The organism is Baekduia sp. Peel2402 (assembly GCF_052567285.1).
Map to the genome: position 1 here is coordinate 5,261,314 of NZ_CP199582.1, position 113,374 is coordinate 5,374,687.

Consider the following 113,374-nt stretch of genomic DNA (forward strand, 5'->3'; position numbering starts at 1 on the left):
GTACTTGAAGCTCTTGATCGTGTCGCGGACGACGCCGGCCGCGGGGTCCTGGGCGTTGCCGGACGTCACCTCGGTGGGGCTCAGCACGATGATGAGCAGCGACCCGACGGCGATCACCAGCGCGGTCAGCACGGCGGGGACCGTGCGGCGACGGTCATGGAGGATGGTGATGTTCATGATGGAAAGGCTCTCGTCACGGTGCGTCCATCTCGTCCATGGAGATGCCCAGTCGGAACACCGGTAGGCAGGAGGATGTCCGCCAGCCCGAACGCTCCCGGGCGGCGGGCGGGCAGCGTCGGTCGCCAGGTCGGGTCGACCGCGCGGAAGGAGGAGGGGTCGGCGTCGATGATCCCGACGAGGACTTCGCCGACGATGCGACCGCCGACCGGGCCGAGGCGGTCGCCGGCACGGAGGGCTTCGGCCTCGGCGAGGATGTACCACCACAAGGGTGTCTCGCCGGTCCAGTCATGGGTGGCTAGCCCGACCTGCGCAGGGGTAAGAGGCTTGACGCCGAGGTGGCGGGCGATCGTCTCGCCCGATGGCAGGCCGACGGCCTGTCCGCGCTGGAGGTCGCGGTTGGCCAGCGAGGCGTAGTCGGTGCCGGGCTCGGAGCCGGTGACCTGGGTCGGCAGCGCGATCAGCGGTCCGGGCAGGCGGGGGTCGATGCGCTTGGCGCGTTGGGCGGGCGGGTGGCCGGCGACGTCGATCTGCAGCGTCCAGTCGACGGCGTGCTCGGCCGGGACAGGGCCGAAGCCCATCAGGTCGGGGAACACGCGGACCGGTCCGAAGCCGCGGTTGATCATGTAGGTGTCGCGAATCTGCGCGTGCCCGTAGCGGTAGGCGGCGTCGGCGAACTCGAACGGGATGTATGGGTCCTCGGGATCCATCTTGTACAACTGCGGCCCGGTCTCCAGCAGCTCGGCCGCCAGGGGCGCGCCGATCAGCCCGGGCAGGAACTCGCGCAGGATCACGTGCTGGTAGTGCCAGGTCGCCGCACGGCGGGCCTCCGCGAACACCAGGTCCTCGGCGACCCCGTCGGCCCGCAGCCGGTCGACCAGCCGGTTGTGCATGAGGATGAACGCGACCACGATCTGGTTGGTGAACAGGTGGACGTCGTTGCGCGGGTCGCCGAGCAGCGCGAGGCCCTCGGCGTTGCGCGGCACGTCGTGCCCATCCGGAGACAGCAGCAGCTTGGCCGGGTCAGCTTTCTCATACATGAACGGCGCGCCGATCGGGCCGAGCCCGTACAGCCCTTCCAGGTCGGTCCGCGGCACTCGGACGTTGCGCAGCCGCGCGACGTCGGCGTGGTGGGCGATCGGCGAGCGGTCCGCCGTGATGTCGTGCGCGATGAACTGCCCGAAGAACGGCCACACCGCGGCGACGTGGGAGTCGACGTCGCCGGCGTCCTCGCCGAGGTCGCACGGGCCGCCCGGTGCGCCGAGCGCGTGCAGCGCCGTCTCGTCGGCGGTCAATGGCGCCAGCTCCGGGAACAGCGAGCGGTAGCGCCCGCCGAACAGCGGCGCGTCGACCCGCTCGGGAGCCAGGCAGTGATCTCGGGCGATGATCTTGATGGACATGGTCTCTCTCGGTCTCAGGGGGATGCCTCGCGGAACTGCGCGCCGAACCGCTCGAGGTCCACCCGCCGGCGCAGCACGCGCTCGCCGGCCCGGCGGCTCTGCTCGTCGGTCAGCGTGATCGCCACACCGCCGTTGGCCTCAGACACCAGCGGCTCGGTCCGCACCAGCGACGCGCGCAGGTCGGCGGGCACGAACGCGCACAGCGCGCCGGTCACGCGGTCGATCTCAGCGATGGGCGCGTCGTCGGCGGTGGCGCGCAGCACCACGCGCTCGGCGCGCGCCTCGACGCGGACGAAGGGCCATTGGCGGACCCGGTGGATGAGCTCGTCGGCGTTGCTCATGACGCTGTTCAGGGTCGCGGTCACCGGCGGTCGCTCGCATCCGGGCCGGTGCCGGGTGGGGTGCCCGGTGTGCGTGGCCTGGGGTCTCGGCGGCGTTCACCGAGCTGGTCGGCGCGGGCACGGCCTACGTCCACGCGGGCGACAAGCCGGCGCTGCGGGCGGACCTGCCGCCGTCGGGGCTCATCGCCCCGACGGCGGCGTCAGCCGCTCTCGCACCGCGTCCAGCTCACGCTGGAAGTCCCGCAGCGAGCGCCGCAGAGGACGCGGCACCGCCACGTCCTCATAGGAGCGGGCGCGAGCGCGCAGCGCGGTGACCACCCGGTCCAGCCGCGCTGCGCGCTCCTCGAGGCGATCGCGCTCGAGATGGGCGCCCAGGCTCATTGCGCCGCTCGCACGATGAGGTCGGCGATCGCGCCCGGACGCGAGGCGTACGACGCGTGGGACGCGTCGACCTCGACCGTGCGGGCGTGCGCCCGCCGCGCCATGAACCGCTGCGCGGCCGGTGTGATGACCTGGTCTTGGCGCCCGACGAGGTACCAGGACGGGATCGTCTTCCACGCCGGCTCGGTCGACTTCTCGTTTAGCGCCGCGAGCGTCACCGGCCGCTGCGCGGTGGCCATCACCGCCGCGGTCCGGGCCGGCACGTCGGCGGCGAACACCGCGCGGAACACGGCCGGGTCGATCGTCAGCTCGGTGCCGCCCTCGAACGGGCGCGGCACCAGGGCATCGTTGATCCTCGCCGGGAACCGCATGGCGATGTCGGCGTTGCTCTCGCCGGCCTCAAGGGCGAGCGCGTCGAGGTAGACCAACGCCTTCACATTGCCTACGGCGCGCGCCGCCTCGGAGATGACCGCGCCGCCGTAGGAGTGCCCGACCAGGACGATCGGGCCCTTGACCGATCTGAGCACGCCCGCGACGTACGCGGCGTCGCTCGCCGGGCCGCGCAGTGGGTTGGCGGGGGAGAGCACGGCGTAGCCGCGGTCCTGCAGGCGGCCGGTGACGGCGCCGAAGCCCGAGGCGTCGGCGAACGCGCCGTGGACGAACACGACCGTCGGCTTGGCCGTGGCGGGGGTCGTGGCCCGCGCCGGGGCCGCGCCGGCCAGGGAGGAGAGACCCAGCGTCAGCGCGGCCGCCGGCACGAGCACGCGGCGGGGGAGGGAGGAGAGGAACGACATGATGAACTTGGCTCCTCGGGATCAGGCGCCGTGCAGGACGGTGCGCAGCGTGGCGATCGCCTGGGCGATCGCGCCACGCGCGGCGCGCGTCTCACGGAGCGGGTTGAGCATCATGAAGTCGTGGATCGCGCCGTCGTAGCGGACGGTGGTGATCGGCACGCCCGCCGCCCGCAGGCGGCCCGCGTAGGCCTCGCCCTCGTCGCGCAGGACGTCGGCCTCGTCGACGATCAGCAGCGCCGGCGGCAGCCCGTCGAGCTGCGCGTCGGAGGCCTGCAGCGGCGAGCAGAACGGCTCGGCGCGCTGCGCGAGATCCGGCGCGTAGCAGTCCCAGAACCAGGCCATCGCCTTGGCGCTCAGGTAGTAGCCCTCGGCGAATTCCCGGTAGGAGCCGGTGTCCATCTGCGCGTCGGTGACCGGGTAGTACATCGACTGGTGGACGAAACGGACGTCGCCGCGCTGCTTGGCCATCAGCGCCAGCGCGGCGGTCATGCACCCGCCGACCGAGTCGCCGGCGACCGCCATGCGGTCGGCGTCCAAGCCGTGCGGCGCGCCCTCGCGGACGATCCACCGGGCGACCGCGTAGCCCTGCTCGATCGCGACCGGATAGCGCGCCTCGGGCGAGCGGTCGTACTCCGCGAACACCAGCGACGCGTGGGCGCCGAAGGCCAGCTCGCGGACGAGGCGGTCGTGCGTGCCGGCGTTGCCGAGGACCCAGCCGCCGCCGTGCATGTACAGGATCACCGGCAGCGGGCCCTCGACGCCCTCGGGCCGCATGATGTGGACGCGGACGTCGCCGTAGTCGCACGGGACGGTGGTCCACCAGCTGTCGACCGGCTCCTTGTCGACCGGCGCGGCCTGGACGTCGTCGAGGACCTTGCGGGCCTCGCCTGGGGTCAACTCGTACAGGAACGGCGGGTTCGACGTGGCCTGCGCGAAGTCCCGCGCGGCGGGCTCCAGCACGATCGGGGCGTGCGTGATGTCGATGGTCATCTCGATGGGTCTCCTGGTTGAGGTGATTGGGTTGGTCAGTGAGGTCAGGCGGCCGCGCCAACGCGGGCGGCCTCGAGGATCAGCCCGGCGGTCTGCGCCGGGTGCGAGACGGCGACGGCGTGCGACGCTCCGGCGATCTCGACCGTGCGGCGCGAGCCGGCGCGCTCGGCGAGCGAGCGCTGCAGGGCGGCCGGGATGTTGCGGTCCTCCTCGCCGATGACGAAGTAGGACGGGACGCGCTTCCACAGCGGATCCGGGCCGGACTGCTCCTCCAGCGCGGCCTGCGCGACCGGGCGCTGCGTGGCGGCCATCAGGGCGGCGTCATGCTCGGGGACGTCGGCGCAGAACTGCGCGTGGAAGCGGTCGCGGGCGATCAGCAGGTCGGCCGTGCCGTCGGCGTGCGGGACCGGCGCGAGCGCGTCACCGAGCGTGCTGCCCGGGAAGCGCTGGGACAGCTCGATCGCGCTCTCGCCCGCCTCGGGCGCGAACGCGCCGACGTAGACCAAGCTGATGATGTCGCCCGCGTCGCCGGCGACGCTGGAGATAACCGCGCCGCCGTAGGAGTGGCCGACGAGCACGACCGGCCCGTCGATGGTGCGGATCAGGTCGCTGATCTGGCGGGCGTCGTCGGCGACGCCGCGCAGCGGGTTAGCGGCCGCGACCGAGCGGACGCCGTCGCGGTGGAGGTGGGCGATGACGCCGTTCCAGCTCGACGACTCGGCGAAGGCGCCGTGGACGAGGATGACGGTGGGCAACATGGTGGGCCGTTCCTTTCGGAGGGGAGGGAGTGCTTGACGGCCATCACCGTCGCCCGCCGGGTCCCTGGCTCGCCTCGGTCGCCGTCCCCAGTCCGGACCCCAGGCGGGTGGCGGTGGGCGTCGCCCGGGACTGGGGAGACGCCTGGGGACCACACGGATGCCGTCCTCGGGGGCCGTGCATAGCGTCGGCGCCATGCTCATCTCCGACCCCGTCTCGACGCTCCGCGGCCGCCGCCGCGAGCTGGGCGACCTCAACGCGCTCGTCGGCCGCGTGCGCACCGGCGCGAGCGGCGCGCTGGTGCTCGCCGGCGAGGCCGGCGTCGGCAAGACCGCGCTGCTGGACCTGTTGACGGCGCGCGCCGGGACGCACGTGCGCGTCGAGCGGATGGTCGCCTCGGAGTCCGAGATGGAGCTGGCCTACGCCGGCCTCCAGCAGTTGTGCTCGCACATGATGGGCGGGGTCGAGCAGCTCCCGCCGGCCCAGCGCGAGGCGCTGCAGACCGCGTTCGGCTTGCGCGAGGCCACGGCGCCCAGCCCGTTCCTCGTCGGGCTCGCCGTGCTCGGGCTGCTCACCGCGGCCGCCGCGGAACGCCACCTGCTGTGCGTCGTCGACGACGCGCAGTGGCTCGACGACGCCTCGGCCCGCGCGGTCGCGTTCGCCGCGCGCCGCCTGGAGGCCGAGGGCGTCGCGATCGTCCTGGCGATGCGCGTGGTCGAGCCGGAGTTCGCTGAGCTGCCGCGGCTGGAGGTGGAGGGGCTCGATGACGACGACGCCCGCGAGCTGCTGCGCTTCTCGGTCCCCGTGCCGATCGACGGCCGCGTGCGCGATCAGCTGATCGCTGAGGCGCGCGGCAACCCGCTGGCGCTGCGCGAGCTGCCGCGCGCGCTGAGCCCGGCCGAGATCGCCGGCGGGTTCACGCTCACGGCCTCGCTGCCGCTGGAGAGCCGGATCGAGCAGTCGCTCGTCGCGCAGCTGGAGCCGCTGCCCGCGACCACGCGGCTTCTGCTGCTCCTGGCCGCCGCCGACCCGACCGGCGACCCCGGCCTGCTGTGGCGGGCCAGCGAGGCGCTCGGCCTCGGGGCCGAGGACCTCGACCGCGCCGAGAAGGCCGACGCGCTTGTGGTCGGCGCGCGCGTCGGCTTCCGCCATCCGCTCGTGCGGTCGGCGGTCTATCGGTCGGCGTCGCCGGCCGAGCGCCGTCGCGTCCACGCCGCGCTGGCGCAGTGCACGCCGGTCGAGCGGGACCCGGACCGGCGCGCGTGGCACCGTGCGAGCGCGACGCTGCTGCCCGACGAGGCGGTCGCGGCGGACCTGGAGGCGTCGGCCGAGCGCGCACGGACCCGGGGCGGGGTCGCGGCGGCGGCCGCGTTCCTGGAGCGCGCCGCCGAGCTGACGCCAGCGGCGGCGGGGCGCGTGCAGCGCCTGATCGCCGCGGCGGAGGCCAAGCACGACGCCGGCGCGCCCGCCGCGGCGCTGCGCCTCCTCGACAGCACGCGCGACATCTCGCTGACCCCGCTGCAGGAGGCGCTCGTCGGCCGCCTGCGCGCCCGCGCCCAGTACGCGCTGCGGCGCGACCGTGGCGGGCCGCGCGCGTTCCTGCTCGCCGCCGCGCGGCTGGAGCCGCTGGACCCGGCGCTCGCGCGCGACACCTACATGGAGGCCTTGGCCGCGGCGCTCTTCAACGGGCGGCTCGGCGAGCCGGGCGTGGTGGAAGCCGTCGCGCGCCGGATCCTGGAGGCGACCGCCCAGGACACGTCGGAGCGCGCGCGGGACCTGATCCTGCGCGGCCAGGCGCTGCTGGCGGTCGAGGGCCCGGCGGCGGCGAACCCGGTGCTGCGCCGCGCGCTGCGCGCGTTCGCCGAGCAGGAGCCCGACAGCATGGACCTGCGCTGGATGTGGTTCGGCTGCCGCGCGGCGATCGACGTCTGGGACCGCGACGCGCTCGCCGGGCTCGCCGACCGGCAGGTCGAGCTCGCGCGCGCCGGCGGCAGCCTGAACGTGCTGCCGATCGCGCTCACGTTCGCGATGGCCGCGCGGCTGCTCGACGGCCGGCTCGACCGCTTCGCCGCAACCTGCGACGAGGTCGACGCCATCCAGAACGTCACCGGCCACCCGCTGCCGTCCTACGGCCGGATCATCCTGGCGGCCTACCGCGGCCAGGTCGAGGAGGTCGAGCGGCGCGCCGTGCAGCTGCGCGCCGACGCGCAGGCGCGCGGGGAGGGCAACGTGCTCAGCGCGGTCAACTCGTCGGCGGCGATCGCCTACAACGGCGCGGGCCGCTACGCCGAGGCGCTGGCCGCCGCGCGTCCCGAGCTGGACCACACGCGCGAGCTGAGCTTCGCGATGCGCGCGCTGCCGGAGGTCGTCGAGGCCGCGGTACGGACCGGGGAGCGCCCGGTCGCCGAGGCGGCCCTCGCCCACCTGGAGCCGGTGGCCGCGGCGGCGGGCGGCGACTGGGCGCTCGGCGTCCGGGCGATGACGGCCGCCCAGCTGCGCGACGGGGACGCCGCGGAGGCGCTCTACCGCGAGGCGATCGAGCGCTTCGGCCGCTCGCGGATGCCGTTCCTCGAGGGCCGCGCGCGGCTGCTGCTCGGCGAGGCGTTGCGCCGCGAGCACCGGCGCATCGACGCGCGCGAGCAGCTGCGCGGCGCGCACGAGCGGCTGTCGGCCTGCGGCGCCTACGGGTTCGCCGAGCGCGCGGCGCGCGAGCTGGCCGCGACCGGCGAGACGCTGCGCGTGCGGACGGCCGAGACGCTCGACCAGCTGACCGACCAGGAGCTCAACGTCGCGCGGCTGGCGCGCGAGGGGCTGACCAACCGCGACATCGGCTCGCGGCTGTTCATCAGCGCCCGCACCGCCGAGTACCACCTGCGCAAGGTGTTCGTGAAGCTCGGCATCACCTCGCGCGCCGAGCTGAAGACCGCCCTGGCCGAGCTGGACTGACGCGCCCGCGCGGACTGGGGACCCGACTCGGGACTCACCCGGACGAGAGCGCGGCCGTGCTCCGGCAGCCTCATCGTCATGAGCACCACCAACAACCTCCATCCGAACGGCGTCGAGGTCAGCGAGGAGCTGATCGAGGTCACCGGTGGCGGCCTGCGCATCGCCGAGATCGTGATCGTCGGCCTGCTCGGCCTCCTCGTCTGCCCGCCGCTGCTGATCCTCGCGGTGATCGTGGCCGTGCCGACACTGGCCGTCGTCTTGGCGGTCGCGGCCGTCGTCGCCGCGGTCGCCGTCCCGGCGTGGCTGATCCGCAAGCTCCTCGCGCACCACCGCGCCCACCAGTCGACGCTTTTCCTGCACCGCGTCGTGCGATGAGCGCCGCCGTCCGCCATCTGCGTCCCCGCGGCGACGGGATCCGCCAGGAGACGACGACCGTCGAGCTGTTCTTCGACCTGGTCTACGTCTTCGCGATCACGCAGCTGTCGCACCTGGTCCTGGCCGACCTGTCGGCCGCCGGAATCGCGCGCGCCGCGTTCCTGCTGCTGGTCGTCTGGTGGGCGTGGATCTACACGACGTGGATGGCGAACTGGTTCGACCCCGCCTCGCCGGCGGTCCGCGGCGTGCTGACCGCCGTGATGCTCGCGAGTCTGCTGATGGCCGCCGCGCTGCCGGGCGCGTTCGGCGGCGACGGCGTGCTGTTCGTCATCGCCTATGTGGTGCTCCAGGCCGGCCGCAACGTCGCCGCGGCCGCGCTGCTGCCGCGCACGCATCCGCTGCGCGACGTCTTTGAGCGGCTCGTGGGCTGGAGCGCGGCATCGGGCGTCCTCTGGCTCGTGGGCGGCCTGGCGCTGCACGGCGACGACCGCTTGCTGGTGTGGCTGCCCGCGGTCGTGCTGGACCTCTGCGCGCCGTTCGCCGGCTACTGGCTGCCGGGCCGCGGGCGCGCGGCCACGACCGACTGGGACATCGAGGGCGGCCACTTCGCCGAGCGCTGCGAGGGCTTCATCATCATCGCGCTGGGCGAGTCGATCGTCGTGACCGGCGCGACCGCCGCCGCGGCCGGGCTGAGCGCGACCGTCGTCGTCTGGCTCGGGGTCGCGTTCCTGGAGACCGCCGCGCTGTGGTGGCTGTACTTCGGCGCGACGGCCGCGGAGCGCACGCGCCACGTGATGCGCACCTGCGAGGACCCCGGCCGGCTCGCACGCGACGCCTACACCTACCTGCACCTGCCGATCGTCGCCGGGATCATCGCGGTCGCTGCGGGCGACGACCTGCTCATCCATGCGCCCGAGCACACGCCGGACGGCATCGGCTGGGCGCTGATCTTCGGCGGCCCGGCGCTCTACGTGCTCGGCGAACGCCTCTTCCGTCGGCGCATCGCGCTGGCCATGCGGCCGGAGCGCCCGCTCCGCCGACTCCAACAACAACCCGAAGGGACGGCAACATCATGAAGATCGTGGTCATCGGAGGCAGCGGACGGGTCGGCGGCAACGTCGTCCGGCGGCTCGCCGAGAACGGGCATGACGCGGTGCCGGCGTCGCCCTCGACGGGCGTCGACACCATCACCGGCGAGGGTCTGGCCGAGGTGATGGACGGCGCCGACGCCGTCGTCGACGTCTCCAACGCGCCGGTCTGGGAGGACGACGCGGTCAAGGAGTTCTTCGTCACCTCGTCGCGCAACCTGCTGGAGGCCGAGCGCGCCGCCGGCGTCGGGCACCACCTGGCGGTGTCGATCGTCGGCTGCGACCGGCTGCCCGACAGCGGCTACCTGCGCGCGAAGGTGGCGCAGGAGGCGGCGATCGCGGAGGGCGGCGTCCCGTACACGATCCTGCGCGCGACGCAGTTCTTTGAGTTCCTGGCGCAGATCGTCGAGTCCGGGGCCGAGGACGGCGGCGTGCGGCTGCCGACCGGGCTGATGCAGCTGGTCGCCGCCGACGACGTCGCCGCGACGGTGGCGGAGCTGGCGACGGGCGCGCCGGTCGGCGGGCACGTCGAGCTGGGCGGCCCGGAGAAGCTCGGGATCGACGCGTGGGGGCGGCGGCTGTTCGCGGCGACCGGCGACGAGCGCGCGGTGGTCGGCGACCCGGAGGCGCGCTACTTCGGGACAGCGCTGACCGGCGGCGAGCTGACGACCGCCGACGGCGCGCGGATCGGCGCGACCGGCTTCGACGCCTGGTTCGCCGCGCACCAGGAGGCCGGCCGGCGATGACCGAGATCAAGGTGATCGTGACCGGCCCCGAGGAGGCCTATGACTACGAGGCCGAGCTGTGGTGCGCGAACGAGCTGATGGCGGTGACCGTCCTGCACGACGGTCGCCTCCACCTGCGCATCGACCCGCGCGCCGACGGGCAGCCGTGGCTAGCCGACGTCGGGAGCCTCGCGCGCTCGCTGGCCGAGGCCGACGAGCGCCTCGGCGCGTTCTGAGCGACATGATGGAGTCGCTCTTTCCCGGATTCCGCGTGGCGGAGGTCCCGTCGCCGCGCGGCCCGGTCCTGGCCCGGGTGGGCGGGGCCGGGCCGCCGCTCTTGCTGCTGCACGGCTACCCGGAGACGCACCTGATGTGGCACGCGGTGGCGCCGCTGCTGGCCGAGCGCTTCACGGTCGTGGCCGCCGACCTGCCGGGCTACGGCGGGTCGTTCCGGCCGGCCGTGGCCAAGGACCACGCCTCCTACGCCAAGCGCGCGCTGGCGGCGGACCTCGTCGCGGCGATGGGCGCGCTCGGCCACGACGCGTTCGCCGTCGCCGGGCACGACCGCGGCGGCCGCGTCGCGTACCGCATGGCCTTGGACCACCCCGAGCGGGTCACCCACCTGGCGGTGCTCGACGTCGTGCCGACCGGCGAGGTCTGGCGGCACGCCGACGCGGCGCTGGCGCTCGGCTACTGGCACTGGGCGTTCCTGGCCCAGCCGGCGCCGCTGCCCGAGCGCCTGATCCTCGGGGACCCCGACGGGTTCTGGATCGCGGCCGAGCGCATGGGGTTGAAACGAGGCGACCCGCGTTACCCGGACGTCGTGCTGGACGCCTACCGGGAGCAGCTCGACGACCCGGCGTTCGTCGAGGCGATGTGCGAGGACTACCGCGCGGGCGCGACGGTCGACCGCGAGCACGACGACGTCGACCGCGGCCGCCGGACGATCGCCTGCGCGACGGTCGCGCTCTGGGCCGGCGACGGCTCGCTGCCGCGCTTCTACCGCGACCCGCTCGAGCCGTGGCGATCCTACGCGCCGGACGTCACCGGCGGCGCGATCGCGGGCGCGTCGCACTTCCTGGCCGAGGACGCGCCGGGTCAGGTCGCCGCCGAGCTGCTGTCGTCCTTGGGAGCGTGAGCGCGATGTCCACCGTGTTGGTCACCGGCGGCTCGGGGTTCCTGGGGCTGCACGTGGTCCTCCAGCTGCTGGAGCGCGGCGAGCGCGTCCGGGCGACCGTTCGGTCGCGCGCGCGTGAGGATGACCTGCGCACGACGCTCGCCGTGGCCGACGCGGACGGCGATCGCCTCGAGGTGGTCGTCGCCGACCTGACCGCGGACGCGGGCTGGGCCGAGGCGCTGGGCGGCGCCGAGCGCGTGCTGCACGTCGCCTCGCCGTTCCCGGCCGGCGAGGTCGCCGACGAGGACGACGTGCTCGTCCCGGCCCGCGACGGGACGCTGCGCGTGCTGCGGGCGGCGCGCGACGCCGGCGCGCGGCGGGTCGTGCTCACCTCGTCGTTTGCGGCCGTCGGCTACGGGCGCGGCGAGCCGGGCGACCACGTCTTCACCGAGGACGACTGGACCGACCCGGACGCCGACGTTGGCGCGTACATCCGGTCCAAGGCGGTCGCCGAGCGCGCGGCGTGGGATTTCGCCGGGCGCGAGGGCCTCGAGCTGGCGACGATCGCCCCGGTGGCGATCTTCGGCCCGGTCCTCGGGTACGATCGCTCCGCCTCGGTCGGCCTGATCGCCGGCCTGCTCGGCGGGGCCTTCGCCGCCGGTCTGCCGCGGCTGGGCTTCGGCGTCGTGGACGTCCGCGACGTCGCTGACCTCCACCTCCGCGCGCTCGACGCGCCGGCCGCGGCCGGCGAGCGCTTCCTCGCCGCGTCGGGCGACGCGCTGTGGCTGTCCGACGTCGCACGCGTGCTGCGCGACCGGCTCGGCGCGGACGTCCCGACGGCGGAGATCCCCGACGACGCGATCCGCGCCGCCGCCGTGGGCGATCCGTCGCTGCGGCGCATCGCGAGCGAGGTCGGCCGTCGCCATCAGGTCAGCGCGGAGAAGGCGCGTCGCGTGCTGGGCTGGCGGCCGCGGCCGTGGGAGGAGGCGGTGGTCGCGACGGCGCGGAGCCTGCGGTAGACCGAACGCGCAGGGACCTTCACCGCCAATGGCCGTCGGTGCAACCGGGATAATGCGCCTCGACGATGCCCCACGCCGACCTTCCACCGTCCGGACTGCTCGGTCGCCGGAGCGAGCGCGAGGTCCTCGACGGTCTGGTGGAGGGCGTCGGCGCCGGGCAGAGCCGCGTGCTCGTCCTGCGGGGCGAGGCCGGGGTCGGCAAGACCGCGCTGCTCGACCGCCTGGCCGACCGCGCGGCCGCCGCCTGCCGGGTCGTGCGCACGGCGGGCGTCGAGTCCGAGATGGAGCTGCCGTTCGCGGGCGTGCACGCGCTGTGCGGGTCGATGCTCGATCGCGTCGAACGGCTTCCGGGCCCGCAGGGCGACGCGCTGCGCACGGCGTTCGGGCTGGACGCGGGCCCGGCGCCGGACCGGTTCATGGTCAGCCTGGCGGTGCTGAGCCTGCTCGCCGACGCCGCCGAGGAGCAGCCGCTGATCTGCGTCGTCGACGACGCGCAGTGGCTCGATCGCGTGTCGGCCCAGACGCTCTCGTTCGTCGCGCGCCGCCTTCTGGCTGAACGCGTCGGGCTGGTGTTCGCCGTTCGCGACCAGGCCGACGACCACGCGCTGACCGGGTTGCCGGACCTGGCGGTCGAAGGGCTCGGCGAGCACGACGCCCGGCGGCTGCTCGACGCCACGATCCCTGGGCCGCTCGACGAGCGCGTGCGCGAGCGCATCCTCGCCGAGGCGGCGGGCAACCCGCTCGCGCTGCTCGAGCTGCCGCGCGGCATGACGCCGGCGACGGTCGCCGGTGGGTTCGGGCTGCCCACCGCGATCCCGCTAATCAGCCGCCTTGAGCAGCGCTTCGTCCGGCAGCTGGAGCCGCTGCCGGACCCGGCCCGGCGGCTCCTGCTGCTCGCAGCGGCCGAGCCGATCGGCGACGTCAGGCTGCTGCGGCGGGGCGCGGAGCTGCTGGGGATCGGTCTCGACGACGCGGCGCCCGCCGAGGCCATCGGGTTGATCGACATCGGCCCGCGCGTGCGCTTCCGGCATCCGCTGGTGCGCTCCGCGGCCTACCGCGCGGCGAGCGTGGCCGATCGGCGCGACGTGCACCGCGCGCTGGCCGAGGCGACCGACCCAGAGCAGGACCCTGACCGGCGCGCGTGGCACCGGGCGCAGGCGGCGACCGGCCCGGACGAGGACGTGGCCGCCGAGCTGGAGCGCTCGGCGGGCGGGGCGCGGGCACGGGGCGGCGTCGCCGCGCAGGCCGCGTTCCTCGCCCGCGCGACCGACCTCACCCCGGACGCGGCCCGGCGCGGCCGGCGCGCGCTGGCCGCCGCGCAGGCCACGTTCGTGTCGGCGGCGCCAGAGAAGGCGCTCGAGCTGCTCGCGGTCGCCGAGCTGTGCCCGCTCGACGAGCTGCAGCACGCGCAGCTCGCGCGCTTGCGCGGCGAGGTCGTCTTCGCGCTGCGGCGCGGCAGCGACGCGCCGCCGCAGCTGCTGGAGGCGGCGCGACGGCTGGAGGCGATCGATCCGCCGGCCGCGCGAGAGACGCACCTCGAGGCGCTCGGGGCGGCGATGTACTCGGGCCGGCTGGCCGATCCAGGGGGCGTGCGCAAGGCCGCCGAGGCGGCTCGCGCCGCGCCGCGGGCCCCGTCGCCCGCGCGCTCGATCGACCTCGTGCTCGACGGCATGGCCACGCGCTTCGCCGAGGGGCCGGCCGCGGGCGTGCCGCCGCTGCGACGCGCGGTCGAGGCGTTTCGCGACGAGTCGCTCGACGGCCACGCAGCGACCATGCGCTGGATCCTGCTGTGTCCCGTCGTCCAGTCGATGGCCGTGTTCGAGCTGTGGGACGACGCGGCGTTCGGGGCGATCGCGGCCCGCGGCGAGCGGCTGGCGCGGCAGGCCGGCGCGCTCACGACGCTGCCGGTCGCGCTCGTCTACCTGTCGGGCGTTCACCTGTTCGAGGGGGACTACCGGGCCGCGTCGGCGCTGCTGCACGAAGCGGACGCGATCACCGACACGACCGGGAACGCGGGCCTCGTCTACGGCCTGCTGCTGCTCGCCGCGTGGCGCGGGGACGACGCGCAGGCACGCCAGCTGATCGACGCGGCGATGGAGAACGCGACCACGCGCGGCGAAGGGCGCGTGCTCGCGCTGGGCGGATACGCGACCGCGGTGCTCGAGAACGGCCTGGGCCGGTACGAGGCGGCGCTCGCCGCCGCCCGGCGCGCCACCGAGGACGAGGACCAGGGCTACGCCGGCGCGGCGCTGGTCGAGCTCGTCGAGGCGGCGACCCGCGCCGGGCGACCGGAGCTCGCGGAGGTCGCGCTCGCGTCGCTGGAGGTGCGAGCGCAGGCGGCCGGCACGGACTGGGCCCTCGGGATCTTCGCGCGCGCACGCGCGACGTCCGCTGAAGGCGACGCCGCGGAGGCGGCGCACCGGGAGGCGATCGAGCGACTGGAGCGCACGCGGATGCGCGTCGAGCTGGCCCGTGCCCGCCTGCTCTACGGCGAGTGGCTGCGCCGCGAGAGCCGGCGCGTCGACGCGCGCGAGCAACTCCAGGCCGCCCACGACGCGTTCGCTCGCGCCGGCGCGGAGGCGTTCGCCGAGCGTGCCCGCCGCGAGCTGCTGGCCACCGGCGGCACCGTCGCGGCGCGGACCGTCGAGACGCGCGACCTGCTCACGCCTCAGGAGGCGCAGATCGCGCGGCTGGCCGGCGAGGGCCACTCGAATCCGGAGATCGGCGCGCAGCTGTTCATCAGCCCGCGGACCGTCGAGTACCACCTGCGCAAGGTCTTCACCAAGTTGGGGATCAGCTCGCGCAAGGACCTCGGCGACGTGCTGGCCGCCCCGGCCGGGCCGCGCTGACCGCGATGGTGGACCGCGACGCCGAACGCGCCGCGCTGGACGGGCTGCTCAAAGGGGTCCGCGGCGGGCAGAGCGCGGTGCTAGTCCTGCGTGGCGAGGCCGGGATCGGCAAGACCGCGCTGCTGGAGGTCGTGGCCGAGCGGGCGGACGGGTGCCGCGTCGCCCGTGTCGCGGGCGTGCAGGCGGAGATGGAGCTCGCGTTCGCGGGACTGCACCAGCTGTGCGCGCCGATGCTCGACGGAATCGGGCTGCTGCCGGAGCCCCAGCAGCAGGCGCTCGAGGTCGCTTTCGGGATGCGCGAGGGCGGCGCGCCGAATCGGTTCCTGGTGTCCTTGGCCGTGTTGGGGTTGTTGGCCATGGCCGCCGAGGCACGGCCGCTCGTGTGCGTGTTCGACGACGCGCAGTGGCTGGACCGCGCCTCGGCGCAGGTGCTCGCGTTCGTCGCCCGCCGCCTGCTGGCCGAGCCAGTCGCGATGGTCTTCGCGGTGCGCGCCGAGCCGGGCGCGGGCGACGAGCTGGAGGGCCTGCCCGAGCTGGCGATCGAGGGGCTCGCGGACGCCGACGCCCGCGTGCTGCTGGAGTCCTCGGTGCACGGGCCGGTGGACGCGCGCGTGCGCGAGCGCGTCCTGGCCGAGACGCGTGGGAACCCGCTCGCGCTGCTGGAGCTGCCGCGCGGGCTGACGGCGACGGAGCTGGCGGGCGGGTTCGCGCTGCCCGACGCGCGCCCGTTGGCCAATCGCATCGAGGGGACGTTCCTGGGCCGGGTCCGGGCGCTGCCGGAGGACAGCCAGACCCTGCTGCTGGCCGCCGCGGCCGAGCCGCTGGGCGACGCCACGCTGCTGTGGAAGGCGGCCGAGCTGCTCGGGATCGGCACTGCCGCCGGCGGGCCGGCGGAGGACGTCGGGCTGATCGAGCTCGGCGCGCGCCCGCGGTTCGCGCATCCGCTCGTGCGCTCGGCGGTCTACCGCGCCGCCGATCCCACGGCGCGGCGCGCGGTGCACCGCGCGCTCGCTGAGGCGACCGATCCGGGCACCGATCCCGACCGGCGCGCGTGGCACCGTGCGCACGCGACCGCGGCGCCTGACGAGGCGGTCGCCGCCGAGCTGGCGCGCTCGGCCGACCGCGCGCAGCGGCGCAGCGGGCTGGTGGCCGCCGCGACGTTCCTGCAGCGCGCGACCGAGCTGACGCCGGATCCGGCGGTGCGTGTGGAGCGCGCGCTCGCCGCGGCGGACGCGAAGCTCGACGTCGCCGACGCCGCGGCCGCCTCCGAGCTGCTGGCCGCCGCCGAGCTCGGTCCGGTCGACGCGCTGCAGCGTGCGCGGGTGGAGCGGCTGCGCGCGCAGATCGTGTTCGCCCGGCGGCGCGGGGGCAACGCGGGAGCTCTGCTGCTCGAGGCGGCGCGGCGCCTCGACGGCCTCGATCCGGTGATGGCCCGCGACACCTACCTGGACGCGTTCGCGGCGGCGATGTTCGCCGGGCGGCTGCGCGCGGACGCCGACCCCGGCGAACGCGCGGTGGCCGACGCCTCGCGCGGGGCGGCGGAGCGGGCCGCTACGTCCGGCGACCCGGCCGACCGGCTGCTCGTGGCGCTCGTGGCGCGCTTCACCGACGGCTACGCGGCGTCGGTGGCGCCCTTGTCGGAGGCGATCCGGGCGAGCGCGGACGCGGTGGACGACCGCTGGCGGTGGCTGGCGTGCCGGCTCGCCCAGGACCTCTGGGACGACGAGCTCTGGCACCGGCTGGCGGTCGGCGGCGTGCGCGTCGCGCGCGAGACCGGTGCGCTGAACCGGTTGCCGGTGATGGCCAACTACCTCGCCGCGTACTGCGTCCACTCCGGGGCGTTCACCACCGCCGACGCGCTCGTCGACGAGGTCGACGCGATCACGCAGGCGACCGGGCTGCCGCCGTTGAAGTACGCGTCGCTCATGCTGATGGCGGCGCGCGGCGACCGGGCGCGCTGGCAGGCGGCGGACGCCTGGGGACGGCAGAACGCGGTCGACCGCGGCGAGGGCTCGGCGCTCGCGCTGGCGGGATGGCTCGCCGCGATGATGCACAACGGCGAAGGTCGCCACGCCGAGGCGCTGGAGGCGGCGCGCGACGGTTGCGCGCACGAGGACGTAATGGCCTACGGATGGGCGCTGGCCGAGCGGATCGAGGCGGCGGTGCAGACCGATCATCTCGACGAGGCGGCCGAGGCGCACGAGCGGTTGAGCGCGCGCACGCAAGCGGCGGGCACCCCGTGGGCGCTGGGGATCGAAGCCCGCTGCGCGGCACTGGTCGGCGGCGACGAGAGCAAGTACATGGAGTCGATCGAGCATCTCTCGCGCAGCCGGGCGGCGGTCGACCTGGCCCGGGCCCGTCTGCTGTATGGCGAGTGGCTGCGGGGGCAGGGCCGCCGCGCCGACGCGCGCGAGCCGCTCCGCACCGCGCACGCCGACCTCACCCGCTTCGGGGCGTCAGCGTTCGCCGAGCGCGCGCGCCGCGAGCTGCTGGCGACCGGCGAGACCGTCCGCCGACCTTCGGGTCGCGAGCCCTTGACGCCTCAGGAGCTCCAGGTGGCGCAGCTGGCCCGCGACGGCCACACCAACCCGGAGATCGGCGCGCAGCTGTTCATCAGCCCGCGCACCGTCGAGTACCACCTCAGCAAGGTCTTCCGGAAGCTGGACGTCAGCACCCGGCGCGAGCTGCGTCGCGCGATGACCGACGAAGCCGCCTGACGGATCGCTCGCTCCGCCCAACCTCCAGCTGCGAGCTCAGCGGCGATGAGACTTGACGAGGTGGGCGCGGAGGCGGCTGATCGAACGATCCGTGCTTGGTCACCAATAATATTTCTGATCATTGAACCTGTCGGACAACCTCAACGACCACGGCGAACTCCGCGACCCCAGCGCCATCCCCAAGAAGGTGCGCACGCGCGTGTAGAACCGCGACAAGCTGCTGACCGGCCTCAAGCAGTACGCCAACCCGCGCACCCTGCCCGCGGCGCCGCTCCAGCTCGTCACGGAGCGCGACGAGCAGGAGCGAGTGAAACGGTCCTTCATGGCCTAATGGGCATTTGGCGTATAACTTCTCTGGGTTGAGGTCGTCCGAAGAGTTCTCGTGCGCGCCCGCGCGAGAGGACGGATTCAGCGGGCGAACATGATCACGCCGACGCCGACCATGCAGATGAGCGCGCCCGCGAGGTCGGAGCGGTCGGGGTGGAAGCCGTCGAAGGCCACGCCCCAGAGCAGCGAGCCGACGATGAACACGCCGCCGTAGGCGGCCAGGACGCGGCCGAACTCGCTGCTGGGTTGCAGCGCTGCCACGAGGCCGTAGGCGGTCAGGGCCAGCGCGCCGGCCAACACGTACAAGATGCCCTTGTGCTCCTTGACGCCGAGCCAGACGAGGTAGGCGCCGCCGATCTCGGCGGTGGCCGCGGCGATGAACAGGGCGATGGAGCGGCCGGTCACGCGGCCATCGTGTCAGCCCGGCCGCCGAGCCCGTTCTGTGACCGGTGCGCGCCACGTGCCATCGATGCGGCGACCGCTGCGGCGGCGAGGTGCATCACGGCGACCAGGGCGGCGAGGATCGCCAGGCCGTTCTTGTCGATGTCGATCTGGTGGGCGACCTCGCGAGCGTCGAGCGCTCCGAACGCGAGCATCACGACGGCCACGAGCGCGAGCAGGTTGGTGTGGTGTGAGCGTTGCCAGCCTGCCAAGGCGAGCGCGAGTGAGGCGAGGACTGCGGCGATCACGAATGGCCACGCCTCGATGTCGATGCCCAACGGGCGCAGCTCGTGATCTGCGTCCGCGTCGGCGGTGGCGCGAGCCGTACCGGCGGACTCGGAGGCGTCCTCGGTCGCGCCCTCGCCGCCCTCGGCGTGTCCGTCGCTCTCGGTCTGCTCGCGGTGGGCGCTCGATGCGCTGGTCGTCTCGTGGTGGTCGGTCTCGCCCGACCGTTCGAGCGTGACGCCGAGGACGAACGTGGCGCTGGCGGCGACGATCAGCGCGAGCAGCAGGACGCGCGGGCTGAGCATCAGCAGCCGTCGCGGTGTCGGGTGCGGCGGTGCAGGACCAGGCCGACGACGGCGGCGAGGATCACGGCGCAGACGATGCCGAGCCATCCGCCGATCGCGCTGCCGGCAACCGCACCGATCACCGCCGGGCCGACCGCGCAGCACAGCACCATGAGCACGCCGCCGCCGATCAACGTCATGTCGAAGCGGCTGCGCGACTTCTCCTCGACGCTCATCGACCGACCTGCGCCTGGCCGCGGAAGGCGTCGACCAGCTCTTCGAGCACGAGTTCCGCGTCCTCGGGCGCGACGATGGTCAACACGACGGTGTCGGGCTCGTCGGTGACGGCCATGTCCAGGAAGGCGCAGCACTGCGACTCGGCGGCGACGATGGCCTCGATGCGGTCACGGACGCCGGTGCCGGCGGCGAAGCGCAGCTCGGCGCGGGTCGCGTCGGTGTGGGCGTCGATGAGCGCGGCGCGGCCGAGGTCGCTCATCTCGGCCAGGCGTTGGGGCAGTTCGGTCGCGGTCAGCGAGCAGGCGATCGGCAGGGCGTCGTCGGGCATGCGGCTACGGTGCACCTTGAACCCGAGTTGAAGTCAAGGACGGATCTCCCCATGGACGACCACGCGACGCTCACCATCGGCCAGCTCGCCGAGCGCTTCGGCCTGAAGACCTCGGCCATCCGCTACTACGAGCGCGTCGGCGTCCTGCCCGAGGCCGACCGCGAGCACGGACACCGCCGCTACGGGCCCGACACCGTCCGCCGTCTCGAAGTCCTCGACGTCGCCAAGCGCGCCGGGTTCTCGCTGGACGAAGCGCGTTTGCTCATGGAAGGCGGCGAGGCCGGCTCGCCCGCGTTTGAGTCGCTGCGCGAGCTGGCCGCACGCAAGCTGCCCGACGTCGAAGCGCTGATCGCCCGCGCCGAGGAGATGCGCTCATGGCTGCTGACCGCCACCGACTGCTCGTGCCAGACCCTCGACGTCTGCGGCCTGTTCGCGCGCGACGCCAAGGTCCATGGGGCGCCGGTCGCCGACTTCGCGCTGGGTCTGACGCAGGTGCCCGGTGCCGGGCGCCTGGCGTCAGGTGCCAGCGACCGCTGAGCTGCGCGAGAGCTCGCGCAGCGCGGCCACTCCGACGGGCGGCACCGGCTGCCAGCCGATCAGCCGCTCACCGTGTAACGGTCGGCGTGCTTGAGCGCCCCCAATCAACGGGGTATCGGCCGTTTTCAGGCACCAGTGCCTGAAAACGAACGCCTAATGCGCACGTCCCGGGCCGTGCTGTTAACAACGAAACCCCCGCGTTAGCAGGGGCTTCGTGTTAGTGGAGCCAGGGGGGCTCGAACCCCCGACCTCCTGCATGCCATGCAGGCGCTCTCCCAGCTGAGCTATGGCCCCAGGTGGATCGACATCTTAACAGCGTCGGGCGGTTAGCGGCGACCCGGGAGGAACTCGGGGATCTCGAAGTCGTCGTCGCCCGGACGTGGCGTGGTGGCGCGGGGGCGGGAGCGGGAGGTGAAGCCGGGGGAGGACGGCGTGTCGCCCCGCGAGGCGGAAGGCGCCGTGTCGATCGACGAGCCCGGGGGCGAGCTCTGATCCAGATCTGCGGTCAGACGCGCGTGCGCGAGCTTGACGTCGTTCAACAACCGCTCCGCGTTGCGGCGCAAAGACTCGCTCAGCTCGCTCAAGTGCCCCGACAGCTCGGTGCCGTCCTCCAGAACGCCGCGGGCTGCGGCGTGGGCCTCGGCGGCGATCGCGCGGGCGTCGTCGCGGGCGGCCTGGCGGGCTTCCTTGGCGTAGGAGTCGGCCTCGGCGCGGACGCGCTCGGCCTCGGAAGACGCCTCGGCCAACAGCGAGGCCTTGAAGCGCTCGGCCTCTTCACGAGCTTCCGCCGCCCGCTCGTGGATCCCGCGCACGTTCTCGCGCGCCTCGGCCTCCACGCCCGCCGCCGCCGCGCGCGCCGCGTCGACGATCTCGCGCGCCTCCGCCTCAGCCACCTCGACACGCGCGTCGACCGCGCGGTCGGCCTCGGCGATCCGCTCGCGGACGCGCTCCTCGGTCTTGCGCCGCATCTCCTCGGCGGCGCGCTCGGCGGCCTCGACGATCGCGGCGACCTTCGCGGACGCGACCGAGATCTCGCTCAGGCCCTTGCCGGCGAGGAGCGCTTCAAGTTCTGGGTCCTGGCCGGAGGCCATCCCGAGATGGTAGGCGCGATCCCGCGCCCGATCCGCAAGAACTCGGTCAGTCGACGGTGACGTCGATCACGCGCGAGACGACGTCGTCCAGCCACACATCCAAGGACGACAGCGCTGACTCCAGCTCCTCGTCGGCGACCTCGGCCGCCGGGCGTCCCGGCTCGCGCCAGACCAAGGAGAAGACGTGGTCCTGCTCGTCCTCGCCGGCGAAGACGCGCGCCTCGAACCACAGTGGCTCCCAGCCGCGCTCGACCAAGCGCGCCGAGCCGGGGTTGCGCTCCAGCCCCTCGGTCACCTCATCAGCAGAAGCCGCGCGCAGCAGCGCGGTGACGCTCAACGTGTCGCCCATAGACGGGCGAGAGACTACGCGGCGACCGCGCAGGCGACCATGAAGCGCGCGTTCGAACCGCGACGGGAACGGCGGGAGCGGAGGAGGCGGCGAAGGGGCTTGGGCATGATGGCTCACCCCGTAGATCGGCATCCCGGCCCCTCGCTGTAGCCTCCAGAACGTGGCCGAACATCGCTACGACCCGCAGGAGATCGAGCCCCGCTGGCAGCAGGTCTGGGCTGACGAGCGCACGTGGGAGGTGTCCAACGACGACCTCGCCTCCGACAACGGGTCGGACAAGTCCTATGTGTTGGAGATGCTCCCGTACCCGAGCGGGGAGCCGCACATCGGCCACCTGAAGGTCTACTCGGTCGGCGATGCCGTCGCGCACTTCCATCGCCGCACGGGCCGCACGGTCCTGCACCCGATGGGCTACGACGCCTTCGGCCTGCCCGCCGAGAACCACGCGATCCGCACGGGGCAACATCCCCGTGAATCGACCGACGCCGCGATCCGCTCGTTCCAGAAGCAGTTCCGCGAGTGGGGGATCTCGATCGACTGGTCGCGCGAGCTGGCCACGCACGAGCCGACCTACTACCGCTGGACGCAGTGGATCTTCCTGCAGATGTTCGAGCGCGGGTTGGCCTACAGGAAGGACGCCGCGGTCAAGTGGTGTCCCAACGACGCGACGGTGCTGGCCAACGAGCAGGTCGTCGACGGGCGCTGCGAGCGTTGCGGCCACGAGGTCGAGGTCCGGCAGCTGGAGCAGTGGTTCTTCCGGATCACCGACTACGCCGACGAGCTGGTCGACAACCTGGACAACATCGCCTGGCCCGAGCACGTCAAGACCATGCAGCGCAACTGGATCGGGCGCTCCGAGGGCGCCGAGGTCACGTTCCGCTGCGACGAGCTGAGCATCGACTACCCCGTCTTCACGACGCGCCCCGACACGCTCTTCGGCGCGACGTTCTTCGTGATGGCTCCCGAGCACCCCGACATCGAGCGGTTGATCGCCGGCACGGGGCGCGAGGACGAAGTTAGGGCCTATGTGAACCACGCGGTCGGCGAGTCGCTGGAGGTGCGCGGCGACGCCGACAAGCCGAAGACCGGCGTCTTTCTCGGGCGACATGTCGTCAATCCCGTCAACGGCGAGCTGCTGCCGATGTACGTGGCTGACTACGTGTTGATGGAGTACGGCACGGGCGCGATCATGGCCGTGCCGGGCCACGACGAGCGCGACCACGCGTTCGCCAAGGCCTATGACTTGCCGATCAAGCGCGTGGTCGCGGACCCGGAGGGCGGCGAGGAGCTGCCGTTCACCGGTCGCGGGCCGCTGGTCAACTCGCACCCGGAGTTCGACGGGCTCTACAAGGAAGAGGCCCTGGATCGGATCGTCGACTGGCTGGACCGTGAAGGCAAGGGCCATAAGTCGGTCAACTACCGGTTGCGCGACTGGCTGCTGTCGCGCCAGCGCTACTGGGGCTGCCCGATCCCGATCATCCACTGTGAGAAGTGCGGGATGGTCCCGGTGCCACCGGAGGACCTGCCGGTCCTGCTGCCGGACGTCACCGACTACAAGCCCAAGGGCCGCTCGCCGCTGGCCGCCGCCGAGGACTGGGTCAACACGACCTGCCCGAAGTGCGACGCGCCCGCGCGCCGCGAGACCGACACGATGGACACGTTCGTCGACTCCTCGTGGTACTTCCTGCGCTACACGGACTCCAAGAACGACGACGAGGCCTGGGACCGTCGCGTGCTGGACCACTGGATGCCGGTGGACCAGTACATCGGCGGCGTCGAGCACGCGATCCTGCACTTGTTGTACGCCCGGTTCTTCATCAAGGCCTTGCGCGACATGGGGCACTTGAGCGCCGACGAGCCGTTCGCGCGCCTGTTCACGCAGGGGATGATCACCAAGGACGGGGCGAAGATGTCCAAGTCCAAGGGCAACGTCGTCGCGCCGGCGCCGATCGTCGAGAAGTTCGGCTCCGACACGGCCAGGGCCTACATCTTGTTCATCGGCCCGCCGGACCAGGACGCCGACTGGGCCGACAGCGGCGTCGAGGGCATGTACCGCTTCCTGTCGCGGCTGTGGCGGGTCAGCGCCGAGGCGGCGGACGAGCTGCCCGAGGCGCCGGTGCCGGACACCGACCAGATGAACGCCGACGCGTTGCGGATCGTCCGTAAGGCGCACTGGGCGATCGACAAGGTCACCAACGACATGGACCAGCGGTTCGCCTTCAACACGGCGATCGCCGCGGTGCGCGAGCTGTTCAACGAGGTGACCGCCGAGAAGCGCGGCGCCGCCGATCCGGGCTCCGTGCGCTTTGCGCTGGCGACCGCGTCGTCGTTGTTGTTCCCCTTCGCACCGCACGTGACGACCGACGCCTATCACTTGCTGACGGGCCGTCGCGTGTGGGAGGAGCCGTGGCCGGCGGCCGACGCCGCGTTCCTCGAGGCCGACACGTTCGAGCTGGTCGTGCAGGTCAACGGCAAGGTGCGCGACCGGGTCGAGGCACCGTCCGGCGCGTCGAAGGACGAGCTGCTGAAGCTGGCGCGGGCGCTGCCGAACGTCGTCGCGCACGTGGACGGCAAGGACGTCGTGAAGGAGATCGTCGTCCCGGGCAAGCTGGTCAACGTGGTCGTCCGCGGCTGAGCCGTTGCACTTGCGCGTAGTCCTGTTGTAGGGGGCGTTGCGACGGTGGGCCCATGCCCACCTTCGACCTCCGCCTCCGCCGCTCCGAGCTCCTGATCTACGCCGCGTGCGCGGTGTTGGTGGTGGTCTTGGGCTGGCGGGTGCTGGCGCGGGACGGCTCCGCGCCCGCGGGTTCGCACGCCGCTGCCGGGGCGTCCTCCTCCGCGCCCGCGGTCTCCGTGTCCGCTCCGTCCGCCGCGGCGCGGCGCGCGGTGGTCCACGTGGTCGGTGCGGTCCGCGAGCCGGGCGTCTACCGGGTGAACGACGGCACGCGCGTGGAGGACACGATCGAGCGCGCGGGCGGTGCGACGGCGCGCGCGGACCTGTCGGCGATCAACCTCGCGGCGAAGGTCGCGGACGGCCAGCAGGTCGTGGTGCCGCGCCGGGGCGCGGTCGCCGCAACGTCGGCGCCCGGGACCGGCGCGGCCGGATCGCCAGGCGGCGGCGCGCCCATTAACCTCAACTCCGCGACCGCCGAGCAGCTCGACACCCTCGACGGCGTCGGCCCGTCCACCGCGACCAAGATCCTCGAGTACCGCACCGCTCACGGCGGCTTCTCCTCGATCGAGGACCTCGCGCAGATCCCGGGGATCGGACCGAAGCGCCTGGAGTCGCTGCGCAGGCAGGTGACGGTGTGAGGACGGCGGATTCCGTCGTCGTAGCGCGGCGGCGAGGGCGCGATGCGGTGGGGGAGGCGATCGGCGTTGCGCGCCGCCACCCGCGCCACGTCGTCCTGGCGCTCGTCGCGGTCGGCCTCGCGGTCGGCGCGCGCGTCCCTGCGTCGGTCGTCGCGGTCTCCGCGCTGCTGGTCGCCTTCGCCGCGCTGCCGGTCGCGCGGCGGCCCGCGATCGCGGTTGCCCTCGCCGCGGTGCTCCTCGTCGCGGCGTTGGCGGGACAGGAGCGAACGCGCGCCCTCGACGCGACGCGTCTGCCGATCGGTACGCGCGTCGCACAGGTCACTGCGACCATCCTCGCCCCGCCGCGCGCCGACGCCTACGGCGGCCACCGCGCGCTGGCAAGCGTGCGCGGTGAGCCGGTTCTGCTCCGGCTCCCGGCGTGGCTCGACGAGCGCACGCCGGCCGCGCCGCCGCCGCGCGTCGGCGACCTCGTGCTCGTCAGCGGAGCGCTTCGCGCGCCCGATCTCGCCGCCCGCGCCGTCCACGCGCACGCGACGCTCCGGGCCACCGCGCTGCGCGCCACCGGACGCCGACGCGACGGTCCGCTCGGCCTGGTCGACGGGATCCGCCGCCGCGCCGAAGCGGCGCTCGCTCGCGGCCACCTCCCGGCGACGGAGGCAGCGCTACTGCGCGGCATGGTCCTCGGCGACGACGCCGCGCTGCCTGCCGACGTCGCGGACACCTTCACCGCCGTCGGCCTCAGCCACCTGACGGCGGCCAGCGGCCAGAACGTCGCGCTGCTCGCAGCGCTGGTGCTCGCGCTCGGCATCGCGACGGGCGCCGGTGTGCGGGCGCGGTGGCTGGCGACGCTGGCGCTGATCGTGGTCTACGTCCCGCTCGCGGGCGGTGGCGCGTCGATCCAGCGGGCAGGGATCATGGGCGCGGCGACGATCGGCGCGGCGCTCGCGGGACGGCCGGCGTCGCGCTGGCACGCGCTGCTGTTGGCGGCGGTCGCGACGCTCGCGCTCGACCCACGCGCTGCCGCCGACGCGGGCTGGCAGCTGAGCTTCGCGGCCGTCACCGGGATCGCGCTGCTGGCCGCACCGCTCCGGGAGCGGCTCGTGGCGCGCCGGCTTCCGGGAGCGATCGCTGAGGCCGCCGCCGTGACGCTGGCCGCCACGCTCGCGACCGCACCGCTGGTCGCCCTGCACTTCGACCGGGCCACGCTGGCGACGCTGCCCGCCAACCTGCTCGCCGCACCTGCTGTCGCGCCGGTGATGTGGCTCGGGTTCGCGGCGGCGGCGCTCGGCCAGGTGGCGCCATCGCTGGCCGCGCCGCTCGTCGCGCTGACCGGCCCGCCGCTGGGCTTCCTCGTCGGCGTCGCGCGCACGACCGCGGCGCTCCCGGGCACCGACACGCCGCTCCCGCTCGCCGCCGTCGGGGCGCTCTGCGCGCTCGCGATCGCCGCGCTCCTCTTGCGCCGCGCACCCGACCCGCACCACGGCGCCGGCGCCGGACGACGACCGCGACGCCGCCTCGCCGTCGTCCCGCTCCTCGCGCTGGCCCTCCTCGCCGCGCTCGCGCTCACCGCCCGCCCCGCGACGCTCGCGCCACCATCGCCCGGGACGCTCCGCGTTACCGCCCTCGACGTCGGCCAGGGCGACGCCACGCTCCTGCAGACCACCAACAACGCCGTTCTCGTCGACGCCGGCCCGCCGGGCACCGACCTCGTCGCCCAGCTTCGGCACGCCGGCGTCCGTCGCCTCGACGCGCTCGTGCTCACACACCCGCAGCTCGACCACGACGGCAACGCTCCCGCCGTCCTGGCTGCCGTGCCCACGACGCTGCTCCTCGACGGCCGCGACAACGACCGCTCCGCGACCTCCCGCGCCATCGACGCGCCCGCTGCCGCCCATGCCACCCGCATCGTCCCTGCCACCGCCGGCCAGACCCTCCACGTCGGCCCGCTCACGCTCTCCGTCCTCTGGCCGCCGCCTCGCGACGCAGCCTCCGCCGCCGGCGACCCCAACGACCGCGCCATCGTCGCCCTCGCCACCGCCTACAACAACACCATCCTGCTGACCGCCGACGCCGAGTCCCCGATCCTCCAGCCGCTCCACCTCCCACCGGTCAACGTCCTCAAGGTCTCCCACCACGGCAGCGCCGACCCCGGCCTCCCTCAACTCCTCCAACAACTCCGACCCCGCATCGCCCTCATCGAGGTCGGCGCCCACAACACCTACGGCCATCCCGCACCCACGACCCTCGCCGCCCTCCGCGCCGCACAAGTCCCCGTCAAGCGCACCGACCAAGAGGGCGCCGTGCGTCTCGACCTCCGTCGTCCCGCCTCCCACCTAGACTGACCCCGATGGCCACCTGGAAGCCCGCGTACCTCATCCACGGCGACGATCACGGCCGGATCTCCGAGCGGCGTGCGGCCCTGCGCGCGCGGGCGGAGGCGGAGAGCGGCGCCGGTGGCCTGGAGGTCATCGAGGGCGACCAAGCCACGCCGGAGGCCGTCGGGCTGGCGCTGAGCGCGATGACGTTCGCGATCGGCCGGCGGTTCATCGTCGTCGGAGACGTTGAGCGATGGAAGCAGGCCGACGTGGAGACGCACGTCGTCCCGGCGCTGGCCAACCTCGCGCCGGACACGACCGTCGCGTTCTTCGCGCGTGAGGACGGCCGCGCGAAGGTGCCGGCGGCGCTGCCGAAGGCGGTCAAGAAGGCGGGAGGCGACGTCGTCGAGCAGGCGACGGTCAAGGCGCGCGAGCTGCCGAAGTGGGCGCTGGCCGAGGCACAGCGGCTCGGGCTCGACATGGACCTCTCGGCCGCGCAGGCGCTCGTCGCGCAGGTCGGGGAGCGCCAACAGCGGATCCTGCGCGAGCTGGAGAAGCTCGCGCTGGAGAACGGCCCGGGCGCGAAGCTCACCGGCGAGGACATCACCGACGCCGCCGCGGACTCCGCCGAGATCCAGGTCTGGGGCCTGGTTGACGCGCTCGTCGCGCGCGACCGCCGCACGGTCTTCAAGGCGTTCCTGGAGCTGCGTGAGCAGGGCGAGGCCGTCGGCCGCCTCATCCCGCTCATGGCCCGCCGCCTCCGCGAGGTCCTCGCGATCGCCGATCGCCTCGAAGCCGGCGAGTCGCCCGCGCAGGTCAAGTCCTCCGTCAAGGGCTCACCCTGGGCCCTCGATCGCCGCATCAAAGAAGCTCGCGCCACCGACCCCGACGCGCTGCGCCGCGCGATCGAGACCCTCGCCGACCTCGAGCTTCAGACCCGTGGCATGGGCGAGCTGAGCGACGACACCGCCGCGATCCGCGCCCTTGGCCGCATGGCCGCGGCGCACTAAACAGCGCGAGGCGCGACCCGCCCGCGCCGCAGAACGCGAAAAGGCCCCCGGTTCTCGGGGGCCTGAAGGCGTTCCGTTGGGGCGCGGCGAGCGGAGCCGCGCAGACGATCGAGTGTGGCTAGGCCGACGGCTGCCCGGCGCGCACGCGGGCGGCGCGGGACTTCTTGCGGGCGCCCGTGTTGCGGTGCAGGGCGCCGCGCTTGACGGCCTTGTCGATCGTCTTCACGAGAGCCAGGTGCTCGACGTCGGCGGCGGCGGAATCGCCCTCCGCCGTCGCGGCCTCGAGGCGACGGAAGTAGGTCTTGATGGTGGAGGTGTAGCGGCGGTTTTCCAGGCGCTCACGCTCTGCCCGGAGGATCCGCTTCTTCTGCGAGTGAATGTTCGCCATGAGCGACGGCGCATTCTAGCGGACCCGCGCGCCGGGCCGCCGTGCGGCTCATCGCCGGACGCCTTCGTAGCATGCCCGCCCAGTGACGAACGACGCACAGACCGCCGGGAGCGCCTCGCCGCCCCGCAAGTCGTTCGCCCGCAACACCGCGATCTTCTCCGTCCTCACGGGCCTCTCCCGGATCGCGGGCCTACTCCGCGAGGTCGTTGCCTCCAGCTACTTCGGCCTTACGCCGGCGTTCAGCGCGTTCACGATCGCGTTCTACATCCCGAACGTCGTCCGCTCCCTGTTCGCCGACAGCGCGCTCTCCGCCGCCTTCGTCCCCGTCTTCACCGAGCTGCTGGAGGAGGACCGCAAAAAAGAAGCCTTCAAGCTGGCGAGCACCCTCTTCCTGGTGATGCTCTGCGCGCTGGGCGCGATCTGCGCGTTGTTCATCCTCAGCGCCGGCTTCGTCGTCCCGCTCTTCACCGGCTCGGAGTTCACGCACGCGACCGACCAGCTCGCGATCGGGCTCAGCCGCGTGATGTTCCCGATCGTCCTGGTGCTCGGCCTCAACGGCCTGATCGTCGGGATCCTGCAGGCCTACGACCACTTCACGATTCCGGCGCTCAGCCCGCTGGTCTGGAACGTCGTGATCATGGTGTTCCTGATCTTCTCGCGGCCGCTGTTCGCCGACGATCTATACGCCTACGCGGTCGGCATCCTCGTCGGCACCGCCGTCCAGTTCCTGATGGCCTTGCCGGTGCTGAAGACCGTCGGCTTCCACTTCGAGCTCTCGTTCGACTGGCGCGATCCCCGCGTCAAGCAGGTCTTCATGTTGATGTTGCCGGTGACCCTCGGGCTCGGCCTCATCAACTTCAACGTCTTCGCCAACAGCATCCTCGGCTCGTACGTCTCGACCGAGGCGCCGCGCGCGATCGACGCCGCGTTCCGCATCTACATGCTGCCCCAGGGCATGTTCAGCGTGGCGATCGCGACCGTGCTGTTCCCGCAGCTCTCCCGTCTGGCCGCGCGCCGCGACTTCCCCGGCCTACGCAGCAACGTCGACTACGGCCTGCGCCTGATCTTCCTGCTGCTCCTGCCCGCGACCGCGGCGACGCTGGTGCTGAGCGAGCCGATCACCCGTCTGATCTTCGAGCGCGGCGCGTTCGACGCGTCCGACACCGCGCTCGTCGCGACCGCGCTGTTCTGGTTCTCCTTCAGCCTGCCGTTCTCCGGCGTGAACCTCCTGCTCACGCGCACGTTCTTCAGCCTCCAGCGCCCATGGTTGGTCACCTACTTGAGCGTTGGCAACCTGGTGGTCAACGTCGGCGTGTCGATCATCTTCGTCGTGATGGGCTTCGGGATCGGCGGGATCGTCGCGGGCACCGCGATCGCCGACATCGCCATGGCCGCCGCGCAGATGTACGTCCTGCGCGGCGAGCTCGCCGGTGGGTTCGACCTGCGCAAGACCGGCGAGATCGTCTTCGGGATGCTGATCGCCGCGGTCTGGTTCGGGATCGCGACGTACGTGACCTGGGCGGGCCTGGACTGGGTCTTCGGCCGCAGCCTGCTCGGCCAGGTGATCTCGGTCGGCGGCAGCCTCGTCGTCGGCCTCGCCGCCTACGTGAGCATCACGCTCTCGATGCGCCTGCCCGAGGCCGAGCAGCTCCGCGGCATGGTGCAGCGCCGCCTGGCTCGCTGACCGGCGGTTTTGCCCTCTGGGCAAATACCGCAAGCGAACGGCGAGCCGCTAGGCGAGTCGTTCGCCCTATCCTGGGCGGCCGTTTGTCCGACCAGAGCCTCATCCGCAACTTCTCGATCATCGCCCACATCGACCACGGCAAGTCGACGCTGGCCGACCGCATCCTGGAGATGACGAAGACGGTCGCCTCCCGGGACATGCGGGAGCAGCTCCTGGACTCGATGGATCTCGAGCGCGAGCGCGGGATCACGATCAAGTCCCAGGCCGTCCGCGTCTACTTCGAGTCGCGCGACGGCAACACGTACCAGCTGCACCTCATCGACACGCCCGGCCACGTCGACTTCACCTACGAGGTGTCGCGGTCGCTGAACGCGTGCGAAGGCGCGCTGCTGGTCGTCGACGCCTCCCAGGGCGTCGAGGCCCAGACCGTCGCCAACACCTACCTCGCCGTCGAGGCCGGGCTCGAGCTGATCCCGTGCCTGAACAAGATCGACCTCCCGGGCGCCGAGCCCGAGCGCGTCGCGGGCGAGGTCTCCGAGCTGATCGGCGAGGACCCCGAGTCGATCCTGATCATCTCCGGCAAGACCGGCGAGGGCGTGACCGAGGTCCTGGAGGCCCTGGTCGAGAAGGTCCCGCCGCCGGAGGGCGACCGCGACGCCCCGGCGCGCGCGCTGATCTTCGACTCGCAGTTCGACCAGTACCGCGGCGTCGTGGCCTACATCCGCGTGGTCGATGGCGTCTTCAAGAAGGGCGAGGCGATCCGCGCGATCGCGACCTCGACCGAGGCCGACATCGACGACATCGGCTTCTTCACCCCGGCGATGACGCCGGCGGAGGACCTCGCCGCGGGCGAGGTGGGGTACTTGATCACCGGGATCAAGGACGTCACCAAGCTGCGCGTCGGCGACACGCTGACGACCAAGCGCAACGGCGCGACCGAGGCGCTGCCCGGCTACCGCGAGGTCAAGCCGATGGTCTTCTGCGGGCTCTTCCCGATCGAGAACGACGACTACGCGGACTTCCGCGATGCCTTGGAGAAGCTGTCGCTCAACGACGCTGCGCTGGCGTGGGAGCCTGAGACCTCCGACGCGCTCGGCTTCGGCTTCCGCTGCGGGTTCTTGGGGTTGTTGCACATGGACATCGTGCGCGAGCGGCTGGAGCGCGAGTACGACCTCGAGCTGATGGCGACGATGCCGTCGGTGAGCTTCGAGGTGACGCTGACCAACGGCGACGTCGTCGAGGTCCACAACCCCTCCGACATGCCGGATCCCGCGCGGATCCAGGAGATCCGCGAGCCCTACATCAAGGCCTCCATCCTGCTGCCCAAGGAGTACGTGGGCGCGACGATGGAGCTCTGCCAGGAGCGCCGCGGCGAGCACGCGGGCATGCACTACCTCAGCGCCGACCGCGTCCAGCTGTACTACGACCTCCCGCTGAGCGAGATCGTCCTGGACTTCTTCGACCAGCTGAAGTCGCGCACGCGGGGCTACGCGTCGCTGGACTACGAGCTGCTCGGGCTGCGGCCGTCGAACCTCGCCAAGCTCGACGTCCTGCTCGCGGGCGACCCGGTCGACGCGCTCTCGATGGTCGTTCACAAGGACAAGGCCTACGAGATCGGCCGCAACCTCACCGAGAAGCTGCGCAAGAAGATCCCGCGCCAGCAGTTCGACGTGCCGATCCAGGCGGCGATCGGCTCCGCGATCGTCGCGCGCGAGACCGTCAAGGCCTACCGCAAGGACGTCACCGCCAAGTGCTACGGCGGCGACATCTCCCGCAAGCGCAAGCTGCTGGAGCGCCAGAAGGAAGGCAAGAAGCGCATGAAGCAGGTCGGGCGCATCGAGGTGCCGCAGGAGGCGTTCCTCGCGGTGCTGGAGTTGGGGGACGAGCGCCCCACGAAGTAGCGCGCTGACCCCGCCGGAGCTCCCGTTCCGGCGGGGCCGCGCTCCGTTGGCCTAGGCCTTGCCCTTGCCTTTGGCCTTCGGCTTCTTGACCGTCACGGTCTTGCAGGTCTTGACCTTCTTGACCTTGCCCTTGACGCGCTTCTTGACGGTCCGGCAAACCTTCTTGGTGGTCTTTGTCGCGGGCTTCGGCTTCGTCGCCGTGCCCTTGACGGGAGCGGAGGGCTTGGCGGGGGAGACGGGCGAAGCGGGGACGCTCGGAGCGGGCGTCGACGGAGCGGGAGGCGTCACGGAGCCGCCTCCGTCCGCCGGCGGAGCGCTGTGGTCGTCATCGACGGACGGAGGCGTCGTGGTCTCGCCCTCGACCGGCGCCACCACCGCGCCGCCCGCGGTCACGACCGGCCCGCTGGCGCCGCCCGTCGCGATGTCCACCGCGCCGGAGCCCGGCCGGAACGTCTGGGTCGGGAGCTGCGTGTCGCCCTTCCAGCGCATCACCTGTAGCTCGACCCCCTCGCCGACCGCCAGCTTCACCGGCTTGTGGTCGTCGGCGATCGCGATCGGCATCCCCGGGTAGCGCAGCAGCTGGATCTTCCCGGCCTCGGCGGCCGCGTCGAGCGACAGTGCGCCGTCAGAGGCGACGGCCGACGCAGCACCCCGCTTCGGGTGCGTCTGGAGGTTCTTGACGACGATCGCCGTCGCCTCCATCTCGCACGCGCCCTCGGTTAACCGCGGCGTCCGCCCGGTCAGCAGGTAGCGCTCGTACTTGTCGTTGATCTTCTCGCTCGCGCCCAGCGCCATGTGCCCGACGCCGCAGATCGCCTGGACGTGCACGTTCTCGCCGAGCGGGTCGTGGGTGCCTAGCGGACCCTGCGACGCGCTGCGGATCGGCACGGTCACGTCGCCCTGGCCGAGGTGCAGCGACACCTGCAGCTCGCCGTCGGGCGAGGTGATGTCCGAGACGTCGATCGACTCGATCGTCGGCAGGCCCGTGCCCACCACCGCCCGGACCTCGACGTTGCCGCGCGTGGTCGTGAACCCGTCGTACTTCTTGTGCCAGGCCATCGCCGCGTCGATCAGCGCGCCGTTCGAACCCGCCGTGCCCGTGAAGAAGCTGCGCACGCCCGCTTGGGACTGGGACTTGCCGCCGACCTTCAGCCACGGCCCGTAGGGATCGGACGGGACCAACCAGTACAACCCGGTCAGGTTCTTGGCCATGGCCTTGGCCGCCGCGTTGGGCATCAGCGTGTCGAGGTCGGCGATCCCCGACAGCGGGTTCTCCAGCCCGAACGTCGCGAAGTTCAAGGGCTTGGTCGCACCCCAGAACGGCGTGCCTAGCGTCAGCACGCGCGCCAGCTTCTCGGGGTGCTGGTCCTGGTACTCGCGCATCAGCAGGCCGCCGTAGGAGTGGCCGTACATGACGACCCGCGTGATGCCCTGCGCCTCGTTGTCGGGGTGGTGGATCGCCTTCTCCACCAACGCGTCCAAGCGCGCCAGGGACTCCACCGGCGCCTTGCGCCAGTCCCACGAGAAGCGCCAGCCGCGCGAGCCGGGCGCGATGCCGGTGATGAACTTGGCCTGCCCGGCGTAGATGTCGCTGCCCAGCACGCTCATCACGAAGCCGGTCGGGTCGTCGGGGTTCTCCGTCGGCCCGGCGCCCGCGCAATGGGCGTTGGTCTTGCCGTCGGAGGACAACTCCATGTTCTTCATCTTCGAGGACATGAACAACGGCGACGGGCCCCACAGCGTCTCGCCGTCGCAGCGGATCTCCGAGCCGCCGAACCCGGGGATGTTGATGATCGGCAGGCGCTGCGGCTGGACGTCGAAGAGCGAGCGGCCGACCGTCGTGTAGGCATAGCCGAAGGAGCCTTTGGAGCCCAGCCACCCGTTGACGAAGCGCTGCTTCTCGTCCTCGGGCCAGACGTCGCCGCCGGCGTCCGGCTCCTGGTACTCGACCAGCCCACCGCGCGGCATGTCGCTGCCGGGCACGCGCGCCTGGCCGCTGTAGAGCGGACCGTTGCCGGTCGTGCTCGCGCGCATGCGGGCGCCGACGCCGTCGCCGACCGGCGTGATCTCGCCGAGCGTGTCGAGCTGGCGCGCGAAGACCTTGCCGCCGTAGCGCTGGTAGTAGAAGTGCAGGCCGTCGGGCGTGACGTCGAAGTCGGCGACCTGCGCCGCCTCGGCGCCCCCGAGCTGCGACTGCGCGACGCCCGTCTGCGGGTTGATCTTGCGCAGCTGGAACTCGCCGGTGGCCTCGCCGCCGTGCAGGCCCAGCAGCGCCGTGTAGCCGCCGTCGGGGTCCGGGTCGCCGCCCCAGGAGAGCGAGAAGTACATCTGCTCGCCGTACTCGTGGGTCAGCTCGGTCGACGCGCCGCCGGTCGCGGGGACCGTGCGGATGTTGCCGCCGTCGTGGCCGTGGATCGACTCGTCCTCGCCGGAGAACTGCATCCGAACGAACGCGATCGTCTTACCGTCCGGCGACCAGGCCGGCGAGTAGTCGGCGTAGCCGAAGCCGAGCTGCTGCTCGCACGAGCACCCGGGCTTGCCGGCCGGCGGCGTCGTCAGCTGCGTGATCGCGCCGTTCTTCAGCGTCCACGTGAAGATCGCGGTGTGGGTCGCGCCGGGCGCCAGCGACGGATCCGGGACCTTGGCGGCGAACGCCAGCCGCGTGCCGTCGGGCGACCAGACCGGGGCCGACGGGAAGCCGGTCGTCATCGGCGTCTTGTCGGTGCCCTCCTGGAAGTGGAAGGTCTCGGGGACGATCAGGTCCTCCTTGCCCTGGCCGTCCATGCCCGGCGTGTAGACCTTGAGCGGGTACTCCTTGTTCATCTGATCCAGGAACGCGACCTTGCCGGGCGTTCCGGGCCAGGCCGCGTGGGCCGACGGCGCGGCCGCGACGAGGGCAAGGGCGGCCGCGGCGGCCGAGAGGAGGGAGCGGGCGGGGAGCATGGCGCCAGCCTGGACGCACGCGCGTGCACGTGCATCGGGGAGTCCCCTGGTGTGAGCCCGGGGTACGGTTTTCCGCATGGACCTGGGTCTGGAAGGGCGCGTTTGCGTGGTGACCGGCGCGAGCCGGGGGATCGGGCGGGCGATCAGCAGCCGGCTGGTGGCCGAGGGGGCACGCGTCCTGATGGTCGCGCGCGACGCCGATCGCCTGGCAGAGGCCGCGTCAGACGCGGGCGCCGAGTGGATCGCCGCCGACGTCACCGACCCGGACTGCGACGAGCGGATCGTCGCGACCGCCGTCGAGCAGTTCGGCGCGATCGACGTCCTGGTCAACAACGCGGGGACCTCGTCGCATGTGCCGCTGGAGGACCTGACCGACGACGAGTGGGAGGCTCAGCACGCGCTGAACGTGATGGCGCCGATGCGGCTGATGCGCCTGGCCGCGCCGCTGATGGCGCAACGCGGCTGGGGCCGGATCGTCAACGTGTCGTCGTCGTCCGGCAAGCGGCCGGGGCAGTCGAACGTCGCCTACTCGGTGGCGAAGGCGGGCCAGCTGTCGCTGTCGCGCGCGTTCGCCGACGCCTACGCGGCGCGCGGCGTGCTGGTCAACGCGGTCACGCCCGGGCCGGTCGCCACCGAGCTGTGGGTCGGCGACGGCGGCCTCGGCGATCAGGCGGCGCGCGCGGCCGGCACGACGCGCGAAGAGGCGCTGGCGGCGGCCGCCAAGAAGGTCCCGCTCGGCCGGATGGGCACGGCGGAGGAGATCGCCGACGTGGTGGCCTTCTTGTGCAGCGAGCGCGCGGGCAACGTCGCGGGCGCGGCATGGTCGGCGGATGGTGGCGCAGTCAACGTGATCATCTAGGGCTTGGCGGTTGGCCTAGAGCTTGGCGCTAGGACATAGCGCTAGCGCTTGATCAGGATCTCGACCGGCCCGCCCGCGCCGAGGCGCGCGCCTTCGTCGGCCGCGTGCTGGGCCAGGCGCTCCAGCTCGGCGTCGTAGGGCGCGGCGGCGGCGAGCTTGGCGTTCATGGTGGCCTCGGTCGTCGGGACCGCGACGATCTCGCCCTGGCCGAGCGGCGCGCCCGGGGTGCGGCGCAAGGCGTAGGGGAGGTCGAGCCAACGCAGACGCGGCAGCTCCAGCTCGTCCAGCGCGCGTTCGACGACAAGGTGGTCGACGTGGCCGGTGAGGCCGAGCGGCGCGAGGATCAGGTCGGGCTCGATCCGACCCAATGCGATGGCCAACACGCTGGCCGCGACCTTCGGCGCATCGTCTTCTTGTTGTAGGCCATCGTGCTCGCGGCCGGCCGCGTAGCCGCGCGCCGGCGCCGGGTCGAGCGCGAGGTGGACGACGCCCGCCAGGCCGAGCGCGGCGGCGGCCGTCGCGTCGTCGGGATCGCCGTCGCGGGTGAAGACCGAGACGACGAGCGTCGGATGGCCCTCGGCGGCGTGGTGGGCGAGGGTCGCGCCGGCCGACTGGACGGCGTCGGCGAGTGTGGGGGCGACGGCGACGATGGTGGTCATGGCGTGGCCGCGCAGGCTACGACGCCGCGACGGCGGCCAGCCGCCGCACGCCCTCGACGAGGTCCGGCGGCGGTGCGGCGCCGTAGGTCAGGCGCAGGTGCGGGCCAGGCGGCTCGGCGGCGAACCACGGGCGGCCGGGGGAGACCGTCACTCCGGCGGCGGCCGCGCGCGCGGTGAAGGCGACGTCGTCGACGCCGTCGGGCAGGCGGACCCAGACGTGCAGGCCGCCGGCCGGGACGGTGACGAGCGTCCACTCGGGCAGGTGCTGGCCGAGCGCGGCGACGAGCGCGTCGCGGCGCTCGTTCAGCGCGGCGCGCAGCAGCTTGAGGTGGCGGCGCCAGGCGGGCGAGGACACCAACTCGAGCGTCGCGTGTTGCAAAGGCCCGGCGACGAAGAAGTCGTCGATGATCCGCGCCGCGCGCACCCGGGCGCCGGCCGCGCCGCGGGCCGAGACCGCCGCGACGCGCAGGCTCGGCGCCACCGACTTGGTCAGCGACCGCACGTAGACGACGTGCCCGTCGGGGTCCTCGGCGGCCAGCGGCAGCGGCGCGGGCGCCGGGTCGATCCGCAGGTCGCGCGCCCAGTCGTCCTCGATCATGAACGCGCCCGCGGCAGCAACCGCTTCAAGAACGGCGGCGCGGCGCGCGGGCGCCAGCGAGGCACCGGTCGGGTTGGCGTGCAGCGGCTGGCAGTAGAAGACGCGCGCGCCGGTCAAGGCAAAGGCATTGGCTAGAAGATCGGGGCGGACGCCATCCTCGTCGGCCGGGACCGGGACCGCGCGCAGCCCGGCGGCGCGCAGGGCGGCGATCGCGCCGAGGTAGGTCGGCGACTCGACGAGCACCGGCTCGCCGGGTGCGGCCAGCGCGCGGAACGCGGTCGACAGCGCGGGCTGGCCGCCGTTGCAGATCACCACGTCGTGTGTGCGGGTGTGCTCGCCGGCCTCGCGCGCGAACCAGCTGCGCAGTTCCTCGAGGCCGGCGACCGGGAGCCGGCCCCAGACCTCGGGGCGCCGGGCCGCGCGCGCGGTCGCGGCGCCGAGCGCGGCCAGCGGCTGTAGGTCGGGGTGGACGTAGCCGCCGGTCAGCGGGATCGCGCCGGGCGGAGACGAGGCCAGCAGCTGGTCCAGCGACGCGGCCTCCAGCGGCGGGCGGTCGGCGAGCGCGACCTCCTGCCAGCCGAGGTCGGGCGGCTGAGTCGTCGTCGCGTGCGCGCCGCGCCGCTCGGCCACGAACGTGCCGCGTCCGGGTCGCGGGACGACGAGCCCTTCGCCGGCTAGACGGGCCAGCGCGCGCTGCACGGTGACCGGGGAGGCCCGGTGTCGGGCCATCAGCTCACGAACGGACGGCAGGCGGCTGCCCGGGGGGAGGGCACGGGCAGCCGTCCGCACGTCCTGGATAACACGGTGTTCTGTGTTACCGTCTTTCATGAGAATCGAGAGTAACGTTACTGCATCAGGCGGAGTAACGCAAACGCGCCGCGGCAAGATGGAGGACTTGGCCCTCCCGCCCGGTCTCCTCCTCGGCGCGCTCGGCGTCCTCGCGTTCTCGTTCTCGCTGCCCGCGACGCGGCTGGCGGTTGCCGACCTCGATCCGCTCTTCGTCGCCTTTGGCCGCGCGGTCATCGCCGGGGTGCTCGCAATCGCCGTGCTGCTCGCCACGCGCGCGCCGCGTCCGACCCGTGCGCAGGTCAAGACGCTCGCGCTCGTCGCGCTCGGCGTGATCGCCGGCTTCCCGGCGCTGACGTCGCTCGCGCTACAGGACCTGCCCGCGTCGCACGGCTCGGTCGTGGTCGGGATGCTCCCGGCATCGACCGCGGTCGCCGCGGTGCTGTTCGCGCACGAGCGCCCGAGCCGCGCCTTCTGGCTCGCCTCGTCCGCCGGCCTTCTCGCGGTCGTCGCGTTCGCGCTCAGCCAGGGCGGCGGCGAGCTGCACCTCGGCGACCTCGAGCTGCTCGGCGCGATGGTCCTCTGCGCGATCGGCTACGCCCAGGGCGGTCGGCTCTCGCGCGAGCTGGGCGGCGCGCGCACGATCTGCTGGGCGTTGGTGCTGAGCCTGCCCGTCACCGTCGCGATCACCGCCGCGACGCTCGCGGCCCACGGCGCGCACGGCGGCACCAACGCGTGGCTCGGGTTCTCCTACGTGTCGCTCATCTCGATGTTCTTGGGGTTCTTCGCCTGGTACGCCGGCCTGGCGCGCGGCGGCGTCGCCAAGATCGGCCAGGTGCAGCTCGCGCAGCCGGTGCTCGGCCTGCTCTGGGCGGGCTTGATCCTCGGCGAGACGATCAACGCCATCACCTTGGTCGCCGCCGTCGCGGTGCTCGCCTGCGTGGTGGCGACGCAGCGCACGCGGGTAGCATCACGCCCCGGATGACCGCACCGTCGCCGCCTGTCGGCAAGACCTACACGCCCACGCTCTACGCGGTGGGCCGCGAGAAGATCAAGGAGTACGCGCGGGCCGTGGGGGAGACCGACCCGCTGCACCTCGACCACGAGGCCGCGCGCGCGGCGGGCTACGCGGACGTCGTCGCGCCGCCGATGTTCGCGGTCGTCTATTGCTCGCCCGCGATGGGCCCGGTCTACTTCGACCCCGAGCTGGGCATCGACTTCTCGCGGCTGGTGCACGGCGGCCAGGAGTTCAAGTGGGGGCCCTTGGTCGTGGCGGGTGACGAGATCACCACCACGGTCAGCGTGAAGTCCGTCGAGGAGCGCGCCGGCAACGGCTTCTTCGTCTTCGAGTCCGTCTCGGCCAACCAGGACGGCGCGATCGTCGCGGTGGGGACGTGGACCAACATCGTGCGAGGAGCGTGAGCATGTCCTTCGAGCCCGGCCAGGAGCTTCCCGAGCTGAAGGTCACGCCCGACCGCTACCTGACCGTCCGCTACGCGGGCGCGTCCGGCGACTTCAACCCGATCCACATCGATGAGGAGTTCGCCAAGCAGGTTGGCCTGCCCAGCCGGATCCTGCACGGCCTCTGGACGATGGCCCAGGTCGCCCGCGCCCAGACCGAGGCCGCCGGCGGTCCGCACGCGCTCAAGCGCCTCTCCGTCGGCTTCCGCGGCATGGGCGTGATGGAGCAGGAGATCGCGGTCACCTCCAAGGTCCGCGCGGTCGACGAGGACGGCACGGTCCACGTCGACACCGAGGCCACGCAGGCCGGGACCGCGATCGTCCGCCGCGGGGACGCCGAGCTGCGGCCCTAGGCCGCCTAGACTCTGACGGGACGTGCTCTCGCCCCGCCAAGAGCTGCTCCTGCGCAAGGTCGTCGAGGCGTATACCGAGACCGGCCTGCCCGTGGGCTCAAAGACCCTTGCCGCCGACCCCGACATCGTGGCCGGCCCGTCGACGATCCGCCATGAGCTGTCGTCGCTGGAGGAGCAGGGGCTGCTCGCCCACCCGCACACCAGCGCGGGTCGCGTCCCGACCGACGCCGGCCACCGCTGGTACGTCGACCAGCTCCGCAGCGGCTCCGGGACCGGCCTGGTCCCGGCCGGCGAGAAGCTCGGCCTGCAGCTGATCCGCCGCGAGGTCGACGAGGCGATGCGCGTCACCTCAGAGACGCTCTCGCAGGTCACCAACCTGCTGGCGATCGTCTCCGCGCCGCCGATCGACACCGCGACGGTCCGCCACGTCGAGGTCCTGCTGTTGCAGCCGCAGGTCCTCATGGTGGTGGTGATCACGTCGACCGGCGGCGTCACCAAGCGCGTCTTCACCTTCGACAAGCCCGTCGACCCTGGCCTCGCCGCGTGGGCCGGTCAGTTCCTCGACGAGCGTCTGGCGGGCGTCGGCCTCGGCGCCCGGATGCTGTACTCGCGGTTGAACGACAACTCGCTCACCGTGCGCGAGCGCGGGTTCTTGGAGTCCTTGGCCCCGGTCTTCACCGAGCTGGCCGAGACCTCCGAGGACACGTTGTACGTCGACGGCGCCGCGCGCCTGATCGGCGAGCACCGCGTGCAGGACCTCACGCAGATCAACGAGCTGATGTCGATGCTGGAGCGCCGCGCGACGCTCCTGAGCCTTCTGCGCGCCGCGCTCCAGGAGCCAGACGTGCTGATCCGCATCGGCTCCGAGAACCAGGCCCCGGCGCTACAGACGCTCGCGGTCGTCGGCGCCGGCTACGGCCTGCCGACGCGCAAGCTCGGCACGGTGTCGGTCATCGGCCCGGTGCGCATGGACTACCCCCGCGCGATCCGCTCGGTGCGCGAGGCCGCGCATGAGCTGTCGCGCTTCATCGAGGATGTATACGGATCTTGAGCTCCACCTTGCCCAGCGACCCCTATGAGTTGCTCGGCGTCGCCCGCGACGCTGACGACACGACCATCAAGAAGGCGTTCCGCAAGCTCGCGCGCGAGCTGCACCCCGACGTCAACAGCCACGACCCGGACGCCGAGGAGAAGTTCAAGAAGGCGGCCGAGGCTTACGAGATCCTCAGCGATCCCCAGCGCCGCGCCACCTTTGACCGCTACGGCCACGAGGGCCTGCGCAGCGGCGGCCAGGCGCCGAACTTCGACGGCTTCGGGAACATCTCGGACCTGTTCGACGCGTTCTTCGGCGGGGCGTTCGGCGGTGGCGGGGGCGGCCGTGGCGGTCCGCGCCAAGGCGAGGACATCGCGATCGCCGCGCACGTCGACCTCGATCAGGCCTACCGCGGCGCCAAGGTGGAGGTGAGCTTCGAGGCGGTCGACCGCTGCGAGCACTGCCACGGCAACGGCGCCGAGCCGGGCACGCCGATCGAGACCTGTGACAAGTGCGGCGGCCAGGGGATCCTGCAGGCCGTGACGCGCTCGCCGTTCGGGCAAGTTGTCCGTCAAGTCGCCTGTGACAAGTGCGGCGGCGATGGCAAGATCCCGCAGACGCCGTGCGAGACGTGCGACGGTCGCGGCCTGGTCGTCGGCCACCGCCAGCTCGAGGTCGAGATCCCGGCGGGCATCGCCGACGGCCAGCGGATCCGCCTGAGCGGCCGCGGCCACGTCGGTGAGCACGGTGCCCCGGCTGGCGACCTGTACGTCGTGGTCCAGGTCGACATGGGCGACCGCTTCCTGCGCGACAACGACGACTTGGTGACGGTCGGCGACCTCGCCGCGCCGCTGGCCGCGCTGGGCACGACGCTGACGATCGCCCACCCCGACGGCGACGTCGAGGTCGAGGTCCCGGCCGGCACGCAGCCGGGCACGGTCCTGACCGTTAAGAGCAAGGGCATGCCGATGCTGCGCCGCCAGGGCCGCTTCGGTGACCTGCGCGTCGTCGCCAACGTGATCATCCCGCGGCGCTTGAACGCCCAGCAGCGCGAGGCGCTCCAGGCCTTCACCGACACGATCGCCCCCGAGCAGCTGCGCGCCGGGGATGAGTCGATGGTCGGCAAGCTGCGGCGTCTGTTCGGGAAGTAGCCCGTGATTCGCCTGGCGGTGCGGGTGCGGCGCGAGGACGCGGACGTCGTCCTCGCGGAGCTGCTGGCGCTCGCGCCGAGCGGGGTGGAGGAGGCGGATCTCGAGGGCGGGAAGATCGTCGAGTACGCGGTCTACGGCGCGCCGGGCGAGCTGCCGGAGCTCCCGGACGTGGAGGCGGCGGTCGGCGGCGCTTTGGTCGAGGTGACGACGAGCGAGGTCGCCGACGACTGGGCCGACCGCTGGCGGCAGTTCCACCAACCCATCGTGGTTGGCGACTCGTTGTACGTGCGGCCGCCGTGGGAGCCGGAGCGCGACGACCTGATGGACTTGGTCATCGATCCGGGTCAGGCGTTCGGCACCGGCGCGCACCACACCACGCGGTTGTGCTTGGAGTTGCTCGTGGCGGAGCCCGTGCCGGACGTGCCTGGCGTCATGGACCTCGGCTGCGGCTCCGGCGTCCTGGCGATCGCGGCGGCCAAGTTGGGGTGGTCGCCGGTTGCGGGTGTCGACCACGAGCTGGAGTCGGTTCGCGCGACCGCTGAGAACGCCGAGGCGAATGGGGTGGAGGTCGCGGTCGACCGCTTCGACCTGATCCGCGGCGGCCCCGCGCCGACCGCGCCGCTCGTGCTCGCCAACCTCCTGCGGCCGCTGCTGCTGTGCGTTGCGCGGGCGGGCTTCGCCGGCGGCGAACCGCCACGCACCCTCATCGCCTCCGGCCTTCTGACCCACGAGGCCTACGAGATCGCCGCCGCCTTCGCGCCCCACGGTTTGCACGAGACCGACCGCCGCACGTCCGCCGAATGGGCGGCGCTGGTCCTGCGCCGGACATAGACAACCGGTGCAGTCGTGCTCAAGTTGGCGCCGCGGCGGCCGAACCCGAGCACATGTCCATGGTCAGGGTCCTGGACCCGTTGGGGAGCCTCCTCGCGCGTCTGAAGGTGTCGCGCCAGCTCGCGCTGCTCGGCGTCGTTCTTCTGGTCCCGGCCGCCTTGGCCCTGCGCGCCTACCACGGCGCGCAGCAGACCCAGATCGACTTCTCCGCCCAGGAGCAGGTCGGCGTCGAGGCCCTCGGCCCGGCCAACCAGCTCGTGGTTGCGACGGTCCGCGCGCGCAGCGCCGCCGTGAAGGCCGGGCTGGAGCAGGCCGCGGTCCCGGCCGCGACGCTGACCGAGGTCCGGCGCGCGATCGCCGCCGTCGACGCGGCGGAGCGGACGGTTGGCGACGACCTCGGCGCGTCCGCGGCGTGGGCGAAGGCGCGCAGGCAGATCAACGCCTCGTTGCCCGCCCGGCCCGAGTCGGCCGGTGCCGCGCTCGACGCCTACTCGACGGCGGTCGATGCCGCCGTCGGCTGGGTCGTCGAGGTCGGCAACGCCTCCAACCTGATCCTCGACCCGGATCTCGACTCCTATTACGTGATGGACGCGCTGGTCACCAAGGCGCCCGCGGTCGCGGCGTCGGCGGGTCTTGGCGCGGACTCGCAGCTCGCGCTGTCCGGCCTCCCGGGCGGCGGCACGATGAGCGACCACATTGACTTGGCCGCTCAGGCTGGCGCGGTGTCGACCAACTTGGAGGCCTTGCTCGCGGGGTTGAAGACGACCTACGCCACGACCGAGGACACCAACCTGAAGGGCGACGTCGGGCCCGCCGCCGACGCGATGGGCGCCGCCGCCCGCGGCCTCGGCGTCGACCTCGCGCGCGCTGCGCGCACCACGGACGCCGGCGCGGCCGATCCGGTCAGCGCCGCCGCCGCGGTTGGGGCGGTCGCGAAGTTCGAGCAGGCCGCGACGCCCGCGCTGGCCGATCTGCTCGCCGCGCGCATCGATCGCTTCCAGGCCGCCGAGCGCCGCGTGCTGATCCAGTGCGCCCTCGCCTTGTTGGTGGCCTTGATCCTCTTCGCCACGCTGTGGCGCTCGCTGACTCGCGCGCTGCGCCGCCTGACCGTCGTCGCCCGCGCGGCCGCCGAGGGCGACCTCAGCAAGGACGCGCACCTCGGCCGCCGCGACGAGCTCGGCACGCTCGGCGATGCGTTCATCGCGATGGGCGAGCACCAGCGCGAGATGGTGGACTTGGCCGAGCGCGTCGCCGCCGGCGACCTCACGACGACCGTCACGCCGAAGTCCGAGCACGACGCGCTCGGGGTCGCGCTGCGCGACATGACCGGCGGGCTGACCGACGTCGTCGGCCGCCTGTCCCAGACCTCCGGGCGCCTGAGCGCCAGCGCGTCCGACCTCGCCGAGTCCTCCGGCCAGACCGGTCGCGCGATGGACGAGATCGCCCGTGCGACCGAGGACGTCGCGGTCGGCGCCGAGCGCCAGGTGCGCGCCGTCGGCGCCACGAGCGAAGCGGCCGAGGCGATGACGGAGGCTGCGACCGCCAGCGCCGCCGGGGCGCGCGAGGCCTCCGAGGCTGCCCAGGACGCGCAGGCGACCGCCCGCCATGGCGCGGAGGTCGTCGCCGAGGCGACCGGCGCGATGGTCGAGATGGGCGCGGCGTCCGCGCGCGTCGCGGAGGCCGTCGAGCGCCTGGCGGTCAAGAGCGACCGCGTCACCGGCATCGTCGCGACGATCACCGAGATCGCCGACCAGACCAACCTGTTGGCCTTGAACGCGGCGATCGAGGCCGCCCGCGCCGGGGACGAGGGACGCGGGTTCGCCGTCGTCGCCGAGGAGGTCCGCCGCCTGGCCGAGCAGACCGCGTCCGCCGCCGGCGAGGTTGGCGCGCTGGTCTCCGAGATCCAGGACGACACGACCGCCGCCACGACGGAGGCCCACGCCGGCCGCGAGCGCACGACCGCCGGCGCCGCCTCGATCGTCCAAGCCCAGGACGCCTTCTCCGCCATCGACCGCTCCATGAGCGACCTCGCCGACCGCATCGCCGCCGTCGCCTCCCGCTCCGACGACGTCGTCGCCGGCGCCCGCCAGGCTCGCGACGAGGTTGCCGCCGTCGCCGAGATCGCCGAGCGCACCTCCTCCGCCACCGAGCAGGTCTCCTCCACGGCCCAGGAGACCACCGCCTCCGGCCAGGAGATCGCCTCCGCGGCCACAGGCCTCGCCGCCATCGCCACCGAGCTCGACGACCTCGTCGGCCGCTTCACGGTCGCCTAGCCACACGCCGCCAGCGATCCGGGTCGCTTTTCCGTCGCTCAGCGACGCTAGATCGACCCGGACCCGGCGAGGAGGCGCCGCAGACGTCGCGCGGTCTCCCGACGACGACGTGTGACCTGGTTGTAGGTGAACCGCACGACGCGATAGCCCTTCAGCGTGAGCTGTTGATCGCGTTCGCGGTCAGCGTCGAAAGCGGTGCGGGTGCGGTGGAAGGCGAAGCCGTCGGTCTCGACGACGAGGTGTGCGTCCGGCCAAAAGAAGTCGACGAGGAACCCGGCGACGAGGGTGTTCACCGCGGGCATCGGCAAGTTGTAGTCGTCGCAGAGCTGGAGCATCGCGACCTCCAGTGGGCTGCGCGTGTCGGCGACGGCAGCGCCCGCGAGCCGGTCGAGCACCATCCTCAACTTGGGCGCACCGTTCTGCCGCGGATGCGCTTCAAGACATCGACGGACGGCGAAGAGATCGAAGAGCGCCAGGCGATCCATTCGCTCGATGACGTCCTCGAGCGCCCGCGGCCGGAGGGACAGAGCGAGGTCAAGCAGCGTCCGCGCGGGCGTCGTCACCGGGATCCCGTCGCGTTCCGTCTTCTCTTCCTCGGTGAGCGTCCCGACCCGATGCAATCGCACCCTCGTCCGATCCGGCTCGCGCCCCGCGCGCGCTGGAGTCATGACATGGATGACCGCGCCACGCGAAGGGAGTAGATCCCACAGCGCTGCCGCGTCCCCGTGGCTCAACACCGCGCCCTCTCCGCACGCCAGGACCGCGGCCATCCACCGCCCTTCACGTGGCATGGCGGTGTGCCCGACAGCGAAGACGCCGGGATAGAGGCGGACGAGCGCGCCTCGGCGCATGCGGCGGTTGACCTGCTCGTCGGACAGGCCGAGCCCGCGCAGCTGCTTTCGGGTGATCGGACCGTGCTGGCGGCTCGCCATGTCACCGATTCGCCGATCCAGGTCGATTTCGCGTCGCATACCGACGCCTAGGCGACCCGGACCTGAAATTCGCCCCCTCGGGTGGTCGCGGACGTCGTGCGATTGGCCTCAACGTCAGGGTGGGACTAACGTCAAGGACATGGCTTGGCACGTGGTGATCGCCGGTGGTGGCTTCGGGGGCTTTTACGCCGCCAGGACGCTCGAGCGGGTGCTGCCGCCGCAGGCGGCGCGGATCACGCTCGTCAATGACGTCAACTTCATGCTCTACACGCCGTTGCTGCCCGGCGCGGCGGCGGGGACGTTGGAGCCGCGGCATGTCGTGGTGCCGCTGCGCGAGGAGCTCAAGCGCACGCACTTGCGCCTCGGCACGGTCATCGGCGCGAACCCGGACCAGAAGACCATCGACGTGCGCACGCTGAAGGGCAGCGAGGAGCACCTGAGCTACGACCACCTCGTCGTCGCGCTCGGCTCCGTCTCCCGCACGCTCCCGATCCCCGGCCTGGCCGAGCACGGCATCGGCTTCAAGTCGCTGCCCGAAGCGATCGAGCTGCGCAACCACGTCCTGCGGACGCTCGAGGTCGCCGAGACGCTCGAAGACCCTCAAGAGCGCAAGATGTGGTTGACCTACGTCTTCGTTGGCGCCGGCTACGCAGGCCTCGAAGGGCTCGCCGAGCTGCAGGACTTCGCCGCCGACGTCATCGACCTCTACCCGCGCTGCCGCACGCAGGGCATGCGCTGGATCCTGGTCGAGGCGCGCGACCAGGTGATGCCCGAGATCCCGCGGCCGCTGGCCGACTTCGCCACGCGCGAGCTGCGCGGGCGCGGCATCGCGATCCGGACCTCGACGACGCTCGACGCCGTCACCGCCGACGACGTGACGCTCAGCGGCGGCGAGATCATCCCGACGAAGACGCTGGTCTGGACCGCGGGCGTCAAGCCGCATCCGGTGATCGCGCGGCTCGGCCTGCCGCTGGACGACACCGGGCGGATCAAGGTCGACGCCACGCTGCGCGTCGAGGGCCATGACGACGTCTGGGCGCTCGGCGACGCCGCTGCGGTCCCGGACCCCGCCAAGAAGGGCAAGCAGTCGACGCCGCCGACCGCCCAGCACGCGCTGCGCCAGGGCAAGACGGCGGGCCGCAACGTCGCGGCGGCGATCGGCAACGGCAAGATCAAGCCCTTCAAGTTCAAGACCAAGGGCGTGTTCGTGGACATGGGCCAGGGCCAGGCGGTCGCCACGACGCTCGGCATCCGCTGGCGCGGCGTTCCCGCCTGGTGGCTGGCGCGCAGCTACCACCTCGCCGCGCTGCCGGGCACCAAGCGCAAGTGGCGCCTGCTGATCGACTGGAACATCCAGCTGATCTTCGGCCGCGACGCCTCTGAGCTCGGCGGGCTGGGCCGCGCGCCCGGGCTGGGCGCCGACCCGACCGGCGGCGGCACGATCTCCTCCACCAACGGCGCGCAGCCGGCGGAGGCGCAGCCGGACGCTACGGGAGAACCCGTCGGGCCCAGCTGAACCGCTGCGCGCGCCACGGATCCAGCCGCAGCGGCGAGAGGTACACGCCCTGGCCGGAGGAGTGGATCATCCAGTCCGGGCTGAGCGCGATGCCTTCGTGCACGATCCGCGTCGGCGTCGCCTTCATCCAGAAGCGCGCGTAGCCGAAGAACACCAAGTCGCCGCCCCGGACGTCGTCCAGCCGGACCCGTGCGGACTTTACGATCTCGCCCGCCTGCGACGCCGCCGTGCGGCCGCGGATCGCCGCGCCAAACGGCAACCCGGACAACTTGAAGACGCGCCAGACCAGGCCGCTGCAGTCATAGCCGCCGTGGGTTTGGCCGCCGAAGTACGAGGACGCGGTGTCGGTCTCGCCGCCCCACACGTAGGGCATGCCAATCTTCGAGACGGCCAACCGCAGGACGCGCTTCTGGGCGACCCCGTAGGCCGGCAGCTGGAAGGACGAGAACTTCTCGCGCACCCACGCCGCCGCCGTGCTCTGCCACTTGGCGGCCACGCTGAACGAGTGCTTCGCCTCCGCCAGCGTGATCGCGTCGGTCGGGTACAGCTCGCGATCCTCGTGCGGATAGGGCTGATTGTCACGGAGTCCCAGCAATCGCGCGACGGCCTCCGTGCCGAACGTCCTGGGTGGGTTCAAGCCCGCGCGCCACGCCTCGTGCTGGACGGCGGCCGCGACGTCGCTCGCGCCGAGCTGCTCGACCAGCAGCGCGTCGAACGTCGTCACCGACACCTTCGAAAAGGGCGCCTTTACAGGGACGACGCCGAGCTGCGCCGCCAGGACGCCGAGCTCGGCGTGCAGCCGCGTTCCGGTCAGCGGAGCGTCGGCACGGGCGCTGGTCGTCGGGGCAACGAGAACCAGCAGCGCGAGCACGGTCAGGAGGGGGACACGGCGCAGGGACATCGCACGATGGCCATCGGCGTCCGGCAGGCCCGTCTTGAGCGTGGGCGTCCGGGGCTGAGGCCTACAATCGAGGAGACATGAGCATCGCCGACACCGTCAAGCAGGACCTCACCACCGCCATGAAGGCGGGGGAGAAGGATCGGGTCGGCGCGTTGCGCCTCGTGCTCTCCGAGTTGCAGAAGGCCGCCAAGGACGGCAACGACGACGAGCAGGCCATCCTCCGCCGCGAGCGCAAGCGCCGCCTGGAGTCCGCCACTGCGTTTCGCGAGGCGGGGCGCGTCGAGCTGGCCGAAGGCGAAGAGGCCGAGGCCGCGATCATCCAGGTCTACCTGCCTGCCGAGCTCGGCGACGACGAGCTGCGGCAGATCGTCGCCGACGCGATCGCGGAGACCGGCGCGTCCTCGCCCAAGGACATGGGCGGCGTGATGAAGGCGGCGATGGAGAAGACCGGCGGCCGCGCCGACGGCAAGCGAGTATCCGCCCTCGCACGGGAGGCGCTGGCGTGAGCGCGTCGCTTCGCGATCGAGAAGGGAACAGCAAGTGAGCGCCCGCCGCCAGATCGAGCTGAGCAATGACGTCGCGACCGCGCTGAGCGGCCCGCACGACGCCGTCCTGCGCCAGCTCGAGGAGCACGTTGACTGCGCGCTGTTCCTGCGCGGCAACCTCGTCACGCTCGAAGGCGAGCCCGAGGCGGTGGCCAACGCCGCCGTGGTCGTACGCGAGCTGGCCGAGCTGATCGACGGCGGCCACGAGATCACGCCGGGCACGCTCGACGCGGTCACGCACGCGCTCGACGCGCACGAGTCGCCGGCCAAGGTGCTGGAGGACGTCGTCTGGCGCCACCGCTCCGCGAAGGTCGCGCCGAAGTCGGTCAACCAGAAGATCTACGTCGACTCGATCCGCCGCAACACGGTGACGTTCGGCATCGGCCCGGCGGGCACAGGCAAGACGTTCCTGGCCGTCGCGATGGCCGCCGCGGCGCTCGCGCGCCGGGAGGTCAACCGCATCATCTTGACCCGCCCGGCCGTCGAGGCCGGCGAGCGCCTCGGCTTCCTGCCGGGCGATCTGATGGCCAAGATCGACCCCTACCTGCGCCCGCTGTTCGACGCGTTGAACGACATGTTGGACCCCGAGAAGGTCGCCGGGTTCCTGGAGAAGGGCGTCATCGAGGTCGCGCCGCTGGCGTTCATGCGCGGCCGGACGCTCAACGACTCGTTCGTGATCCTCGACGAGGCCCAGAACACGACGCCCGAGCAGATGAAGATGTTCCTGACCCGTCTGGGCTTCGGCTCCAAGATGGTGATCACGGGCGACATCACGCAGGTCGACCTGCCGCGCAACGAGAAGTCCGGGTTGATCGTCGTCGGCGACATCCTGGAGGAGGTCGACGGCGTCGAGTTCGTGCGCTTCGGCGGCGGCGACGTCGTCCGCCACCGGCTCGTGCAGCGGATCGTCGAGGCCTACGACAGCTTCGACCAGTCCCAGGCGCCGGACATCCGCGCGGCGGCGAAGCGCGCGTAGATGTCATTGGAAGTCGAGGTGCTCGACGCCGACCTGGCGGCCGGTCGTCCGGACCTGCCGGAGGAGGCGGAGATCGTGAAGTTGGTGTCCTTGGCGGTGGCGACGGCGGGCGTGCGCGACGGGCACGTGGCGATCGCGTTCGTCGAGGCGGATCGGATCGCCGAGCTCAACGCGGAGCATCGCGGCAAGGAGGGACCGACGGACGTCCTGTCGTTCCCGATCGACGAGGCGGAGGACGACGGGGTGGGTGGGGTGCCGGATTCAAGGGAGCTGGGCGACGTGATCATCTGCCCGCCGCACACCGAGAACATCCGCGAGGCGATCGTCCACGGGGCGCTCCATCTCGTTGGCATGGACCACGAGGTCGACGACGGCGAGATGCTCTCGGTCCAAGCTGAGATCCTCACATGGTGAACTTCGACTCCAAGACGCGCGCCGGGTTCGTGGCGCTGGCGGGCCGGCCGAACGTCGGCAAGTCGACGCTGGTCAACGCGATCGTCGGCCGCAAGGTCGCGATCGTCTCCGACAAGCCGCAGACGACGCGCCGCGCGATCCGCGGCGTGGTCACGCGCGACGACACGCAGCTCGTGATGACCGACCTGCCGGGCGTGCAGCGGCCGCTGGACAACCTCACCGAGCGCATGCAGCGCCGGGTGGAACGCGAGCTGGCCGAGACCGATGTCGCCTTGATGGTGCTCAACGCCGAGCAGGGCGTGGGGCCGGGCGACCGCTGGATCGCCAACGTCCTCAAGAGCGCGCCGTGCCCGGTGATCATCGCCATCAACAAGGTCGACCGCCTCGATCGCCCGCACATCGTCGAGGCGCTGCAGGCCGCGGCCGAGCTCGGCGTCGGCGACGACATCTTCCCGATCAGCGCGCGCAAGGGCACCGGCGTGGACGCGCTGGCGGAGCACCTCTTCAGCCTCGTGCCGGAGTCGCCGTTCCTGTTCGACCCCGCCGAGTCCAGCGACCTGTCGCCCTACGTGCACCTCGCCGAGCTGATCCGCGAGCAGATCCTGCGCCGGACCTTCAAGGAGGTCCCGCACGCGGTCGAGGTCGTGGTCGAGGAGGTCGACACGGCACGCGAGGACCTGACCGTCGTCCACGCCAAGGCGTGGGTGGAGACCGAGTCCCAGAAGGGCATCCTCGTCGGCGCCGGCGGCAAGATGATCCGCGCGATCGGCACCGGCGCGCGCAAGGAGCTGGAGCGCGAGCTGGGCACCAAGGTCCACCTGGACCTCATCGTGCGCGTCCGCCGCGGCTGGCGCGCCGACGAGAACCTGCTCGACCGCCTCGGCTTCGACGTCTAGCCTCCAGCGGGCATGGCCCGGACGCCCGAATCCCCCGAGACGATGGCCGCCTACGAGTCCGTCCTCGACGACGTCGCGATGGCTGGCGACGTCGAGCGCGCGGTGTGGTTCGGTACGCCCGCGGCGAAGGTCGAGGGGAAGATCTTCATGTGCTTGTGGCGTGGCGCGTTCGTGGCGCGGATCGGTGCCGAGGAGGTCGACCAGCGTGTGTTGGCTGGCGATGGCGTGCGCTTTGACCCGTCGGGCAAGGGCATGGCGATGAAGGACTGGCTGGAGTCCAACGCGGAGCCGGCGGAGTGGACGGAGCTCGCGCTTGGTGCGATCGCCTTCACCTGCGGCTAGCGCCGCTAGTTGATCAGCCGCTTCTCCATGCGCCAGATCGCGATGCGCCAGGCGATCAGGCCGAAGGCCACCATGAAGGCCAAGTGGTACAGGTCGATCCAGTCCAGGCCGAAGATCGCGTCGCGCACCAGCTGCACGCAGTGATAGAGCGGGTTGACGTTGGCCAGGATCCGCGCCCACTCCGGCAGCCCGCTGATCGGGAAGAACGTCCCGGCGACCAGGAACAGCGGCGTGATCACCGTCGAGGTGACATAGGAGAAGTTGTCGATGGACTTCATCACCGCGCTGATGAGGATCCCGAACGACGCCCAGCCGAAGCCTGCGATGAACGCGATGAACGGCACCAGCAGCATGCCCCACGCGGGGTCCAGGCCGAAGACGATCGCCACCAACATCGGCGCGCAGCCGAAGACGCCGGCCCGCGCGGCGATCCAGAGCGCCTCGCCGGTGACGATCTCCTCGGTATCGACCGGCGCGGCGAGGATCGCCCCATAGGTTCCTTGGAATTCGCGTTTGACGAACGTCCCGAACATCGCGGGGAAGACGGACGAGAACAGCACTGCGGTCGCCACCGTCCCGGTCCCGACGAACTGGACGTAGTCAAGGCCATTGACCTTGGACACCAGCGTCCCGAAGCCGAACCCGAAGGCCAACAGGTAGATCGTCGGCTCGACGGTCGACGAGAACGTCGACGCGCGCCAGTAGGACTTGAAGTTGACGACCTCACGCACGAGGACGCCGGTCAGCGCCGGGCGGTCCAGCCGTCCTGGGCGGTCACGCGATGCCATGGCTATGAGATCTCCTCGCCCGTCAACAGCACGAACACGTCCTCGAGGTTGGCCAGCCGGCGCTCGCCCTCGGGCACCTCGCCCTCCAGCCCTTCCGCGCGCAGGATCGTCACCGACGTCCCCGTCCGCCGCGTCGGCCATCCGCGGCCCTGCGCCGCGGCCTCGACCTCGCGCAGCCGCGTCGGCGGCCCGTAGACCTCCAGCGCCTCGCGGCCCGCGTGCTCGACGACGAGGTCGCTCGGCTTGCCGACCGCGACGTGCTGGCCGTGCGACACCACGACCACCGTGTCGGCCAGGCGCTCGGCTTCCTCGATGTAGTGCGTGGACATCAGGATCGACGCGCCCTCCGAGCGGAGCCGGTCGATCAGCGCCCACAGCTCCTGGCGCACCTGCGGGTCCAGGCCGACGGTCGGCTCGTCCAGCAGCACCAGCCGCGGCTCGTGCACCAGCGCCCGCGCGATCAGCAGCCGCCGGCGCATGCCGCCGCTCAGCTCGTCGACGCGCGCGCCGCGCCGGTCCTGGAGGTTGGCGATGTCCAAGGCCCGGTCGATCGCGCCCCGGCGCTCCGCGCGCCCGACGCGATACAGGTGCGTGAACACGAGCAGGTTCTGCTCGACGGTCAGCGTCGTGTCGAGGTTGTCGAGCTGCGGCACGACGCCCATCTGCGCCCGCGCCGCCTTGGACTCCTGCGGCAGCGTGAAGCCGAGGATCTCGATCGAGCCCTCGTCGGCGATCGCCTGCGCGGTCAGCAGCCGCATGGTGGTGGACTTGCCCGCGCCATTAGGCCCGAGAAGGCCGACGCAGGTGCCGGTGGGAACCGTCAGGTCAAGGCCATTGACCGCAGTGACGTCCCCATAACGCTTGACGACCCCGCGCAGGGAGATGGCGGACACCGGCGGCAGCTTACGAGACGCTCCGGCGGGCGCTGCGCCATCAGTCCTTTAAACGGGAACGGACCCGAGCAACCGTCGTCACTCGGGTCCGCACCGTGGATGTCCCCTCCGGTGGGAGGCGTATAGGTGGCGAAAGATCTCGACTCGCAGATCCTTGGCGGTCCCTGAAAGTGACGGCGCCGCGCTCCCTCCAGAAGCGACGCTCATCGTCAGGGCCGACCCGTCCGTGGGTCGCATTCGCCTGTTGTCTTGCTTCCCTATCGTCGGCCCGGGGCACGCCGCGTTGAGCCTCGTTCCTGCCCGAACGGACGTCTGTCCTAGTCCGGCTCTGACAGCCTCGCCGAGAAGTCCCGGATCTGCTCCGGCCCGAGGTGGTCGTTGAAGACGAACGGCAGCGTGCTGATCGGCGCGACGGCGTGGCGGCGCAGCCGCGCGAGCTGGCCCTGCTGCTCGCGCACGCGCTCGTAGGACGAGAGCACGGCGTGTCGCGTGCCCGCCGGTACGGCGCCGTCGAGCGCGGCGACGGTCCGGGCCTCCTCGCGCGAGATCCGCTTCGGCCACATGCCGTTGACGACGATCGCGTCGAGCCCGCGCCCGAGCGCCGTGGTTGTCGCCGCCTCGTATTCCAGCGTCTCGCCGATCGCCAGCCCGGTCGGCCGCGCGACCGCCACCAGGCGGCAGCGGCGCGGATCGACCAGCGCCTCGGCGACCGTGCGGGCCTGCCCGGCGATCGGGCCGACCCGGGCGATCCGGGCGAACGTGCCGGGCGTGCGCAGCATCCCGAGGCCGTGGCCGGAGGCGGGCGCGTCGAGGATCACGACGTCGAACGGCCGTGCGTCGCGGCGCCAGCGGTGGGCTTCGCCGAGCTCCCACGCCTTGGTGATCGTCACGAGCTCGCGCGCTCCCGGGGCCGCCTGCACGAAGCCGGCGAACACGCCCGAGCGCAGCACAGGGGAGACGAGGCGCCGTGGAACCTGGCGCGTCATCCACTCCTCCAGCGCGCTCTCGGCGTCGATCGTCGTCGCCCACAGGCCATCGGCCAGGCGGCGCTCAGCGCCTGGCGCGCCGTTCGCGGTCGCCGCGCCGTCGCCGTCGCGCGCCATCAGTCGCGGCACCTGCGCCTGGCCGCTGACCTCGCAGACGATCGCGCGCCGCCCGCGCCGCGCCGCGCCCAGCGCGAGCGCGGCGGCGACCGTCGTCCTACCGGTGCCGCCCTTGCCCGTGACCACCACGAGCCGGATTTCGTCGCTGCGGGTCATCTATCTCGGAGTTGTGTACGTAGCTCAGGCGAACGGAGAACATGACGGACATCGAGCTTCCTGACGCCTACTCGCGCTGCGCCGCCCTCCAACGCCGCCACGATCCGACGTTCCACCTCGCCACGCGTGCCCTCGGGCGCGACGTGCGCCCCGCAGTCCACGCGCTGTACGGCTTCCTGCGCGGAGCCGACGAGCTGGTCGACGGCCCGGACCGGCCACCGACCCCGGAGGCGCGCCGCGCCGCGCTGGACGCCTGGCACCGCGAGCTGACCGACGGGATGGCCTCCGGCACGAGCGAGCACCCGGTGATCGCCGCCGTGGTCGACGCCGGCCGGCGCCACGACCTGCCGCTCGAGGAGCTTGACGCCTACATGCGCTCGATGGGCATCGACTGCTCGGGCCACGTCCGTCTGCGCACCACCGAGGAGCTCGACACCTACATGAACGGCAGTGCCGCTGCCGTCGGCCGCGTCATGGCGCCGCTGATTGGCGTGCCGCGCGCGTTCCGCGAGGACGTCGCGCGGCTCGGCGTCGCCTTCCAGCTGACGAACTTCCTGCGCGACGTGCGTGAGGACTTCGCGATGGATCGCGTCTACCTGCCCGGCCTCGACGAGGACGCCCTGGCCGCCGGCCGCCCGACGCGCCTCCCGGTCGCAGAGGTGCGCCGCGCCGGCGAGCTGTTCCGCGGCTCGGTGCACGCGGTCATGCGCTCCTGCACGCCCCGCGCCCGGCCCGGGATCGCGCTGGCCAGCGGGTTCTACCGCCGCGTGCACCTCGGTCGCCTCGAGCGCCGCGGCGCGGTGGTGGCGTGACCCGGCGCGCGACGGCGCGCGGCGCCGAGCGCACCTCGCTGCACGGCGAGCGCGCCGACGTCGTCATCTGCGGCGCGAGCTTCGCGGGCCTGGCGGTCGCGCGCGAGCTGGCGTTCGGCGACGACCCGCCGGACGTCCTGGTCCTCGACCGCTACGAGATCGGCGAGCGCCAGACCTCGGCGTGCGCGGTGCCGACGCCGTGGATGGCGGCGATGGGCGTCGAAGGCGCCGCCCGCCAGGAGCTGCCCGGCATGTCGTTCTCCACGCCGCACGGCCGCGCGCGCTACCGACTGCCGTGGAGCTGGACCGCGTTCGACTACCGCACGCTCTGCGAGCTGCTGTGGGAGCAGTGCGGCGACGCGCGCTTCGAGACCGCGGTCGTCCACGGCCGCACCGGCGACGTCGTCCACACCGACCGCGGCGACGTGACCGCTCCGCTGCTCGTCGACGCCGCCGGCTGGCGGCGCGTGCTCGCCGATCCGCACGTCCAGCCGCCCGAGGCGACGCTGAGCCGCGGCCTCGAGGTCCACCCGCACGACGACGGCGGGACCGACCTCGACGTCTGGCTCGACCGCGACCTCGTGCGCCGCGGATACGGTTGGAGCGTCCCGGCGGCAGGGGAGCGGCGCGTTGGGGCGCTCTCCTACGACCCGCACGACCGCGTCAAGGAGCCGACGCGAGCGATGGCCGCCCGGCTGGACGTGGAGGCCGTGCGCTACCAGGGCAACTGGTTCCCACATGCCCTGCGCGCCGCCACCGAGGACACGGTCTTCTGCGTCGGTGACAGCGCCGGGCACTGCTTTCCGCTGTCGGGCGAGGGGATCCGGACGGCGTTCTATTTCGGCATCGCGTGCGGGCGCGAGCTGAGCGCGGTGGCCGAGGGGCGCCGGACGCGCGCGGAGGCGCTGTCGCGCTACGCCGCCTTCCACGAGCGCCATCGCCCCGCCTTCCGGCGCGCCGCGTGGCTGCAACGGCTGATCCCCGCCCTCCCGCCGCCGGTGCTGTCACTCTTGTTGCGCGCATTGGGCGCGCAGTTCCTGGTCGATCGGGCCTTCGGGTGGTATTTGGAACAGGCGCATCCGCGCGCAGCCCATGGCCGAACCCCAGCCCCCGTCGTCTCCCCGCCCCGCTGACCCCGACCGCGCGCCCGCGCTGGTGCGGGCGCTGGACGTCGCCACCAGCGGTGTGCTGGTCTGCGACGCCCGCGCGCCGGGCGGGGTCCGGATCACCTACGTCAACGCCGCCTTCGAACGACTCGTCGGCCGCACGCGCGACGAGCTGCTCGGCCTCGACCCGGCGCTCCTGGCCAGCGAGGCCGCCGATCCGGAGGACGAGCGCGCGCTCGGGCGGGCGCTGGTTCAGGAGGTCGCCCACGCGGCGACGATGACGCTCAAGCGCCGCGACGGCTCGGCGTTCCGGGTCGAGATGAAGATCACGCCGGTCCGCGACGCCGACGGCGTGCTGACCGACTGGATCGCGGTCGTCGACGACGTCACCGACCGCCTCGACGCGCTCGACCGCCTCGCGGTCGCCGAGGCCCGCTACCGCGAGCTGGTCGAGTACGTGCCCGCGGTCTCCTACGTCGCCAACTGGGACGAGCACTCGACGCTCACCTACGTCTCGCCGCAGATCGAGGGGATGCTCGGCTGGCCGCCGGAGGCGTTCATCGCCGACCAGGGCCTCTGGTACCGCTGCATCCACCCGGACGACGTCGCCCGCGTCCGCGAGCACGAGGCGCGCTCCTACGCCGACGGCACGCGCGTGGACATGGAGTTCCGGATGCTCCGCCGCGACGGCGCCGAGCTCTGGGTGCGCGACAAGGAGACCGTGATCCGCGACGCCGACGGCGTGCCGGCGTTCAGCCAGGGCGTCCTGGTCGACGTCACGCCCTCGCGCGCCAGCCAGGGCGAGCTGGCGGCCGACGAGCACCACCGCGCGCAGCGCTACCTCGACATCGCGGGCGCGATCATCGTCGTGCTGGACGCCAACGCGCGGATCACGCTGCTCAACCGCGCGGGCGCGGAGCTGCTCGGCTACAGCGAGGGCGAGCTGGTCGGCCAGCACTGGTACGACGTCGTCGTCCCCGAGCGCCTGCGCGTGACCGGCCGCGCCGCGTTCGCCGAGGAGGTCGGCGCGGGCGTCGACGACGCGGTCCACGAGTCGATCGTGCTGACCAAGGACGGCGACGAGCGCACGATCGCCTGGCGCGACACGATCGTCCGCGACGACTCCGGCGCGGTGACCGCGGTCATGTCCTCCGGCGTCGACCTCACCGAGCGCCGCGCGGCCGAGGAGCAGATCGCCTACCTCGCCTACCACGACCCGCTGACCGGGCTGCCGAACCGCGCGCTGCTGCAAGAGCACCTCGACCTCGCGCTGGCGCGGGCGCGCCGCCAGGGCGAGGCGGTCGGTCTGCTCTACCTGGACCTCGACGGCTTCAAGCTGGTCAACGACTCGCTCGGCCACCCGGCGGGCGACGAGCTGCTCTGCCACGTGACGATGCGTCTGAGCGAACGCCGTCGTGGCATGGACCTCCTGGCGCGCCAAGGCGGCGACGAGTTCCTGCTGCTGCTCGCGGATCTCGAGCGCCCTCAGGCCGAGGCCCACGCGCGTCGCGTCGCCGAGGACTTGTTGAAGGCTTTGGCCGAGCCGTTCTCGATCTCCGGCGCGGAGTTCCACATCGGCGCGTCGATCGGGATCTCGCTCTATCCCCGCGACGCGGCCGACGCCGACGAGCTGCTGCGCCACGCCGACGCCGCGATGTACGCCGCCAAGGCCGCGGGGCGCAACGGCGTCACGGTCTACAACGGCGATCCGCACGAGCCGCTGGAGCGTCTCTCCATGACGAGTCGGCTGCGCAAGGCGCTGGACCGTGAGGAGCTGATCCTGCACTGGCAGCCGATCGTCGATCCGGCCGACGGCACGCTGCGCAAGTTGGAGGCCCTGGTCCGCTGGCAGGACCCGTTCCGCGGCCTGGTGATGCCCGACGACTTCATCGCCTTCGCCGAGGAGACCGGGTACGTGGACCGGATCGGCGACTGGGTCGTCGCCGCGGTCCGCGACCAGGTCCTGGCGTGGGAGGCCGACGGCCTCAAGCCGCCGCGGGTGACCGTCAACGTCTCGCCGCGCCAGCTGCGCCGCCCGGACTTCGGCGCGCGGCTGCTCGGGCTGATCACGCCCGGCGACGTCGCGTCGCGCTTTACGGTGGAGATCACCGAGTCGGCGGCGATGGCCGATCCGCTGCGGACCGACCCCGTCCTGACCGAGCTGGTGGCCGCCGGGATCGAGATCGCGGTGGACGACTTCGGCGCCGGCTACTCGTCCCTAAGCCGCCTGCGCACGATGCCGGTTCAAGTCCTCAAGATCGACAAGACGTTCCTCCAAGGCGTCCCGCACGACGCCCAGGCGACGGCGATCGTCACCGCGATCATCGAGCTGGCACGGGCTTTGGGCATGGAGGCGGTGGCCGAGGGCGTCGAGAACGAGGACCAGCGCGCGTTCCTCGTGGAGCGGGGTTGCCCATTGGCACAGGGCTATCTGCTCGGGCGCCCCGTGCCCGCGGACGAGATCGAGCCGCTCCTGGCGCGCGCCGGATCGCCCAGCCGCTCGTAGACTTCTCTGCGTGGAGATCAACTACGACGTCAACGGGCTCGTGCCCGTCGTCATCCAGGACTGGCGCACCGGCGACGTCCTGACCTTGGCGTACGCCAACGCCGAGGCCGTCGCCAAGACCCACGAGACCGGCGAGCTCCACCTCTGGTCGCGCTCGCGCAACGAGCTGTGGCACAAGGGCGCGACGTCCGGGAACACGCAGGCGGTCAAGGCGCTGCGGCTGGACTGCGACGGCGACGCGCTGCTCGCGCTGGTCGAGCCCGCCGGTCCGGCCTGCCACACCGGCGCGCGCACCTGCTTCTTCACCGGCGACGTCGCGGAGCCCGCGCCGTTCGAGGTCCTGCCGTCCCTGGAGCGCACGCTCGTCGCCCGCCAGAGCGAGCGGCCCGAGGGCTCCTACACGGTCGAGCTGCTCGACAACCCCGCGTTCATCGGCGAGAAGGTCGAGGAGGAGGCCGAGGAGGTCGCCCGCGCCGCGCGCGAGGAGACCGACGACCGCGTCGACAACGAGGCGGCCGACGTCCTCTACCACCTGCTCGTGCTGCTGCGCTCGCGCGATCGCTCCTTGGCCGACGCGACGGAGGTGCTCCGTGAGCGCAGTCGCTGAATCGCTCGCCGAGGGGCTCGACCTCGAACCCTCACTGGACGAGATCCGCGCGCTGGCGGCCGACCACGACCTCGTCCCGCTGCGCCACACGTTCATCGACGACTGCGAGACGCCGGTCTCCGCGTTCCTGAAGCTGCGCGGCGCGAAGGCCGAGCATCCGTCGTTCCTGCTGGAGTCCGCCGAGCAGGGCACGCAGGTCGGGCGCTACTCGTTCATCGGCGTGCGCCCGCGCGGCCTGGTGCGCTGGTCGCTGGGCGACGACGGCGACCCCTACGCCTTGGCCGAGCAGGCCGCGGCGTCGCGCCAGGCGTCGTTCAAGGACGCCCCGCCGTTCACCGGCGGCGCGGTCGGCTTCTTCGGCTACGACCTCGTCCGGACGGTCGAGACCACGCTCGGCGAGCCCAACCCGGACGTGCTCGGGCTGCCGGACATGGCGCTGATGCTGTCCGACGCGCTCGTGGTCTTCGACCACCTCAAGCACACGCTGACGATCCTCGTCAACGTGACCGCCGAGGACGTCGACGCGTCCTACGCCGACGCGGTCGAGACGATCACCGAGATCCGGCGCGCGCTGGACGGCCCGGTGCCCAAGGCCGAGCGGGACATGGCCCCGCGGCCCGAGCCGGAGTTCACCTCCAACATGGACCGCGCGACGTTCGAGGGCATGGTCTCGCGGATCGTCGACTACGTGCACGCGGGCGACGCGTTTCAGGTCGTGCCATCGCAGCGCTGGAGCGCGCCGCTGGGCGGGATCGACCCGTTCTCGGTCTACCGCGGGCTGCGGGTCGTCAACCCGTCGCCGTACATGTACTTCCTGGACTTCCTCGACTTCCAGATCGCGGGCGCCTCGCCGGAGCCGTTGCTGACGGTCGCCGGCCGCCGCGCCTCGACGCGGCCGATCGCCGGCACGCGGCCGCGCGATGCCGATCCGGCCGAGCTGCTGGCCGACGAGAAGGAGCGCTCCGAGCACGTCATGTTGGTGGACTTGGGCCGCAACGACCTCGGGCGCGTCTGCGAGTACGGGTCGGTCGAGGTCGACACGCTCATGGCGATCGAGAAGTACTCGCACGTCATGCACATCGTGTCGTCCGTGTCCGGGACGCTGCGCGCCGACGTCGGGCCGATGGACGCGCTGCGGTCGATCCTGCCGGCTGGCACCCTCTCGGGCGCCCCGAAGGTGCGCGCGATGGAGATCATCGACGAGCTGGAGCCCGTCAAGCGCGGCGGCTACGGCGGCGCGATCGGCTACCTCAGCTACTCCGGCGACCTCGACACCTGCATCCACATCCGCACCGTGGTCATCAAGGACGACAACGCGCACGTGCAGGCCGGCGGCGGCACCGTCGCCGACGCCAAGCCGGCCAACGAGTACGAGGAGTCGGTGAACAAGTCCAAGGCGGTCAAGAGCGCGCTGGCGCTGGCGGCGCGGCAGCGGGGGTGGGCATGAGCACCAAGGTCCTCATGGTGGACAACTACGACTCGTTCACCTACAACCTGGTCCAGTACCTCGGTGAGCTCGGGGCGGAGATCGACGTCGTGCGCAACGACGTCGCGACCGTCGACGAGCTGCTTGAGCGCCAGCCGGACCGCGTCGTCGTCTCGCCCGGGCCGTGCACTCCCACCGACGCGGGGATCTCGATCGAGTCCATGCGCAAGTTCCCCGAGGCGGGGATCAAGACGCTGGGCGTCTGCCTCGGGCACCAGTCGCTGGCCGAGGCGTTCGGCGGGACCGTCATCCGGCACGAGCCGATCCACGGCAAGACCACCTCGATCGAGCACGACGGTGAAGGCGTCTACCGCGGCCTGCGCGGCGCGCTGACCGTCGGGCGCTACCACTCGCTGGTCGTCGCCGAGGACGACCTGCCCGACGAGTTCGTGGTGACCTCGCGCGGCGGCGGCGTCCTCATGGGCATCCGCCATCGCGAGCTGCCGGTCGAAGGCGTCCAGTTCCACCCGGAGTCGGTGCTGACCGACCGCGGGAAGGACATGCTGCGCAACTTCCTCGCCGACGGCTGAGGGCCGTCACGGCCATCGCGTAGGCTGTCCGCCTTTCACATGCCCAACGACGTCCTCACAGCGGCGATCGACGTCCTCGCCGACGGCCGCGACCTCTCCCAGGAGCAGGCCGGCGCGGTGCTGGCCGAAATCATGGCCGGCAACGGCTCGGTGCCGCAGATCGCCGGCTTCCTGATCGCGCTGCGCACGAAGGGGGAGACGGTCGAGGAGATCGCGGGCCTCGCGTCCACGATGCGCTCGCTCGCGACGCCGGTGCCGACCACGCGCACCGACCTGCTGGACACCGCGGGCACCGGCGGCGGTCGCCACACGTTCAACGTGTCGACGACCGCGGCGCTGGTCGCGGCCGGCGCGGGCTGCGCGGTCGCCAAGCACGGCAACCGCAGCGCCACGCGCGCGTCGGGCAGCGCCGACGTCCTGGAGGCGCTCGGCGCCCGGATCGACCTCACGCCAACCGCGGTCGCGCAGTCGATCGACCGCGTGGGCTTCGGCTTCATGTTCGCGCCCGCCCACCACGCGGCGACGCGCTACGTGATCCCGGCGCGCGCCGAGTTGGCGGTCCGCACGATCTTCAACTTCCTCGGTCCGCTGACCAACCCGGCGGGCGCGCGGCGGCAGGTCGTCGGCGTCTCCGACCCGCGCTACGTGGAGGCCCTGGCGGGCGCGCTGGCGCGGCTGGGCTGCGACCGAGCGCTGGTAGTCTCCTCCACGGATGGCCTGGACGAGATGAGTACGTCCGCCCCCACGCACGTCGTGGAGGTCAACGGCGAGGAGCTGCGCCACTACGACGTGAGCGCCGCCGACGTCGGCCTTCCCGAGGCGGACCCGGCGTCCATCTCGGGCGGTGGACCGCAGGAGAACGCGGCGGTCACGCGCGCGGTGTTCTCCGGTGAGAGCGGGCCGGACACGGACCTCGTCCTGCTGAACGCCGGCGCCGCCATCTACGCTGCGGGACGAGCCGACGACCTGCGTGGCGGCGTGGAGGCCGCCCGCGAGACGATCGCGTCGGGCGCCGCTGCCCGCACGCTCGACGAGTACATCCGCGTCACCGGGGAATTGGCACCGATCACCGCATGAGCAACGTCTTGGAGCGCATCGTCGACGTCACGCGGGACGAGGTCCGCCGGCGTCGCAAGGAGACCCCGCTGGCCGACCTCGAGTCCCGGCTGGGCCCGCACCGCGAAGGGCGCCCGTTCGCCGAGGCGCTGGTCCGCCCGGGCGTGTCGGTCATCGCCGAGCACAAGCGGCGCTCGCCGTCGGCCGGTGAGATCCGCGCGGGCGCGACCGTTACCGACATCGCGCAGGCCTACGAGCGCGGCGGCGCGGCGGCGCTGTCGGTGCTGACCGAGGGCCCGCACTTCGGCGGGACGCTCGCCGACCTGGAGGAGGCGCGCGGCGCGGTCGAGCTGCCGATCCTGCGCAAGGACTTCATGGTCGACGCCTACCAGGTCTACGAGGCCGCGGTGGCGGGGGCTGACGCGATCCTGCTGATCGTCGCGGCGCTGGAGCCCAAGGAGCTGGTCTCGCTCTACAACGAGGCGCTCGGCGTCGACCTCGACGTGCTCGTCGAGGTGCACGACGAGCAGGAGCTGGAGGCCGCGCTGGAGGCCATCGACATGGACGTCATCGGCATCAACAACCGCAACCTCGTGGACTTCACGGTGGATGTGGAGCGGACGTACGAGCTGCTTTCAGATGTGCCCGCAGGCAAGACGGTGGTGTCGGAGTCCGGCTTCCACACGCGCGAGCAGATCGAGGAGTTGGAGCGCGTCGGCGTCGACGCGGTGCTGATCGGCGAGACGCTGATGCGCGCGCCGGACCCGGAGATCGCGTTGCGCGACCTGTGCGGGCACGGCGAAGGGGCCGAAGAGGGCCTCTGACGGTCTGGCACGGCCGCTTTAGCAATCTTTAGATCGACTTCACCGTCGCTTCAGCGATCGTCTGGATCCTTCGTCCCTCATGCCTTCGTCCCCGTCGTCCCGTTCCATCGTCTTCCCCCTGCTCTTGGCCGCGCTGCTCGGCGGCGGCGTCGCCGCGGGCGTGACCACCGTGCTCGCGGGCGACGACGGTGACACGCACACGACGACGGTCATCCGGCAGCCGGCGGTCGCGTCGCAGGGCGCCAACAGCAACCGGTCCAACACGGCCGAGGGGCTGACCGCGGCCGACATCTACCAGCGCTACGCGCCAGGCGTCGTGTTCGTGCGGTCGACGGTGATCCAGAACACCAACAACCCGTTCGACTTCGGGTTCGGCGGCGCGCAGAGGAGCGAGGCGACGGGCTCCGGGTTCGTCATCGACGCGCGCGGCGACATCCTCACCAACAACCACGTCATCGACGGCGCGTCGAAGGGCTCGATCACCGTCCAGTTCGCCGACCACAAGACGGTCAAGGCGTCGGTCATCGGAACGGACCCGTCGACCGACCTGGCGCTGTTGAAGGTCGACCCCGAAGGACTGGACCTCAAGGCGCTGCCGCTGGGGTCCTCCCGGGACGTGCACGTCGGCGACCCGACGATCGCGATCGGCAACCCCTTCGGGTTGGACCGGACGCTGACCACGGGCGTCGTGAGCGCGCTGCAGCGCCAGATCCAGGCGCCGAACGGATGGACGATCAAGGACGTCATCCAGACCGACGCCGCGATCAACCCGGGCAACTCGGGCGGCCCGCTGATCGACGCCGCCGGCCGCGTGATCGGGATCAACTCGCAGATCGAGACCGGCGGCGGGTCGTCGGGCAACGTCGGCATCGGCTTCGCGGTGCCGATCGACACGGCCAAGGCGATCCTGAACAACTTGAAGGCAGGGGAGACCGTCGAGCGCGCCTACCTGGGCGTGACGTCGCTGACGATCGACGGGCAGCTGGACGCCTTGGACCTCGCCGCCGATCACGGCGCGCTCGTGCAGACGGTCGAGGCCGGGTCCCCGGCCGCGCAGGCCGGGCTGAAGGCCGGCGACCTGCAGGCGCAGCTCTCCGGGCAGGGCGACAACAGCGCGGTCGTGCTCGGTGGCGACATCATCACCAAGGTCGACGGCAAGGCGATCAAGACCTCCGACGAGCTGTCGCAGCTGGTCTCCAACCACAAGCCGGGCGACAAGATCAAGCTCGAGGTCGTCCGCAAGAAGGAGACCAAGACGATCACGGTGACGCTCGGCAAGCGGCCGTCGGCGTTGCAGACCGGCTAGGGGCGGAACGCTCGCCCAGGGGGCGAGGTTCCGGGCGCGAAACTCGCCAGGGGCTCCCTTCGCGCGGCCACCTAAGATGGGCGTTGTGGAGCGCGCACCGAAGATCAAGTTCTGCGGCATGACCCGGGCAGAAGACGCCGAGCTGGCGGTCGCGCTCGACGCGTGGGCGATCGGGATGATCCTGTGGCCGGGGTCCAAGCGCTTCGTCGACCCGGACGTCGCCGCCGCCATCGCGCGGCCGCTGCGGCGCAAGATCGAGATCGCCGGCGTGTTCGTCAACCAGTCGCTGGACGAGATCGAGTCGCTGGCCGACGTGGTCGGGCTCTCGCTCGTGCAGCTGCACGGCGACGAGGGGCCGTCGTTCGCCAACGAGGTCGCGCGGCGGACCGGGGCGAAGGTCATCAAGGCGCAGTCGGTGCGGCTGGCGTCTGATGTCGTCTCGATCCAGGCGTTCCACACCGACTTCCACCTGCTTGACGCGCACCGCGAGGGGCTGCGGGGCGGGACGGGGGAGACGTTCGACTGGACGATGCTCTCCAAGCGCCACTCGAGCGTGCCGCTGCTGCTGTCGGGTGGGCTGAACCCGGCGAACGTGGTGGAGGCGATCGAGGCCGTGGATCCTTGGGGCGTGGACGTGGCTAGCGGCGTGGAGTCTTCGCCCGGCGTGAAGGACCACGAGCAGATGAAGGCCTTCGCGGCGGCGGTGCGGTCCACCGCGCCTGCTGCGCCCCGCCCGAAACCGCCCGGCCGCGGCGCGCCGGTGAGGCCGGCGGCATGACCACGGGCTTGGAGGTCCGCTTCGGGCCCTACGGCGGGCAGTACGTGCCCGAGACGCTGATGCCCGCGCTGAGCGAGCTGGAGCGCACGTGGGTCGAGGCGTGGAGTGATCCGGCGTTCCAGGCCGAGTTGAAGGACTTGCAGCGCGACTACGTCGGCCGCCCGTCGCCGCTGTACCTGGCGCCGCGGCTGAGCGAGGTCGCCGGCCGCGCGATCTGGCTCAAGCGCGAGGACTTGAACCACACGGGCGCGCACAAGATCAACAACGCTTTGGGTCAGGCGCTTTTGGCCAAGCGCATGGGCAAGCCGCGGGTCGTGGCCGAGACCGGCGCGGGCTCGCACGGCACCGCGACCGCGACCGCCTGCGCGCTGCTCGGCTTGGAGTGCGTCGTCTACATGGGCGAGGTCGACATCGCGCGCCAGAAGCCCAACGTGGAGCGCATGCAGCTGCTGGGGGCGACGGTCGTGCCGGTCGCCGCGGGCTCAAGGACCTTGAAGGAGGCGACGAGCGAGGCGATCCGCGACTGGGTCACCCGCGTCGCCGACACCCACTACGTGTTGGGCACCGTCGCCGGTCCCGCCCCCTATCCCGCGATCGTGCGCGAGCTCCAGCGGATCATCGGCGAGGAGGCGCGCGCGCAGATCCTGGACAAGGAGCAGCGCCTGCCCGACCGCGTCATCGCCTGCGTCGGCGGTGGCTCCAACGCCATGGGCATCTTCGCCGCCTTCATCCCCGACGCGGCCGTGCAGCTCGTCGGCGTCGAAGCCGGCGGTGAGGGCCTGCACGCCCGCCACGGCGCACCGCTGACCGCCGGCGGCCGCCCCGGCGTCCTGCACGGCTCGCTCAGCGCCGTGATGCAGGACGAGGACGGCCAGATCCTCGAGGCCTACAGCATCTCCGCCGGCCTCGACTACCCCGGCTCCGGCCCCGAGCACGCCTGGCTGCGCGACACCGGCCGCGCGACCTACACCGCCGTCACCGACGACGAAGCCGTCCGGGCCTTCAAAGAGGTCACCCGTCTCGAAGGCATCATCCCCGCCCTCGAAACCTCCCACGCCCTCTACCACGCCCTCCACACCCCGTCGGAGTCGACGATGGACATCATCAACCTCTCCGGCCGCGGCGACAAGGACCTCGCGCAGATCATCGAGCGCTACGGCACGGGCCCGGCGGCCTAGCGCCGCCCTCGGCACACGCGCCCCAGGGATCCGGGTCGCTTTGGCGTCGTATATGGACGCTTCAGCGACCCGGATCGACCCTTCGGCCCCGAACCGCCCTCCGGCGTCCGGCGACCCTGCCTAGGCGTCGTGGTGCTCGTCGTCCTCGATGACGTCCGCGCCCTCCGCCGCGCGCCGCAGCGTCGCCAGCGCGAGGACGCCCGGGAGGGCCGGCAGCCAGACGGAGATCGCGCGGTAGGCGAGCACGGCGACCAACGCCACCGAGGCGGGCATGTTGAAGGCCGCGCAGGCGCCGACCATGCCGCCTTCGACGCCGCCGACGCCGCCGGGCAAGGGCAATAGGTTGCCCAGCATGCCGAGCAGGTAGGCCATGGTCAGCTCCCACACGACGGGGTGGTAGCCGAAGGCCCAGAAGCACGCCCAGAGGGTGGCGAGGTCGAAGACCCACCACATCACGGTGCCCCATAGGCCGGCCTCGCGGCGGTTGATCAAGTCGATGGTGAACTTGGTGCCGTCGGCCAGCGCCTGGGGCGCGGCCAGAAGGCGACGGCGCCACTGCGGACCGGTGTCCAGCCGGCGGGCGATCCAGTCGGGCGCCTGGATCAACACCAAGAACGCCGCGACGGCCAGCGCCGCGATCACCGCGGGCAAGGCGGACAACAACGGGTCGGCGCCGGAGATCGCCAGCGCGGTGCCGACCACGATCACCATCGCCATGAACACCGCGTAGGTGGCCACCAGATGCTGACTCACCTGCTTCGCCGCCTGGCGGTTGCCGTGGCCGGCCCGCGACAGCGCCCAGGTCGTCACCGCGATCCCGCCTGCGCCGCCCGCGGCCACCAACCGCGTGGCTGCGGTCGCCGCCAGCGTGATTAGCGCTGAGCGCCGAACGCCCAGCACGACGCCGTCGGCCGCGCTCACGGCCGCCATGTTCCACGCGTAGCCCAGGTAGGACACCGACTCCAGCGCCAGCGCCGCCGCCAGCCAGTACGGCGACCCGTCCCGGATCCGGTTCCACGTGTCCTCGATGCCCGCCAGATGCGGGATCAGCAGGTACACGACGAGGATCGCGATCGCCGTCGCCCCGAACCAGATCAGCGCGCGCCGGCCGGTGGGACCGGGCATCGGCAGCGCGTGCCGCACCCGGCGGCGCGCTGTGGCCTCGGTCTCGGCCTGTGTCTCGGTGTCGGGATCGGGGGTCACGACCGCAGCGAGCATAGGACGCCGCCTGGTCGTAGGCTTGAGCCGCACATGGACGGACCCGAACGCATCGCCAAAGCCTTCGCCGACGCCAAGGGCCGCGCGGCCCTCATGCCCTACCTCATGGGCGGGTTCCCGGACGTCCCGACCTCGCTGGCGATCGGCGAGGCCTACATCGACGGCGGCGCCGACCTGATCGAGCTCGGCGTCCCGTTCTCCGACCCGCTCGCCGACGGCCCCGTCGTCCACGCGGCCGGGACCAAGGCCTTGGAGAACGGCACCACGGTCGCCGACGTCCTCACCATCTGCGAGCAGCTCTCCAAGCGCGTCCCGGTCATCATGATGATGTACACGAACCTCGTGCTCGCGCGCGGTCCGGAGGAGTTCGCCCGGCGGATCGCCGCCGCCGGCGCCGCCGGCCTGATCGTCCCCGACCTCCCGCTTGAAGAGTCCGAGGCGGTCCTCCAAGCCTGCGACGCCGCCGGCGTCGCCCTCGTCCCGCTCGTCGCGCCGACCACGCCCGACGACCGCATGGCCCGCATCGGCGCTCGCGCCCGCGGCTTCGTCTACACCGTCTCGGTCGTCGGCACGACCGGCGAGCGCGCCGCGCTCTCCGACACGTTCGGCTCGCTCGTCGCCCGCACGAAGGCCTCCACCGACGTTCCGGTCGCGCTCGGCTTCGGCATCGGCAACCCCGAGCAGGTCGCCCAGGCCGCGGCCTCCGGCGCTGACGGCGTCATCATCGGCAGCCGCCTGGTCCGCGCGGTCGCCGAGGCCAAGGGCGATCCCGCCGCCGCCGTGCGCGAGCTCGTGAGCAGCTTCTCCGCGGCGTTGACCGCCTAGCGCCCTTGGCCGTCCTGCACGTCACCAACGGCTCCCACGCCGCTCACGACCTGCAGACGCTGGGCGGCGAGACGCTGACCTGGGACGACGTCCTGCATGAGGGCCCGGTCCCGGCCCAGCCACCCGAGCCGCTCAGAGAGACACGCGCCCAGTTTCTCGCCGACGCCGGCCTCTCCGACCTCGCGACCGCCCGCGCCCGCCTCGCCGCGCGCGACGCGCGCTTGGACGCCGTCGACTTCTCCACCAAGTTGATCCTCTGGTTCGAGGACGACCTCTACGACCAGCTCCAGCTCCTGCAGATCCTCGACCGCCTCGCGACCGGCGACACGCCCACGCGCCGCTCCCGCCCGCTGGGCCCGGTCCAGCTGGTCAAGCTCCCACGCGGCCCGCGCACGTTCCTGCGCGACCGCCTCGCCCGCGCCGCCTCGCTGCGCGACAGCGACCACGCCTTCGCCGCCACCGCCTGGGCCGCTTTCACCGCGCCCGACCCGCGCGCCGTCGAGCAGATCGCGATGAGCGCCGGCACGCCGAACCTGCCCGACGTCGCGCCCGCCCTCCAGCGCCTGCTCGAGGAGCACCCGTTCACCACCGACGGTCTCAGTCGCACCGAGCGCCAGCTCCTGGAAGCCGTGCAGGCCCGGCCGCTCCACGGCCCGGCGCTGTTCGCTGCCACCCAAGCGCGTGAGGAACGGCCCTTCCACGGCGACGCGACCCTGCTCTACCGCGCCCGTCGTCTCCAACCTCAGCTCTTAGATCGCACCGAGGACGGCGCGTTCGCGCTCACCGAGGACGGACAACGCGTTCTTAACGAACAAGCCGACGCGCTCGATCTGCTCCCGCCGTTGGACCGCTGGGTTGGCGGGGTCCATCACCTCGTCACACCCACTGTCCGCTACGACCCGGCGACACGTCGTCTCGCTGCCTAGAAGGATAAGATCCGGTCCGACATGGGACTCGCGTACGCCATCACCGCATCGCTGTCGCTCTGGATCGTCCTCTGGGCCCTGGGCGCCAAGGCGCTGGACAGCTTCCTGCTCGCCGCGCTGCTGATGATCATCGCGGTGACCGTTCACACGCTCTCGAAGTACAGCCCGGCAAAGCGCAAGCAGCGCTAGCGCCGGCGCCACCGCTGGCCAGGCGCCTCCGACACCGTCCCAGGTGTCGAGATCGGCCACGCCCGGCTCGTAATTTGGGGGACTCTGTAGCACCCGCACAGTGGTCAACCCACATTTCCACCTTGTGGTGTGGAGGGGTGACCATTGCGCAGCGTCGGTGTCCCTGTTTAGACTCGCGCTCTCTCCGGAATCGATCCCTTGAGGAGGGGATACGTTGCGCGTACGTCATCTGGCAGCCACGAGCTGCCTGCTGACCGCTTTGTCGTTCGGTGTTGCTGCCTGTGGCAGTGACGACGACGACAGCAGCGGCGGCAGCGGGGCCTCGACCACGAGCGAGAGCTCGTCGTCCGGCGGCTCCACCGTCACCATCTACTCGAGCCTGCCGCTGCAGGGCGACTCTCGCCCGCAGTCCGTCTCCGTGAACAACGGTGAGGAGCTGGCGCTCGAGAAGGCCGGCAACAAGGCCGGCAAGTTCACCGTCAAGTTCGTCAAGCTGGACGACGCCACGGCGGCGGCCGGCAAGTGGGACCCGGGCGCCACCTCTGGCGACGCCCGTAAGGCGGCGCAGGACAAGACCACGATCGCCTACCTCGGCGAGTTCAACTCCGGCGCCACGGCGATCTCGCTCCCGATCCTCAATGAGGCCGGGATCCTGCAGGTCTCCCCGTCCAACACCGCCGTCGGCCTGACCCGTTCGCAGGGTGCCGACAAGGGCGAGCCGGACAAGTACTACCCCACGGGCAAGCGCACCTACGGGCGCGTCGTCCCTGCGGACCACATCCAGGCCGCGGCGCAGGTCTCCTACCAGAAGGACAACGGCTGCAAGCAGCTGTTCATCCTGAACGACAAGGAGGTCTACGGGAAGGGCTTGGCCGACCAGGTCGCCCCGATCGCCAAGGCCCAGGGCCTGACGGTCATCGGCAACGAGGGCATCGACCCGAAGGCCGCGAACTACCGCGCGCTGGCCGGCACGATCAAGGCCAAGGGCGCCGACTGCATCTTCTTCGGCGGCATCACGCAGAACAACGCGGTGCAGCTGTGGAAGGACCTCAACGCCACGATCCCGTCGGCCAAGCTGTTCGGCCCTGACGGCGTCGCGGAGTCGGCGTTCTCCGAGAAGATCGGCTCCAAGGCCGAGAAGCAGACGTACATCACCAACCCGACCCTTGACCCGAAGCTCTACCCGCAGTCCGGGCAGGACTTCTTCAAGGAGTACAAGGCCAAGTACGGCGCCGATCCGGAGCCCTACGCGATCTACGGGTACGAGGCGATGAGCATCGCCCTGCAGGCCATCACCGACGCTGGTGACAAGGGCAACGACAAGCAGGCCGTGATCGACGCGTTCTACAAGATCAAGAACCGGGAGTCCGTCCTGGGCACCTACTCGATCGACGAGAACGGCGACACGACGCTGTCGGACTACGGCGGAAACCGCATCGAAGGCGGCAAGCTCACCTTCGACAAGGTCATCAAGGCCGCGACCTCCTAGGTTCGCGCGGCTTGAAGGTCGGCCGGGGCGCCACCGCGCGCCCCGGTCCGGCCTCTGCCACCGTCCCGTCCCTCGGACCCCCACACCATGGAAGCCGCATCCATCACAGAGACCGCCTCCGCGCCGCCCCCGGCACGGAAGGCCGGCGATGTCCTCAACGCCTACGCGCTGCCGCTGCTGCTCTTCGGCGCGCTCGTGGCGCAGTTCATCTACGAGCCCACCGCGACGCTCGACAACGTCAAGACGGGCCTGTCCAACGGCATGGTCTGGGCGCTGATCGCGCTCGGCTACACGTTGGTCTACGGCATCGTCGAGCTGATCAACTTCGCCCACGGCGAGGTGTTCATGATCGGCGCGTTCGTGTCGCTGTCGCTGTGGCAGACCTTCGGCGTCACCGATCAGACGAGCCTCGTGCTCATCATCGTGTCGATCATCGTCTTCCTGGCGTGCTCGATGTTCGCCAGCGCGACGCTGAACGTGCTGATCGAACGCGCGGCCTACCGGCCGCTGCGAAACGCGCCCAAACTCGCGCCGCTGATCACGGCGATCGGGATGAGCTTCATCCTGCAGAACGTCGGCCTGTTGTGGCGGCCGACGCCGGACCAGGTGCCCGACCTGATCGGGTCCCACGCCAAGTACTTCACGATCTTCGACGTCGACGTCCTGCACTCCGACGTCTTCGCCGTCGTCATCACGGTCCCGCTGCTGATGAGCCTGCTGTGGTTCGTCAACAACACCAAGCACGGCAAGGCGATGCGCGCGACCGCGCAGGACCCGGACGCAGCCCGCTTGATGGGCATCGACGTCGACCGCACGATCAGCCTCACCTTCCTGCTCGGCGGGGCGATGGCGGGCGCGGCGGGCCTGATCTACGCGCTCTACAACCTGACCGTCCGCTTCAACATGGGCTTCACGGCCGGCCTGATCGCCTTCACCGCGGCGGTCATGGGTGGCATCGGCAACCTGAAGGGCGCCGTCATCGGCGGCCTCATCATCGGTGTGATCCAAGCGATATCCGACGGTGGCAACTTCCTGGGCCTCCGGCTCGGCGAGGCGTGGACGCCCGCCGTGGTGTTCGGGATCCTGATCCTGGTGATGGTCTTCCGTCCCCAGGGCCTCTTCGGTGAGGAGACGCGAGAAGGATGAGGTCGAACGTTGCAGTCGCCAGTGGTCGACAGAAGGTGAGGCACGTTCGATGAGCAACCTGCGCAGCAGTTGGGACTCCCTCGCACGTGTCCTGCCGCCGACGGCCTGGATGCTCGTGGCGCTCGTCGTCGCGATCTTCTTCCCGATCCTGATCGGCTCGGGCGACCTGCTCGACGCGTCGATCCAGACGCTGGCCTACGTGATCATGGCCCTGGGCCTGAACATCGTCGTCGGCTTCGCCGGCCTGCTCGACCTCGGTTACGTCGCGTTCTACGCGATCGGCGCCTTCGTCATCGGCTGGTTCGGCTCCCAGCAGTTCCCGGACGTCAACGGCGGCAAGGGCATCCACATCCTGGTGTCCGACCGCTCGACGTTCCAGCCCAAGCTGAGCGGCGGCCGGCTGGACATCGCCGGCATCCACATCAACTTCTTCATCGTGCTCTTCATCGCGATGGCGATCACCGCGCTGTGGGGCGTCTTCCTCGGCGCGCCGACGCTGCGGCTGCGGGGCGACTACCTGGCGATCGTGACGCTGGCCTTCGGCGAGATCGTGCCGCGCATCTTCGAGAACTCCACGAGCGGCCTGTTCGGCATCGGCTCGACGGACTTCTCGCACGGCCGTCAGGGCATCACGCCGATCGACACCATCAACCTGCCCTTCTCGCACGACATCCTCTATACGGACGCGAATCTGAAACCCGCGTACTGGGTGGCGCTCGGCATGGTGGTGTTCACGATCTTCGTCAACCGCCGCCTGCGCGACTCGCGTCTGGGCCGTGCGTGGATCGCGGTCCGCGAGGACGAGGTCGCGGCCGCGTCGATGGGCGTCAACCTGGTGCGGACCAAGCTGTGGGCCTACGCCATCGGCGCCGCGTTCGGCGGCTTTGCGGGCGTCTTCCTGGGCTCCTACAACAACACGGTCAACGTCGACCAGTTCGAGTTCGGGTTCTCCGTCTTCGTCCTGGCGATGGTGATCGTCGGCGGCATGGGCAACATCTGGGGCGTCATCGTCGGCGCCGTCGCGTTGTCGATGATGAACCGCTACGGCCTGCCTCAGCTGAACAGCCTGTCCGAGCCGCTGGGCTTCGACGTGACGTCGATCTCGTTCGGCATCTTCGGGTTCTTCCTGCTGGTGATGATGGTGCTGCGGCCCGAGGGCCTCATCCCGTCTGGCAGACGGAGGCTCGAGCTACACGAGGCCGAGATCGAGGGGTCGGCGGAGGACACCGGCGCCGTCGGCGACATGTCCCAGATGTACGAGGTGCGCAAGTGAGCCAGCCGGAATTCAGCGCGGTCGACGAGGTCGCCGCCGACATCAAGCCGGAGGACGTGCTCCTCGACGCCGCGGGCATCTCGAAGGTGTTCGGCGGCCTGGTCGCGGTCAACGACGTCAACTTCGTCGTGCCGCGCAAGGCCATCGTGTCGCTGATCGGGCCCAACGGGGCGGGGAAGACCACGTTCTTCAACTGCCTGACGGGGTTGTACCGGCCGACGACCGGCCGGGTGACGTTCGACGGGACCGACATCACCGCAAAGCGGCCGGACATCGTCACGCAGGCGGGCATCGCCCGCACGTTCCAGAACATCAAGCTGTTCCGGACGATGACGGCGACCGAGAACGTCCAGGTCGGGATGCATCCGCGGCTCAAGGCGCGGGTGACCGGCATGATCCTCCGCACGCCATACGTACGGCGGGAGGAGAAGGCTGGGCGCGAGCGGGCACGTGAGCTGCTCGACTTCGTCGGGCTCAAGCGCCGCGACGAGCTGGCGATGAACCTGCCCTACGGCGATCAGCGGCGGTTGGAGATCGCGCGGGCGTTGGCGTCGGATCCCAAGTTGTTGCTGTTGGACGAGCCGACGGCGGGCATGAACGCCAAGGAGTCTGAGGAGCTGCGGGTGCTGATGGAGCGGTTGCGCACCGAGCGCGACATGTCGATCCTGCTGATCGAGCACGACATGAAGGTCATCATGAACGTGAGCGACCACATCACGGTGCTCGACCACGGCGAGAAGATCGCCGAGGGCGTGCCGAAGGATGTGCGGCAGAACCCGCGCGTCATCGAGGCCTACCTCGGGAGCCAGGCATGAGCACGCCCGAGACGTCGGTCACGACGACGAGCCCCGACGGCCGGGGCAAGCTGGTCCTGGAGGTGCAGGACATCCACTCCTACTACGGCGCGATCGAGGCGCTGAAGGGGATCTCGCTGGAGGTCTACGAGGGCGAGGTCGTGACCTTGATCGGCTCCAACGGCGCCGGCAAGACCACCACCTTGCGCTCGGTCTCGGGGATCGTCCCGCCGCGCCAGGGCCGGATCACCTACCAGGGCGAGGACATCACCGGTCTGGCCGCTCACAAGGTCGCGGCGCTGGGCATCGCTCACTCGCCCGAGGGCCGGCGGATCTTCCCGCGCATGTCCGTCCGCGAGAACCTCGACATGGGCGCGTTCACGCGACGCGACCCGGAGGGGATCCGCGCGGACATGGACCGCGTGTACGAGCTGTTCCCGCGCTTGAAGGAGCGCGAGAAGCAGAAGGCGGGCACGATGTCTGGCGGTGAGCAGCAGATGCTCGCGATGGGCCGGGCGCTGATGGCCCAGCCGACGCTGCTGCTGCTCGACGAGCCGTCGCTCGGCCTTGCACCGGTGATCGTGGACAAGATCTACGAGATCATCCGCGAGATCAACGCGCAGGGCGTCACGATCCTGCTCGTGGAGCAGAACGCCAACTACGCCCTGGACGTCTCTACGCGCGGCTACGTGCTGGAGACCGGAACGGTGGCGTTGACCGACAGTTCGGCCTCGTTGCGCACCGACGAGCGCGTCATGGCCGCATACCTGGGGACCTGATCCAATGACCGCTTCCTTGATCATCGCCGCGCTCGGCTCCAAGGCGTTCTGGCTGCTCTACCTGTGGCTCGGATCCGCCTGGGGCGCCTCCGAGCTCTCGGCCCGCAAGGGCTACGGCGAGAAGTGGGGCCTGGGCTGCGGCCTGCTGCTCTCGGTGGTCGGCCTCGTCATCTGGCTGATCGTGCCGCCCAAGCCGGACTCGCCCTGGGTCCAGAAGAAGCGCCGCGAGGCCGCCAACGAGGGCGAGGAGCCGACGGCGGTCTAGGCGCTTGGGGCGCTTGGCGTTGGCGGCGTTCAGCGCGGGCGGTTGCGGTGCGCGCGGCGTTGAAGAGGGCATCGAGGGAGAGAGGAGCGAGGGCGTGGCGACCGTCCTTGGCCTTCCTTGGTGCTCGTGCCGGGTCCGAGGGCGAGTTCGGGCCCGAATGAACATGAGTCGCATCCAACCCGCGCATATCGCGGGTTAGATGCGAAGCGTGTCGCTTCGGTCCCGAATCGCCCACCCGAGCCCGGCACGGCGATCGAGGCAACCCACCAGCGGTGGCCACGCCACCCACTTCTCTCTCGATGCCCCTCTCCAACGTCCCGCGGCACCACGAACGCCCCGTGCCGAACGCCGCAAGAGCCGGCGGCGGCGGCGCGCTGTTAGCTCAGCGCGTCGCGCAGTGCCGCGTCGAGATCGGCGTGGCGGAAGGCGTAGCCGCCTTCCAGCGGCCGCTCGGGCACCGCGCGTTGTCCCTCGGTGACGATCTCGGCCATGTCGCCGTAGAGCAACTTGATGGCGAAGGCCGGGACGGGCGCGAACGCGGGACGGTGCAGGGCGCGGCCGAGCGCCTTGCTAAAGGCCTTGTTGGTGACCGGCTCGGGCGCGGCGCCGTTGTAGGCGCCGGACCAGCCGTCGTCGCCGAGCGCGTGGAGGTAGAGGCCGACGAGGTCGTCGACGTGGATCCACGGCAGGTACTGGTCGCCGCCGGCGACGGGGCCGCCGACGCCGAGCTTGAACGGCGGCAGCATCGTCTTCAGCGCGCCGCCGTCCTTGTCGAGGACGACGCCGGTGCGGATCTTGACGACGCGCCGGCCGTTCTCGGCCGCCGCATCGGCCTCGCGTTCCCAAGCGACGCAGACGCCGGCCAGGAAGTCGTCGCCGGGTGGGGAGGACTCCGGCACGCGCTCGTCGCCGTGCTTGCCGTAGTAGCCCACGGCCGAGGAAGAGACGAGCACCTTGGGCCCGTCGGCCGGCCGGATCTGCCGTAGCCCCGCAACGAGGTTGCGCGTGCCGGTCTCGCGGCTCTCGAGGATGCGGCGCTTGACGTCGTCGTTCCAGCGCTGGGCGACCGGCTCGCCCGCCAGGTGCACGATCGCGTCGCGGCCGCGCAGCGCCTCCTCGGGCGCGGGGCCGGCGAGCGGATCCCATTCGATGGCCGCCACGCCCAGCAGGGCCTGCGCCTTGTCGGGTGAGCGCGACAGGACCGTGACGTCGTCGCCGCGGTCGCGCAGGACGCGGACGAGCTTGGAGCCGATGAGGCCGGTGGCGCCGGTGACGGTGACGTTCATCTTCATCGCCTATACGGATGCCCCGGCGGCCCGCGATCAACTCCGCAATTGCTCGATGTCCAGCGCCGCAAACCCGATCGTGTCCCCGGCGCGGTCCTCGCCGGCGCGGCGGGCCTCAGCGGAGACCGCGTCGGCCACGGCGGGCGCGACGTCGCGGTTGAAGACCGAAGGGATGATGTAGTCCTCGCGCAGCTCGGACTCCGGGACGATGTCGGCGATCGCGCGCGCGGCGGCCATCTTCATCGCCTCGGTGATCTGCGGGGCGCGGACGTCCAGCGCGCCACGGAAGACGCCGGGGAACGCGAGCACGTTGTTGATCTGGTTGGGGTAGTCGGAGCGGCCGGTGGCGACGATGCGCGCGTAGGGCGCGGCCTCCTCGGGCGAGACCTCGGGCGTCGGGTTGGCCATCGCGAAGACCATCGCGTCCTTGTTCATGCGCGCGAGTGCGTCGGCCGGGAAGACCTTGGCGCCGCTCAGCCCGATCAGCAGGTCGATGCCGTCGATGACCGACGCCGGCGTGCCGCCGAGGCGCTCCGGGTTGGTGGACTCCGCGTACCAGCGCTTGATCGGCGGCATCGAGCCGTCCTGGTAGTCGCCGCGGTCGACGCCCAGCACGCCGCGCGAGTCGGCGCCGATGATGTGGCGGACGCCGGCCTCCATCAGGATCTTGGTGACCGCGACGCCCGCGGCGCCGAGGCCGATGATCAGCACGCGCAGGTCGGCCAGCGACTTGCCGGTCAGCTTGCAGGCGTTGATCAGCGCGGCGAGCGTGACGATCGCGGTGCCGTGCTGGTCGTCGTGGAAGACGGGGATGTCGAGCTCGGCCTTCAGGCGGTCCTCGATCTCGAAGCAGCGCGGCGCCGAGATGTCCTCCAGGTTGATCCCGCCGAACGTCGGGGCCATCGCCTTGACCGCGGCGACGATCTCGTCGGGGTCCTTGGTGTCCAGGCAGATCGGGAACGCGTCGACGTTGGCGAACTCCTTGAAGAGCATCGCCTTGCCCTCCATCACCGGCATGGCGGCGCGCGGGCCGATGTCGCCGAGGCCGAGCACGGCGGTGCCGTCGGAGACCACGGCCACCGTGTTGCGCTTGATCGTGTACTGGAAGGCCTTGTCGGGATCGTCGTGGATCGCCATACACACACGCGCGACGCCCGGCGTGTAGGCCATCGACAGGTCCGCGCGCGTCTTCAGCGGTGACTTGTTGGCCTGCTCGATCTTGCCGCCGATGTGCAGCAGGAACGTGCGGTCGGTCGTGTCGACGACCGAGACGCCGTCCAGGCCGTTCAGCGCCGCGACGATCTGATCCCAGTGCTCCGCGCCGGTCGCATCGACCGTGATGTCGCGTAGCAGCACGTCCTCCTTGACCTCAACCAGGTCGATGGACCCGATCGACGCGCCCGCCTGCCCGATCGCGCTCGCTACGAGCCCGAGCATCCCGGGCCGATCGGCGATCTCGACGCGGATCGTGAGGCTGTACTGGGCGGACGGGGAGGGCGACATCTGCTCGGACAATACGACGGAATCACCGGCCGCAGCGGCCAGCCCGACTGTCTACTTGTATGCCAGTTGGGCGGTTCGTCCAGGACCGCCGACGCGCCATCTAACCTGATTTCGGTGAGCAGGATGCATTGGATGGGGACCGTCTTCGCGATCGGGGCGCTGGCGGCGCCCGCTTCGGCACAGGCGAAGACCGCGCCGCGGACGCCGGAGGCGACCGTGCGCGCGTACCTCGCGGCCGTGGACCGCGGCGACGCGCAGACGGTGTGCGCGATGTCCCAGCGCCCGGCGTCGGTGCCGATGGCCAATTGCCGCGGGTGGGTGAGCGGGGAGCTCAAGGCCCTCTCCCTCCGGCGCGTGCGGATCGCGCCCGTCCTGCGCCGCGGTTCGCTGGCGCGCACGGTCGTCGAGACGGTCGCGATCGAGTCGGGCCGCCCCGACGCCATCCGAGCGCGCGTGGTGCTGGGCCACGCGGGCGGGCGGTGGAGGGTCATCTCCGCGGGCGCGCTCCCCGGCACGCCGACGACGTCCACGACGGACCTCGCCCCGAAGGGCCGCGCCGCGGCGCTCCGCCGCCTGGCCGACGACGAGCTGCTCGCGCTCTCCGGGAACGACTTCCTCTGCGACCTGCTCGCGCCGGGCGCGCCGCTCGGCGGCCAGGCCGGGGCATGTCGCGCCTTTCCCACCGACCTTCCCGGCACGCTGCGCCTGGCTGGGCTGGTGGTGCATCTATCCGGGGCGAGTCGCGCGCGGTTGGACGCGAGGATCGCCATCACGCGCACGGTGCGGACCGGGCGCAAGGGCTATGCGCTGCGCACGCGCCGCACGACCGACACGCTGCAGGCCGTCCGAGTGAAGGGCCGGTGGCGGTTGGTCAAGCCCTCACGCGCCTTCTATCGCGCCGTCGGGGTCGATCCGCCCATCGATGTGGACGCGCCGACCGCGACCGCGACGTGGCCGGCGCCAGCGGCGCGGCCGTCCGTGAGCGGGCGGGCGGTGCCCGCCACCTGCCTGACCCCGCCGCCGCTCTGGTCGCGCCGGGACTGCGCCGACTTCAACACGATCGTCGCCGCGCCGCGTCCGGGCGGCGGTGCGCTGGTCGGCTGGACGACCGGCCTGAAGAACGCCGTCCGCACGGTCGTGGACGGCGCGCCCGTCGGGCCGGTCGTCGCCGAGGACGCCGATTCCCGGCGCGACTGGATGCTCGTCGACGGCGGCCTCGTCGCCCTGGCAGGCGGCCTGCTGGCGATCGAGCAGGACGTCGCGACGATGAGCGTCCGCGCGATCCCGCTCGATGCGGACGGTCACCCGCGTGGGCCTGCGCAGGTCGTCGACCGCGGCGTCAGCAACCCCGAGGACGGGGCGGAGCCGACGATCCTGGCCGCTCCCCCGAACGCGGCGGCGGCGACGATCGTCACCGGCAAGGGGATGCTGGTGCGCATCGGTGCCGACGGCCGTCGCGTCGCGGCTGACGTACGCTTTGGGGAGGACTCCGGACAGCCGGTCGTCCTGGCCGACGGGGCGCTCGTGCTCTTCGGCGGCTCGCGCAGCGGCGGCATCGCGGTCGTCCGGCTGACGGGCGACGGGCGATCGACCGGGCCCGAGGTCAGCCAGCCGCCGGTGCTCCCGATGGTCGAGACGCAGGTTGCGGCGGTCGCCGCCGACGGGCGCGTGCTCTTCCTGTGGTCCGAGCGAGGGGAGACCCGGGCGGTGGTCCGCGCGTGGGTCTACGACCCCAGCGCGCCGCTGGATCGGGCGCCGGTGACGCTGGCGGACTTCCGCCTGCGGAAGGCGGTCGAGGACGACGGCTCCAGCTTCGACGCGACGGCCCACCTGGCGGCGAGCGCGCTGCCCGGCGGCGGCTGGGGCGTCGCCTTCCTCCACCCTCAGGCTCGGGACGGCGATGGCACGGTCCGGGGCCTGCGCCTCGACGTGGCGGGCACGCCGCTCGGATCGCCGCGCGCGGTCCCGGGCGCGGTCGCTCGCACCGGGTACGGGAGGACGATGACGCTGGCCGGCGATACGCTCGCCTGGGTCGAGCCGTTGCCCGAGGTCGGCCTGCCTCAGGTCCAGGCCGCGCCGCTGCCCTAACTCGACGCCCGCGCGACGATAGGGTCAGTGGCGATGTCCGAGAACGGGTCTGCCGCTGCCCACGACGAGCTTTACCTGATCGACGGGAGCTCGCTCGCCTACCGGGCGTTCTTCGCGCTGCCGGAGTCGATCGCGACGTCGACGGGTGTGCCGACGAACGCGATCTTCGGGTTCGCGTCGATGCTCGTGAAGCTGCTGACCGAGCATGGGCAGAAGCCGACGATCGTGGTGTGGGACGCGGGGCACTCGGGCCGCAAGGAGGTCAGCGCCGACTACAAGTCGACGCGGCAGTCGCGGCCGGATCTGCTGCGCGAGCAGTGGCCGCACCTGGCGCCGCTGGTCGAGGCGTTCGGCTACAAGAACGTCAGCGTCGACGGCTATGAGGCCGACGACGTCATCGCGTCGATCGCCGAGAAAGCGCGCGCGCAGGACGTGCCGGTGGTGATCGTCACCGGCGACCGCGACATCTTCCAGCTGATCGACCCGGACTCGAAGGTCCGGGTGATGGCGACGGGCCGCGGGATCACCGACACCAAGTTGTACGACTACCAGGCGGTCATCGATCGCTATGGACTGGCGCCGGAGAAAATCCCGGACTTCTATGGCCTGAAGGGCGACACGTCGGACAACATCCCCGGCGTCCCGGGCATCGGCGACAAGACCGCGGCCCAGCTGCTCGACAAGTTCGGCGACCTGGAGACCGTGCTGGCCTCCGTCGACGAGATCTCCGGCGCCAAGCGCAAGGAGAACCTCGTCAACCACGCCGACGACGCGCGCGTCTCCAAGCAGCTGGCGACGATCATGCGCGACATCCCGGTCGACATCGACCCGGCCGCCGAGGCCGTGCGCGAGCCGGACCGCTCCACGCTGCGCGACGTCTTCCGCCAGTTCGAGCTGCGCGCGCCGCTCGCGCGCCTGGAAGAGGCGCTCGCCGCCGACGACGACACGGGCGTTCCGTCCTCGATCCCCGCCGAAGCCGCCACGGTCCGCGTGCGCGCGCGGGAGGGCACGCCCGCCGAGGTCCGCGCGCTGGGCGGCGCCGAGGCCGAGATCGCGATCGCCTTCACGGCGCCCGAGATCGCCGAGGGTCAGCTGCTGGCGCCCGACCCCGACTGGCGCTTCGGCGCGGTCGTGGGGGAGGAGGCGATCTTCGGCACGGTTGCCGACCCGGCCGACCTCGTCGCCGTGCTGGGCGACCGCCCGGTGATCGCTCACGACGCCAAGGCCTGGGGCGCGATCCCCAAGAACCTCACGCACGACACGCTGCTGGCCGCCTACCTCCTGGAGCCCGCCCGTCGCGGCTTCCCGTTCGCCGAGATCTGCGAGGAGCGCGGCCTGAAGGCCGACGAGGGCACGGAGCCGATCGCCGCCGACGCCGCGCTGCTGCAGGCGCTGGCCGCCTGGCAGCGCGAGCAGCTCGACGACCGCGGCCTGACCGGCCTCATGGACGAGGTCGAGCTGCCGCTGGTCCCGGTCCTGCGCGCGATGGAGATCGCGGGCGTGCGCCTCAACAAGGAGCGCCTCGCGGCGATCCGGGTGCGGGTCCAGGACGAGATCGCCGACCTGGAGCGCGACATCTTCGAGCTGGCCGACGACCAGTTCACGATCGGCTCGCCCCAGCAGCTCGGCGCGATCCTGTTCGACAAGTTGGGGTTGTCGCGCAAGCGCCGCGGCAAGACCGGGTTCTCGACCGACGCGCGCGTGCTGCAGGCGATCCGCGATGAGCACCCGATCATCCCCAAGGTCGAGCGCTGGCGCGAGCTCAACCAGCTCATGAAGACCTACCTCGACGTCCTGCCGCAGATGACCGACGCCGAGTCGCGCATCCACACCACCTTCGTGCAGGCCGCGGCGACGACCGGCCGCCTGGCGTCGATCAACCCCAACCTGCAGAACGTCCCGGTCCGCACCGAGTTGGGCCGCGAGATCCGCGGCTGCTTCGAGGCCGCGCCCGGCAACGTGCTGGTCTCCGCCGACTACTCGCAGGTCGAGCTGCGCGTCCTGGCCTTCATCGCGGATGAGGAGGTCCTCAAGGAGATCTTCATCAAGGGCGAGGACGTCCACACCGCGACCGCGTCGACGGTCTTCGAGAAGCCGGCGGCGGAGCTGACGCCGATGGACCGCTCCAAGGCCAAGATGATCAACTACGGGATCGTGTACGGGTTGAGCGACTACGGCCTGGCGGACCGATTGAACATCGCCCGCGAGGAGGCCAAGGCGTTCATCGACGCCTACCTGGAGCGCTTCTCCCGCGTCGCCGCGTTCATGGCGACGACGATCGAGGAGGCCAAGGAGCGCGGCTACGTCGTGACGCTCTTCGGCCGCCGCCGGCAGATCCCCGAGCTGCGGGCCCGCAACTACCAGGTGCGCACGCTCGGCGAGCGCCTCGCGGTCAACACGGTCATCCAGGGCACCGCGGCGGACGTCATGAAGCTCGCGATGATCGCCGTGCACAACGCGCTGGAGGCGTCGGACCTGACGACGCGCATGATCCTCACGATCCACGACGAGCTCCTGTTCGAGGGCCCGCCCGAGGAGGCCGAGCAGGTCAAGGCGCTGGTCGAGCGCGAGATGATCGCGCCGTGGGGCGACCGCACGCCGCCGCTGGCCGTGGACGCCGGCGTTGGGGTCACCTGGCTGGAGGCGAAGTAGGCCGATGGATCGCGGTGTCGCGGCGATCCTGATGGTGATCGCCGGAGGCTTCATCGCGCTGCAGTCGCCGATCAACTCGCGGCTCGGCCACGCGGTCGGCGCGCTGCAAGGCGCGTTCGTGTCGTTTGCCGTCGGGACCGTCGTGCTGTTCGTCGCGGCGGTGCTGGCGCGCGGCGGCCTGGGCCGGATCGGCGCGGTCGGCGAGGTCAACGCGATCTACCTCACCGGCGGCATCCTCGGCGCGGGCTACGTCACGATGGCGCTGCTCAGCGTCCGCTCGTTGGGCACCGGCGGCGTGATCGCCGCGACGATCGCCGGCGAGCTGACCGTCGCGGTCCTCATCGACCAGTTCGGCTGGTTCGGCGTCACCCAGCAGGTGATCACCCCGACGCGGATCGTCGGAGTGATCCTGCTCGCGCTCGGCGTGCTCCTGGTCGTGAAGAACTAGGCCTACAGGCCGGACTTCAGGAACAGGCTCTCGCTGAAGGCGTTGTTGTCGTTGGAGAAGTTCGTCGACCGCGACAGGAAGATCAGGCCGTGGCCGTCGGGCAGCCAGCCGCCGGTCGAGCCGTAGATCCCCCACTGCGACGAGTCACCGCTGCCGATGACGCCGTCAGGCCGCACTGAGATCACCTGGACGGCACCCGTGGCCAGGTTGCGGACGTAGACGTCCTCGCGCTGGTTGTTGTCGAGGTAGCCGTCGATCAGGTCCACCGACTTGGAGTTGAACGAGATGCGCGTCCCGTCCGGCGACCACTTCGGCACGCGGTGCGAGAACACCTTGAACTCGCCCGACGGCTTGGCCGACGCGGCGATCACCGCGCCGCTGGCGAGGTTCTTGACGAAGACGTCCTCGCCCGAGTTGTTGTCCCCGGCGATGAAGTTGTCGGCTTTGGAGTCAAAGGCGATCCGCGTGCCGTCCGGCGACCACGCGGGCCACTCGGCCGCGCCGTTTGACTGGGCGCTGGAGGGCGTCGTCGAGACGCGCGTGATCGCCAGCGTGTTGATGTCCTTGACGAAGATGTCCTGGGCGACGTTGGTGTCGCCGGCGATCAGCTGCGGGCTGTCGGACTCGAAGGCGACCTTCGTGGAGTCCGGCGACCAGACCGGGTGGTAGCTGCCGTTGGGGCCGCCGTTGGGCGTGGGCTGCACGCCGCTCTGGGTCGCGCTGACCGGGATGTGCTTGAAGTCGCTCAGGTTCAGCACGTACAACTTGGAGTCGCTCACGCCCGTGGAGGTGCACGGGGACTCCGCCGGGAAGCAGTAGTCCCCGGTTGACCCGTAGACGATCTTCGTGCCGTCGGGCGACCAGGCGGCCTGGCTGGTGGCCCGCTCGGCGAGCGCGCCCACCGAGTTGTCGTCGATCTGCTTGTCGTACAGGTACGGCGCGGAGAGCCCGCCGACGTTCGGCCCGAGGTTGGTCGCGCCGGAGGTGAACAGGACCTCGTTGGAGTCCGGCTTCCAGGCGACGGCGCGCGCCTCGCTGGACGAGGACGGGTCGTTGGAGAGCGTCCCGTCCTGCGCGGCGTCCAGGACGCGGATCGCGCCGGTGCCCAAGGTCTTCATGTACAGGTGGGGGAGGCCGTCGCTCACGCCGGGGACGAGGTTGGTCGCCGTCGACCAGAACGCCACGTGCTGGCCGTTGGGGGAGACCGCGACGGCGTTGACGTCGCCGCCGTCACCGCCTAGGCCGCTGGAGCTGGTGTCGACCTGGGTCAGCGGGCCGAACGCGACGGGCGGGAGGGTTCCGATGACGGCGCCCCCGTCGATCAGGATCCCGGGCGCGGTGCCGGGCTTGGTCGTGCCGCCCGAGCTGCCGCCGGTGGTCGATGTGCCGCCGCCCTTCAGCACGATCGCGTCCACGTAGACGCCCTTGCCGACCTTGGAGACCGTGAGCTTGACGGTGCCCGCGCCGGTGAAGCTGTAGGACTTGAACGCCGTCTTCTTGGCGTTGGTGGAGATCGACTTCTGCTTCTTGCCGTTGACCGACAGCGCCACCGTCCCGCGGCCCTTGCCGACCTGGAAGACGACCACGCCGCCCTTGGTCGCCTTCGTCTTGGCGGTCAGCGTCGCGCCTTTGCGCGTGGCCTTCATCAACGTCTTGCCTTTGGCCTTGGCGGACGTGACCTTCGACCACTTCCCGGCGTGGGAGAGGCTGCGGTCGTCGATCGTCTTGTCGGAGGACGTGGCGGCCGCAGCGGTGGGCGCGGCGATCAGCAGGGCGGTAAGGGCAAGCGCGAGGGGTCGGTGCATAGCTGACGCCTACGGTGATCCGCCTCGGGTGCGTCCGCATCCGTGGAACCTCGGATCTTGAATAGCGCCCAGGCTGCTTGTTACGATCCGCACGAGAACACACGCCACCCTAGCGTCACAGGAGGTTCCGAGTCCTATGGCTGCCGTGCACATGCCGCACCCGATCCGTGACCATCCCGGCGCCGGTCGCGCCGCAGCCGATGCGTTCTGGGTCCTGGCGATCGGGGTGATCGCCGCCTACGCGTTCTTCGCGGCGCTTGGGGCGTTCTCGCCTGGCGACGTGCTCGGCCTGACGATCGCGGTCGTGGTCCTGCTGCTGCTGTGGATCGCGCGAGCGTTCCTGACCGCCCACCGGGCGCGGGCCGAACGCGATCCACGTCTCGTCCACGCGCGCGAGCGGCGGGGCTTCTAGGCGGCGACGGGCAGCGCGGCCGGCCGCGTGAACGGCCGCGCGCCCTGAAGCGCGAACGACGGCGGCGCGATGTCGAGGTAGTGCCGGAACGCCCAGCCGATCAGCTTCGGCCGGGTCATGATCTCCAGCGCGGTGTCCATCGCGGGGTACTTGTTGATGCCCGACACGATCGACTGCACGCGCCACAGCCAGTCGAACGCCCAGCGGTGGTCGTCGCTGAAGGAGCCGTAGCGGGCCAGCGCCTGCTCGCGGGTCTGCCTGCCCTCGATCACCTGGCGCAGCTCGCGGCCGCAGGCCAGGCCGAAGTAGAGCGCGGTGCGGATCCCCTCGGCGGTCGTCGGCAGGCAGTGGCCGGCGCTGTCGCCGGCGAAGAAGATGCCGTCGCCGGTGGCGGGGCGGATGCGGTGGGGGATCCAGTTGCCCTGGTAGCCGCCCTCGGTGCCGATGCCCAGGTCGTTGGCGAGCTGGACCGTCGGCTCCTTGACGTGCAGGTGCGGATCGAACGATCCGACGCCGGTGCGCAGCTCGTCGCCGGCCGGGAACGCCCACGAGTAGCCCGGGCCGATGTACTTGGGGTCAAGCCACAGCTCGAGGTCCTCGCCGGTGGCCGGCGGGTGGACCTCCAGGCCGCGGGACAGGCGCGCGTTGGGCGGCTGGATCGCGTCGGGCTTCTCGCTCAGCACACGGCGCCAGCCGAGCGCGTCGACGACGAGCGGGGTGCGCAGGTCGCCGCGGTCGGTGTGGATGGTGTGGGCGATCCCGCCCGCCCCGCGCGTGATGCCGTCGACCTTGGCGGTCTCGAAGGTGAAGTCGCCCTGCGCGGCTAGCAGCTCGCAGAGCTGGCGGTAGTCGAAGGTCGAGAACGTCCACGGCAGCGTCCAGCGGTAGGCCTTGCCCGACGGACGGTGCACGACGAGGTCGCGGAACGTCTGGCGGATCGACTCCCCGAGCCCGAGGTTGGTCAGCCACTCGGTCGGCGCCGCGCAGGCGCTCGTCTGCCGCTCGCCGATCTCGTAGCGGTCGATGACCAGGACGTTCGCGCTGCTGCCCGCCAGCTCGCGCGCTACCGCAAGCCCCGCGAAGGAGGCTCCGCAGATGACCACGTCGTAGTCCCCGCCGAGCGGCGTGCGCTCGGCCCCTCTCTTCGTCGCGCGAACGGGCATTCGACGGTCGATCGTATCCAGCCCTCGCGCGTGGAGACTCGGCGGGGTGGGCGGGCGCCGTGAAAGTGCCGATTCGCGCTACCCTCCCTGGTCGCACATGACCCAGACCATCTCACCTACCCCCGAGGCGAAGATCGTCGAGGGCAGCGACGGCCTGCTGCTCGAGATCGACGGCCACATCGTCCCGAATTACGACGCCACGTTCTCTCCCTTCGAGGAGGGCGACGTCGTCAGCGGCAAAGTCGTCCGCATCGACAAAGACGAAGTCCTCGTCGACATCGGCTACAAGAGCGAGGGGGTCATCCCCTCCAACGAGCTTTCGATCCGCAAGAACGTGGATCCCCATGATGAGGTTGAGCTCGGCGAGGAAGTCGACGCCCTCGTCCTCACCAAGGAGGATCAGGACGGCCGCCTGATCGTCTCCAAGAAGCGCGCGCGCTTCGAGAAGGCTTGGCGCAACATCGAGGCCGCTTCGGAGTCGGGCACGCCCGTCACCGGCACGGTCATCGAGGTCGTCAAGGGCGGCTTGATCGTCGACCTCGGCGTCCGTGGCTTCCTGCCCGCCTCGCTGGTTGACATCCGCCGCGTGCCGAACCTGGACGAGTACATGGGCCAGGCCATCGAGTGCAAGGTGATGGAGCTCAACCGCTCCCGCAACAACGTGGTGCTGTCGCGCCGCGCGGTGCTGGAGGAGGAGCGCAAGGAGCAGCGCCAGGAGATCCTGGACCGCCTGCAGCCGGGCCTCGTCGTCGAGGGCGTCATCTCGAACATCGTCGACTTCGGCGCGTTCGTGGACCTCAACGGCATCGACGGCCTCATCCACATCTCCGAGCTCTCGTGGTCGCACGTCAACCACCCGAGCGAGATCCTCAACATCGGCGACACCGTCCAGGTCAAGGTTCTGGACATCGACCGCGACCGCCAGCGCATCTCGCTGGGTCTCAAGCAGACCCAGGAAGACCCGTGGCAGCGGGTTGTCGACACCTACAACGTGGGTGACGAGCTCGAGGGCACGGTCACCAAGGTCGTCACGTTCGGCGCGTTCGTCGAGATCCTCGACGGCGTCGAGGGCCTGGTGCACATCTCCGAGCTGGCCGCGCATCACGTGGAGAACCCGCGTGAGGTCGTCCAGCCGGGCGACGTCGTCCGCGTGAAGATCCTCGAGATCGACTCCGAGCGCCGCCGTCTGTCGCTGTCGATCAAGCGCGTGGAGGGCCAGATCCTCCCGAGCGAGATCCGCGCCCGCGAGGCCGGCCTGCCCGCTCCGGGCGAAGCAGCCGCTGCGGCCGCTTCGGCTGGCGACCTCGACGACGTGGCCGATCTCGGCCTGAGCGAGGACGTCTTCGCCGGCGAGGGCGACCCGGACGCGGCGGTTGCCGTGGACGACGCCGCTGCCGTCGAGGCCGAGCTGCCGGTCGAGGCTGCGGACGACGCGACGGCTGAGGCCGACGCGGACGCCGCCGCCGCCGAGCCGGAGGCTTCCGCGGAGGCCGCCGAGGCGCCGGCCGAGGAGGCCGCTGCCGAGGAGCCCGCCGCTGCCGAGGCTGACGCCGCCGAGGCTGACGCCGAGGTCGAGGCCGCTGACGAGCCCGCCGACGAGGCGAGCGACGAGCCGGCCGCCGACGAGGCTCCCGCCTCCGAGGACGACGCCGCGCCCGCCGCCGACGCCGAGCCGGAGGCCTAGGAGTCGCGGCTTGGCCGCCTCTCCTGAGAAGGACGCTTCACACGACGGCCGCACCGAAGATGGTGCGGCCGTCGTCTTTTCCGTGCCGTTCGTCGGGCTGACCGGCGGGCTGGGCTCGGGGAAGTCGACCGCGCTGGCCGCTCTCGGGCGGCTGGGCGCGGCGACGATCTCGACCGACGCCGTCGTGCACGAGCTGTACGCGTCCGACCGCGTGCTCGACGCGGTGCGGGAGCGCTGGGGCGACGACGTGATCGGCGCCGACGGCGCGGCGGACCGCGGCGCGATCGCCCGGCACGTCTTCGCGACGCCGGCCGAGCGCGAGTGGCTGGAGCAGTTGTTGTGGCCCTTGGTCGGCGAACGGGTCTGGGCGTTCCGCGTCGAGCAGGAGTCCGCCGACCCGGCGCCGAAGGCTGCGGTGGTGGAGACGCCGCTGCTGTTCGAGGCCGGGATGGATCAGATGTACGACGCGACGATCGCGGTCGTCGCTGACGAGGACGTGCGCGCCGCGCGCGCGGCCGCGCGTGGGCACGAGGCTGTCGACGAGCGCGCTGCCCGCCAACTCACCCAGGACGAGAAGGCGCAACGTGCGACGTTCGTGGTGCGCAACGACGGTACGGAGGCTGACCTGGAGGCGGCGCTGTCCTCCGTGCTTGGCAAGCTGACCTCCGCACGATGAGCACCCGCACCGCCACCAGCACGCACCGTAGCCGCCGCGCGCCGTCGCGCGTCGCCGCCCGCCGCCAGGCGCAGCTGCGCCGTCGCCGCGGCCTGGCGATCCTCGCCGCCGCGGGGCTGGCGCTGTGCGCGGTCCTGATCATCCGCCCGGCGTTCCACCACGCGGTCAAGGAGATCTCCCTGCCGCTGCGTCACGAGGACATCATCCGCCAGCAGGCGCACGACAAGGACCTCGACCCAGCGCTGATCGCCGGCGTCATCTACGCCGAGTCGCACTTCATCGACGGCCGCACCTCCTCGGCTGGCGCGCAGGGCCTGATGCAGCTCACGCCCGCGACCGCCCACTACATCGCCCAGAAGTCCGGCGGCACCGCCTTCAAGACCTCCGACCTCGGCACGCCGCAGGTCAACATCGCCTACGGCGCGTTCTACTTGAGGTACTTGATGAACCGCTACGGCGACGACATCCCGCTCGTGCTCGCCGCCTACAACGCCGGCGAGGGCAACGTCGACAAGTGGATCGCCGCCGCGCGCGCCAAGGACAAGGACCTCAACATCTCCGCGATCCCCTTCGGCGAGACGCGCAGCTACGTCACGAAGGTCATGGACGCGCGCAAGCAGTACCGCTCGGCCTACCGGCACGAGCTGGGGCTGTAGGACGTCACGCGGCGGATGCACGCGGGCGAGCGGGGCGGGCGGGCGCTGGTCCTCGGCGGCGGCGGGTCGACCGGCAACGCGTGGTTGATCGGCGTCGTCGCCGGCTTGGCCGATGGCGGGTGGGACGTGACCGAGGCTGATCTGATCGTCGGGACCTCGGCCGGGTCGACGGCCGCGGCGCAGATCACGGGCGCGCCGTTGGCCGAGCTCTACGCCGCGACCGTCGCCGCCGCACCTGCGCCCGCGCGCCCGTCACGCGCGCCGGCTGGGCCGGCCGGCCCGGTGGTCGACCACCTGCAACGGACGAGCGCGATCATCGCCGCCGCGCAGGACGCGGCCGACATGCGCCGTCGGATGGGTGCGGCGGCGCTCGACCTGGACGCGGCATCAGACGGCTCGCGGAGCGCGCGATGGCGCGAGATCGTCGCCGCTCGACTGCCCAGCTCGCACTGGCCGGAGCGCACCGTGCTGATCACCGCGGTCGACGCGCACACCGGCGAGCCGGTCGTGTTCGACCGCAACAGCGGGGTCGACCTGGCCGACGCCGTGGCCGCCAGCTGCGCGAGTGGCTTCGCCTACAAGATCGGCGACAACCGCTACATCGACGGCGGCTACCGGCGCAACGAAAACGCCGATCTGGCCGCCGGCTACGAGCAGGTGCTGGTGCTGTCGCCGTTCGGCGGCAAGACCCGGCACCCGCTGGAGTGGGGCATGCAGCTCGCCGCGCAGGTCGACGAGCTGCGCGCCGGCGGCAGCAGCGTCGAGATGATCTTCCCGGACAGCGACTCCGAGCACATGTTCGGCGCCAACGCGATGGACCTGTCGCTGCGTCCCGCCGCCGCGCGAGCAGGCCACGATCAGGGCACCGCCCTGGCCGAGCAGTTCGCCGCGCTCTGGCGCTAGCCGCCGGTCGGCTCTCCACCTCGGGCCGAGGCCTTAGAGCGCGAGCCGCTCCAGCGCGTCCGCCACCGACGCGGCCGTCTCGTCCGCGCCCGCGGCGAGCAGCTCGTCGGTCGGGTGCGTGGTCGTGATGCCGATCACGCGCGCGCCCGCCGCCTTCGCCGCGGCGATCCCCGCCGGCGCGTCCTCGAAGACGACGGCGTCCACCAGGTCGACGCCGAGCTCGGTGGCGGCGAGCCGGTAGCCCTCGGGGTCGGGCTTGCCGCGGGAGACGCGGTCGGCGGTGACGAGCACGTCGGGGACGCGCAGCGCCGCCGCCTCCAGCCGCACGTGTGCGAGCGCGTCGGGGCAGGAGGTCACGACCGCGACGGGGATGCCGAGGTCGTCGTTGAGCAGGCGGCGCGCGCCGTCCAGCAGCTTGGCGGGCGGGCCGTCGATGTCCATCTGGGAGACCGCCGCGCCCTCCTCGGCCGGGTCGAGGTGCGGCGCGACCTCGCGGATCACGTCGCCCGCCGGGCGGCCGTGGATGCGGCCGCGCAGGCGCTCGGGGTCGACGCCGCGCGAGACGGCCCAAGTTGTCCATGTCGTCTCGATGGAGTCGCCGGAGTCGACGAGGACGCCGTCGAGGTCGGAGAGGATCGCGGAGATCTTGGTGGTCATGCGGGCACCGGGGTTGGGGTTCGGAGGAGCGGCGCGCCGAAGGCGACCGCCGCGGCGGCCACGACGGCGAGGACCAGCGCGCCCGGGACGGACGTGAAGGAGGCGACCGCGCCGATGATCGGCGGGCCGGAGAGCAGGCCGAGGTAGCCGGTCGTCGTGACGCCGGCCAGCGCGGGGCCGGCGTCGGCGCCGGTCGACGCGGCGGCGCGGAAGATCAGCGGGATGATCACCGACAGCCCGGCGCCAATCGCGATGTAGGACAACAACCCGACGGCCGGGATCCCGACGATCAAGGACACCGCCATCGCGCCGGCGGCGAGCGCGCCGCCGCGGCGCGCGAGCGTCACCGGGCCGAGGCGCTCGACGAGCGCGTCGCCGCGCAGGCGCCCGGCGGCCATCGCGACCGAGAACGCGCCGTAGCCGAGCGCGGCGACCGCGGTCGTCGCGCCGATGTCGCGCAGGTGCACGGCCGACCAGTCCATCGCCGCGCCTTCGCAGAACAGCGCGCAGAACGCCAGCGCGCGCAGCGGCCAGACGTGCGCGCGCTGTGCGGCGGCCGCCGCGGCGACGGCGTGGTCGTCGTGCTCGGGCTCATCGTGTCCGACCGGCGGCCCGTCGTCGATCAGCGCGGGGGAGACCGCGGTGCCGATCAGCGCCGCCGCCACGCCGACGACCGCGAAGTTCGCGCCCGCGGAGATCTCCAGCGCGGCCGCCGCCGCGCCGAGCCCGGCGCCGACCAGCCCGCCGAACGAGAACGCGGCGTGCATCGAGGAGAAGATCGCCTTGTCGGCGCGGCGCTCGACTTCTACACCTTGGGCGTTCTGCGCCACGTCGTAGGCGCCGTTGGACACGCCGACGAAGAACGTCGCGACCGCGACCAGCGCCAGCGTCGGCATCACCGCCGGCAACACCAACAACACGCCGAGCGTCACGACCGCGAAGCGCAGGACGGTCGCGCTGCCGCGCGTCGCCACGACCCGCCCGGCGGCCGGCATCGCGATCAGCGCGCCGCCGGCCAGGCACGCCAGCGCGATCGCCAGCGCTCCCGGCCCGACGTCGAGCCGGTCCTGGATCGCCGGGATCCGTGCGCCCCAGCTGCCGAGCATCACGCCGTTGAGCGTGAACAGCAAGGTGATGGCAAACCGAGGGGAGACCTGCGCCGCGCTCACGCGACCACGACCTCGACGCCCAGCGCCCGCAGCGCGCGCAGCTCCTCGTCGGGCGCGCCGTCGTCGGTGACGAGCTGCGCGACGCCGTCAGCCGGGGCGACCACGTGCGCCGCCGTCGAGCCGAGCTTGGCGGACTCCGTCGCGACCAGCAGGCGCCCGGCGCAGCGCGCCTGCTCGCGCAGGACCTCCGCCTCGCCCGCGCAGTACGTCGTCAGCCCGATCGCCGGGTGCAGCGAGCAGACGCCCAGCACCGCGACGCTCGGCCGAAAGCGCCGGACCGCGTCGATCGCCTCGGTGCCCACGGTCGTCCGCGAGTCCGGCTCCAGCCGACCGCCTGCGAGCAGCACCTCGCCGGGCGCGTCGGCGAGCGCCAGCGCGATGTCCGGCGCGGTCGTCAGCACCTGCCGCGCGACGCCGTCGGTCGCCAGCCGCCGCGCGATCGCCAAGCACGTCGAGCCGCCCGCCAGCCCAATGACCGTCTCGCCCGCCAGCAGCTCCGCGGTCCGCGCCGCCACCCGTTCCTTCTCCGGCGTGTGCCGCTCCTGGCGGTCGACCATCCGCGACGGGGTGTCGGCCTCGCTCGGCAGCGCGCCACCGCGCACCCGCCGGACACGACCGGACGCCGCCAGCTCGTCGAGATCGCGTCGCACCGTGTCGTCGCTGACGCCAAGCGCCGCCGCGAGCTGCGTCGCGACCACGCGCCCATCCCGCGCAAGCGTCTCCAGGATCGCCTCCCGGCGCTGATCGGGCAAAACCGCAGATTCACGCATCGCACCGCAGATTACCGCAAGCGTGCGAGGGTCAACCGCGAGACGTCCGCTCAACGCGGACGGGGCGGCTCCGAAGAGCCGCCCCGTCCAAGGTGCTGCGGATGCCGGTCGCCCGACGAGTGGGTCAGACGCGACCGGAAGCCGCGCGGCCCATCCGCGCGGCGGAGTCCAGGACGACGGCGCCCAAGAGGACGGCGCCGGTCACCATGAACTTTGTGGCCGAGGTGTAGGCCAGCAGGTCCATGCCGTTTGAGATGGACCCGATGACCAAAGCACCCAGCAAGGCTGACCAGACGTTGCCGCGGCCGCCGAACAGCGACGTGCCCGCGATGACCGGGCCCGCGATCGAGTTCAGCAGCAGGTCGGAGCCGCCGCTGGACTGGTTGACGGCCAGCAGGCGCGAGGCGGCCATGATGCCGCCGACGGCGGCCATCGTGGACGCGAGCGTGAAGACGATCACGCGCACCTTGAAGACCGCGATGCCCGCACGGCGCGCGGCCTCCATGTTGCCGCCGACCGCGTAGATGTGGCGGCCGAACTTGGTCCGTCGCGTCATGAAGTCGAACGCGGCGACGAAGCCAAGCAGGATCAGCACGGCGACCGGGACGCCGCGGTCCTTGTTGACGACGTACACGAACAGGAACGCGGCCAAGGCGACGGCGCCGATGCGGATGAACACCAGGACGACCGGCGGCGCGCTGAGGCCCGAGGCCACGCGCTTCTGGTAGCCGCGCAGCGTCGCCAGCCCGTAGAGCACGACGCAGACGATCGCGACGATCCAGCCGGTGCTGTGGGCCAGGAACTTGCCGGCCAGGTCGGTCAGCAGGCCCGGCTCGAGGTTGACCGTGCCGGTCTCGCCCAAGACCTTCAACTGCAGGCCCTGCCAGCCCAATAGGCCCGCCAACGTGACGACGAACGTGGGTATCCCGAACCGCGTCGAGATGAAGCCCTGGAACATGCCGATCGCCGCGCCGACCGCGAGGCCCGCGAGGATCGCCGGGACCGGGCCCCAGCCGTGCTTGACGCTCAGCACCGCGACGATCGCGGCCGTGACGCCCGAGACCGCGCCGACCGACAGGTCGATCTCGCCGAGCAGCAGGACGAGCACGACGCCGACGGAGATCAGCGCGACCGCGGTGATCTGCAGCGACAGGTTGACGATGTTGGTGGAGCTGAGGAACCGCGACTCCTGCGACTGGAAGATGATCCAGACGATCGCGAGCAGCAGCAGGACGCGCAGCGACCCGAGGTCACCGGTCCGGATGCGGTTCAGCAGGTCCTTGCCGCTGACCGGCATCGACTCCTTGGTCGCCGCGGCAGCGCCGGGATCCGGCTCGGTCGGCGGCGGGGTGGGCGTCTCGGTGGTGCTCACTGGGACACCGTTCCTTCCGTCTTGGTGCTGTTTCCGTTACCACCGGTGAGGCCCGTGATGGCGGACACCACCTCCTGCTCGGTGGCGGTGGCGACGTCGAACTCGCCGCCGTTGGAACCCAGGCGCATGACCCAGATCCGGTCGACGACCTCGAACACGTCGCGAAGGTTGTGGGAGATGACGATGACGCCGAGCCCACGCGACTTCAGGCGCTTGATCAGCGCGAGGACCTGGGCGGTCTGCGCGACGCCGAGCGCGGCGGTGGGCTCATCCAAGATCACCATCTTGGGGTCGCCGAGCAGCGAGCGGGCGATCGCGACCGACTGCCGCTGACCGCCGGACATCGCGCCGACCTCGCCGCGGACCGACTGGATCGTCGTGACCGACAGCTCGGCGAGCAGGTCGTTGGCCTTCTTCTCCATGGTCACCTCGTCCAGGAGGCCCCCGGAGAGGGCCTCCTGTCCGAGGAACAGGTTCTCGACGACGTCCAGGTTGTCGCACAACGCGAGGTCCTGGTACACCGTCGCGATCCCAAGGCCGGTGGCGTCTGTGGGGGTGCTGACAGAGGTCTTCTGCCCTTCCCACAGGTACTCGCCCTCGTCCCCGGGATGGATGCCCGAGATGACCTTGACGAGCGTGGACTTGCCGGCGCCATTGTCACCGACGAGGCCAACGACCTCGCCGGGCATGACCCGGAAATCCACGCCGTTCAGCGCGCGAACCGCACCGAACCGCTTCGTGATCCCCCGCAGTTCCAACAGGGGCGTGGTCTCTGCCATCTCGGGCAACTCCCTCTAGTTCAGGTGGTTACTGGATGCCGGCGGACTTGCAGGCGGCAGCGTACTGCCCCTTGCAGATCTCGCTGGCCTTCCAGAAGCCATCCTTGATGATCGTGTCGTTGATGTCCTTCACCGTGATGGCGACCGGGTCGAGCAGGATCGACGGGATGTCGGCCTGGCCGTTGTTGGTCTTGCCGTTCACCGTGGAGGCGTCCGGGGTCTTGCCGTTGAGCAGGTCGTAGGCGAGCTGCGCGGCGGCCTCGGCCTCCGGCTTGATGGCCTTGTAGACCGTCATGTACTGCTCGCCGGCGACGATGCGCTGAATGCCGGCCAGCTCGGCGTCCTGACCCGTGATCGGGATCTTCTTGGGGTCGACGCCGTTGGACTTCATCGCGGCGATGATGCCGCCGGCGTTGCCGTCGTTGGCGGAGTAGACGCCCACGAAGCCGGTCTTGCCCAGCGCCGTGATGGCCTGCTCCATCTCCGACTGCGCCTTGTCCGGCGACCAGTCAGGCGTGTCGTACTCCTTGGCGACCTTGAAGCCGGAGCCGTCGATCACCGAGTGCGCGCCGGCCTTGAACAGCTTGGCGTTGTTGTCGGTCGGGGCGCCGTTGATCATGACGATCGAGCCGGACTTGCCGTCCTCCTTGAGCTTGTCGACGAGCGACTGGCCCTGAAGCTTGCCGACCTTCTCGTTGTCGAACGAGATGTAGTAGTCGGGCTTCGAGTTGAGGATCAGGCGGTCATAGGAGATGACCGGGACCTTCGACTGCTGCGCGCGCGTCACGATCGCCGCCGCCGAGGCGGAGTCGACCGGGTCGAGCACGAGCACCTTGGCGCCCTGCGTCAGCGCAGCCTCAGCCTGCTGCTGCTGCTTGGACGCGTCCTGGTCGGCGTTGGAGTAGATGATCTCGCAGTCCGCGCAGACTTCCTTGAGCTTGCGCTCGAAGTTCGGGCGGTCCTGGGACTCGTAACGAGCGGTCTTCGACTCGGGCAGGAGCAGAGCGACCTTGCCGCTCTTGCCGCCGGCGCCGCTGTCGGCCGTCGTGCTGGCGGCGGTCGAGCCGGAGCCCGAGCTGCCGCTGTCGTTGTCGTCGTCGCCGCAGGCTGCGACGCCGAACGTGAGGGCGGCGGCCGCGATGACCGACACCCACTTCGTACTACGCATGGAAAGCACGCTCCTCCTCGAGGTGCAGGGGACAGGGAATGGGGGAAGCTTGTGTGTTCACGCCTGAGCCTCGGCGAGGTGGTCGACCGGCGTGGAGAACGTCTCCGCGTCCTGGAGTACGAGCGCGAGCGCTCCCAGGACCTGCGCACGATCGCCGAGCGGTCCGTGGTGGATCTCGACGTCGTCGCCCGCGCTGGAGATCGCGTGGCGCTGGCACTCGGCGCGCAGCGGGTCGAGCAGGACGTCGCCGCACGCGGCCATCTCGCCGCCGACGACGACGCGGCTCGGGTTGAGCAGGTTCACCAGGTTGGCGACGGCGCGGCCGATGTGGCGGCCTGCGTCGGCGACGACGCGCGTGGCGGCCGGGTGGCCCTCGATCGTCAGCTCGACGACGCGGCCGAGCGTGAGGTCCTCGCCCAGCGTGGGGCGAAGGAGGTCGACCGTGGCGGCGCCGGAGGCCAGGGTCTCCAAGCAGCCGCGGTTGGCGCAGCGGCAGACGGGGCCGTGCTCGTCGATGATCGTGTGGCCGATCTCGCCGGCGGTGCCGCCGACGCCGACGTACAGCCGCCCGCGCAGGACGAGGCCCGCGCCGATGCCGGTCGCGAGCTTGAGGTAGATCATGTCCTCGACGCCGTCGCCGGCGCCCCAGACGTGCTCGGCCAGCGCGCCGAGGTTGGCGTCGTTGTCGACGCGGACCGGCAGGTTGAGGCGGTCGCTCATCGCGCGCGCGGCCGTGACCCCGACCCAGCCGGGCAGGATCGAGGTCGAGCCGACCGTGCCGGTGTCCGCGTGGACCGGGCCCGGCAGGCCCATCCCGACGCCCAAGACGCACGAGCGATCGACGGCCGCCTCGGTCAGCGCGGCGTCGACGAGCTCGGCCGCGGCGTCGAGGCCCTGCTCGGCGCGGTGGTCGCTCGGCAGCTCGCGCCGCATCTCGGCGAGGACGGTATGGCCGAGGTCCGCCACAGCCACGGTCACGTGCGACTTGCCGAAGTCGACGCCGACGGCGGCGCCGGCGCGGCGGTCCAGCGAGACGAGGACCGGCGGGCGGCCACCTTGCGCGCCGGGCGCGGCGGAGTGGTCGACGCGCTCGGCGACGAGGCCGTCGCGGACGAGGTCGCCGATCAGCGAGGACACGGTCGTACGGGACAGACCCGTGCGCCGAGCAAGCTCGGCCCGGCTGGTGATCCCCGCGACCCGGAGTGCACTCAGCACCCTCCGGCGGTTTCGCTCGCGCAGGGACTCGAGCGATCCGGACCCTTCGTGACCCATCTCACTGGTCACCCTCTCACCTGCCAGAGAGGTTTGTCAAGAGAAAGAACGAACTCCGCGTTAAGCGTCGCTGGCTTCGCTCACTCTCCGGATGAACCACCGCCCACTTGGGCTAGTCACCGCACTTGCTCCGCCCGATCGGCCTGGACGGAGGTTCGAGTCCGGTAGCGGACGCCTGGACGTTCGTCCGCCTGGCCTTCATTGGGGGCTTGGTCTTGCCGACCTGGTGGGAGTGATGCACGTCACGCCACGCAGGGGTGGACCGAGGTCTTCGCAGCCGTTCGCGGCCGAGGACGGCTTCGCGCTGATCGAGGTCATGGTCAGCGCGGTGCTGTTGATCGGCCTCGCGCTCGCCACGCTCTCGCTGATCGACAACTCGCAGGCGTCCTCGTCGCAGCAGCGCTCGAAGGGCATCGCCTCCGCGCTCGCCTCGGCCGACCTCGGCCGGATGCGGCAGACGAAGTTCACGACCTCGACGAACTTCACGACGACCGCCACCACGCGCGGCGTCGACAACATCAACTACACGGTGACCTCCAAGGGCGAGTGGACGTCGGCCGCGGGCGTGCTGACCACCTGCACCAAGCCCTCGACCGGCAACCCCGGTCAGTACGTGCGCCTGACCTCGACGGTCACGTGGCCGGGCATGGGCGCCGTCAAGCCCGTCACCGCGGAGACGCTGCTCGTCCCGCGCTCGGGCGAGGTCGCGATCACCGCGGGCGCCTTCTCGCTGAAGGTCCTCACCGCCGCCGGCAGCCCGGTCGCGGGTGTGTCGGTCGTCATGAACGGCCAGACGCTGGTCACCTCCGCCGCGGGCTGCGTCGTCTTCACGAGCGTCCCGCCCGGCACCTACAACGTGACCTACAGCAAGTCCGGCTACATCGCGACGTCCGGCGCGACGCCCGGCATCTACGTCGCCACGGTGACCAAGGGCACCACGGCGTCCAAGACGGTCGGCTACGACATCCCGGCGAAGATCACGCCGGTCCCGATGTTCCGCGAGGTCTCCGGCCTGCCGTCCACGACGCCGACCACCGCCGGCTGGACCTCCTACAGCGTGAGCGCCGGCCAGGGCGTCGACTTCCTCGGGACCTACCTGTGGAACGCCACCAACGCCGGCAGCGGCACCAGCCTCTACCCGTTCATCGGCGGCTACCAGGTCTACGCCGGCAACTGCGCGGGCAACAACCCGGCGCTCTACGACGGCGGCTTCGGGACCACCTTCCCGCTCTCCTCGGTCGCGCCCGACCCGGGCACCGCCGCGATCGGGACGGCCTACATGCGCCAGGCGACGATCAAGGTCAGCGGCGCGCCCAACAACCAGAAGGTCGGCGTGTACCTGCTGCCGAGCTCCACGTCGGCCGACATGGCCGGCTGCGACAGGGCCTTCGCGCCGACGGCGCTGCAGGCCGCCAACAGCTCGACGGTGGCGATGTCCACCACCTTCGACGCGCCCTACGGCATCTACACCTACTGCATCGACAACGGGGCCTCGACCCAGGCCGCCGGCCGGCGCTACGTCTACCCGGCCGCGTCGAACGCGTACAACAACACCCCGGCCAACGGCAGCCCGTCGCCCACCACCGCGACCCCGACCTTGGACTACACCAAGGTCAGCGGCGGCACCGGCGTCACGGGCCTCTGCTCGGTAGCGACATCATGACCTTCTTCCGCCGCTTCATCCGCGAGGACGCCGGCTTCAGCCTCGTCGAGCTGCTGGCCGCGATGGCCATCGGCGGCGTCGTGCTGACCGGCGTCATGACCGTCTTCACCACCGGGCTGACCGCGTCCGGGCGCATCCTCGACCGCGTCGACAGCACGTCCCGCGCGCGGATCGCGATGGACCGCGTCACGACGCTGCTGAACTCGCAGGTCTGCCTGATCAGCCCCGACGAGGACCAGGGCCAGGCCGCCACGCCGCCGGTCGTCGCCGGCAGCACCGCGAACTCGATCACGTTCTACGCCGATCTCGACGGCAACGCGCTGACGCCCGCGAAGTACACGCTGACCTACGACCCGACCGCCAAGACCCTGACGCAGTACACGTACCAGGGCACTGGGACCATGGGCAGCAACCTGACCTTCCCGACGACGCCGACGTCGACCAAGCGCCTGGTCGACAACGTGCAGGCGCCCGCCGGCGACTCGATCTTCAACTACTACTCGTTCACGGCGAGCGGCACGATCGACGAGACCGCGCCGCTCGCGGTCCCGATCTCGACCGCCAACGCCTACAAGGTGGTCCGGGTCAACGTGAAGCTGCAGACCAACTCCGCGCGGACCAAGACCGATGACAAGCGCCGCACGGTCGTCTATGGCCAAGGCGCGGTCGCCACGTCCGATCCCGTCGACCAGACCACGTGCCCATGATCAGTCGCCTCCGCCGCTCCTTCGCCGACGACAGCGGCTTCACGCTGGTCGCGGTCACCGTCTCGATGATGATCCTCGGGCTGTTCGCCGTCGGCGCCTGGGCCGCCGCGAACCAGGACCTGCCCTACGGCCGGCAGGACCTGGAGCGCAAGCGCGCCTACGAGGCCGCCGAGGCCGGCGTGCAGTGGTACGCCTACCAGCTCGCGACCGACACCAACTACTGGGCCAAGTGCGGGCACGCGCAGTCCAGCGAGGTCCCGGACTTCGTCCAGAACAAGGGCACGCGCAACGCGTGGCGCCTGGTCGGCGGCTCCGACACCGACTTCACCGCGACGGACACCACCCAGCAGGAGAAGTTCGCGATCGAGCTGATGCCGATCGACACCACCAAGCCGTGCACGGTCGCCGCGGCCGGCAGCCGCCTGCTCGACGACGGCGTCCTGACGATCCGCTCCACCGGCCGCTACGCCGGCCGGCAGCGCCAGGTCGTCGCGACGTTCCGGCGCTCCGGCTTCCTGGACTACATCTACTACACCAAGCGCGAGACCTCGCCGCCGGCGGCCTACACCGCACAGGGCCAGAGCGTGTCGTGGGCGGCGGCCAACTGCGACCAGCGCCGCGGCCTGCGCCCGAGCGGCTGCACGGCGATCCAGTTCATCGGCACCGACGCGATCAAGGGCCCGCTGCACACCGAGGACGACAGCCTGCTGGTCTGCGGCGCGCCGACGTTCGGCCGCACCGCGGCCGACAAGATCGAGGTCCTCGGCTCGACCAGCTCGAGCAACGCCTACGTCCAGAACTCCGGCTGCTCCGGCAGCCCGAACTGGGCCGGCGCGCTGCAGTACCCGCCGAAGTCCGTGGACCTGCCGGACAGCAACACCGCGCTGTCGTCGGTGGCCGACCGGACCTACTCCGGCACGACCTGCCTGCAGTTCAACGCCAACGACACGATGAGCGTGTTCAGCAACCTGACGTGCACCGGCACGGCGACGTCGACGGTCACGCTCGCCACGGACACCACGATCTGGGTGGCCAACAGCGGCAGCTGCTCGGTGGGCTACAGCTACTACCAGAAGTACAACAACCCCTCGACCTGCGGCGACGTCGGCGTCAAGGGCACCTACGGCAAGAACGTCACGATCGGCGCCGCCAACGACATCGTCGTGGTCGGCAACCTCACGCACTCCGGCGACGGCCTCATGGGCCTGGTGGCCAACCAGTTCGTGCGGATCTACCACCCGGTCACGTGGAACGGCAACGACTGCGGCAACAACGTCCTCAGCACGCCGGTCTCGACGGTCGAGGCCGCGATCCTCGCGACCACGGGCGCCTGGATCAACGACAACTGGGGCTGCGGCTCGGCGCTGGGCAACATCACCGTCCGCGGGGCCATCGCCCAGAAGTGGCGTGGTGCGGTCGGCACGGGCTCCGGCGGCAGCGCGTCGACCGGTTACGTCAAGGACTACAACTACGACGACCGGTTGCGCTACCGCGAGCCGCCGAACTTCCTGGACCCGGTCACGGTCAACTGGAACCTGCTGCGCGTGACCGAGCAGACGCCGGTCGGCACGTAGCGGGCGCGGGTCGCGGCCGCGCGGCGCCTAGAGCGCCGCGGGCTGCGGCTGTAGGACGGCGTCGAGGAGGCCCGGGAAGCGGGACTCGACGTCGTCGCGGCGCAGCGAGATGTGCCGGTGCGTGCCCTCGATGCGGGTCTCGGTGAGGCCGGCCTCGCGGAGGGTCTTGAAGTGGTGGGAGCGCGTCGACTTCGACACGCTCAGCGCCATCGAGCCGCAGACCTGCTCGCCGGTGACGGCCAGCTCGCGCACGATCGAGAGCCGCACGGGATCGCCGAGCGCCTGGAGGATGGTGGTGAGGTCGAGCTCCTCGACCGCGGGCTGGTGCAGTTCCACGCAGGAAAGGATAGCGCCTGGTTCGACGCGCGTCGAACCTTACTGCGGTGCGTCCTCCTGCACCCGGGAGTGGTTGCGCCCGTAGAAGAAGTAGATCAGCAGCCCGATCGCCAGCCAGATCCCGAAGCGCCACCAGGTCTCGCCCTGGAGCTTGGTCATCAGGTAGATGCACAGCCCCGCGCCGATCAGCGGGAAGACCGGCACGAACGGCACGCGGAACGGGCGGTCCATGTCCGGCTCGGTGCGGCGCAGCACGATCACGCCGATGTTGACCAGCAGGAACGCGAACAGCGTGCCGATGTTGACCAGCTCAGCCAGCTCGCTGAGCGGGATCAGCGCCGCCATCACCGCGATCAGGACGCCGAACACGACGACGATCCGGCTCGGCACCTTGCGCGGCGAGAGCTTCGACAGCCAGCCGCCGCCGGGCATCAGCCCGTCGCGGCACATCGAGAAGAAGATCCGCGTCTGGCCGTAGAAGATCGTCAGCACGACGCTCGTGATCGCCACCAGCGCGCCGATCGACATGATGTCCCCGGCCCATGGGCCCAGGCCCGCGCCGCTGCGGATCGCTTCGGTCAGCGGCGCGTCGGCGCCCGCCAGCGTGTCGGCCGGCACCAGCCCGATCGCCGCGACGGCGACCAGGATGTAGACGATGGTCACCAGCACCAGCGAGCCGATGATCCCGATCGGCAGGTCGCGCTGCGGGTTCTCGGCCTCTTCGCCGGTCGTCGAGACCGCGTCGAAGCCGATGTAGGCGAAGAAGATCAGCGCGGCGGCGTCGACGGTTCCGCCGGTGCCGTGCGGGGTGAACGGCGTGAAGTGGCCGCCGGTGAAGTGCGTGATCCCGACGACGATGAAGAACAGCAGGATCGTCAGCTTGGTCAGGACGAGGACCGTGTTGGCGCGCGCGCTCTCGCGCACGCCCGCCAGCAGCAGGAACATCGCGGCGATCACGAGGCCGGCGGCGAAGAGGTTCACGGTCCCGCCCTCGCCCGGTGGCGAGGTGATCGCCGTCGGCAGCGAGATGCTGAAGACGCTGTCGAGCAGGTCTTTCAGGTAGCCGCCCCAGCCGACCGCGATCGTCGAGACCGAGAACCCGTACTCGATGATCAGGTCCCAGCCGATGATCCACGCGACCAGTTCGCCGAGCGTCGCGTAGGAGTAGGTGTAAGCCGAGCCGGAGACCGGGATCGCCGCCGCCAGCTCGGAGTAGGAGAGCGCGCTGAAGACGCAGGTGATCCCGGCGAGCGCGAAGCTGAGGATGATCGCCGGCCCGGAGAGGTCGATCGCCTCGCCGATGATCACGAAGATGCCGGTGCCGATCGTGCCGCCGATGCCGAGCGCCATCAGGTCGAGCGCGCCAACTGCGCGCTTGAGCCCGCCGCCCGCGCCGTCCTGATTGCCCTGCAAGTGCTTGCCGCGCTTGCGCGCGAAGATGCCGCTGCGCCCCGCCACTGTCGCCATGCGCGCAGGTGTTTCCATGGTCCATGCGGGCCAAACCAGACCGCATGCCGCCCTATCCTGGTTCCTTATGCCGCCATTTCGCCTCGATGCCGCATACAGCCCGATGGCCGATCAGCCCAAGGCGATCGACGGGATCGTCGAGGCGCTGGGCAACGGCGTGCCGATGACCACGCTGCTCGGCGCGACCGGCACGGGCAAGACGATGACGATGGCCTCGGTGATCGAGCGCACCCAGCGCCCGACGCTGGTCATGGCCCACAACAAGACGCTCGCCGCTCAGCTGTGCAACGAGTTCCGCTCGTACTTCCCGGACAACGCGGTCGAGTACTTCGTGTCCTACTACGACTACTACCAGCCTGAGGCGTACGTCCCGTCCAAGGACTTGTACATCGAGAAGGACTCGGCGATCAACGAGGAGATCGACCGGCTGCGCCACGCGGCGACGGCCGCGCTCTTCGGGCGCCGCGACGTGATCATCGTCGCCTCGGTCTCCGCGATCTTCGGCCTCGGCTCGCCGGACACGTACAACGACAACCTGGTGATCCTCAAGAAGGGCGAGGAGATCGACCGCGACCTGTTGTTGCGCAAGCTGGTCACGATCCAGTACAACCGCAACGACGCCGCCCTCGCGCGCGGCACGTTCCGGGTCCGCGGCGAGGCGCTGGAAATCTTCCCCGCCTACCACGAGTCGACCGCCTACCGGGCGACGTTCTTCGGCGACGAGGTCGAGGCGCTGCAGGAGTTCGACCCGCTGACGGGCGAGCTCGTCAACGCGGATCTCGAGCACATCGGCATCTGGCCGGCATCGCACTACAACGTGCGCGAGGGCACGATGGAGCGGACGGTCGAGGAGATCGCGCGCGAGCTCAACCACCGCTGCGCCGAGCTGGAGGCCGAGGGCAAGCTGCTGGAGTCCCACCGCCTGCGCCAGCGCACGCAGTACGACATGGAGATGCTGCGGGAGATGGGCTTCTGCAACGGCATCGAGAACTACTCGCGGATCCTCGACGGCCGCATGCCCGGCGAGCGGCCCTACTGCCTGCTGGACTACTACCCCGACGACTACGTCCTGATGATCGACGAGTCCCACCAGACCGTGCCGCAGATCGGCGGCATGCATGAGGGGGACCGGTCGCGCAAGCAGACGCTGGTCGACTACGGCTTCCGGCTGCCGAGCGCGCTGGACAACCGGCCGCAGACGTTCGAGGAGTTCCTGACGATCGCCCCGCAGATGGTGTTCGTGAGCGCGACGCCGGGCCAGTACGAGCGCGCGCACAGCGGCACGGTGGTCGAGCAGATCGTGCGGCCGACGGGCATCGTGGATCCGCAGGTCGACGTCCGCCCGACGCGCAACCAGATCGACGACCTCATGAACGAGGTCCGCGAGGTCGTCGACCGCAACGAGCGCGTGCTCGTGACGACGCTGACCAAGAAGATGTCGGAGGACCTGACGGACTACCTGCTGGAGATGGGGTTCAAGGTCCGCTACCTGCACTCCGAGGTCGACACGCTGGAGCGCATCCAGATCATCCGCGACCTGCGGCTGGGCGAGTACGACGTCCTGGTCGGCGTGAACCTGCTGCGCGAGGGCTTGGACCTCCCGGAGGTGTCCCTGGTCGCGATCCTCGACGCCGACAAGGAAGGCTTCCTGCGCGGCGAGACGTCGCTGATCCAGACGATCGGCCGCGCCGCCCGAAACGTCGACGGCCGCGTGATCATGTACGCCGACAAGGAGACGGCGGCGATGAAGGCGGCCTTGGGCGAGACCGACCGCCGCCGCGCGATCCAGTTGAAGTACAACGAGGACCACGGCATCACCGCCGCCTCGATCGTCAAGGGCATCTCCGACATCGCCGAGTTCTTGCAGGGCGACTCCAAGACCCCCAAGAAGGGCCGCCGGACCGACCGCAAGAAGGTCAAGACCGACGCGATGACGTCGAGCGAGCTCGAGAAGACGATCATCGAGCTGGAGAAGGAGATGCTCGAGGCCGCCGAGGACCTGCGCTTCGAGTACGCGGCGCGGCTGAGGGACGAGATCCGCGAGCTGCGGCGGGATTTGCGGCAGATCACGGATATGGAGGCGCCGGCCTAGGTAGCGTCCGCGGTCGATGTCGCTCGCCGACGCGTTGTTGGAGTGGTACGGCCGCGAGGCGCGGGACCTGCCGTGGCGGCGGACGCGCGACCCGTACGCGATCCTCGTCTCGGAGGTGATGCTCCAGCAGACGCAGGTGGCGCGGGTCGAACCGCGGTACTTGGAGTGGCTGGAGCGGTGGCCGACCGCGGCGGCGCTGGCGCAGGCGCCGATCCCGGACGTCCTCGCCGCGTGGGTCGGGTTGGGCTACAACTCGCGCGCGCTGCGGTTGCGCGAGGCGTGCGCGGTGGTCGCGCGGGACGGCTGGCCGGACGACCTCCGCACGCTGCCCGGGATCGGGCCGTACACGGCCGCGGCGGTGGGGGCGTTCGCGTTCGGGCGCCACGAGCTGCCGGTGGACACCAACGTGCGCCGGGTGATCGAGCGAACGGGGTTCGATCCCGGCGATGCGCCCTCGCCCGACCTCGGCCAGGCGCTGATGGAGCTCGGCGCGATGGTCTGCCGGGCGCGGGACGCGGCGTGCGCGACCTGTCCGGTGGCGGCGACGTGCGCGTCGGCGGGCCGCGTGGAGATCGCGCCGCGGCGAGGTGCAGGCGCCGGCAAGCGCGAGCGCTTCGAGGACTCCAACCGCTGGGTTCGCGGCCGGATCGTCGAGGCGCTGGCGACCGGCGCACCGCTTCCCGAGGGCATTGAGCTGGAGCGGCTGGAGCGGGCGATCGAGTCGCTCGTGCGCGACGGGCTGGTGCGTCGTGGCGCGGACGGCCTCAGTCTTCCGGTCTGATCGTTACTGTTCGCGCCATGGCCCTGGACCGTCAGAGCATCGAGAAGCGCGACTTCCCCATTGGCCGCCGCGGCTACGAGCCCGAGGCGGTCGACGCGCACCTGGCGCGCATCGCCGAGGAGGTCGAGGAGCTGCGGCGCCGTGCCGGCGCCGGTGGTGGCGCGGTCGCTGCCGCGAAGTCGAGCCCCGCCTCGATCGCGCAAGCCGCGTCCGAGCAGGTGCGCGCGATCGTCGAGGCGGCGGAGTCGTCCGCGGCCGCGATCGAGCGCTCCGCGCAGGACGAGGCGGCGCGGATCAAGGACGAGGCCGAGGCTGCTGCGCGCGACACGCGCGACGACGCGGTCGCCAAGTCCCAGGATCACGTCGGCAAGGTGTCCGCCGCGACCACACAGATGCTGCAGCGCGTCGACGCGATGGAGTCCGAGCTGTCGGGGCTGGTCGAGTCGCTGCGCACCGGCGCCAACCGCCTGACCGCGGACCTGTCGCTGCTCGAGGGCGGCATGGGCGACCTGTACGAGGCGTCGGGCCGCACGGAGGACGCGCCGGCCCCGCGACGGGTCGTCGAGTCGGTCCCGGCCGTCGTGGCCGAGCCCGAGCCGGCACCGCCGGTCGCGGAGGCCGACGACGAGCTCGAGGACGACGACGTGGTCGAGCAGCTGCCGATCGACGAGCCCACGAACGCCGCGCCGACGCCGACGCCGGCCGCTGCCGCGCCGGCCGCGTCCGGTGGCGACGACGACGCTGAGGGCGCGCGCCTGGTCGCGCTCAACATGGCCTTGAACGGGACCTCGCGCGACGAGACCGACCGCTATCTCGCCGAGAACTTCGACCTCGCCGACCGCGCCGCGCTGCTGGACGAGGTCTACGCGACCGTCGAGTCCTGATCGCGGTCCGCAACTCGCAGCGCTCACCCGCGTTCGGAGCTTTGATGCTCCGTCTCGTTCTCGCCCTGCTCGCCGCGGGCGCGCTCCTGCTCGTCCCCGCCGCCGCGCCGTCCGCGGACGCGGCCGTCCCAAAGGACTTCTTCGGGGTGATGGTCAACGGGCCGCTGGACTCGCCCGCCGTCAACCTCGATCAGCAGGCCGCCGACATGAAGGCCGCGGGCGTGGAGACCTGGCGCGTCGAGATGGCATGGGACCAGGTCGAGCCGTCGCCGGGGCAGTTCGCCTGGGCGAACACCGACCGCAAGGTCCTGGCCGCGGCGCGGCAGGGGATCGACGTGTTGGGGTTGGTGCTGCGCGCGCCGGCGTGGGCCAACGGCGGTGACGCGGATCCGTTCGTGCCGCCGGCCAAGGTGGCCGACTACGCGGCGTACGCGACCGCGCTGATCACGCGCTACGGGCCCAACGGGTCACTCTGGGTCGAGCATCCGGAGGTCGCCAAGCGGCCGGTCCGGGCGTGGGAGATCTGGAACGAGCCCAACCTGAAGGACTACTTCCGCAAGCAGCCGTTCGCCAAGCCGTACGCGGCGCTGCTGCGCGCGGCCTACCCGGCGGTCAAGAAGGCCGACAAGGGCGCGACCGTGTTGATGGCCTCGATGGCCAACTACTCCTGGCGGGACCTGGCGAAGCTGCTGGACTCCGGCGGTGCGCGGTTGCGCTTCGACGCCGCAGGCGCGCACCCGTTCAGCGGGCGTCCGTCGAACGCGCTGAAGATCGTGCGGCTCAACCGCGACGTGCTGAACAAGCGGGGCTACTCGAAGGTCCCGCTGTGGCTCACCGAGCTGACGTGGTCCTCGGCGAAGGGCAAGAAGACGCCGCTCACGCAGAACTGGGAGACGACCGAGGCGGGGCAGGCCGATCGCCTGCGCTCGGTCTACAAGCTGCTGCTGGCCCAGCGCAAGTCGCTGCGGCTCGCGCGGGTCTACTGGTACACGTGGGCGACGGTCGACAACGGCTCGCCGAACTCGTTCGACTACTCGGGCCTGCTGCAATGGCGGCCGGACGGGACGTTCCGCGCGAAGCCCGCGCTGGCGGCGTTCAAGAGCGTGGTCAAGAGCGCCAAGTAGCGCCCCGAAACCCGCATTTTGCGGGTGCCTTCGTCCGCGCATGACGTGTCCGGGAACGAACGTCTGTTCCCCTGGCTACACTCGATCGACAGTGCCGCCGAAGAACGCCATCGTCGTCTCAGGAGCCCGTGAGCACAACCTCAAGGGCGTCGACCTCACGATCCCGCGGGATGCGCTGACGGTCATCACCGGTCTGTCCGGTTCGGGCAAGTCCTCGCTTGCCTTCGACACCATCTACGCCGAGGGCCAGCGCCGCTACGTCGAGTCGCTGTCGGCCTACGCGCGGCAGTTCCTCGGGCAGATGGACAAGCCTGACGTCGACTCGATCGAGGGTCTGTCGCCGGCGATCTCGATCGACCAGAAGACGACGTCGCGCAACCCTCGCTCGACCGTCGGCACGGTCACCGAGATCTACGACTACCTGCGCCTGCTGTGGGCGCGCATCGGGCACCCGCACTGCCACATCTGCGGCAAGCCGGTGCAGGGGCAGTCGGCCGAGCAGATCATCGACCAGGTGCTGAAGCTGCCGGAGGGCGAGCGCTTCATGGTGCTCGCGCCGGTCGTGCGCGGCCGCAAGGGCGAGTACGGCAAGGCGCTGAAGAACCTCCAGTCCGAGGGCTTCCAGCGGGCGAAGGTCGACGGCGAGCTGCGGTCGTTGGACGAGGACATCGTCCTTGACAAGAAGTTCAAGCACGACATCTCGGTCGTGGTCGACCGGCTCGTGATGCGCGATGGCGTGCGCAAGCGGCTGGCGGACTCGATCGAGACCGCGGTGGCGTTGGCCGACGGCATGGTCGAGATCGAGACGGCGCCCAAGGACGGCACCGGCACGCTGACCTTGTACTCCGAGAAGTTCGCGTGCATCGACCACGGCCCGGTCATCCCGGAGCTGGAGCCACGGATCTTCTCGTTCAACGCGCCGCACGGCGCGTGCGAACGCTGCACGGGGCTCGGGTCGCAGATGGAGATCGACCCGATGATGGTCGTGCCGGATCCGTCGCTGTCGCTGGGGGAGGGCGCGATCGCGCCGTGGGCCAACAGCGCCTCCAACTACTACGAGCAGATCACCGAGGCGATCGCCGAGAAGTACGGCGTCGACATGGAGACGCCGTGGGGCGACCTGCCCACCGAGCACCAGGACCTGTTCCTTCAGGGGACCAACGGCGACCGCGTCGAGGTCTCGTACCGCAACCGGTACGGCCGTCGGCGGTCGTACTCGACGCGCTTTGAAGGGATCGTCGCCAACCTCGAGCGGCGGTACCGCGAGACGGACTCCGAGTCCGTCCGCGAGAAGATCGAGGAGTACATGTCGCTCGTGCCGTGCCCGGTGTGCAAGGGCGCGCGCCTGCGGCCGGAGTCGCGGGCGGTGCTCGTCGGCGGCCTGCCGATCCACGAGTTCTGTCGCTTCTCGGTCCGTCGGGCGCTGGCGTGGCTGGACGAGGTCGAGCTGACCGAGACCGAGCAGCACATCGCGAGGCTGATCTTCCGCGAGATCCAGGAGCGGCTGATGTTCCTGGAGAACGTCGGGATCGGCTACCTGTCGATGGAGCGCGCGGCGGCGACACTGAGCGGTGGCGAGGCGCAGCGAATCCGGCTGGCGACGCAGATCGGCTCCGCGCTGGTCGGCGTGTTGTACGTCTTGGACGAGCCGTCGATCGGGCTGCACCAGCGCGACAACACCAAGTTGATCGGGACGCTGGAGCGCCTGCGCGACCTCGGCAACACGGTGCTGGTCGTCGAGCACGACGAGCAGACCATGCACGCGGCCGACCACGTCGTGGACATCGGGCCGGGCGCGGGCGAGCACGGCGGGCGGGTCATCGCCCAGGGCACGGCCAAGCAGGTGATGAAGGTCAAGTCGTCGCTGACCGGGCAGTTCCTGGCGGGGACGCGCCGGATCGAGGTGCCGACGAAGCGGCGCACGCCGTCGGGCTACATCGAGATCCGCGGGGCCAAGCAGCACAACCTCAAGAAGGTCGACGTCAAGGTGCCGCTCGGCGTCATGACGTGCGTGACGGGCGTGTCGGGCTCGGGCAAGTCGACGCTCGTCAACGAGGTCCTGTTCAAGGCGGTGGCCAACAAGCTGCACCGCGCGCGGCAGCGGCCGGGCGCGCACACCGCCGTCCTGGGGCTGGACCAGGTCGACAAGATCATCCAGATCGACCAGTCGCCGATCGGCCGCACGCCGCGGTCCAACCCGGCGACGTACACGGGCCTGTTCGACGTCATCCGCGACCTGTTCTCCAAGACGCCCGAGGCGAAGGTCCGCGGCTACAAGCCGGGCCGGTTCTCGTTCAACGTCAAGGGCGGGCGCTGCGAGGTCTGCCGCGGCGACGGGCAGATCAAGATCGAGATGCACTTCCTGCCGGACGTCTACGTCCCGTGCGAGCAGTGCCACGGCAAGCGCTACAACCGCGAGACGCTCGAGGTGCGCTTCAAGGGCAAGACGATCGCCGACGTGCTCGACATGCCCGTCGAGGAGGCCGTCGAGTTCTTCCAGAACATCCCGAAGATCCACCGCCGGCTGGAGACGCTGCGCGACGTGGGGCTGGGCTACATCCGGTTGGGCCAGCCCGCGACGACGCTGTCGGGCGGCGAGGCGCAGCGCGTCAAGCTCGCGACGGAGCTCTCGAAGATCGCGACCGGCCGCACGTTGTACATCTTGGACGAGCCGACGACGGGCCTGCACTTCGCCGACGTCCAGCGCTTGTTGGAGGTCTTGCAGCGGCTGGTCGACGCGGGCAACTCGATCGTGGTGATCGAGCACAACCTCGACGTCATCAAGACCGCCGACCGCCTGATCGACATGGGTCCCGAGGGCGGGGAGGAGGGCGGCGTGCTCGTCGCCACCGGCACGCCCGAGGAAGTCGCCGCAACGCCGGGCTCCCACACGGGCGAGTTCCTGCGCGAGCTCGTCACCGCCACGGCCCCGAAGGCCGCGGCCAAGAAGCCGCGGGCACCGCGCAAGAAGGTCGCCGCGGCGGCCTAGGCTGCGCGCACCATACGGCGCCCCTGCTGCCGGCCGCCGTTGCCTGAACCGGTTACAGCCTTTCGCGAAACTTCGTGCGAGGTCGTCAGAGCCGGGGTAGAATGCCTGTACCCGTTGGTTGAGGGCGTTCAGTGAGCTGAGCTTCGGCTCCGCTCAGTTGCGGTGCGTCCTTGGGTTGCTTTCGCTGACAGCCTTGCGCGCTCTGAATTTGCGGTTCTCCGAAACCGCCGAGACGGACAAGCGTGACGGCAAGAAGAGGAGGTTGGCCACGACCAGCAAGAACAACAACAAGCAGCAGTGCCAGCAGGTCTTGAAGTCGAAGTTCCGGAAGTTCGCTTCCGCTTTGGTAGAGACTATGTGGGCGTGTGGTTGCAGCGTGTTGGCAGCTTGCTGGACGCCCTGAGCCAACGGGTGCGGTTCCTCCGCCTACGGCACGAAGGCGGCCCGATGCGCGCTGTCCGAGCAGCGCGCCTGCGCTCAGCCGCCGAAGCGGGAGCGCAGCGCGAGCACGTTGGCGACGTACTGCCGGGTCTCGGGCAGCATGCCGATCTTCCGCACCGAGCCGAGGCCCTGGTAGTAGGCGGCGACGGCGGTCGCGGTGTCGCCGCCGGTGTCGCGCAGCAGGCGCGAGAGCAGGACGGAGCCGGCGCGGACGTTGTCGGACGGCGACGACGGATCCAGGCGGCCGGCGCCGAGCTCGTTCTGCACGTACTGCCAGGTGCTCGGCATGACCTGCATGATCCCGCGCGCGTTGGCGACGCTCACCATCGCGTTGTTGAACCCGCTCTCCTGCCACGCGATCGCCGAGGCGAGCGACGCGGGCGCGCCGTTGGCGGCGGCGATCGAGCCGATCTGCGAGGCGGTCAGCCGCCCGGGCGAGCCAGCTGCCGCGCCGGAGGACGGGACGTTGGCGGCCGCCGCCGCCGGGACGCTCGACGCCGGTGCGCCCGACGGGATCGTCAGCTTGGTGCCCGCGATGACGAACGCGTTCGGCGAGAGGCCGTTGGCGGCGGCCAGCGCGGCCGGCGTGATCCCGTTCGCGGCCGCGATGCCGGTGAGCGTGTCGCCCGGAACGACGTGATGGCCACCGCCGGAGGCGGTCGAGCTTGACGACGTCGACGCGGTGGCGCTCCCGCTGCTGCCGCCGCTCGGCAGCTTGAGCGACGCGCCCGCGATCAAAGTGCCTTCAGAGCTCAACCCGTTCAGCGCCGCGAGCTGCCCGACGCTGACACCGTGCTCGGCGGCGATCGCGCTCAGCGAGTCCCCGAGCCGCACGCGATACCCGCCGAGCGGGGCCGGCGTCGCGACGCCCGCGCCACTCCCGGAAGCGGAAGCCGCCGTCCCCGGCGCCGGGACGGTGATCGACGTGCCTTGGATCACAAACGCATCCGGCGCCATCCCGTTCGCGACCGCCAACTGCGACGTCGACAGCCCATTGCTCGCCGCAATCCCCGACAGCGTCTCGCCGGCCACCACCAGATGCGACGCCGCTGATGCGGCAGCGGGGGTGATCAATGTTGAGAGCAGAACAACGGGAACCGCGAGACGCGAGAGCATGTCAACCACCTTGCCTCGGTCGTGCGCCTACCGAACAGCACGCGCGGGATTACGTCCCCTCGCAACGCCGGGTGCAGGCGGTCAGGGGGCGGACAACGCGCGCGCCGTCGAGGATCTCGATGGCGGCGGGT

At 71.5% G+C, this 113,374-nt stretch carries 102 protein-coding genes, 1 tRNA gene and 3 pseudogenes (1 of these 106 cut by a window edge); 67 read left to right on the forward strand and 39 right to left on the reverse strand.

What is annotated here, in order from left to right; translation table 11 throughout:
* From ACT01A_RS25605 to ACT01A_RS25635, 7 genes are all read right to left on the reverse strand, one after another.
* On the reverse strand, positions 1–177 hold the 5' end (the start) of the coding sequence (locus tag ACT01A_RS25605) for a plastocyanin/azurin family copper-binding protein (protein WP_445149946.1). 210 nt of this gene lie to the left of the window's left edge; the window shows 177 of its 387 coding nt (coding positions 1–177); its start codon is at positions 175–177; its stop codon lies off the left edge, out of view.
* Positions 174–1,577, reverse strand: coding sequence for a peroxidase family protein (locus ACT01A_RS25610; RefSeq protein WP_445149947.1), 1,404 nt, complete (start codon positions 1,575–1,577; stop codon positions 174–176). Before ACT01A_RS25610 ends, ACT01A_RS25605 begins: the two co-directional genes overlap by 4 nt.
* A gap of 14 nt (positions 1,578–1,591) precedes the next feature.
* A complete protein-coding gene (locus tag ACT01A_RS25615) occupies positions 1,592–1,918 on the reverse strand; it encodes a hypothetical protein (RefSeq protein WP_445149948.1) in 327 nt (108 codons plus the stop codon).
* 180 nt (positions 1,919–2,098) lie between these two features.
* Positions 2,099–2,299, reverse strand: a complete 201-nt coding sequence (locus tag ACT01A_RS25620; RefSeq protein ID WP_445149949.1) for a hypothetical protein — start codon at positions 2,297–2,299, stop codon at positions 2,099–2,101.
* Entirely contained in the window at positions 2,296–3,093 is a 798-nt protein-coding gene (locus tag ACT01A_RS25625; protein ID WP_445149950.1) for an alpha/beta fold hydrolase, read from the reverse strand. Before ACT01A_RS25625 ends, ACT01A_RS25620 begins: the two co-directional genes overlap by 4 nt.
* A gap of 21 nt (positions 3,094–3,114) precedes the next feature.
* Positions 3,115–4,083 (reverse strand): alpha/beta hydrolase, encoded by a 969-nt coding sequence (locus tag ACT01A_RS25630; protein ID WP_445149951.1) that lies wholly within the window; start codon positions 4,081–4,083, stop codon positions 3,115–3,117.
* A 44-nt stretch (positions 4,084–4,127) separates the two neighbouring features.
* Complete coding sequence (locus ACT01A_RS25635; RefSeq protein ID WP_445149952.1) at positions 4,128–4,841, reverse strand: alpha/beta fold hydrolase; 714 nt, start codon at positions 4,839–4,841, stop codon at positions 4,128–4,130.
* Between the two features lie 193 nt (positions 4,842–5,034).
* Between ACT01A_RS25635 and ACT01A_RS25640 the strand changes: the two genes are divergently transcribed.
* The 9 genes from ACT01A_RS25640 (at position 5,035) to ACT01A_RS25680 (ending at position 17,675) form a co-directional block, all read left to right on the forward strand.
* The gene (locus tag ACT01A_RS25640) at positions 5,035–7,785 is read left to right on the forward strand and encodes an AAA family ATPase (protein WP_445149953.1); all 2,751 of its coding nucleotides are present in this window, start codon (positions 5,035–5,037) and stop codon (positions 7,783–7,785) included.
* A 78-nt stretch (positions 7,786–7,863) separates the two neighbouring features.
* Entirely contained in the window at positions 7,864–8,160 is a 297-nt protein-coding gene (locus ACT01A_RS25645; protein WP_445149954.1) for a hypothetical protein, read from the forward strand.
* Positions 8,157–9,236 (forward strand): low temperature requirement protein A, encoded by a 1,080-nt coding sequence (locus tag ACT01A_RS25650; RefSeq protein WP_445149955.1) that lies wholly within the window; start codon positions 8,157–8,159, stop codon positions 9,234–9,236. Before ACT01A_RS25645 ends, ACT01A_RS25650 begins: the two co-directional genes overlap by 4 nt.
* Positions 9,233–9,994 carry an SDR family oxidoreductase gene (locus tag ACT01A_RS25655; RefSeq protein ID WP_445149956.1) on the forward strand — a complete coding sequence of 254 codons (762 nt, stop codon included), beginning with the start codon at positions 9,233–9,235 and terminating at the stop codon, positions 9,992–9,994. Before ACT01A_RS25650 ends, ACT01A_RS25655 begins: the two co-directional genes overlap by 4 nt.
* Positions 9,991–10,209, forward strand: coding sequence for a hypothetical protein (locus tag ACT01A_RS25660; RefSeq protein WP_445149957.1), 219 nt, complete (start codon positions 9,991–9,993; stop codon positions 10,207–10,209). The genes ACT01A_RS25655 and ACT01A_RS25660 overlap by 4 nt, the downstream gene beginning before the upstream one ends.
* Before the next feature lie 5 nt (positions 10,210–10,214).
* Positions 10,215–11,111, forward strand: coding sequence for an alpha/beta hydrolase (locus ACT01A_RS25665; protein ID WP_445149958.1), 897 nt, complete (start codon positions 10,215–10,217; stop codon positions 11,109–11,111).
* Between the two features lie 5 nt (positions 11,112–11,116).
* Positions 11,117–12,109 (forward strand): SDR family oxidoreductase, encoded by a 993-nt coding sequence (locus tag ACT01A_RS25670; protein ID WP_445149959.1) that lies wholly within the window; start codon positions 11,117–11,119, stop codon positions 12,107–12,109.
* A 65-nt stretch (positions 12,110–12,174) separates the two neighbouring features.
* Complete coding sequence (locus tag ACT01A_RS25675) at positions 12,175–14,958, forward strand: helix-turn-helix transcriptional regulator (RefSeq protein ID WP_445149960.1); 2,784 nt, start codon at positions 12,175–12,177, stop codon at positions 14,956–14,958.
* A 5-nt stretch (positions 14,959–14,963) separates the two neighbouring features.
* Positions 14,964–17,675, forward strand: a complete 2,712-nt coding sequence (locus ACT01A_RS25680) for a helix-turn-helix transcriptional regulator (protein ID WP_445149961.1) — start codon at positions 14,964–14,966, stop codon at positions 17,673–17,675.
* A 408-nt stretch (positions 17,676–18,083) separates the two neighbouring features.
* Here the strand turns inward: ACT01A_RS25680 and ACT01A_RS25685 are convergent, their stop codons facing one another.
* Genes ACT01A_RS25685 through ACT01A_RS25700 form a run of 4 tightly spaced genes read right to left on the reverse strand, consistent with a single transcriptional unit; the run spans position 18,084 to position 19,517 of the window.
* On the reverse strand, positions 18,084–18,407 hold the full coding sequence (locus ACT01A_RS25685) for a YnfA family protein (protein WP_445149962.1): 324 nt from the start codon (positions 18,405–18,407) through the stop codon (positions 18,084–18,086).
* On the reverse strand, positions 18,404–18,973 hold the full coding sequence (locus ACT01A_RS25690; protein WP_445149963.1) for a hypothetical protein: 570 nt from the start codon (positions 18,971–18,973) through the stop codon (positions 18,404–18,406). Before ACT01A_RS25690 ends, ACT01A_RS25685 begins: the two co-directional genes overlap by 4 nt.
* A complete protein-coding gene (locus ACT01A_RS25695; RefSeq protein WP_445149964.1) occupies positions 18,973–19,188 on the reverse strand; it encodes a hypothetical protein in 216 nt (71 codons plus the stop codon). The genes ACT01A_RS25690 and ACT01A_RS25695 overlap by 1 nt, the downstream gene beginning before the upstream one ends.
* Positions 19,185–19,517 (reverse strand): hypothetical protein, encoded by a 333-nt coding sequence (locus ACT01A_RS25700; RefSeq protein WP_445149965.1) that lies wholly within the window; start codon positions 19,515–19,517, stop codon positions 19,185–19,187. The genes ACT01A_RS25695 and ACT01A_RS25700 overlap by 4 nt, the downstream gene beginning before the upstream one ends.
* A gap of 51 nt (positions 19,518–19,568) precedes the next feature.
* Here ACT01A_RS25700 and ACT01A_RS25705 point away from each other — a divergent pair, with 51 nt between their 5' ends.
* Positions 19,569–20,054: a MerR family transcriptional regulator gene (locus tag ACT01A_RS25705; RefSeq protein WP_445149966.1), complete on the forward strand. Its 486-nt coding sequence runs from the start codon at positions 19,569–19,571 to the stop codon at positions 20,052–20,054.
* Between the two features lie 221 nt (positions 20,055–20,275).
* Here ACT01A_RS25705 and ACT01A_RS25710 read toward each other — a convergent pair.
* The 3 genes from ACT01A_RS25710 to ACT01A_RS25720 form a co-directional block, all read right to left on the reverse strand.
* Positions 20,276–20,348: transfer RNA gene (locus ACT01A_RS25710), tRNA-Ala, on the reverse strand.
* A 32-nt stretch (positions 20,349–20,380) separates the two neighbouring features.
* Positions 20,381–21,145, reverse strand: coding sequence for a hypothetical protein (locus ACT01A_RS25715; protein ID WP_445149967.1), 765 nt, complete (start codon positions 21,143–21,145; stop codon positions 20,381–20,383).
* Positions 21,146–21,191: 46 nt separating this feature from the next.
* Positions 21,192–21,494: a hypothetical protein gene (locus tag ACT01A_RS25720; protein WP_445149968.1), complete on the reverse strand. Its 303-nt coding sequence runs from the start codon at positions 21,492–21,494 to the stop codon at positions 21,192–21,194.
* Positions 21,495–21,654: 160 nt separating this feature from the next.
* Between ACT01A_RS25720 and leuS the strand changes: the two genes are divergently transcribed.
* From leuS to holA, 4 genes are read left to right on the forward strand one after another with little or no spacing between them, the layout of a single operon-like run.
* Complete coding sequence (leuS, locus tag ACT01A_RS25725; RefSeq protein WP_445149969.1) at positions 21,655–24,129, forward strand: leucine--tRNA ligase; 2,475 nt, start codon at positions 21,655–21,657, stop codon at positions 24,127–24,129.
* A gap of 53 nt (positions 24,130–24,182) precedes the next feature.
* Complete coding sequence (locus tag ACT01A_RS25730; protein WP_445149970.1) at positions 24,183–24,806, forward strand: helix-hairpin-helix domain-containing protein; 624 nt, start codon at positions 24,183–24,185, stop codon at positions 24,804–24,806.
* Positions 24,807–24,853: 47 nt separating this feature from the next.
* Complete coding sequence (locus tag ACT01A_RS25735) at positions 24,854–27,148, forward strand: ComEC/Rec2 family competence protein (RefSeq protein WP_445149971.1); 2,295 nt, start codon at positions 24,854–24,856, stop codon at positions 27,146–27,148.
* 5 nt (positions 27,149–27,153) lie between these two features.
* Positions 27,154–28,131 (forward strand): DNA polymerase III subunit delta, encoded by a 978-nt coding sequence (gene holA / locus ACT01A_RS25740; RefSeq protein WP_445149972.1) that lies wholly within the window; start codon positions 27,154–27,156, stop codon positions 28,129–28,131.
* A gap of 118 nt (positions 28,132–28,249) precedes the next feature.
* Here the strand turns inward: holA and rpsT are convergent, their stop codons facing one another.
* Positions 28,250–28,519, reverse strand: coding sequence for a 30S ribosomal protein S20 (gene rpsT / locus ACT01A_RS25745; RefSeq protein ID WP_445149973.1), 270 nt, complete (start codon positions 28,517–28,519; stop codon positions 28,250–28,252).
* An 82-nt stretch (positions 28,520–28,601) separates the two neighbouring features.
* On the opposite strand from rpsT, the gene murJ reads away from it, so the two are divergent.
* Both murJ and lepA read left to right on the forward strand, forming a co-directional pair.
* Complete coding sequence (gene murJ / locus ACT01A_RS25750) at positions 28,602–30,203, forward strand: murein biosynthesis integral membrane protein MurJ (RefSeq protein WP_445149974.1); 1,602 nt, start codon at positions 28,602–28,604, stop codon at positions 30,201–30,203.
* Between the two features lie 83 nt (positions 30,204–30,286).
* Complete coding sequence (lepA, locus tag ACT01A_RS25755) at positions 30,287–32,104, forward strand: translation elongation factor 4 (RefSeq protein ID WP_445149975.1); 1,818 nt, start codon at positions 30,287–30,289, stop codon at positions 32,102–32,104.
* 51 nt (positions 32,105–32,155) lie between these two features.
* Here the strand turns inward: lepA and ACT01A_RS25760 are convergent, their stop codons facing one another.
* The gene (locus tag ACT01A_RS25760) at positions 32,156–35,047 is read right to left on the reverse strand and encodes a lipase/acyltransferase domain-containing protein (RefSeq protein ID WP_445149976.1); all 2,892 of its coding nucleotides are present in this window, start codon (positions 35,045–35,047) and stop codon (positions 32,156–32,158) included.
* 76 nt (positions 35,048–35,123) lie between these two features.
* Here ACT01A_RS25760 and ACT01A_RS25765 point away from each other — a divergent pair, with 76 nt between their 5' ends.
* Entirely contained in the window at positions 35,124–35,906 is a 783-nt protein-coding gene (locus tag ACT01A_RS25765) for an SDR family NAD(P)-dependent oxidoreductase (protein WP_445149977.1), read from the forward strand.
* A 41-nt stretch (positions 35,907–35,947) separates the two neighbouring features.
* Here ACT01A_RS25765 and ACT01A_RS25770 read toward each other — a convergent pair whose 3' ends face one another.
* A complete protein-coding gene (locus tag ACT01A_RS25770; RefSeq protein WP_445149978.1) occupies positions 35,948–36,565 on the reverse strand; it encodes a hypothetical protein in 618 nt (205 codons plus the stop codon).
* A 16-nt stretch (positions 36,566–36,581) separates the two neighbouring features.
* Positions 36,582–37,991 (reverse strand): aminotransferase-like domain-containing protein, encoded by a 1,410-nt coding sequence (locus ACT01A_RS25775; protein WP_445149979.1) that lies wholly within the window; start codon positions 37,989–37,991, stop codon positions 36,582–36,584.
* 58 nt (positions 37,992–38,049) lie between these two features.
* Here ACT01A_RS25775 and ACT01A_RS25780 point away from each other — a divergent pair, with 58 nt between their 5' ends.
* The 7 genes from ACT01A_RS25780 to ACT01A_RS25810 are packed head-to-tail and all read left to right on the forward strand — an operon-like array spanning position 38,050 to position 45,051.
* On the forward strand, positions 38,050–38,934 hold the full coding sequence (locus ACT01A_RS25780) for a DMT family transporter (RefSeq protein ID WP_445149980.1): 885 nt from the start codon (positions 38,050–38,052) through the stop codon (positions 38,932–38,934).
* Entirely contained in the window at positions 38,931–39,371 is a 441-nt protein-coding gene (locus ACT01A_RS25785; RefSeq protein WP_445149981.1) for a MaoC family dehydratase N-terminal domain-containing protein, read from the forward strand. Before ACT01A_RS25780 ends, ACT01A_RS25785 begins: the two co-directional genes overlap by 4 nt.
* Positions 39,372–39,373: 2 nt before the next feature.
* A complete protein-coding gene (locus tag ACT01A_RS25790) occupies positions 39,374–39,763 on the forward strand; it encodes a MaoC/PaaZ C-terminal domain-containing protein (protein WP_445149982.1) in 390 nt (129 codons plus the stop codon).
* 22 nt (positions 39,764–39,785) lie between these two features.
* Positions 39,786–40,814 (forward strand): heat-inducible transcriptional repressor HrcA, encoded by a 1,029-nt coding sequence (gene hrcA, locus ACT01A_RS25795; protein WP_445149983.1) that lies wholly within the window; start codon positions 39,786–39,788, stop codon positions 40,812–40,814.
* Complete coding sequence (dnaJ, locus tag ACT01A_RS25800; protein ID WP_445149984.1) at positions 40,811–41,947, forward strand: molecular chaperone DnaJ; 1,137 nt, start codon at positions 40,811–40,813, stop codon at positions 41,945–41,947. Before hrcA ends, dnaJ begins: the two co-directional genes overlap by 4 nt.
* Before the next feature lie 3 nt (positions 41,948–41,950).
* Entirely contained in the window at positions 41,951–42,778 is an 828-nt protein-coding gene (locus ACT01A_RS25805; RefSeq protein ID WP_445149985.1) for a 50S ribosomal protein L11 methyltransferase, read from the forward strand.
* A 53-nt stretch (positions 42,779–42,831) separates the two neighbouring features.
* Entirely contained in the window at positions 42,832–45,051 is a 2,220-nt protein-coding gene (locus tag ACT01A_RS25810) for a methyl-accepting chemotaxis protein (RefSeq protein ID WP_445149986.1), read from the forward strand.
* A gap of 47 nt (positions 45,052–45,098) precedes the next feature.
* Here the strand turns inward: ACT01A_RS25810 and ACT01A_RS25815 are convergent, their stop codons facing one another.
* Positions 45,099–45,449, reverse strand: a complete 351-nt coding sequence (locus tag ACT01A_RS25815; protein WP_445152868.1) for an endonuclease domain-containing protein — start codon at positions 45,447–45,449, stop codon at positions 45,099–45,101.
* A 30-nt stretch (positions 45,450–45,479) separates the two neighbouring features.
* On the opposite strand from ACT01A_RS25815, the gene ACT01A_RS25820 reads away from it, so the two are divergent.
* Positions 45,480–45,752 (forward strand): hypothetical protein, encoded by a 273-nt coding sequence (locus tag ACT01A_RS25820; RefSeq protein ID WP_445152878.1) that lies wholly within the window; start codon positions 45,480–45,482, stop codon positions 45,750–45,752.
* A gap of 162 nt (positions 45,753–45,914) precedes the next feature.
* Here the strand turns inward: ACT01A_RS25820 and ACT01A_RS25825 are convergent.
* Positions 45,915–46,022: pseudogene (locus tag ACT01A_RS25825) on the reverse strand (hypothetical protein); the annotation flags it as partial.
* Positions 46,023–46,122: 100 nt separating this feature from the next.
* Here ACT01A_RS25825 and ACT01A_RS25830 point away from each other — a divergent pair.
* Positions 46,123–47,499 carry an NAD(P)/FAD-dependent oxidoreductase gene (locus ACT01A_RS25830; protein WP_445149987.1) on the forward strand — a complete coding sequence of 459 codons (1,377 nt, stop codon included), beginning with the start codon at positions 46,123–46,125 and terminating at the stop codon, positions 47,497–47,499.
* Here the strand turns inward: ACT01A_RS25830 and ACT01A_RS25835 are convergent.
* Entirely contained in the window at positions 47,471–48,400 is a 930-nt protein-coding gene (locus tag ACT01A_RS25835) for a C40 family peptidase (protein WP_445149988.1), read from the reverse strand. The two genes, ACT01A_RS25830 and ACT01A_RS25835, sit on opposite strands and share 29 nt — an antisense overlap.
* Before the next feature lie 77 nt (positions 48,401–48,477).
* Between ACT01A_RS25835 and ACT01A_RS25840 the strand changes: the two genes are divergently transcribed.
* From ACT01A_RS25840 to ACT01A_RS25860, 5 genes are read left to right on the forward strand one after another with little or no spacing between them, the layout of a single operon-like run.
* The gene (locus tag ACT01A_RS25840; protein WP_445149989.1) at positions 48,478–48,906 is read left to right on the forward strand and encodes a GatB/YqeY domain-containing protein; all 429 of its coding nucleotides are present in this window, start codon (positions 48,478–48,480) and stop codon (positions 48,904–48,906) included.
* A 34-nt stretch (positions 48,907–48,940) separates the two neighbouring features.
* Complete coding sequence (locus ACT01A_RS25845; protein WP_445149990.1) at positions 48,941–49,921, forward strand: PhoH family protein; 981 nt, start codon at positions 48,941–48,943, stop codon at positions 49,919–49,921.
* Positions 49,922–50,335, forward strand: coding sequence for an rRNA maturation RNase YbeY (gene ybeY, locus ACT01A_RS25850; RefSeq protein ID WP_445149991.1), 414 nt, complete (start codon positions 49,922–49,924; stop codon positions 50,333–50,335).
* Complete coding sequence (gene era, locus ACT01A_RS25855; RefSeq protein WP_445149992.1) at positions 50,329–51,231, forward strand: GTPase Era; 903 nt, start codon at positions 50,329–50,331, stop codon at positions 51,229–51,231. Before ybeY ends, era begins: the two co-directional genes overlap by 7 nt.
* A gap of 12 nt (positions 51,232–51,243) precedes the next feature.
* The gene (locus ACT01A_RS25860) at positions 51,244–51,573 is read left to right on the forward strand and encodes a hypothetical protein (RefSeq protein WP_445149993.1); all 330 of its coding nucleotides are present in this window, start codon (positions 51,244–51,246) and stop codon (positions 51,571–51,573) included.
* 5 nt (positions 51,574–51,578) lie between these two features.
* On the opposite strand, the gene ACT01A_RS25865 is transcribed toward ACT01A_RS25860, so the two are convergent.
* From ACT01A_RS25865 to ACT01A_RS25875, 3 genes are all read right to left on the reverse strand, one after another.
* Positions 51,579–52,361: an ABC transporter permease gene (locus ACT01A_RS25865; RefSeq protein WP_445149994.1), complete on the reverse strand. Its 783-nt coding sequence runs from the start codon at positions 52,359–52,361 to the stop codon at positions 51,579–51,581.
* A 2-nt stretch (positions 52,362–52,363) separates the two neighbouring features.
* The gene (locus ACT01A_RS25870) at positions 52,364–53,254 is read right to left on the reverse strand and encodes an ABC transporter ATP-binding protein (protein WP_445149995.1); all 891 of its coding nucleotides are present in this window, start codon (positions 53,252–53,254) and stop codon (positions 52,364–52,366) included.
* A gap of 317 nt (positions 53,255–53,571) precedes the next feature.
* Entirely contained in the window at positions 53,572–54,513 is a 942-nt protein-coding gene (locus ACT01A_RS25875) for an ArsA-related P-loop ATPase (protein ID WP_445149996.1), read from the reverse strand.
* Positions 54,514–54,554: 41 nt separating this feature from the next.
* On the opposite strand from ACT01A_RS25875, the gene ACT01A_RS25880 reads away from it, so the two are divergent.
* The 11 genes and pseudogenes from ACT01A_RS25880 (at position 54,555) to trpB (ending at position 66,702) form a co-directional block, all read left to right on the forward strand.
* Positions 54,555–55,325 carry a phytoene/squalene synthase family protein gene (locus ACT01A_RS25880; RefSeq protein WP_445149997.1) on the forward strand — a complete coding sequence of 257 codons (771 nt, stop codon included), beginning with the start codon at positions 54,555–54,557 and terminating at the stop codon, positions 55,323–55,325.
* Positions 55,322–56,458, forward strand: a complete 1,137-nt coding sequence (locus ACT01A_RS25885; RefSeq protein ID WP_445149998.1) for an NAD(P)/FAD-dependent oxidoreductase — start codon at positions 55,322–55,324, stop codon at positions 56,456–56,458. The genes ACT01A_RS25880 and ACT01A_RS25885 overlap by 4 nt, the downstream gene beginning before the upstream one ends.
* Positions 56,418–58,937: a sensor domain-containing protein gene (locus tag ACT01A_RS25890; protein WP_445149999.1), complete on the forward strand. Its 2,520-nt coding sequence runs from the start codon at positions 56,418–56,420 to the stop codon at positions 58,935–58,937. Before ACT01A_RS25885 ends, ACT01A_RS25890 begins: the two co-directional genes overlap by 41 nt.
* A 10-nt stretch (positions 58,938–58,947) precedes the next feature.
* Positions 58,948–59,544 (forward strand): bifunctional phosphoribosyl-AMP cyclohydrolase/phosphoribosyl-ATP diphosphatase HisIE, encoded by a 597-nt coding sequence (gene hisIE, locus ACT01A_RS25895; protein WP_445150000.1) that lies wholly within the window; start codon positions 58,948–58,950, stop codon positions 59,542–59,544.
* On the forward strand, positions 59,528–60,991 hold the full coding sequence (locus tag ACT01A_RS25900) for an anthranilate synthase component I family protein (protein ID WP_445150001.1): 1,464 nt from the start codon (positions 59,528–59,530) through the stop codon (positions 60,989–60,991). The genes hisIE and ACT01A_RS25900 overlap by 17 nt, the downstream gene beginning before the upstream one ends.
* On the forward strand, positions 60,988–61,560 hold the full coding sequence (locus ACT01A_RS25905) for an anthranilate synthase component II (RefSeq protein ID WP_445150002.1): 573 nt from the start codon (positions 60,988–60,990) through the stop codon (positions 61,558–61,560). The genes ACT01A_RS25900 and ACT01A_RS25905 overlap by 4 nt, the downstream gene beginning before the upstream one ends.
* Before the next feature lie 39 nt (positions 61,561–61,599).
* Entirely contained in the window at positions 61,600–62,637 is a 1,038-nt protein-coding gene (gene trpD / locus ACT01A_RS25910; protein WP_445150003.1) for an anthranilate phosphoribosyltransferase, read from the forward strand.
* Positions 62,634–63,440: an indole-3-glycerol phosphate synthase TrpC gene (gene trpC / locus ACT01A_RS25915; RefSeq protein ID WP_445150004.1), complete on the forward strand. Its 807-nt coding sequence runs from the start codon at positions 62,634–62,636 to the stop codon at positions 63,438–63,440. Before trpD ends, trpC begins: the two co-directional genes overlap by 4 nt.
* Positions 63,441–63,519: 79 nt before the next feature.
* Positions 63,520–64,746, forward strand: coding sequence for a S1C family serine protease (locus ACT01A_RS25920; protein ID WP_445150005.1), 1,227 nt, complete (start codon positions 63,520–63,522; stop codon positions 64,744–64,746).
* Between the two features lie 118 nt (positions 64,747–64,864).
* Positions 64,865–65,383 (forward strand): annotated as a pseudogene (locus ACT01A_RS25925) (phosphoribosylanthranilate isomerase); the annotation flags it as partial.
* A gap of 66 nt (positions 65,384–65,449) precedes the next feature.
* Positions 65,450–66,702: pseudogene (trpB, locus tag ACT01A_RS25930) on the forward strand (tryptophan synthase subunit beta).
* 120 nt (positions 66,703–66,822) lie between these two features.
* Here the strand turns inward: trpB and ACT01A_RS25935 are convergent.
* The gene (locus tag ACT01A_RS25935) at positions 66,823–67,905 is read right to left on the reverse strand and encodes a lysylphosphatidylglycerol synthase transmembrane domain-containing protein (protein WP_445150006.1); all 1,083 of its coding nucleotides are present in this window, start codon (positions 67,903–67,905) and stop codon (positions 66,823–66,825) included.
* A gap of 48 nt (positions 67,906–67,953) precedes the next feature.
* On the opposite strand from ACT01A_RS25935, the gene trpA reads away from it, so the two are divergent.
* The 9 genes from trpA (at position 67,954) to ACT01A_RS25980 (ending at position 75,606) form a co-directional block, all read left to right on the forward strand.
* The gene (gene trpA / locus ACT01A_RS25940; protein WP_445150007.1) at positions 67,954–68,745 is read left to right on the forward strand and encodes a tryptophan synthase subunit alpha; all 792 of its coding nucleotides are present in this window, start codon (positions 67,954–67,956) and stop codon (positions 68,743–68,745) included.
* 5 nt (positions 68,746–68,750) lie between these two features.
* Positions 68,751–69,671: a hypothetical protein gene (locus ACT01A_RS25945; RefSeq protein ID WP_445150008.1), complete on the forward strand. Its 921-nt coding sequence runs from the start codon at positions 68,751–68,753 to the stop codon at positions 69,669–69,671.
* Between the two features lie 21 nt (positions 69,672–69,692).
* Positions 69,693–69,860: a hypothetical protein gene (locus ACT01A_RS25950; protein WP_445150009.1), complete on the forward strand. Its 168-nt coding sequence runs from the start codon at positions 69,693–69,695 to the stop codon at positions 69,858–69,860.
* 214 nt (positions 69,861–70,074) lie between these two features.
* The gene (locus tag ACT01A_RS25955) at positions 70,075–71,349 is read left to right on the forward strand and encodes a branched-chain amino acid ABC transporter substrate-binding protein (protein WP_445150010.1); all 1,275 of its coding nucleotides are present in this window, start codon (positions 70,075–70,077) and stop codon (positions 71,347–71,349) included.
* 87 nt (positions 71,350–71,436) lie between these two features.
* Positions 71,437–72,495: a branched-chain amino acid ABC transporter permease gene (locus tag ACT01A_RS25960; protein WP_445150011.1), complete on the forward strand. Its 1,059-nt coding sequence runs from the start codon at positions 71,437–71,439 to the stop codon at positions 72,493–72,495.
* A gap of 49 nt (positions 72,496–72,544) precedes the next feature.
* Entirely contained in the window at positions 72,545–73,768 is a 1,224-nt protein-coding gene (locus ACT01A_RS25965) for a branched-chain amino acid ABC transporter permease (protein WP_445150012.1), read from the forward strand.
* A 56-nt stretch (positions 73,769–73,824) separates the two neighbouring features.
* Positions 73,825–74,583, forward strand: coding sequence for an ABC transporter ATP-binding protein (locus tag ACT01A_RS25970; RefSeq protein WP_445152869.1), 759 nt, complete (start codon positions 73,825–73,827; stop codon positions 74,581–74,583).
* On the forward strand, positions 74,580–75,341 hold the full coding sequence (locus ACT01A_RS25975) for an ABC transporter ATP-binding protein (protein WP_445150013.1): 762 nt from the start codon (positions 74,580–74,582) through the stop codon (positions 75,339–75,341). Before ACT01A_RS25970 ends, ACT01A_RS25975 begins: the two co-directional genes overlap by 4 nt.
* A gap of 4 nt (positions 75,342–75,345) precedes the next feature.
* Positions 75,346–75,606 carry a hypothetical protein gene (locus tag ACT01A_RS25980; protein ID WP_445150014.1) on the forward strand — a complete coding sequence of 87 codons (261 nt, stop codon included), beginning with the start codon at positions 75,346–75,348 and terminating at the stop codon, positions 75,604–75,606.
* Positions 75,607–75,983: 377 nt separating this feature from the next.
* Here ACT01A_RS25980 and ACT01A_RS25985 read toward each other — a convergent pair whose 3' ends face one another.
* Both ACT01A_RS25985 and ACT01A_RS25990 read right to left on the reverse strand, forming a co-directional pair.
* Positions 75,984–76,892, reverse strand: coding sequence for a TIGR01777 family oxidoreductase (locus ACT01A_RS25985; protein ID WP_445150015.1), 909 nt, complete (start codon positions 76,890–76,892; stop codon positions 75,984–75,986).
* A gap of 36 nt (positions 76,893–76,928) precedes the next feature.
* Positions 76,929–78,395, reverse strand: coding sequence for an NAD-dependent malic enzyme (locus tag ACT01A_RS25990; protein WP_445150016.1), 1,467 nt, complete (start codon positions 78,393–78,395; stop codon positions 76,929–76,931).
* Between the two features lie 114 nt (positions 78,396–78,509).
* Between ACT01A_RS25990 and ACT01A_RS25995 the strand changes: the two genes are divergently transcribed.
* From ACT01A_RS25995 to ACT01A_RS26005, 3 genes are read left to right on the forward strand one after another with little or no spacing between them, the layout of a single operon-like run.
* Positions 78,510–80,483: a hypothetical protein gene (locus ACT01A_RS25995; protein WP_445150017.1), complete on the forward strand. Its 1,974-nt coding sequence runs from the start codon at positions 78,510–78,512 to the stop codon at positions 80,481–80,483.
* A 33-nt stretch (positions 80,484–80,516) separates the two neighbouring features.
* The gene (gene polA, locus ACT01A_RS26000; protein WP_445150018.1) at positions 80,517–83,135 is read left to right on the forward strand and encodes a DNA polymerase I; all 2,619 of its coding nucleotides are present in this window, start codon (positions 80,517–80,519) and stop codon (positions 83,133–83,135) included.
* 4 nt (positions 83,136–83,139) lie between these two features.
* The gene (locus ACT01A_RS26005; RefSeq protein WP_445150019.1) at positions 83,140–83,583 is read left to right on the forward strand and encodes a DMT family transporter; all 444 of its coding nucleotides are present in this window, start codon (positions 83,140–83,142) and stop codon (positions 83,581–83,583) included.
* Positions 83,584–83,585: 2 nt separating this feature from the next.
* Here ACT01A_RS26005 and ACT01A_RS26010 read toward each other — a convergent pair whose 3' ends face one another.
* Entirely contained in the window at positions 83,586–85,388 is a 1,803-nt protein-coding gene (locus ACT01A_RS26010; protein ID WP_445150020.1) for a TolB family protein, read from the reverse strand.
* Between the two features lie 136 nt (positions 85,389–85,524).
* Between ACT01A_RS26010 and ACT01A_RS26015 the strand changes: the two genes are divergently transcribed.
* Positions 85,525–85,800 (forward strand): hypothetical protein, encoded by a 276-nt coding sequence (locus tag ACT01A_RS26015; protein WP_445150021.1) that lies wholly within the window; start codon positions 85,525–85,527, stop codon positions 85,798–85,800.
* Here the strand turns inward: ACT01A_RS26015 and ACT01A_RS26020 are convergent.
* The gene (locus tag ACT01A_RS26020) at positions 85,797–86,963 is read right to left on the reverse strand and encodes an NAD(P)/FAD-dependent oxidoreductase (RefSeq protein WP_445150022.1); all 1,167 of its coding nucleotides are present in this window, start codon (positions 86,961–86,963) and stop codon (positions 85,797–85,799) included. The genes ACT01A_RS26015 and ACT01A_RS26020 overlap by 4 nt on opposite strands.
* Positions 86,964–87,060: 97 nt before the next feature.
* Here ACT01A_RS26020 and rpsA point away from each other — a divergent pair, with 97 nt between their 5' ends.
* The 4 genes from rpsA to ACT01A_RS26040 are packed head-to-tail and all read left to right on the forward strand — an operon-like array spanning position 87,061 to position 90,882.
* Positions 87,061–88,647 carry a 30S ribosomal protein S1 gene (rpsA, locus tag ACT01A_RS26025; protein ID WP_445150023.1) on the forward strand — a complete coding sequence of 529 codons (1,587 nt, stop codon included), beginning with the start codon at positions 87,061–87,063 and terminating at the stop codon, positions 88,645–88,647.
* 10 nt (positions 88,648–88,657) lie between these two features.
* On the forward strand, positions 88,658–89,323 hold the full coding sequence (gene coaE, locus ACT01A_RS26030; RefSeq protein WP_445150024.1) for a dephospho-CoA kinase: 666 nt from the start codon (positions 88,658–88,660) through the stop codon (positions 89,321–89,323).
* On the forward strand, positions 89,320–89,979 hold the full coding sequence (locus tag ACT01A_RS26035) for a lytic transglycosylase domain-containing protein (RefSeq protein ID WP_445150025.1): 660 nt from the start codon (positions 89,320–89,322) through the stop codon (positions 89,977–89,979). The genes coaE and ACT01A_RS26035 overlap by 4 nt, the downstream gene beginning before the upstream one ends.
* Before the next feature lie 15 nt (positions 89,980–89,994).
* Complete coding sequence (locus tag ACT01A_RS26040) at positions 89,995–90,882, forward strand: patatin-like phospholipase family protein (protein WP_445150026.1); 888 nt, start codon at positions 89,995–89,997, stop codon at positions 90,880–90,882.
* A gap of 33 nt (positions 90,883–90,915) precedes the next feature.
* On the opposite strand, the gene ACT01A_RS26045 is transcribed toward ACT01A_RS26040, so the two are convergent.
* From ACT01A_RS26045 to ACT01A_RS26075, 7 genes are all read right to left on the reverse strand, one after another.
* A complete protein-coding gene (locus tag ACT01A_RS26045; RefSeq protein WP_445150027.1) occupies positions 90,916–91,539 on the reverse strand; it encodes an HAD-IA family hydrolase in 624 nt (207 codons plus the stop codon).
* The gene (locus ACT01A_RS26050) at positions 91,536–92,708 is read right to left on the reverse strand and encodes an MFS transporter (RefSeq protein ID WP_445150028.1); all 1,173 of its coding nucleotides are present in this window, start codon (positions 92,706–92,708) and stop codon (positions 91,536–91,538) included. The genes ACT01A_RS26045 and ACT01A_RS26050 overlap by 4 nt, the downstream gene beginning before the upstream one ends.
* The gene (locus ACT01A_RS26055) at positions 92,705–93,478 is read right to left on the reverse strand and encodes a DeoR/GlpR family DNA-binding transcription regulator (RefSeq protein ID WP_445150029.1); all 774 of its coding nucleotides are present in this window, start codon (positions 93,476–93,478) and stop codon (positions 92,705–92,707) included. The genes ACT01A_RS26050 and ACT01A_RS26055 overlap by 4 nt, the downstream gene beginning before the upstream one ends.
* Before the next feature lie 124 nt (positions 93,479–93,602).
* On the reverse strand, positions 93,603–94,850 hold the full coding sequence (locus ACT01A_RS26060; RefSeq protein WP_445150030.1) for a sugar ABC transporter permease: 1,248 nt from the start codon (positions 94,848–94,850) through the stop codon (positions 93,603–93,605).
* Positions 94,847–95,629: an ATP-binding cassette domain-containing protein gene (locus ACT01A_RS26065; protein WP_445150031.1), complete on the reverse strand. Its 783-nt coding sequence runs from the start codon at positions 95,627–95,629 to the stop codon at positions 94,847–94,849. Before ACT01A_RS26065 ends, ACT01A_RS26060 begins: the two co-directional genes overlap by 4 nt.
* Positions 95,630–95,657: 28 nt before the next feature.
* The gene (locus tag ACT01A_RS26070; RefSeq protein ID WP_445150032.1) at positions 95,658–96,797 is read right to left on the reverse strand and encodes an ABC transporter substrate-binding protein; all 1,140 of its coding nucleotides are present in this window, start codon (positions 96,795–96,797) and stop codon (positions 95,658–95,660) included.
* 57 nt (positions 96,798–96,854) lie between these two features.
* Positions 96,855–98,069 (reverse strand): ROK family transcriptional regulator, encoded by a 1,215-nt coding sequence (locus ACT01A_RS26075; protein ID WP_445150033.1) that lies wholly within the window; start codon positions 98,067–98,069, stop codon positions 96,855–96,857.
* A gap of 235 nt (positions 98,070–98,304) precedes the next feature.
* Between ACT01A_RS26075 and ACT01A_RS26080 the strand changes: the two genes are divergently transcribed.
* The 3 genes from ACT01A_RS26080 to ACT01A_RS26090 are packed head-to-tail and all read left to right on the forward strand — an operon-like array spanning position 98,305 to position 102,013.
* The gene (locus tag ACT01A_RS26080; RefSeq protein WP_445150034.1) at positions 98,305–99,732 is read left to right on the forward strand and encodes a hypothetical protein; all 1,428 of its coding nucleotides are present in this window, start codon (positions 98,305–98,307) and stop codon (positions 99,730–99,732) included.
* Positions 99,729–100,439, forward strand: a complete 711-nt coding sequence (locus tag ACT01A_RS26085; protein WP_445150035.1) for a PilW family protein — start codon at positions 99,729–99,731, stop codon at positions 100,437–100,439. The genes ACT01A_RS26080 and ACT01A_RS26085 overlap by 4 nt, the downstream gene beginning before the upstream one ends.
* Entirely contained in the window at positions 100,436–102,013 is a 1,578-nt protein-coding gene (locus tag ACT01A_RS26090; protein ID WP_445150036.1) for a hypothetical protein, read from the forward strand. Before ACT01A_RS26085 ends, ACT01A_RS26090 begins: the two co-directional genes overlap by 4 nt.
* A gap of 27 nt (positions 102,014–102,040) precedes the next feature.
* On the opposite strand, the gene ACT01A_RS26095 is transcribed toward ACT01A_RS26090, so the two are convergent.
* Positions 102,041–102,349 (reverse strand): ArsR/SmtB family transcription factor, encoded by a 309-nt coding sequence (locus tag ACT01A_RS26095; protein ID WP_445150037.1) that lies wholly within the window; start codon positions 102,347–102,349, stop codon positions 102,041–102,043.
* 39 nt (positions 102,350–102,388) lie between these two features.
* The gene (locus ACT01A_RS26100) at positions 102,389–103,816 is read right to left on the reverse strand and encodes an amino acid permease (protein ID WP_445150038.1); all 1,428 of its coding nucleotides are present in this window, start codon (positions 103,814–103,816) and stop codon (positions 102,389–102,391) included.
* A 67-nt stretch (positions 103,817–103,883) separates the two neighbouring features.
* On the opposite strand from ACT01A_RS26100, the gene uvrB reads away from it, so the two are divergent.
* The 5 genes from uvrB to uvrA all read left to right on the forward strand — a co-directional run bounded on the left by uvrB (position 103,884) and on the right by uvrA (position 111,686).
* Positions 103,884–105,908, forward strand: coding sequence for an excinuclease ABC subunit UvrB (gene uvrB / locus ACT01A_RS26105; protein ID WP_445150039.1), 2,025 nt, complete (start codon positions 103,884–103,886; stop codon positions 105,906–105,908).
* Positions 105,909–105,924: 16 nt separating this feature from the next.
* Positions 105,925–106,689, forward strand: coding sequence for an A/G-specific adenine glycosylase (locus tag ACT01A_RS26110; RefSeq protein ID WP_445150040.1), 765 nt, complete (start codon positions 105,925–105,927; stop codon positions 106,687–106,689).
* Positions 106,690–106,706: 17 nt separating this feature from the next.
* Complete coding sequence (locus tag ACT01A_RS26115; RefSeq protein WP_445150041.1) at positions 106,707–107,573, forward strand: DivIVA domain-containing protein; 867 nt, start codon at positions 106,707–106,709, stop codon at positions 107,571–107,573.
* A 44-nt stretch (positions 107,574–107,617) separates the two neighbouring features.
* Positions 107,618–108,697, forward strand: coding sequence for a hypothetical protein (locus tag ACT01A_RS26120; RefSeq protein WP_445150042.1), 1,080 nt, complete (start codon positions 107,618–107,620; stop codon positions 108,695–108,697).
* 91 nt (positions 108,698–108,788) lie between these two features.
* Entirely contained in the window at positions 108,789–111,686 is a 2,898-nt protein-coding gene (gene uvrA, locus ACT01A_RS26125; RefSeq protein ID WP_445150043.1) for an excinuclease ABC subunit UvrA, read from the forward strand.
* Between the two features lie 477 nt (positions 111,687–112,163).
* Here uvrA and ACT01A_RS26130 read toward each other — a convergent pair whose 3' ends face one another.
* On the reverse strand, positions 112,164–113,201 hold the full coding sequence (locus tag ACT01A_RS26130; RefSeq protein WP_445150044.1) for a LysM peptidoglycan-binding domain-containing protein: 1,038 nt from the start codon (positions 113,199–113,201) through the stop codon (positions 112,164–112,166).
* Positions 113,202–113,374 lie beyond the last annotated feature (173 nt).

What these genes read in the sequence shown, in the direction of transcription:
- ACT01A_RS25610 (WP_445149947.1), bottom strand. Translation starts at nt 1,577, where the DNA reads ATGTCCATCAAGATCATCGCCCGAGATCACTGCCTGGCTCCCGAGCGG.
- ACT01A_RS25615 (WP_445149948.1), bottom strand. Translation starts at nt 1,918, where the DNA reads ATGAGCAACGCCGACGAGCTCATCCACCGGGTCCGCCAATGGCCCTTC.
- ACT01A_RS25620 (WP_445149949.1), bottom strand. Translation starts at nt 2,299, where the DNA reads ATGAGCCTGGGCGCCCATCTCGAGCGCGATCGCCTCGAGGAGCGCGCA.
- ACT01A_RS25625 (WP_445149950.1), bottom strand. Translation starts at nt 3,093, where the DNA reads ATGTCGTTCCTCTCCTCCCTCCCCCGCCGCGTGCTCGTGCCGGCGGCC.
- ACT01A_RS25630 (WP_445149951.1), bottom strand. Translation starts at nt 4,083, where the DNA reads ATGACCATCGACATCACGCACGCCCCGATCGTGCTGGAGCCCGCCGCG.
- ACT01A_RS25635 (WP_445149952.1), bottom strand. Translation starts at nt 4,841, where the DNA reads ATGTTGCCCACCGTCATCCTCGTCCACGGCGCCTTCGCCGAGTCGTCG.
- ACT01A_RS25640 (WP_445149953.1), top strand. Translation starts at nt 5,035, where the DNA reads ATGCTCATCTCCGACCCCGTCTCGACGCTCCGCGGCCGCCGCCGCGAG.
- ACT01A_RS25645 (WP_445149954.1), top strand. Translation starts at nt 7,864, where the DNA reads ATGAGCACCACCAACAACCTCCATCCGAACGGCGTCGAGGTCAGCGAG.
- ACT01A_RS25650 (WP_445149955.1), top strand. Translation starts at nt 8,157, where the DNA reads ATGAGCGCCGCCGTCCGCCATCTGCGTCCCCGCGGCGACGGGATCCGC.
- ACT01A_RS25655 (WP_445149956.1), top strand. Translation starts at nt 9,233, where the DNA reads ATGAAGATCGTGGTCATCGGAGGCAGCGGACGGGTCGGCGGCAACGTC.
- ACT01A_RS25660 (WP_445149957.1), top strand. Translation starts at nt 9,991, where the DNA reads ATGACCGAGATCAAGGTGATCGTGACCGGCCCCGAGGAGGCCTATGAC.
- ACT01A_RS25665 (WP_445149958.1), top strand. Translation starts at nt 10,215, where the DNA reads ATGATGGAGTCGCTCTTTCCCGGATTCCGCGTGGCGGAGGTCCCGTCG.
- ACT01A_RS25670 (WP_445149959.1), top strand. Translation starts at nt 11,117, where the DNA reads ATGTCCACCGTGTTGGTCACCGGCGGCTCGGGGTTCCTGGGGCTGCAC.
- ACT01A_RS25675 (WP_445149960.1), top strand. Translation starts at nt 12,175, where the DNA reads ATGCCCCACGCCGACCTTCCACCGTCCGGACTGCTCGGTCGCCGGAGC.
- ACT01A_RS25680 (WP_445149961.1), top strand. Translation starts at nt 14,964, where the DNA reads ATGGTGGACCGCGACGCCGAACGCGCCGCGCTGGACGGGCTGCTCAAA.
- ACT01A_RS25690 (WP_445149963.1), bottom strand. Translation starts at nt 18,973, where the DNA reads ATGCTCAGCCCGCGCGTCCTGCTGCTCGCGCTGATCGTCGCCGCCAGC.
- ACT01A_RS25695 (WP_445149964.1), bottom strand. Translation starts at nt 19,188, where the DNA reads ATGAGCGTCGAGGAGAAGTCGCGCAGCCGCTTCGACATGACGTTGATC.
- ACT01A_RS25700 (WP_445149965.1), bottom strand. Translation starts at nt 19,517, where the DNA reads ATGCCCGACGACGCCCTGCCGATCGCCTGCTCGCTGACCGCGACCGAA.
- ACT01A_RS25705 (WP_445149966.1), top strand. Translation starts at nt 19,569, where the DNA reads ATGGACGACCACGCGACGCTCACCATCGGCCAGCTCGCCGAGCGCTTC.
- ACT01A_RS25715 (WP_445149967.1), bottom strand. Translation starts at nt 21,145, where the DNA reads ATGGCCTCCGGCCAGGACCCAGAACTTGAAGCGCTCCTCGCCGGCAAG.
- ACT01A_RS25720 (WP_445149968.1), bottom strand. Translation starts at nt 21,494, where the DNA reads ATGGGCGACACGTTGAGCGTCACCGCGCTGCTGCGCGCGGCTTCTGCT.
- ACT01A_RS25730 (WP_445149970.1), top strand. Translation starts at nt 24,183, where the DNA reads ATGCCCACCTTCGACCTCCGCCTCCGCCGCTCCGAGCTCCTGATCTAC.
- holA (WP_445149972.1), top strand. Translation starts at nt 27,154, where the DNA reads ATGGCCACCTGGAAGCCCGCGTACCTCATCCACGGCGACGATCACGGC.
- rpsT (WP_445149973.1), bottom strand. Translation starts at nt 28,519, where the DNA reads ATGGCGAACATTCACTCGCAGAAGAAGCGGATCCTCCGGGCAGAGCGT.
- ACT01A_RS25760 (WP_445149976.1), bottom strand. Translation starts at nt 35,047, where the DNA reads ATGCTCCCCGCCCGCTCCCTCCTCTCGGCCGCCGCGGCCGCCCTTGCC.
- ACT01A_RS25765 (WP_445149977.1), top strand. Translation starts at nt 35,124, where the DNA reads ATGGACCTGGGTCTGGAAGGGCGCGTTTGCGTGGTGACCGGCGCGAGC.
- ACT01A_RS25770 (WP_445149978.1), bottom strand. Translation starts at nt 36,565, where the DNA reads ATGACCACCATCGTCGCCGTCGCCCCCACACTCGCCGACGCCGTCCAG.
- ACT01A_RS25775 (WP_445149979.1), bottom strand. Translation starts at nt 37,991, where the DNA reads ATGAAAGACGGTAACACAGAACACCGTGTTATCCAGGACGTGCGGACG.
- ACT01A_RS25780 (WP_445149980.1), top strand. Translation starts at nt 38,050, where the DNA reads ATGGAGGACTTGGCCCTCCCGCCCGGTCTCCTCCTCGGCGCGCTCGGC.
- ACT01A_RS25785 (WP_445149981.1), top strand. Translation starts at nt 38,931, where the DNA reads ATGACCGCACCGTCGCCGCCTGTCGGCAAGACCTACACGCCCACGCTC.
- ACT01A_RS25790 (WP_445149982.1), top strand. Translation starts at nt 39,374, where the DNA reads ATGTCCTTCGAGCCCGGCCAGGAGCTTCCCGAGCTGAAGGTCACGCCC.
- ACT01A_RS25810 (WP_445149986.1), top strand. Translation starts at nt 42,832, where the DNA reads ATGTCCATGGTCAGGGTCCTGGACCCGTTGGGGAGCCTCCTCGCGCGT.
- ACT01A_RS25815 (WP_445152868.1), bottom strand. Translation starts at nt 45,449, where the DNA reads ATGGTGCTCGACCGGCTCGCGGGCGCTGCCGTCGCCGACACGCGCAGC.
- ACT01A_RS25820 (WP_445152878.1), top strand. Translation starts at nt 45,480, where the DNA reads ATGCGCTTCAAGACATCGACGGACGGCGAAGAGATCGAAGAGCGCCAG.
- ACT01A_RS25830 (WP_445149987.1), top strand. Translation starts at nt 46,123, where the DNA reads ATGGCTTGGCACGTGGTGATCGCCGGTGGTGGCTTCGGGGGCTTTTAC.
- ACT01A_RS25835 (WP_445149988.1), bottom strand. Translation starts at nt 48,400, where the DNA reads ATGTCCCTGCGCCGTGTCCCCCTCCTGACCGTGCTCGCGCTGCTGGTT.
- ACT01A_RS25840 (WP_445149989.1), top strand. Translation starts at nt 48,478, where the DNA reads ATGAGCATCGCCGACACCGTCAAGCAGGACCTCACCACCGCCATGAAG.
- ybeY (WP_445149991.1), top strand. Translation starts at nt 49,922, where the DNA reads ATGTCATTGGAAGTCGAGGTGCTCGACGCCGACCTGGCGGCCGGTCGT.
- era (WP_445149992.1), top strand. Translation starts at nt 50,329, where the DNA reads ATGGTGAACTTCGACTCCAAGACGCGCGCCGGGTTCGTGGCGCTGGCG.
- ACT01A_RS25860 (WP_445149993.1), top strand. Translation starts at nt 51,244, where the DNA reads ATGGCCCGGACGCCCGAATCCCCCGAGACGATGGCCGCCTACGAGTCC.
- ACT01A_RS25865 (WP_445149994.1), bottom strand. Translation starts at nt 52,361, where the DNA reads ATGGCATCGCGTGACCGCCCAGGACGGCTGGACCGCCCGGCGCTGACC.
- ACT01A_RS25875 (WP_445149996.1), bottom strand. Translation starts at nt 54,513, where the DNA reads ATGACCCGCAGCGACGAAATCCGGCTCGTGGTGGTCACGGGCAAGGGC.
- ACT01A_RS25880 (WP_445149997.1), top strand. Translation starts at nt 54,555, where the DNA reads ATGACGGACATCGAGCTTCCTGACGCCTACTCGCGCTGCGCCGCCCTC.
- ACT01A_RS25890 (WP_445149999.1), top strand. Translation starts at nt 56,418, where the DNA reads ATGGCCGAACCCCAGCCCCCGTCGTCTCCCCGCCCCGCTGACCCCGAC.
- ACT01A_RS25905 (WP_445150002.1), top strand. Translation starts at nt 60,988, where the DNA reads ATGAGCACCAAGGTCCTCATGGTGGACAACTACGACTCGTTCACCTAC.
- trpD (WP_445150003.1), top strand. Translation starts at nt 61,600, where the DNA reads ATGCCCAACGACGTCCTCACAGCGGCGATCGACGTCCTCGCCGACGGC.
- trpC (WP_445150004.1), top strand. Translation starts at nt 62,634, where the DNA reads ATGAGCAACGTCTTGGAGCGCATCGTCGACGTCACGCGGGACGAGGTC.
- ACT01A_RS25920 (WP_445150005.1), top strand. Translation starts at nt 63,520, where the DNA reads ATGCCTTCGTCCCCGTCGTCCCGTTCCATCGTCTTCCCCCTGCTCTTG.
- trpA (WP_445150007.1), top strand. Translation starts at nt 67,954, where the DNA reads ATGGACGGACCCGAACGCATCGCCAAAGCCTTCGCCGACGCCAAGGGC.
- ACT01A_RS25950 (WP_445150009.1), top strand. Translation starts at nt 69,693, where the DNA reads ATGGGACTCGCGTACGCCATCACCGCATCGCTGTCGCTCTGGATCGTC.
- ACT01A_RS25960 (WP_445150011.1), top strand. Translation starts at nt 71,437, where the DNA reads ATGGAAGCCGCATCCATCACAGAGACCGCCTCCGCGCCGCCCCCGGCA.
- ACT01A_RS25965 (WP_445150012.1), top strand. Translation starts at nt 72,545, where the DNA reads ATGAGCAACCTGCGCAGCAGTTGGGACTCCCTCGCACGTGTCCTGCCG.
- ACT01A_RS25975 (WP_445150013.1), top strand. Translation starts at nt 74,580, where the DNA reads ATGAGCACGCCCGAGACGTCGGTCACGACGACGAGCCCCGACGGCCGG.
- ACT01A_RS25980 (WP_445150014.1), top strand. Translation starts at nt 75,346, where the DNA reads ATGACCGCTTCCTTGATCATCGCCGCGCTCGGCTCCAAGGCGTTCTGG.
- ACT01A_RS25985 (WP_445150015.1), bottom strand. Translation starts at nt 76,892, where the DNA reads ATGAACGTCACCGTCACCGGCGCCACCGGCCTCATCGGCTCCAAGCTC.
- ACT01A_RS25990 (WP_445150016.1), bottom strand. Translation starts at nt 78,395, where the DNA reads ATGTCGCCCTCCCCGTCCGCCCAGTACAGCCTCACGATCCGCGTCGAG.
- polA (WP_445150018.1), top strand. Translation starts at nt 80,517, where the DNA reads ATGTCCGAGAACGGGTCTGCCGCTGCCCACGACGAGCTTTACCTGATC.
- ACT01A_RS26005 (WP_445150019.1), top strand. Translation starts at nt 83,140, where the DNA reads ATGGATCGCGGTGTCGCGGCGATCCTGATGGTGATCGCCGGAGGCTTC.
- ACT01A_RS26010 (WP_445150020.1), bottom strand. Translation starts at nt 85,388, where the DNA reads ATGCACCGACCCCTCGCGCTTGCCCTTACCGCCCTGCTGATCGCCGCG.
- ACT01A_RS26015 (WP_445150021.1), top strand. Translation starts at nt 85,525, where the DNA reads ATGGCTGCCGTGCACATGCCGCACCCGATCCGTGACCATCCCGGCGCC.
- ACT01A_RS26020 (WP_445150022.1), bottom strand. Translation starts at nt 86,963, where the DNA reads ATGCCCGTTCGCGCGACGAAGAGAGGGGCCGAGCGCACGCCGCTCGGC.
- rpsA (WP_445150023.1), top strand. Translation starts at nt 87,061, where the DNA reads ATGACCCAGACCATCTCACCTACCCCCGAGGCGAAGATCGTCGAGGGC.
- ACT01A_RS26035 (WP_445150025.1), top strand. Translation starts at nt 89,320, where the DNA reads ATGAGCACCCGCACCGCCACCAGCACGCACCGTAGCCGCCGCGCGCCG.
- ACT01A_RS26040 (WP_445150026.1), top strand. Translation starts at nt 89,995, where the DNA reads ATGCACGCGGGCGAGCGGGGCGGGCGGGCGCTGGTCCTCGGCGGCGGC.
- ACT01A_RS26045 (WP_445150027.1), bottom strand. Translation starts at nt 91,539, where the DNA reads ATGACCACCAAGATCTCCGCGATCCTCTCCGACCTCGACGGCGTCCTC.
- ACT01A_RS26055 (WP_445150029.1), bottom strand. Translation starts at nt 93,478, where the DNA reads ATGCGTGAATCTGCGGTTTTGCCCGATCAGCGCCGGGAGGCGATCCTG.
- ACT01A_RS26065 (WP_445150031.1), bottom strand. Translation starts at nt 95,629, where the DNA reads ATGGCAGAGACCACGCCCCTGTTGGAACTGCGGGGGATCACGAAGCGG.
- ACT01A_RS26070 (WP_445150032.1), bottom strand. Translation starts at nt 96,797, where the DNA reads ATGCGTAGTACGAAGTGGGTGTCGGTCATCGCGGCCGCCGCCCTCACG.
- ACT01A_RS26075 (WP_445150033.1), bottom strand. Translation starts at nt 98,069, where the DNA reads ATGGGTCACGAAGGGTCCGGATCGCTCGAGTCCCTGCGCGAGCGAAAC.
- ACT01A_RS26080 (WP_445150034.1), top strand. Translation starts at nt 98,305, where the DNA reads ATGCACGTCACGCCACGCAGGGGTGGACCGAGGTCTTCGCAGCCGTTC.
- ACT01A_RS26085 (WP_445150035.1), top strand. Translation starts at nt 99,729, where the DNA reads ATGACCTTCTTCCGCCGCTTCATCCGCGAGGACGCCGGCTTCAGCCTC.
- ACT01A_RS26090 (WP_445150036.1), top strand. Translation starts at nt 100,436, where the DNA reads ATGATCAGTCGCCTCCGCCGCTCCTTCGCCGACGACAGCGGCTTCACG.
- ACT01A_RS26100 (WP_445150038.1), bottom strand. Translation starts at nt 103,816, where the DNA reads ATGGCGACAGTGGCGGGGCGCAGCGGCATCTTCGCGCGCAAGCGCGGC.
- uvrB (WP_445150039.1), top strand. Translation starts at nt 103,884, where the DNA reads ATGCCGCCATTTCGCCTCGATGCCGCATACAGCCCGATGGCCGATCAG.
- ACT01A_RS26110 (WP_445150040.1), top strand. Translation starts at nt 105,925, where the DNA reads ATGTCGCTCGCCGACGCGTTGTTGGAGTGGTACGGCCGCGAGGCGCGG.
- ACT01A_RS26115 (WP_445150041.1), top strand. Translation starts at nt 106,707, where the DNA reads ATGGCCCTGGACCGTCAGAGCATCGAGAAGCGCGACTTCCCCATTGGC.
- ACT01A_RS26120 (WP_445150042.1), top strand. Translation starts at nt 107,618, where the DNA reads ATGCTCCGTCTCGTTCTCGCCCTGCTCGCCGCGGGCGCGCTCCTGCTC.